Source organism: Sphingomonas sp. IC-11 (genome assembly GCF_021043365.1).
Taxonomy (GTDB): Bacteria; Pseudomonadota; Alphaproteobacteria; order Sphingomonadales; family Sphingomonadaceae; genus Sphingomonas.
In genome coordinates this window covers 623255-735539 of the sequence record NZ_JAJNDU010000001.1, presented here as the reverse complement: position 1 = coordinate 735539, position 112285 = coordinate 623255, and the positions used below count along the sequence as shown (strand labels likewise).

Genomic DNA, 112285 nt, shown 5'->3' with positions numbered 1-112285 from the left:
AGAAGCTTCACCTTGCAGCACTTGGCAACTCGGGCGCGACGCCGGCTGCCGGGATCGAAGCTGAGGTGGTGATCTTCCCGACTTACGGCGATCTGGCCGCCGCGCCGGACGGGAGCCTCGCGGGCAAGATCGCCTATGTCGGTAACGCGATGATGAAAACTCAGGATGGCTCCAGCTACGGCCAGGCCGGCGTAGCTCGCTTCGCCGGTCCTGCTCTCGCGGCTAAAAAGGGCGCTGCGGCCATCGTCATCCGCTCGATCGGGACCGACACGCATCGCCTGCCGCACACCGGCACGACCTATTTTCCGGAAGGCACGACAGCCATCCCCGCGGCCGCCGTTTCGGTGCCGGACGCCAAACTGATCGAGGCGCTGGCGAAGCGCGGCAAGCCCGTCCGCATGAAGCTGCTGCTCACGCCGCGGCAGGTCGGCGAGCAGGAATCCGGAAACGTGATCGCCGAAGTTCCTGGCACCGATCCCAATGCCGGCATCGTCCTGATCGGTGGTCACCTCGATAGCTGGGACCTCGCCACCGGGGCGATCGACGACGCCAGCGGCGTCGCGATCACCGCGGCGGCGGCCAAGCGGATCCTCGACAGCGGCAAGCGCCCGCGCCGCACGATCCGTGTGGTCTGGTTCGGCGCGGAGGAAGTCGGCGGCTTCGGCGGCCGCGACTATGCCGCGAAGCACGGGCAGGAGCGTCATGCCCTCGCCGCGGAAAGTGATTTTGGCGCGGACAAGGTATGGCGGCTGGGCATGACCCTCCCCGACTCAGCGAAACCGATGGGCGAGCGGCTTGCGGCAGCGCTTGCGCCTCTGGGCATCGTCCGCGGCAGTGGATCTGGCGGAAACGGCGCCGATATCGGCCCCACCGTGGCACTCGGCGTCGCTGGCGTTGATCTCAACCAGTCCGGTCTCGACTATTTCGATACGCACCACACCCCGGATGACACGCTCGACCGGGTTGACCCTGAAAATCTTCGCCAGAACGTCGCCGCATGGACAGCAATGCTGGCGATTGTGGCCAATGCCCCCGAGGAAATCGGGCCGGTTGAGCGGGAAAAACGATAAATCGGTTCGTCGCGAACCTTGCTGCGAGATGAATTTCCCGATTGACCCACCGGATTGGTGCGGTATTTGCCGGGGCTCGCGACGGCAAACGGGTCGGCCGCGAAACGAATTAATGCTTGGGAGCATTCGAATGAAGAAGATCGTTCTGATCGCTGCCGCCGCCGGCCTGATGTCCGTGGCTGCTTGCTCGAAGTCGCCGGAGGCCGCCGCGGTCGAGAACAACGCCGACATGATGGCCGACAACATGGAAATGATGGCGGACAACCTCGAGGACATGGCTGACAACTCGGCGAACGCCGTTGCAGCAGAAGGCCTCGAGAACGCTGCTGACAACATGGAAGACGCGGCGTCGAACGTTCGTGAAGCTGGCGAAGAAGCCGCTGACAACGTTCAGTAAGGCAGAGGCGGGCTGATAAGCCCGCTGCTTCTGAAAGAAACAGGCGCTCCCGCCATTGGCTGGGGCGCCTTTTCTTTTCCTGAACTGGCCACGCGATTGGCATTGCCGCCAACGTCGGTAGCTTATAGTCAGGCAACACGCGGGGGCCTGTAGCTCAACGGTTAGAGCTGGCCGCTCATAACGGCTAGGTTGCGGGTTCGAGTCCTGCCGGGCCCACCGCGTGATGTACTTGCGCAAGGCAACAACAACGCCTAGCGAACATGAGCGTCGGGGAGTGGCGCAGTCTGGTAGCGCGCCTGCTTTGGGAGCAGGATGTCGCAGGTTCGAATCCTGTCTCCCCGACCACTTTCCCAATTTGGTGTCCCAGCGACCTACGTATTCGCTTGCCCGGGCCTGATCCGGATGATGGCGCGTTGGAGCAACGTCGGCCAATGCCGATGTTTTTGCAGCTGTTTTGGCGACCAGCCATGGCTTTCCCCACAGCGTCCACGGCTCTGCAGCTTTATCTGACCAAACTACGCGGTCGGATGGAGATTATGCACGCCGAAGGTCAAGCTCTCCTCAACCTGCCGGCGAGCCCGCGACAAGTGGCGGCCCGCCGCGAAGTTACCCGCCTTGTGACCCCGATTGATTGTGTCTGCCTCGTTGCGGAGGGTTCGATCGCCCGCTTCGCGCAGCTTGATGACGGCAGACGCCAGTTGATCGCCATCCAGCTTCCCGGGGACATGGCTGATCTTCATTCGCTAGTCTTGCCGACGCGCTCTGCGCAGCTGGTCGCGCTATCTGCGTCCACAATCTTCCTGATCCCCCATGCGGCGCTTCGGGAACTCTGCGTTCGCTACCCGAATCTTTCGCTCGGTCTTTGGCAGGATTGCGTCATCGATGGTCAGATCATTGCTCAATGGCTGGTGAACGCAGGGCGACGCACTGCTCGCGAGCGGGTCGCGCATCTGCTCTGTGAACTGGCGCTTCGATACTGGTCCATCGGTAGGCTAGAGAATGGGCAATTCCCGATGACCATGACCCAGGAACAGATGGCAGATGCTCTGGGGCTGACATCGGTTCACGTGAATCGGTCGCTGAAGGCGCTACGCGAGGACGGCCTTGTGAAAGCCACTCGGGGCATCGTCGCGATCCTCGATTGGGAGCGGCTTGCCAGCGCGGCCGAATTCGAGCCGGCCTATCTCCATCTTTCCGCGGAACAGCCCGAACGAAGCCGCGCGACTCGGTAGCGCGAATGGATCTGACGATGCGCTGCCTTCGACGCCAGCCGCGAGGGGGCTGCCCCGTCGAAGGTAGCTCGTGCTGATTTTAGCGCGCTTCTTCGGCCGCTCGCATCAGCTCAGCCAAAGTGAGGGGCCGAAATCCAAGCTGGTCGAGCTGGTCCAGCATCACCTCCCACCACACCCTGAAGCGCACCGCGTCGTCCGCATTCCTGACATAGGGAGTGTGGCCTGGGACGAGGCTGGGCGAGTGAAAGGAAAATGTGAGCAGGCGCATGTCGTCTTGAGCCGCGAGGCGAACTGCGGCCGTCGCTTGCTCGATCGACACCCCCTCCGGCGTAAGTGGCACGCGTGACAGCAACCCCGCACGCGAGAGCAGTCCATGGCCACGGGGCACCCTCCCCGCCATCCGGTGCCAGCGCGCTCCGGCCGAACGCAATCGGCCGGTGTAAACCGTGGTCAGCGGTGCTTCGATCAACCTGTTCTCCGGCCCCGTCCTGAACGTATCGGGGCCAATCGCGCGAAAGTCGGGACCGCCTTGCCGTAAATAGTCGTGATAAGACCGCACCGATGTGTCGAGCCGGTACCCCCTGGCCGCAAGAAGCGAGAGCGTCTGCGGACCCAGGCCATAGCGTCCTGCGCGAAATGCTTGCGGCGCGGAGCCGAAAGCGTCTGTGATCGCCGCGGTCAAGACGTCCAGCTTGCGAGCTTCCAGCCCCACCGGCAGATTGCCCGCGAACGACAGGTGCGCGGAAGGCTGCTCCTGATGAGGCGGGTTCACCCATGGATGCAGCTGAGCCCCGACCGCCGATCGACCATCCGCGATCAGGCCCCGTAAAGTGTCGGCGGCCCAAGGATCGGTGACGACGGGATAGTCGCACAAATAGCAGGGGAAAACGCCCCGATCGACAAACCGTTTGTGCATCTCGGGAAGAGCGGCAATGGCGGTGACCGAGCGCGCCTCGCGAGAAAAGGGCGCGTTCCAGTCGAATTCCTCTTCTGTATCGACGAAGACGATGAAGCGACGCCCGAAGTCCGCCGGCCAGCGGATGATCTGGGCAGGCGTCGGCGGAGGCACACGCCAGCCCTGCGATCCGCCGGGCGGCATGCTCAGCTCGTTATCGCCCGCCGCGCGGCGGCAACCGCCGCCTGAAGCGTTACGGTCATGCGATCGGGCGCAATCGCCAGGTGCCCACCCAGCTGGGACGCAAGGCTTTGCGAGAGGCGCAGAGCAAACCCGGTCCCAAGCAAAGGCGTGCCGGGAGTTTGGCTCTCGGTCTCCGTATCCAGGTTCAGGAGACTGTCTCTCGGCAGTTCGGCCAACGCGCGAGGGCATGTCATTGTGACCTCTGCATTTGCGCTGCCGTTCCACGAGGCGGCAATGTGGATCACCTCCCCGCTCTGCCCGCTGGAAACGAGAGTGGCGATCAGCCTGCTCAGCAACCGCTCGATCGCCCGCTCGTCGCCCACAATGGTCGGCGCTTCTTCGACAGACGCCAGGTCCAGCGTGCATTCCCGCAGGGCGGCAAGCGGCGCAAGGTCGGCCATGATCCGGGTCAGCAGCGGCCCCAATTCGACCACGTCCGGCCGAAGCTCAAGCGCATGCGCCTCGATGCGCGCGGCAAGATCGAGATCCTCAATCGCGGCCACCAGATCCGCAGCGAGCAGGCGAATTGCTGCCGCTCGCTCTCGATACGTCGGGGCAACCGGGCCAAGAAGCTGAGTTTCGATAAGTTCCGAGAAGCCGGCGATGGCGTTGGTCGGGGTGCGCAGCTCATGAACCAGCCGCCGCAATCCCTCGGCATTGCCCTTTTCGGCTATGCGGGCAGCGACTTGGTCAATGCGCGGACGCCGCGCCGCGCCGTTATAGCCAATGAACTGACCTGTGACGGGATCGAACAGCGGAACTGCCGACATGCGCCACTCTCCGCGGATGCTCTCGCTCATGTCCAGCGTCAGCCGCGCGTCGGTGAAGCTTGTGCGCTGACGGAACGCGCCTTGCACCACACCATCTACTTGAGCCGTACCAGCGGCGTCATCCCGCGCCAGTTCCAAGCCGATCAAAGCACCACGTGGGGCACCGTCTGTCCACCGGATGACCCCTCCGGCGTCGGTCTGGAACCGGAAATGATCCACCACGGGTGCGATCGGTGCAGCCGGCGAGCCGGCACGCTGCTGCTGATAGCTGGCGATCCGATCAACCAGCTCGGCGATGTCGAAACCGCTCGCGCTGCCGGGTTGCCGATCCGTCTCCGTGTCCGCCTGCAGCGGAGAGGCAGCGGCTTCGGCCACCAGCCCGGCCATCGATTCTGCCAGGCCGAGCACTGGCGCATGGACTGGCGTGTCCGCTGATGGCGTGGGCGTGTACGCGAGCGTGAAGTCCGTCGAGCCGAAGCTTGCCAAGGCCCGCTCCACCTCCACATCGAGATCCTCACGCCGCCGAAGCGTGGCGCGGCCGCTCGGGCCCAGCTGAGGGATCAGCGCGACCCAGTCGTCGGACGGCAAGCGCACCGCGCGCAGCGCCGCGGATGCGACGCCCGGCTCGTCTTGCGCAAACAGCGCGACCAACTCGACCGGCGGCTGACCCAGCGCGAAGCTTCGCGCAACAGCAGCACGAACGGTGACCGGCACCTGATCGCGCAGCCCGCGCAAGCGGCCCAGCGTCTCATCATCCGCCGCCACCCGCCCGCGCGCGATCAGATCGGCGAGTTGCCGAAACGTCGCCTGCGCGCCGAAAGCAGTAGAGGCGTCGGCAGCCAACACCGTCTTGAGGCTATCGTCGAACCGCACCTACTGCCTCATTCCCTAGCTGCGACCAGACCGCTTGCCGGTGTCGCTCGTAGCGGAGCCATACACCCGCGAAAACAAATGAATCGTGACCAAGCCCATGCACGGACAATTGCGTTGCCACGCAACTATCCTATAGGTGCAGCCATGTTCTTGATTGAAATGCTGCGTGCAACCGGTGCTTTCCGTGCTTGATCGGATTGACCGACAGATCCTCGCCCTGTTGCAAGAAGATGGCCGGATGACGAATGTCGATCTGGCGGAACGTGTGGGGCTCACGGCCCCCCCGTGCCTTCGACGCGTCCGATCGCTGGAGCAGGCGGGCGTGATCCGCGGCTATCACGCCGATTGCGAGCCGGCGATGCTGGGTTTCCCAATCACCGTTTTCGCGATGGTCAGCCTGCGAAGCCAGGCCGAGCACGACCTTGCCGCGTTCGAGCGCCACGTCGCCGGCATCCCGGAGGTTCGCGAATGCCACATGCTGAACGGCGAAATCGACTTCATCCTGAAGATCGTGGCGTCCGACCTTGAATCATTTCAGCGTATCCTCACCACCCACCTGACCGCGGCTCCGAACGTCGCCAGCGTGAAATCGTCATTGACGATCCGCACGGCCAAGGCCGAGCCGGGCGTGCCCATCGTAGTTCCCGAGGACTAAGGTCGCAACGCCGGGCACATTCTTCGCCAAACTGGTCCCAGCAATCGTGCGGGTGACCGCGCAACATCCGGCGAGCGGCTGACCGCCTTCATAGAGCGGCCGCATCACCATCTGAGCGCACGAAGCACATAACAAAAGGGGCGGCCGAAGCCGCCCCTTCCATTTTCAGCCTGTGCCGACCGGATCAGGCCGACGGCGGGTTGTCGAGATAGAGCGTCCAGAAGGATGCGATCTCCGAACGCGGCGCGGTCTTCACCTCGGCGAACGCTGCTTTGGCCGCTGCCTTGTCACCCGAGTTCGCCAGCGCGATGCCCAGGTGCGTGTTCACGGTATCCGCATCGACACCGCCCTTCTGCAGGGCGACCCGGTAAAGCTCGATCGCCTTAGCCCAATTGCCCATGCCGAGGTACGCGTCACCCGTGTTCAGCGCGATACGGCCGTTGGCGCCAGCCTTCGCCTTTGCCTCCACCGGAGCGAGCGAACCTTCGGTTGCGATCGCCTGGTTGGCAAGGCGCAGCAGGTCGCTTGCCGAGTTGCTGCTGGCCGGAACCTTGCCCGATGCCTTGCCTTCCTCGAGCACGGTCTTGGTTTCGTACGGCAGACCCAGATCGTAGGTCCACTGAGCGTACGCCTCATAGTCATACTGGTCGGCCAGGCCCTTGGTGGCGCGCAGCAGGCGATACATGTCGACCTTCTGGCCCTTGTCCAGCGTCACGGCGCTCTGCTGGGTCATGCCATAGGTGACGATGCCGTCGCGCCAATTCTGCGCGGTCGGATAGGCAACCAGCCAGCGCTTGATCCAGCCGGCGGTCTGCGGGCCCATGCGCTTCTTGTTGGTCTGCGCAATGGCGTACTTGTACAGATCCTCGCTGGGCTTCTGGCCAGCTGCCGTCTGGGCGTCGATCGCCTTTTCCAGCTCCGCCGAGCCGCCCGCGATATCGCCCGCGTCCATCTTCAGCTTGACCATCTGAAGCGGCAGGTTCGGATCGGTATAACCCAGCTGCTGCGCACGCTGGAAATAATTGATGGCACCGGCGCTGTCCTTGGCGTTCGACGCCATGACACCGAGCTGGTAATTGTACTTGGCCACGTCGACCGCCGGGGTCTTCGGATTGGCGATCAGCGCTTCCAGCGGCGCCTTCAGGCCCTGGTCGCTGACCTGCTGGTTGGACGCGCGCGCATCCTGCAGCTTGGTGGCTTCTGCCTGAAGCTGAAGCGCCGCGATGATGTAGCGGTCGTCATCGCTCTTGGCCGAACCCTGCGCCGCGGTCAGCTGAGTCGAGGCGGTGGCGAAATCCTTCGCCGCAATCGCCTTCTGGGCGGCGGCGGCGGCGTTCTGCACCTCCTTGCTGAGCTTCAGCGACGGAGCCTTCTGCTCCTCTTTCTTCTTCTGGGCCACCGCCGGCGGGGAGACGGCGAGACCCGCCGCGCCGGCCATCAACGCGGCCGCGAAGGCAACGCGGGAAATGCTCTTCATCGAAACTGCTCTCCTCTTCGGGCGTGAATACTTGGGCCTGCGCTTAATGCCCTCGCGCCGCTCCATCAAGGAAAGGCGCTGAATGGACATTGAACGTAATGATTTGCGCGCCTAGCCGCACGTGCATGAAGACCGTGATCATTGGCGCCTCGGGCGGTATCGGCGGCGCATTGGCGGATGCATTGGAGGACGAAGGAGCCGCCATACAACGCCTCTCCCGTCCGCAGCTGGACCTGATGGACGAATCCTCGATCGCCCGCGCGGCAGCTGCCGCCGGCACGCCCGAACTGGTGGTGGTGGCGACGGGGCTCCTGCACGATGGCGAGCACGGCCCGGAGAAGGCCCTGCGTGATCTCGATCCCGCCTGGCTGGCGCGGCAATATGCGGTGAATGCGATCGGCCCGGCGCTGGTCGCAAAACACTTCCTGCCGATCATGCCGCGGACCGGCCGATCCGTGCTCGCCGTGCTTTCTGCCCGAGTGGGCAGCATTTCCGACAATCGGCTCGGCGGCTGGTACGGCTATCGCGCGAGCAAGGCCGCACTGAACCAGCTTGTCCGCACCCTGGCGATAGAAGACCGGCGACGGAACGAGCGCGGGATCGTCGTCGCGCTGCATCCCGGCACGGTTGATACAAAGCTGTCTCGACCGTTCCAGCAAAGCGGGCGCGACCTGTTCAAGCCGGATCGCGCCGCGGTGCAGCTTCTGGACGTCATCGACGGACTGAAGCCGCAGGACAGCGGGAAGCTGATCAGCTGGGACGGCGTGGAGATTGCGCCCTAACCCGCTCGCGGCCGCATCCTTCCCCTCGCGCGCGCACGTACGTACGCGTGACATTTGGGTTGCAGCCTCCTAGAGCGAGACCAAGACGAACCCCATAGTGAAAGTAGCGTTTTGACCGACGAGACCGTCCTCGCCGACCCTTCGGATATCGCGCCGATCTCCATCGTCGAGGAAATGAAGACCAGCTACCTCGATTACGCGATGAGCGTGATCGTGGCACGCGCGCTCCCCGACGTTCGCGACGGGTTGAAGCCGGTGCACCGGCGCATCCTCTATTCGGCGAACGAAAGCGGCTTCACCTACAATCGGCCCTACCGAAAGTCCGCCCGCATCGTCGGTGACGTGATCGGTAAATATCACCCGCACGGCGACACTGCGATCTATGACGCCTTGGCGCGCATGACGCAGGACTGGTCGATGCGCGCCCCGCTGATCGACGGCCAGGGCAACTTCGGCTCGATGGATCCCGATCCCCCCGCCGCGATGCGTTACACCGAGGCGCGCCTGTCGCGCGTCGCCGATTACCTGCTCGACGATCTCGACAAGGACACGGTCGATTTCCAGCCGAACTATGACGGTTCGGAAAGCGAACCCTCGGTCCTGCCGGCGCGCTTCCCGAACCTGCTCGTCAACGGCGCGGGCGGCATTGCGGTCGGCATGGCGACCAATATCCCGCCGCATAACCTCGGCGAAGTGATCGACGCCTGCCTTGCCTATCTCGATCGCGCGGTCAGCGGCGGCGAACCGCTGACGACCGAGGAATTGATGGAGATCGTGCCGGGGCCGGACTTCCCGACCGGCGCCGTCATCCTTGGCCGTGCGGGCGCGCGCAGCGCCTATGAAACGGGTCGCGGCTCGATCATCGTCCGCTCGCGCTACGTCATCGAGGAAGGACGCGGGGAGCGTCGCTCGATCGTCCTCACCGAAATCCCGTACCAGCAGGGCAAGAACGCGCTGGTCGAGAAGATCGCCGAGGCCGCCAAGGACAAGCGCATCGAGGGCATCGGCGATGTCCGCGACGAATCAAACCGCGACGGCGTTCGCGTCGTCATCGAGCTGAAGCGCGATGCGACGCCCGAGGTGGTGCTGAACCAGCTGTGGCGCCACACGCCCGCGCAGGGCAGCTTCCCCGCCAACATGCTCGCGATCCGCGGCGGCCGCCCGGAAATGCTGGGGCTGCGCGACATCATCGCCGCCTTCGTCCAGTTCCGCGAGCAGGTCATCACCCGCCGCTCGAAGTTCGAACTCGCCAAGGCGCGCGACCGGGCGCACATCTTGCTCGGCCTCGTCATTGCGGTCACCAACCTCGACGAGGTCGTCCGCATCATCCGCGGCTCCGCTTCGCCTGCCGAGGCCCGCGCCGCCCTCATGGCGCGCGAATGGCCGATCGCGGAGATCGCCGGCTACATCAAGCTGGTCGAGGCGGTCGAGACCGAGATCACCGGCGACAGCTATCGCCTGTCGGAAATCCAGGTCCGCGCGATCCTCGACCTGCGCCTCCACCGCCTCACCGCGCTCGGCCGGGACGAGATCGGTGACGAGCTCAAGACGCTCGCCGAATCGATCGCCGAGCTGCTCGCGATCCTCGCCGACCGCGTTAAGCTCTACGCGGTGATGCGCGAGGAATTCACCGAGATCCGCACACTCTTCGCCACCCCGCGCCGGACCGAGATCGCCGCTGCCGCCGACGGCATCGACGACGAGGATCTGATCGAGCGCGAGGACATGGTCGTCACCGTGACCATGCAGGGCTATATCAAGCGCACGCCCCTGGAGGCGTTCCGCGCCCAGGCGCGCGGCGGCAAGGGCCGCAGCGGCATGGCGACGAAGGACGAGGATGCCGTCACCAGCCTCTTCGTCACCTCGACGCACACGCCGGTGCTGTTCTTCTCCACGCTCGGCCGCGTCTATCGCATGAAGGTATGGCGCCTGCCCGAGGGCAGCGCGAACACCCGCGGCCGTCCAATGATCAACCTCCTCCCGCTCCAGCCGGGCGAGACGATCTCCACCGTCCTGCCGCTGCCCGAGGACGAATCGGAATGGGGCAAGCTCCACGTCATGTTCGCGACCGCGCGGGGCAGCGTCCGCCGCAACGCGATGGACGCGTTCACCAACGTGCCCTCGAACGGCAAGATCGCCATGAAGTTCGAAGGCGACGATGCCGACGATCGCCTGATCGGGGTCGCGCTGCTGGAGGAGAATGACGACGTCCTCCTCGCCACCCGCCAGGGCAAGGCGATCCGCTTCCCTGGCGACGACGTGCGTGAATTCCAGAGCCGCAACTCCACCGGCGTGCGTGGCATGCGCCTCGCGCCCGGCGACGAGGTGATTTCGCTCTCGATCCTGCACCGCACTGGCGCCACGCAGGAGGAGCGCGAGGAATATCTCCGCTTCGCCCCCTGGAAGGCGACCGAGCGTGAAGGCGAGCCGCAGATCCCGATGGACCGATTCGAATTCCTGCGCGCGCACGAACAATTCATCCTCACCGTCTGCGCGAACGGTTATGGCAAGCTGTCCTCGGCGTTTGAGTATCGCCGCACCGGCCGCGGTGGTCAGGGCATCACCAACATCGACAATATCGCCCGCAACGGCCCGGTCGTCGCCAGCTTCCCGGCCAGCAAGAACGACCAGCTGATGCTCGTCACCGATCAGGCGAAGATGATCCGCATGCCGTTGGCGAGCCTTCGCGTGATCGGTCGCGGATCGGCCGGCGTGCGCCTCTTCAACGTCAGCGACAACGAACATGTCGTGGGCTGTGCGCGGATCGATGAGGAGCCGGAGCCCGAGAATGCGTTGGAGGAAGCGGTGGCCGCGGAACTGTCCGCGCCTGAAATCGCTCCGGACACCGGCGCGACGGTCGGCGATGATGCCGCCGCGGGACCAGAGGACGGACAATGAGCCACCCGAAGACTGCTTACAAGGTGCTGACCGGCGATCAGATGGCCGCGCTCGAACGCGACGGCACCTTTGCCGGCGCGCCGGTGGACCTGGCCGATGGCTACGTTCATCTGTCCACCGCAGGACAGTTGACGGAAACTGTCGACAAGCACTTCGCCGGGCAGGACGATCTGCACGTCGCGGCTGTCGATCTGGAGGCGCTCGGCGAGAAGATCCGGTGGGAAGAGAGCCGCGGTGGTCAACTCTTCCCGCACCTTTATGGCCCGCTGACGCTCGATACCGTGGTCGCGTACAGCGCGCTCCACCGCGAGGATGACGGCACCGTCCGGCTCCCAGTCACCGGCTGATCGCGTCCATGGCCAGTTCCTCCGGCGGATCACCGCTCACGCTGCGTTTGACGGCGGAGGAAGTGACCGGCTTCCTCACCGCTGCTTTCCCAGCCAGCGATCCGGCAAAACTAGGCGAGGTCGTCAGCCTCACGCCCGGCCATCTGCGGATCCGGCTCGATCCCGACGCGTCCACGCTTCGGCCCGGCAATATCGTTTCCGGCCCGACGCTGATGACGCTGGCCGATCTCGCCGCTTACGCCGTGATCGCGGCGCACCATGGCCCGGAGCAGATGGCCGTCACGAACGCGCTGTCCATTACCTTCCTGCGGCCGTGCAATCACCGCGCTGTGTTCGCCGATGCACGACTGCTGAAGCTCGGCCGCCGACTTGCCAGCGTCGACGTCCGCATCTGGCAGGACAGCGAGGATCGGCTGATCGCCCAGTCTACCGTCGGCTACGCGCTGCCCTAGGCGTACGCCGGCATTCGGCCGTCACTTCGGCCGTGCGCAGCGCCTTGCCGCTCGCTTCCGAAAGATACGGAAGCACCACCTCGCTCACGTATAGAGGTCGACCACCTCGGCTCCGTCCCCCTCGGCCTGCAACAGCAAGGTGCGGTGGCAGTGACAGGGATCGCGCTCATAGCACAGCAATGCGGACGGCCTCTCTGCGGCCAGCGCGCGCATCTGCGCCGCGGCGGCCTGCGCCTCCGGAAGCGCCAACTGATCTTCGTACACGGCGCGCAAGGTCGCCACATCGCCCTTCTTTGCCGCATCCCGCCCGCGCTTGGGCGTGCCCAGCGCCTTTAGATGGACATAGTCGATGCCCGTGTCGCGCAGCGTCGCCGCCAGGATCGATTTGGAAAAACCCGGCCGCCGCGACAATGGCAGCGCCCGCACGTCGATCACTCGCTCCACCCCTGCCGTCTGCAAGGCGGCGATGAACTCGTCCATCGTCACCCCTTCATAGCCGATGGTGAAGACCCTCATTCCGCCACTCCTCCTGACCGGGGCGCCACCACTCAGGAGCTGTGATCGGCGATGATCCTCCAGCCCTCCTTGCGACGCTCGAACAACAACGTCGTGAGCCCGCCTTGCGCCTCACCAGCGGCTGGCGTCAGCGACCAGCGCGCTACCAGCAGCATGTGGACGTTGCTGATCGTACGCCACGCGACCGGCTGGAACGCCAGTCGTCCGCGGCTGTTCGCCCCGTCCGCAAAGCTCTTGGCGTAGCGGCTCGCAATCGCCGCCTTGCCGCGCGCCAACTCCTTACCGGACGCATAAACGGCATCATCGGCATAAACTGCCATGAACCGCTCCAGTGAACCGGCGTTCCAGCCGGCGGCGCTGGCCGCCATTTCCGCCTCGATCGCGGCCTGCGGCGACGCCAGTGCGGCCGCTGCGGCCGCGACCGGCGTCAGCATTGCTTGGATCATTGCCGATGTTCCTCCACCAGCGCCTTCAGGGCCCGCTCATCAAGCGGCCCGGCGCATAGGAATCCCTGGTAAAGGGTACAGCCTTCGGCGGCGAGAAGATCCCGCTCGCGGGCGTTCTCGACGCCCTCCGCAATGGTCTGCAAACCCAGTCCCGCCGCGATGTCCAGGATCCCGCGCACAACCACGCGCGCTCGCGGCGCGCCGGCGATGTCCTTGGTCAGGCTGCGATCGACCTTCAGATAGTCCAGCGGCAGCGCCTTCAGATAGGCGAGGCTGGAATAGCCGGTGCCGAAATCATCGATGGCGATGCGTAGCCCCCGTGCCCGCAATTGCTCCAATCGTTCGGCCGCCAACGGAAGGTCAGTGACGAAGCCGCTTTCCGTCACTTCCGCGGTTACCCGGCTGGGCGCGATGCCAGAACGCTCCACGAGCGACAGGAAGTGGGTCACGAAATCGGATCGGGCAAGATCCGCCGCGGTGACGTTCACCGCGACCCGCAAGGCGGCAAGCTGGCCCTGCCAGGCTGCCGCCCGCGTCAGCGCCAGCAGCTGGATATGCTCGGACAGCGCCAGCCCCAAACCGGCGCGATCGGCCGCCGAGAACAGGGTGTTGGCGCCGAGCACGCCGTGCACCGGATGCTCCCACCGGGCCAGCGCCTCCACGCCGGTGATCCGCCCGCTATCCAGCATCACCTGCGGCTGAAACAGGATGTCGATCTCGCGACGGTCGATCGCCCGGTGCAGGTCCGCGGCGAGATCCAGCCCCGCGGTAACATGCAGCCGCGGGGCAAAGCGCACGTTCGCGCCGTCGCCGGCGGCGGCCTTGGCCAGCGCCTCGGTCGCGCGCGTAACCAGCGAGCGTGCGGGCTCGCCAGCTTCGCGATGGGCAACCCCGATTCGGACGCCAAGGCGCGCTTCTTCGCAGCCAAGGGTGAAGCCGCGCCCCAGCGCGCCCTCGATTGCCGCGACACGGGCCCGCGCGGCGTCGCCTCCTTCGCGCACCGCAATGACAAACCGGGCGCCATGATCGCGTTCGATCACGGCTGACGGCGGCAGGACCGCCGCGAGCCGGGCCGCTGCCTGTCGCAGCAGTTGATCGCCCGCTTCCCGCCCGAATGCGGCATTCACCGTATCGAACCGGGTAATCGCAACCAGCGCCACCGTCGCCGGCTCTGCGGGATCGCCGTCGCCAATGAAGCGGGTGACGGCGCCCTCGACCGCCTCCCCTGCCCGGCGCATACGGCCCGTTCCACGCAGCCGGCGCGCGTATCGGCCGGCGAAGCGAAGCGCGAGCGTCAGCGATTCGGTGGTGGGATCGCCGAGCGAGACGTGGGTGGCCCCGGCTTCATAAGCCGCAGCGGCGCCGCACTGGTCAGAGACGATGGCCAGCAGCGCTTGCCGGGCAGTAGCCGCAATCGCTTCCGCATCGGCGACGCACCGCTGATCGGCACGCGCATCGACCAGCAACACTTCCGCCCAGTCGCCACCGGAGCGGGCGCCAGCAGTCGTGACGAGAGCGGCCAGCGCTTCGCTGCCCTCGGCCAGTGCCACTTCGACGGTTTCGCTTACCATGATGCCCACCCGGCGACCGTATGAGTGGCTCGGGCTGGCAGCAACTACGGACCTACCCTTGTCCCTGGGCTCTTCAGCGCCTAGCTGTTCCGTTATGGGAGTTACGCCCGCCGCCCCCGGCCTTGTCGACGGTTTCGGCCGGGCGATCCGCTATCTGCGCATTTCGGTCACGGATCGCTGCGATCTTCGCTGCCGGTATTGCATGGCGGAGAAGATGACGTTCCTGCCGCGCAGCAAGCTGCTCGCGCTGGAAGAGATCGCGATCATCGCCGAGCGCTTCATTGATTTTGGCGTGCGCAAGATCCGGTTGTCGGGCGGCGAGCCGCTCGTGCGCCGCGATGTGGTGGAACTCGTTCAGCGGCTCGGCAGTCATGTCGGCAATGGCTTGGACGAACTGACCATGACGACCAACGCCACTCGCCTCGCCGATCATGCAGAGGCGCTGGCAGATGCAGGCATAAGGCGCCTGAACATCAGCCTCGACAGCCGCGATCCCGCCTTGTTCCGGCATATCACCCGGCATGGCGATGTGGACCAGGTGCTTCAGGGAATTGCCGCCGCCAAGCGGGCCGGCTTGGCGGTGAAGATCAACATGGTCGCGCTGAAGGGCCTGAACGAAGATGAAATCGCCCCGATGCTCGACTGGTGCATCGGTGAGGGCCATGATCTGACGCTGATCGAAACCATGCCGCTGGGCGCGATTGACGAGGATCGCACGGACCGGTTCGTGCCGCTCACCGCCGTATTCGATCGCTTGTCGATGCAGTTCGACCTGGAACGCGATGGCGTCAGCACTGGCGGGCCGGCGCGCTACTGGCGGGTAAATGGCGGCAAGACTCGCCTCGGCCTGATCTCTCCGCTGACAGCGAATTTCTGTGACGGCTGCAATCGCGTGCGCCTTACCACCGAAGGACGACTGTACTCGTGCCTCGGGCATGACGATCAGGTCGATCTGAAGGCCGCCTTGCGCGACGGGGGCGTGGCTGCGCTGGACGATGCGATCCGGCTCGGCATCGCGGGCAAGCCGGCGCGGCACGACTTCCGCATCGAGCGCAACGCAGCGCCCGCGGTATCGCGGCACATGAGTGTAACAGGCGGATGAGTGATTATCAGCGGCGGGCGTTGGTCGCCTCGCCAACCGCCCAGGCCCAGGGCGCCCGCGCGATACTTGCCGATGCCTGGGACTGGTGCACGATCGACGAAGCCGATGTGGTGATCGCCCTCGGCGGTGACGGCTTCATGCTGCAGACGTTGCACACGCTTCTGGACACCAGGCGTGCCAACGTGCCGGTGTTCGGCATGAACCTGGGCACCGTCGGCTTCCTGATGAACGAGTGGCGCCAGCACGACCTGGAGGAGCGACTGTCGAACGCGCGCGCCTTCAAGGTGACGCCGCTGTTGATGACGGCAACGGGTATCGACGGCCGCATCCATACCATGCCGGCGATCAACGAAGTCTCGCTGTTGCGCGAGACCCGCCAGACGGCCAAGCTCGAGGTGCGGGTGAATGACCGCGTCGTGCTGGAAGAACTGGCCTGCGACGGCATCCTTGTTGCCACGCCGGCAGGGTCGACCGCCTATAATCTTTCGGCGCATGGCCCCATCTTGCCGCTCGGCTCGGCAATGATCGCGCTAACGCCGATCAGCGCCTTTCGCCCGCGTCGTTGGCGCGGCGCTATTCTGCCCGACAAGGCGCGCGTCAGCTTGCGCGTGCTCGATCCCGGCAAGCGGCCGGTGTCGGCAGTGGCGGACCAGCGTGAGATCCGCGACGTGGCTCAGGTCGACATCGCCATCGACCGCGCCCGCGAGCTGACGCTGCTGTTCGACCCCGAGCACGCGCTGGACGACCGGATCACCATGGAACAGTTCGTCGCCTGATTTTTTCTGCGCAAACGGGGGTTGCAAGCGCCGAGAATCCGGCTAAAGACGCGCCTCCCGCAGCGTTCCCTGATAGCTCAGCGGTAGAGCTCTCGACTGTTAATCGAGCGGCCGTAGGTTCGAATCCTACTCAGGGAGCCAGCGGGACCCTTTCCCGCGCGCCACGACGCCAGCGATGATCGGCTCTTCCGCTTTCGGACGGAAAAGAGCCGCAGCCTACCCCTGCAACGCACCGTCATCCTGAACTCGTTTCAGGGTCCGTACTTCCGCAAGCTACAGCCTCGCCCCTGAAGCAACCGATGCTGGCGCAAGTTCAGCATGACGTCGCTTCCTTCCCCAAGCCGGCGCAGGCGTACGCGCACACTGCCCATTTGCTCGCCACGAAAAAGGGGGCAGGCCCGCTCGGGCCCGCCCCCTTCTCTCCCGCGCAGGGCGGCAGACAAAATCAGGCAGCGTCGAAGCGACGGCCGGCCTCTTCCCAGTTCACCAGATCCCACCAAGCCTTCAGGTAGCCGGGGCGATCGTTCTTGTAGGTGAGGTAATAAGCGTGCTCCCACACGTCATTGCCCAGGATCGGCGTGCCCTTCTCCTTGGCATCGTCCATCAGCGGATTGTCCTGGTTCGGCGTCGAGGTGACCTTCAGCGCGCCTGACGAATCCTTGATGACCCAGGCCCAGCCGGAGCCGAACTGGCCCGCACCCTTGGTGTTGAAATCTTCCTTGAGCTTGTCGAGGCCGCCATAGGCATCGATCGCGTCCTTCAGCGCGCCGGTCGGCTGACCGCTCTTGGACGGGCTGGTCATGATCTTCCAGAAGAAGTCGTGGTTCCAATATCCACCGCCGTTGTTGCGCACGAGCGGCGGCAGCGACGAGATCATGCCCATGATCTCCTCGATCGACTTGCCCTCCAGCTTCGGATCGGCGGCCACGCCCTCGTTCAGCTTCGCGGTATAGGCTGCGTGATGCTTGTCGTGGTGGAAGGTCATCGTCTCCTTGGAGATAACCGGCTCGAGCGCGTCGTAGTCGTACGGCAGCGGCGGAAGTTCAAATGCCATGGAAATCCTCCTTTTCGGGGTTGCGCAAGGGAACGCGACGCCACCCAAATGGCTCCGCCCGCCTCGTTACGCAACCGCTCCGATCAGGTCATGGCGGCGAAGCGCGTGGCGAAGCTGGTCATAGCTGAGCCCCAAAGCGTCAGCGGTCGCGCGCTGATTGAACCGGTTCTCCGCCAGCGCGCGCGAAAGCAGCTCTTTTTCGAACAGGGCGACCCTGCTCTTGAAGTCGGATGGCCCAACGTCGCAGGCCGCCACCTCATCGCCGTCGCTGGTGGGCGCGGGCTGGGGTGGCCGCGGCATCGCGGGCGCCGGCTGCTGCTGCTGGGGCGCAGCGCTGTTGCCGGGGCGATAGGGTGACTGGAACGGATCAAACTCGATCGCCTCGATCGGTCCGTCGCGTTCCCAACGGTAGACGGCGCGCTCCACGACATTTCGCAACTCGCGCACGTTGCCGGGCCAGCGATATTCACGCAGCGCCTCCTGCGCCGCTGGTGAAAAGCCGTGCCAGCGTTCCCAGCCCATTTCCGCCGCCATCCGGCGTCCGAAGTGATCGGCCAGGATAAGGATGTCGCTCTTGCGCGCGCGAAGCGGCGGCAGCGTCACCACCTCGAACGACAGGCGATCCAGCAAGTCGGCACGAAATTCATTCCGATCGACCTTGTCGGGCAAATGCTCGTTGGTTGCCGCGACGATGCGCACATCAACACGTATCGGGCGCGACGCACCGATGCGCGTCACCTCACCATATTCGACCGCGCGCAGCAGCCGCTCCTGCGCGCCCATCGAAAGCGTGCCCAGCTCGTCGAGGAACAGCGTTCCCCCGTCCGCTTCCTCGAAGCGGCCCACCCGCGCCTTGGTCGCGCCGGTAAATGCGCCCGACTCGTGGCCGAACAGTTCCGCTTCGATCAGCGTCTCTGGCAAAGCGGCGCAGTTCATCACGACAAGCGGCTGGTCCCATCGCGGGCTAAGACGGTGCAGGCGCTCGGCCACCAGTTCCTTGCCGGTCCCGCGCTCCCCGATCACCAGTACTGGCCGGTCGAGTGCGGCCGCACGGCTGGCGCGCTCCAAGGCATCGAGGAATGCCCCTGACTGGCCGATTACCTGACTTGTCCGCTCTGCCATCGCCCGCCGCCCTGTTCACCCAAGCTTTGGCGCATCTCACCAATGCTTGGCAATACGTGTTTGACTCTTACAAATCACAGGCGCCCAATCGGGGCAGGTCACACGGCGAGCCCCATCATATTGATTTAACTGCACTATTCATTTTTCGCGCCGCAATCTGCGCCGCCGCGGTTAGCGCGACAACAATTGGCACGGCCCCTGCAAAGCAGTCGGCATAACCGCCGAGAGCGGTGAAAAAGACACCAGGTTCAGCAAGGAGATCCGCCATGACCCAGTTCGCAAACCTCGGCCGCAGCCTTGCCGCCATCGCCTTCGCCGTCGTGTTCAGCACCACCATGGTGATCGGCGCCGTCGGTCCGGCCGGGGGCGCGGCCCCCATCGTTCGCGCGGTGGCGTGAACGGCGCCGCCGGGGCGGGTCTTCCCTCGCTTCGCCCCGGCGGCAAGCCTATAAAAGGGCATCACCAGGAGTTTCGTTGATGGGCATCTTTTCCCGCACCCGCGACATCGTCGCCGCCAACATGGCAGAGCTGCTCGAAAAGGCAGAAGATCCAGCCAAGATGATCCGGATGATCATCCTGGAGATGGAAGAGACGCTCGTCGAGGTGCGCGCCTCCGCTGCACGGACGATCGCCGACATCAAGGAGATGCGGCGCCACATGAACAAGCTTTCGGAGATCGAGGCGAACTGGACAGAAAAGGCGGAACTCGCCTTGTCCAAGGATCGCGAAGATCTCGCCAAGGCAGCACTGATGGAGCGTCAGAAGGCGACGGACATGATCGAGCAGCTTCGCGCCGAAGTGGCGGTGCTCGACGACACGCTCCGCGGCTCCGAAGAGGACATCGCCAAGCTGCAGAACAAGCTGCGTGAGGCGCGCACCCGCCAGAACAACATCGCCACCCGGCTGGAGAGCGCCAACAACCGCTCCCGCCTGCGGGAGATGTGGAATGGCCCACGCACCCACGACGCCTTCAGCCGCTTCGAGATGCTGGAACGCAAGGTGGACGAGGCGGAGGGACGCGCCGACGCCCTTGGGCTGGGTGCCCTGCCCAAGAGCCTCGACGAGGAGATCGCCGAACTCAAGGCCGCCGACAAGATCGATGCCGAGCTGGCCGCGCTGAAGGCTCGCCTGAACAAGGACAATTGAGATGGAAGACGTGCTCGTACCAGTGTTCGTCGTGGGCATGCTCTTCATCGGGCTGCCCTGGCTGATCATGCACTATGTGACGAAGTGGAAGCAGGCGCCCGGCGCCATGACCACCGAGGACGAAGCGCTGCTCGATGAGCTTCACTCGCTGGCGAAGCGGTTGGAAGACCGGGTCAACACCGTGGAACGCATCGTCGCCGCGGACAATCCAGACTTCCGCCCGGGCATCGCCGACTACCGCTCGCAACCCGATTACCGGCTCGAAGACCGGAACCTGAGGAGGAACTGATGGCCGACAACAGCCGAACGAAATTCTACCTCAATCGGCAGGAGCGCAAGTGGAAGGGCGTCTGCGCCGGGATCGCCGACTATACCGGGATCGAGGTACTCTGGGTGCGGATCGCCATGATCCTCCTGACCCTCGCCGGCGGCTTCCCATGGACGCTGATCGCCTATCTCCTGATCGGATGGATGGCACAGGATCGCCCGGCAAACCTCTACGGATCGCCTGAGGACGCGAAGTTCTGGCAGGGCGTGCGCTCCAATCCGAAGCGCACCACGGCAGAGGTCCGCTCCAAGTTCCGGGAGCTCGACCGTCGCCTGGCCGACATCGAAACTCACTACACCAGCCGCAACACGCAACTGGCGGAAGAAATCGAGCGCCTGCGCTGAGCGCCAACGCCTGAGGAGACGGATGATGGATGTCGGAGGACCGTTCTTCGTGCTGGCGATCGTCCTGATCGCCACGGGAGCCTGGCTGATCAACAACTGGATCCGCGCCAAACACGGCTATTCGATCAGCGACGATTGGGGCCGCAACATCGGCAAGGATACACCGGAAGCGACCCGAAAGGTCGAGTTGCTGACGGGTGAGAACGAACGCCTCGCCGGCATGGTCAGCAGGCTGGAGGAACGCATCGCCGTCCTTGAGCGGATCGCCACCGACCCGGCCGTCCGCACCGCCCACGAAATCGATCAACTGCGCACCCGCTGAAAGGAGCGATTGCCATGACTGCGGCCGAAAAGATCCAGATGTTCTCCGCTCTCGCGCCGGTGATCGCCACCGTTGGCATCGCCGCGATGGTCGGCTGGGTTGCCACGACCTGGATGCGCATCCGCAATGGCTATCCTCTGGACGGCCAGTGGGGCCAGGCGCTCTACCCCAAGCGGGACGACGAGACGATCGAGCGGGTCAAGCTGCTGACTCAGGAGAACGGCCAGCTTCGCGCAGAGCTGGGCGCGATCAAGGACCGGCTCCAGAACGTGGAGCGGATCGTCACCGACAGCGGCCACATGGTGGCGCAGGAAATCGAGCAGCTGCGCACCCGCGCGAACTGAGGAGCGACATCATGCAGCCCTGGGTCTTTCTCACCTTCTTCATGATCGTTGTCGGATTGCCCGTGATCCTCGGGATCGGCAGCAACATGTTCCAGCGCTGGCTTAAGCACAAGGAACGCATGGCGGAGGCGCTCACCGCGCAGACGGCAGAAAAGGCGGCACAATATGCTGCTCACACCGAGCGGCTGGAGCAGCGGGTACGGGTGCTCGAACGGATCGTCACCGACAAGGGCATCTCCATCGCGGACCAGATCGAAAGCCTGCGTGATGTGCCGGCCATTTCCGACCGCCCGAACTGAAATCACCTGGATAAAGGAATAGCGTGATGCCCTGGTCTGTCGCCTTCATGGTGATCGCGATTGTCTTGATCACCGCAATCGCTCGCACCTCAAAGGAGAGATATCGTGCGATGGCTCGCTTGGATGAGGGGCAGCCGCCCGCCGAACTGATCGCGAACCGGGACGAGATCCGGCAGCTCAAGGAGCGCATTGCCGTCCTGGAGCGCGTCATCACCGACAATCACGGCAGCGTCGATCTGAGCCGTCAGATCGAGGAACTGCGCGGTCGCTAAGTCGAACAAGGGAGCAGACATCATGTCCGACCCGAGCTTCTACCTGATCATGGCAACAGCCGCTCTTGCGGGACTGGCGATGCTGATCTCGGCTAGCCTCGCCGGCTGGCGCGGCTGGCTCCGCCTGAAGGAGCAGGAACTCCGCCAGGACGCCGACGCCCGTACGCCTGCACCGACCAGCGCCAGCGCCCGCATCGAAATCGCAGACCTTCGCGAGCGCATCCGCAAGTTGGAGGCGATCGCAGCCGGGGTGGACCTTTGATCCTCCCCTCTGTGCTCCATCTGGTTGCCGCCTTCCCGGCGAGGGGCTAGTCGCAACAGCGATGCCAGAGCCCTCGCCCGATCTCGCCGATATCCGCGATGAATATGAGTTCCTCGACGCCGACGATCGTTATCGTCTCCTCATCGATCTCGGTCGCGCACTGGAGCCGATGCCGGACGCGCTGAAGACCGACGCGACGCTGGTGCGCGGCTGCTCCGCTTCCGTATGGGTCTATCCAACCCGCAGTGAGGACGGAACCCTTCACTTTCTCGCGGACAGCAACGCCGCCATCACCAAGGGCATCATCGCCTTGGTCCTGAAAACAGTGCAGGATCGTGCGCCCGCTGAGATTGCGGGAACGGATATCGCAGAAGCGCTTGCCCCGTTCGACCTCAAGAACCAGCTCAGTTCGAACCGGACCCAGGGCATTCCCAACATGATCACCCTGATCCGCGAGACAGCCGCCCGCTACCTCTAAGGCAGCCGCCGCGGGCCAGCGGTTCAGCAGCAGCCCGCGCTTCGGCAGGAATAATGCCCTGCCCTATTTCGCCCCTTCCTCCTGCAATCTTTTGGCCAGCGCGCGCTCCGACGCCTCTGCATAGGCCCGGCAAGCGCCAGGGGCGGTCAGAAACCGCTCCGTCGCGCCATTCTGATCGGCATGGGCGCTGATCAGGATATCGCAGGGGATCGTCCGCATCACTTGGTGGCTGTGCCGAAAAGCTGCCACCACAGTTTTGCCGGGGGCCGATGTGTACCGATAGCCGTCCGCCGAGACCGGGTTGAGGCTGGACGCGAAGACGACGCTCTTGCACTCGCCCGCATCGCATGATTGCCAACTCCAACTCATGCTTCCCGGCGTATGCCCCGGGGTGGCGACGGCCGTGACCCCCGTCCTGCCCAGCCGCAGCACCTCGCGATCGCGAATGACCCGTACCCTTTCCACGGCCGGAAAGCGGCCGTCATAACCAAGCTGCGGATCATCTTGAGCGAGGCGCCCGGTCCGCAGCCCTTGCGCCCCACGTTCGCTGGCGACGACCGTCGCGCCGGTGTCCCGCGCAAGCGCGGCGACCCCGCCGGCATGATCGAAGTGCGGCTCGGTACTAAGGATATATTTGATGTCGCGCGGGACAAAGCCGAGCGCTCGCACATTGGCGAGGATCGCCGGCACCGCCTGCGGCAAGGCACCGTCGATCAGGATCAGCCCTTCGCCAGTGTCGATCAGCGCAACGCTCAGCCCACCAAAGCCAACAAGATAAGTATTGCCGATCACTCGGACCGGCGGACGCGGCGCCAGCCATGTCGGCTCTCGCTCCACCGCCAGCGGCCGTGTCAACGGATCGTCCGCCTGTGGGGCGGCCGCCATACCGATGAGGGCAGCAGGCAGCAGAAAGGCGCATCGCCTGAACATGATCGCATCTCCTTTGGCCGCGATCATGTGCCGCGCGCTCCCATCCGACAAACGGTCATAGCTCGACACAGGCTTGAGAAAAATTGATGGTTGGTCATGGACCGGGCCCAATTACCGCTGAACGCCCTTCGCGCCTTTGAGGCGGCTGCGCGTCATCTCAACTTCACGCGCGCCGCGATCGAGCTTTGCGTCACGCCAAGCGCGGTGAGCCATCAGGTGACCCAGTTGGAGCGCAGGCTGTCCACTCGGCTGTTTGATCGGCTGCCGCGCGGCCTCGCCCTGACCGACGATGGCCACGCACTGGTGCCCGCCGTTGCAGAAGCCTTCGACAAAGTCGCGGCAACGCTCGATCGCTATGCGGACGGGCGATTTCAGCAGACGCTGAACATCGGCGTTGTCGGCACGTTCGCGACCGGTTGGCTGCTCGAGCGCCTGGATCGCTTCACCGACGCGCACCCGCACATCGATTGTCGCATCACGATCAACAACAACCGTGTGGATCTCGCCGGCGAGGCGCTGCATTTCGCCATCCGTTTCGGAGACGGGGCATGGCACGGAACCCATGCCGAGGCGCTGATGACGGCGCCGCTCACGCCGCTTTGCACGCCGTCTCTGGCGCGGCGACTACACTCGCCAGCAGACCTGACACGCGAGCGACTGCTCCGGTCCTATCGACCCAACGAATGGGCCGAGTGGTTCTCGGTCGCGGGAGTCGCGCCGCCACCGGCGCGCGGGGCGATGTTCGACAGCTCGGCTGTGATGGTAGCCGCGGCGACCTCCGGGCTGGGCGTTGCACTTGCGCCGTCGATCATGTTCGGCCGGGAATTGGCGTCGGAACGGCTGGTGCAGCCGTTTGCGATCGAGGTCGATGCGGGCCGGTACTGGCTCACGCGCCTCCACTCGCGCAAACCCGATCCGGCGATGCGATCTTTTCGTGATTGGCTGCTCGCCGAAGCCAGCGCGTGAAGAGGCGGACTGCGCCGGCTGCCCCGGGGCCGGCTTCGTTCGGTCCACGCCGAAGCCGTGTTTTCCCGGCTCGCTCGGCTCGACTTGCCCGACGTTCAGGAAAAGCGCGTTGCCAGGTCGGCCACGTCGGAAGCGGCGGGCACCACGAGCCATTCGTGCGGGCGGCGCGTATCAACCACCGTCACTGCATTCTTGGGGCAAAGGCCAAGGCATTTCACCTCCACCACGCCGATGTCCGCCTTTCGACCCTTGCCGAAACCCGGCTCGCGCCGCAGCGCCTTGGCCAGTCGGTCGCGCCCCTTCGGCCCAAAGCCGCCATCAACCTTCTTCGAACATTTTGCGCAAACCAGCACCGCACCGCGCCAATGCGCCCTGGCCTGCTTCACGCGGGCTTCCACGTCCGCCGATCTTCGGCCGCGCGCAGCACTTCATATGCTGCCTGGATCGCCTGAAAGCGCTTGGCGGCATCCTTGTCGCCCGGCCGCACATCGGGATGATTGGTCTTCGCCAGACGTCGCCAAGCCAGTCTGACATCATCGAACGTGGCGTCGGTCTCCAGCTCCAGAACCTCGAGCGCGCGCATCTCGTCACGCGACCGGCTGCCGTCGCCGGACCCGGCCCAGCTCTGGTAACGTGATTGTTCGTAGCCCGACGCATCGCGCCGTTCGGCCTGCTCACGCGCCGCAGCTTCTTCGGCGTTCAGCCCCTCGAAATAGTTCCAGCCGCGATTGTATTCGGCGGCATGCGTCTGACAGAAATACCACCGTTCCGGGCTGTTGGGCGATTTGGGCGCGGGACAGTCGCCCGGCTCATTGCAACCATGCCGGTCGCACAGCCGTACCTTGGTCGCCTCGCGCGCTGAGCCATATTCGCGCCAGCGGGGAAAGCCCCAGTCGTTGGATCGGGAAGAACGCGCCATCCCCCGCCATTTAGCGATTGAGGCGCCAAGGTTAAAGGCAAACACCAGAGGGCCTGTAAGCCGGGTTCTGTCCACCCTTACGGGATGGGCGACCATTCCTCTCGGCGCGCCGTTGCCGACGCGCTCCAGCAACCAACCCGGGCAGCAGGTGGGAACACACCCCGGGGATCAAAGTCCCCATGCCGCCCCTATTCGGTCTTGCTCCCGGTGGGGTTTGCCATGCCGCCGCCGTTACCGGAAGCGCGGTGCGCTTTTACCGCACCCTTTCACCCTTGCCCGGCCGAAGCCTTCATCCGAAGATTGGGCGGTCTGCTCTCTGTGGCACTTTCCCTGGGGTCACCCCCGGCGGGCGTTACCCGCCACCGTTGTTCCATGGAGCCCGGACTTTCCTCGGCGTGCGCATGGCACGACGCGGCCGCCCGGCCCTCTGGTGTGCGCCGGCTGTAGCGCGCCCACGGGGGAATGCAATCGCGGTGTCCTCGGCAACTGAGCGGATGACCCCGGCTGAGCTAACCGCGCAAGCGGCCGGGAGCGAGACCGATCAGCTGCTTGAACTTCAGCCGCACCGCCCCGAAACGCGCGAACTGGATGATCCAGACCTTTCGGGTTTCCAACGTCACATTGGGCCCGGCGTAGTGAAGCGTCTGAGGCGTGTGGATGGTCAGCCCACCCCGCTGCACAGGGCAAACCACTGCCCCTGCCGGTTCTGTCTCGGCCGCTTGAAACCCCTTCTCACCCGTTCGCCGCGTAAACTGACCATGTGTTCGCAGAAGCGCGCGGTGGCTGCCTGGTTCGAAATGCATGCAGCCGTTCTCGGCCGTGGCATCCTGCAAGGGAACCCAGAAATGAAGGGCGGTCGCGTCGCCGGCAAATCTCGGTTTCGAATAGGCCGCGTCCTGATGCCAGGGAGTAGCCGTTCGGCTATTCGGCAACTTGTAGATCAGATGATCGAAGCGCCGCGATACCTGGCCGCCTAGCGCCTTTGCCATTTGCCGGCATTTCCGGAACACCCCGGTGTCCAGCAATCCCGGCTGCAGACAGGACGCATATTCCAGCTCGGGCTGTCGCCACCCCCCATCGTGCGCATTCCCTTCGGCGCCTTCCAAGGGCGCCATATCGCCCATGAATTGCTGCAGCCGGCGTTGCTGGTGGACTGGCAAGGTGCCGCCCAGGAGAAGGTCGGCAAGCCGTTCGACCTCGCCTAGTTCCTCCGGCGTGAATACGTGGTCGAACACCACAAACCCATCGCGCTCGAGCGCGTCTCGTCCTGACACGAATCGCGATAATGACGGCTCGCGTCGCTCGGACACCGTCGCTCCAATCTTCTTGAGTCAGAGCAACTGACAGCATGTCGCCGGTCTGCCGACCAATACGTGGCAGTGACAGACCGTGCATCAACTCAGGTGAGCAGGCGAACAGAAGAGCGGGATCTTCGGCAGATCGTTCCTGCGCTCGACCCCAGATCCGCCCCTCACGGCAGCAGCTGCCTCAATCGTCTCCGCTTGAACTGCCGAAAGTTCAATCATCCCCCTGCGGCCTAGGCAGCAGCAGCGCCAGAAGGATCATGCGGCACTCGGCATCGATTTCGCCGTCGATTAGCTCGGGCCTGAAGCGCCGCTGAAAGGCGATGATCGCCGCCATCTTGTCGCTCACGTCATAGCCGAAGCGTTCGAGCGCCAGCAGGAACGCAGCCTCTCCCCACATGGGGTCCATCAGGTTCTTGGTCGGCCGCGGCAATGCCAGCCGCAACCGTGCCAGCTTCCCCCAGGGGAACAGCTCGCCCGGATCGCGCTTACGTGCCGGTGCGACGTCCGAATGCGCGACAATGTTGCCGCGGGTGATTTCGTACCGGTCCTTGATTTCATGCACCAGGCGGATCACCGCGTCGATCTGCACGTCCGGGAACGGGCGATAGCCAAACTCATGACCGGGATTGACGATCTCGATCCCGATAGAGGCGGAATTCACATCCTCGATGTCGCGCCAGTGTGACTTGCCGGCATGCCAGGCCCGCTTGTCCTCCGGCACCAGCCGCGTGACGGTTCCGTCCTCGTCGACCAGATAGTGCGCGGAAACCTTCGCTTCCGGGTCACGAAGCCGGGCCAGCGCCGAGGCCCCGTCCACCATGCCGGTGTAATGAAGCACGATCATCGTGATCGGCAGCATACGATCATCAAAATTCGGCGATGGCGCCTCAACTGGCGTCATGATTACTCCTGCGGCCCCGCGATAGGATGCGCGACCCTAGCATCCCGTGCCGCTACCCGGCTACGGCCATGCCCATCACCCGTTTGGGCTCAGCTCGTACAGGCCCCGGAAGCGCTTGCTGGGTGCAAAGCGGCTCGATTGACCAAGCACCGTCTCCCCGGCGCCCAGCATCAGCAAACCGCCAGGCCGAAGCGCGCGCGCGATTGTGTCGAGCACGCGCGGGCGAAGATCGGGCGCGAGATAAAACAGGACATTGCGGCAGAAAATGCCGTCAAGCCCTCCTGCGGGCGGCGCATCCAGTACCAGATTGCTGCGACGCCAAGTGATCCGCCGCACCAGCTCGGGCTGAGCGATCCAGTCCGAGCCGTCCTGATCAAACCAACGCAACATGCGGCGGATGGGCAGTCCGCGCTGGATCTCGAATTGTGAGTAGCGGCCAGCGCGCGCTCGGTTGATCGCCAGGCCGGAGACATCCGTGGCGACGAGTTCGTGCGCCGTCCCTCTTTCGGTCAGGGCAATGGAAAGCGACAGCGGCTCCTGCCCCGTGGAGCAGCCCGCGCACCAGATGCGCGGTGTGCCGTTCGAGACGGCGGTGATTGCCTCCGCGGCGGCCTCGATCGCGCCCCCGTCGCGAAAGAAGGACGTTTCCTGGTTCAGCAGCGCGTCGACGATGCGATCGGCCAACGCGATGTTGCTACCGTCGCGCACACCCGCGACCAGTTCGTCGATCGAGGCGGCGCCCCGTTCGACGGCGATCGGCTTCAGCGCGGTGTCGATCCTCCACGCGCGATTGGGCGCAATCCGCTGACCCGTGCGCGCCTCCAGCAGGGCGGCGAGCGCGGACATGGTGACTGCGCTGGCATCGCTCAGCGCAAGGGTGCGATCAGCGATCACGCCGCTACGCCGTGTTGAGCGGCGATATAGTCGCCGATTGCTCCGGGCGTCAGCACGGCGTTGGCGAGACCGGCAGCCGCAACTGCGCCCGGCATCCCCCACACGACGGAGCTTGTCTGATCCTGCGCGACCACGGTGCCGCCTGCCGACCGCACCCGTCGTGCCCCGGCAAAGCCGTCACGCCCCATGCCGCTCAGCACCACCGCCAGCAGGCGGGGCCCAAAGCAATCCGCGAAGCTTTCGAACATCGGATCAACGGACGGCATGTTGCCGTTCGCCACGGGATCGCGGTTCAGCCGGATGGCGGCCCGTCCCTTCGGCAGCGGCACCGCCGTCACATGCGCGTCACCTGGCGCGACCAGGATCATATCGTCGCCAATCACCATCTTGTCAGCCGCAACCTGGCACATGCGTCCGGTGGCGGTGGCCACTTGTCCCGCAAAATAGGGAATGAAGCTGGCGGGCAGATGCTGGGTAATCACGATCGGCTTTCTAAACGTCGCCGGCAGCGCCTGGAGCAGGCTGTTCAGCGCATGAATCCCGCCCGTAGAGGCCCCGATCGCGACCACGTCGAAGTCATGGTGAGCGGCAGGCTGCGCCGTTGCAGGCCGCAGGACCGGCTCCGACTGCTCGGCCAGCCGGATCAGCTTTTCCGCCAGAGTCATGGCGAAGCTGCCTGCCGTCACGTAGCGGCCCGGCTTCACCAGCGTATCCGCCGCCCCCAGCGCCAGCGCCTCGATGGTCGCGGCAGCGCCCTCGCCGGCCGCCGAGGAAACCACCAGCACCTTCGCCCCGGCCCCCGCCGCAATGATATCCGGCAGGCCAACCAGCCCATGAATACCCGGCATCTCGAGGTCGAGCAGGATCACATCGACCCGATCGGCGGCAAGGAACCGCAGTGCCCCCGCAATATCGGGCACCGCCGCTGCCACCGAACAGGCCGCCGCTTCCTCCACCATCCGCGTCAGCACGGCGCGCGCGACGGAGGAATCGTCGACGATCAGCACGCGGGCACGCGCACTCGCCAGAGTAGCGGACAAGGCCTGGGATCGGGCCATGGCGTTCAGGCGACGCCGACGATCTGCAGCTTGCTGGCCAGCGTCTCGCGATCGAACGGCTTCATGACGTATTCGTCGGCGCCCGCCTCGATGGCGGCGCGGATGTGGGCCATGCCGTTCTCTGTGGTGCAGAACACCACCTTGGGCCGCGGGCTGATGTCGGTTTCACGCAGCGCGCGCAGGAAATCCATGCCGCTCATCACCGGCATGTTCCAGTCGAGCAGGATTACGTCAGGTGCGCTGGCAAGACAGGCATCAAGCGCCTCCTGCCCATCGCCGGCCTCGGACACGGTGAAATCGAGTCCTTCCAGAATGTGTCGCGCGACCTTCCGGATAACCTTCGAGTCGTCAACGACGAGACACGACTTCATGATTTGGAACCTCATCATTGGCTGGTTCATCAATTATGGGACGGCAAGCGTAAGAACGGTGTTAACCGGCCGCCACGATCGAGCTGACCAGCCGAGCGATATCGATCACCAGCAGCGGTTCCCCGCCGCGGTCTGCCGATCCGGTCGTTACATCGGCCCAGCGCTGGCCGAACGATAGGCCCGGCGGCACCGGCTCCACTTCGATCGGTGCAACATCTTCCAGCGTATCGACGAGCACCGCATGGTGATGCCCATCCACCACCGTGATGATCGCACGCCTTGCGTCCTCGTCCGGCGGCGGAAGATCGAGCAAGCGCCAGGTGTCGATCACCGTTACCACCCGGCTGCGCAGCGCCGCCAGGCCGCGTACTGCCGGATGCGCGCGTGGTGCCGCCACGATCGTGGCGATATCAACGACCGACTCCACGGCATCCGCCGGAACCGCGATGGCGCGGCCGCCTACGTGCGCGAGGAGATGAAGCGTGCCGCTCATCGCCCTGCCCCCGCCGCCAGCGCATTGGCCAGCGCACGGGAATCCAGCAGCGGCCGGCCGGTGTCAGGATCGCGGGTCAGCCGTACCACTTGCCCCCCGGCCGGTACGTCGTCACCGGCGGCCAACGTCACCGCCGCCCTCTCGCCCGGCGCCAGCTGGTGCGTCACACGATAGCCGGCAGCCTCGATCAACGGGCTCAGCATCGCCTCAACCCATGCGGTATCGCCGCCTTGCATCAGGCAGATCGGGGGCGTGCCGCTGCCGGCGGGTTGCTGCGTCAGGCAAGCCGGGTCGATCACCTCAACCGGCTCGCCATCCAGCACCAGGATGCCGCTGACCCCGAACTTGCCCGAGGGCAAGAGGTCATCGCTGTAAGTGACGATATCGAGCGCGCGGCGGACGAGAAATCCGGTGGCGGTTTCCACATCGGGCAGCATCAGCACCGCCAGCTCCCCTTCTGTCAGCGGCGCCTCCGTATCGACGAACAGCGCTGTCAGTCCCTCACGCGCCGTCGCCCACCACCGCCCGCCGGCTTGACGGATCGCTTCCGCCTGAACCGCTTCGATGCGCTCCACCGCACTTAACGGGATCAACCGCCGCTCGCCGTCTAGCGCCTCGAACAGCAGCGCCGACGTCCCCTCAGCGACCGGCTCTTTCTCTTCAACCTCGGCTTCCACCGCGCGCTCGAACGAAACGCCAGCCGCCGCAGCGACACCGGCACAGTCCAGCAGCAGCAACGGTACGCCCGTATCGGGCAACATCTGCCCCGCATACAGGCCCGCCGCCATCACTGCGGGTGCGACCGGCTTCACGACGAGTTCCTGCGTGTCGTCGACGCAATCCACCCCGAGCGCAAAGCTGCCACCGGGCAGGTTCACGATCATCAGCATGTCGCCGAGCGTTTCGGTGGTTCCCAGCACCTCGCCAAGCCTCACCACCGGCAGCCGCCTTCCCCTCACCGTCGCCAGCAGCGCGTCGCCCACGGTGTCGATGCGCACGGCCGCCGAGTTGACAGCCACGATCTCTTCAACCGCCTGCCGCGGCACGGCATAACGATCCGACCCGGCACCGATGATGACCGCCGACAGGATCGCCAGCGTGAGCGGTACTTCGATGGTCGTCGTCAGGCCCCGACCGGGAATATTGTGAAGCCGGATGCTGCCGCCGATCTGCTCGACGTTGGTGCGCACCACATCCATCCCGACGCCGCGCCCCGACGTCGCGGTCACATCATCGCGCGACGAAAGCCCGGGTTCGAACACGAGATCCAGCCGTGCCCGTTCGCTCAGCGCGCTCAGTTCCGCCGCGCGCGCAGGCTCCTGCTCGATGCGCTTCTTCAGCAGCCGCGCCGTGTCGATGCCGCACCCGTCGTCGCTGATTTCGACGATAATCCGGTTGCCGGACTGCCGTGCGACAATCGACAGCCGCCCGGCCTCCGGCTTGCCTGCGCGCCGCCGGTCGTCCGGCGCTTCGATGCCGTGATCGATCGCGTTGCGCACGATGTGAACAAGCGGATCACGCAGCAGTTCGATCATCTCGCGATCAAGCTCGACGTCCGCTCCGTCGATGGCCAGGGACACCTTCTTGCCCAGTGTTCCCGCAGTGTCGCGAACCAGCCGCGGCAAGGCCGAGAACAGCGATTCGATTGCCTGCATTCGGGTGCGGGTGACGGTATCCCGCAGTTCCGAAACGGTGAGCGAGAGCCGATCGATGGCGGTCTCAAGCGACGGATCGCCACTCTCGCGCAGCCGGCGGGCAAGCTCGTTGCGCGCCAGCACCATCTCCGACACGCCGTTCATCATCCGGTCGAGCAGGTCGACGGATAGCCGAATGCTTCGGGTCGCCGCCCTTGGCGCATTGGCGTTCGCTGGCGTCGGCGGTACCAGCTTCAGCGGCGCCGGGCTCTCTTTCCCCTCCAGCGCGGCGAGCAGCAGGTCTTCGCCGCTGTCGTCCAGTCCCGCGCCAGCATCGATCGCTTCCACGATCTCGCCGATCCGGTCGATGATCGCGAGTACCGCGGATACGAGCTGAGCATCTGGGGCCCGCTCGCCGGAGCGTACCGCCTGAAGCACGTCCTCGGCCGCATGGCTCAGCCGGGCGAGCCTCGGCAGATCCAGGAACCCGCAACTGCCTTTGACGGTGTGAACGAAGCGGAAGATCGCATCGAGCCGCGCGCGATCGGACGGATCTGCCTCCCAAGCGACGATCTCGCCTGACAGAGCGGCCAATGTCTCGCGGGTTTCCGCGATAAATTCCTGCAGCAGATCGTCCATTGCGTACCGGCCTTGCACCGGCACGGGTAAATTCCTGGTTTACCTTGGGCGCATCGTCGCGCCGAACAGCATGACATTGTCTGCCGGCGCGCTGACCAGCACGCGTCCTTGCGCGCTTTTCACCATTTCATGCACCAGGAAGGCGGCGGCGGCGCGCGGGGTGATCGCTTCGGAGGCCTGCCCTTCCACCAGCGTCGATCGCAGCTCTTCGTCCAGGGTGATGCGGGGCCCCTCGACCTTTAGCACGATCTCGATGGCGGTTTCGTTCGTCTCGCTACCGATATCGAGCGAGCCGCCGCGGACCAGAGTGTCGCCGGCGATCATCGCCATGTTGAGCAGCACCTTGATTGCCGCCTTTGGCATCATCGGCTCATCCACGAGCCAATTGACCTGCAATCGCTTGGTCTCGCCGAACAGCCCCTCGATTGCCTGCTGCGCTTCCCGCGTGTCTACCGCTTCGCCGAAGCCACCAGCCGCCCCGAACGCCAGGCGGAAGAACTTGAGCTTTGCCGCCGACGTGCGCGCGCTTTCGGCCATCAGCTCCATGCACCGCTCGCGCATTGCCGGGTCGGTTTCGTCGGCAAGCAGCTCCAGCCCGTTGTTGAGGGCCCCGATCGGCGACAGCAGATCATGGCACAACCGCGAGCAAAGGAGGCTTGCGAACTCAACGGGATCAATCGTCATTACCGCTCCATGACGCAGCCGACTTTAGGGTGCAATGGCGAGCGCCACCGGATCAAAGCGGCCGTGCACCGCTCCGTCGCTTGATGCGCGCCACGCGGTCAGATCGGTACCTGCCACGATCATCCAAAAGGCGCCATCGGGAGCCGCCTGGGCAGCATCAGTCGCGGAGGGGATCGCGATGCCGGACGGATGTGAATGATAATGCCCGATCACCTGCAGCCCGCCTGCACGCGCCCGCCGCAGGGCACGGAACAGGGCTGCGGGATCCAGTTCGAAATGGGTAGCTGGCTCGGGGTGGACGTTATCGCATGGCTCGATTGCTTCCACGACGCTATCCTTGCCCAGTAGGAGCCCGCAGGTCTCAACCGGAAAACGCATCGTTTCCGAAACGATTTGGGCAGCCAGCAATCTTGAAATCTGGAGCGTCATATCCATCTAGTACACTCAATGGACCGGGGGGTTTCTGTCATTCAAGCGACCATCGCTCCAGCTGCAGATGGCTGGCGGCTGGATCGCGCCCTGGCGGATGCCGTGCCTACCCTTTCGCGTGAGCGGCTCAAGGTGCTGATCAACGCAGGGCACGTTGAACGGGACGGCACGTTGGTCCGCGATCCTGCGAAGCGTGCGTCCGCTGGAGAGGTTTTCGCGGTCGCTGTCCCGGCGCCGGCGCCCGCGCACAACGAAGCGCAGGATATTCCGCTCGTGGTGGCGTTCGAGGATGAACACCTCATCGTTATCGACAAGCCTGCGGGGCTGGTGGTCCATCCCGCTGCCGGCAATCTGGACGGGACGCTGGTAAACGCATTGCTGCATCATTGTGGCGGCTCGCTTTCGGGTATCGGCGGGGTTGCCCGGCCGGGGATTGTCCACCGCATCGACAAGGATACCTCCGGCCTGATGGTCGCGGCCAAGACTGATCGCGCGCATGAAGGCCTGGCGAAGCAATTTGCCGCGCATACGATCGACCGCCGTTACAAGGCGATCGTCGGCGGCTATCCCATGCCGCCTGCGGGCACTGTGGATGCCCCGCTCGCCCGCTCGCCGCACAACCGCAAGAAGGTGGCGATTGTCTCGAATGGCAAGCGAGCGGTCACGCACTACCGTACGGAGCAGCGCCTGCGCGAAGCTGCGTTGGTGGAATGCCGGCTGGAAACCGGACGCACGCACCAGGTCCGCGTGCACATGGCCTCGATCGGCCACGCCTTGCTGGGCGACCCGGTCTATGGTAGAACAAAACCAGCTCATAAGCGTCAACTTGATGAACTTTCATTCCGCCGCCAGGCGCTTCACGCCGCCAGGCTGGGGTTCGTTCATCCGATCACAAGTGTCGCTTTATCGTTCGAAAGCGTGATGCCTGCAGACATGCAGGAACTGTTCAGTCAACTCGACGTATAGGGTCAAAGCGCCTCGCCAACAGGCGACGGGCGTTTCCCCGGAAAGGGAGATTAGGTACTCATGGCTAGCGGCAACGTCCCTGCGACGATCCCCGCGCTCGGCGGCGAGCAGAGCCTCAACCGCTACCTCGCCGAGATCAAGAAGTTCCCCATCCTGGCGCCCGAGCAGGAGTATATGCTCGCGAAGCGTTTTCAGGAACATGGCGATCCGGAGGCGGCAGCCCAGTTGGTCACCAGCCACCTGCGTCTCGTTGCGAAGATCGCGATGGGTTATCGCGGGTATGGCTTGCCCGTGTCCGAGCTGATCAGCGAGGGCAACATCGGCCTGATGCAGGGTGTGAAGAAGTTCGAGCCGGATCGCGGCTTCCGTCTCGCCACCTATGCGATGTGGTGGATTCGCGCCTCGATCCAGGAATTCATCCTGCGGTCGTGGAGCCTTGTGAAGATGGGCACCACCGCGGCGCAGAAGAAGCTGTTCTTCAACCTTCGGCGCATGAAGGCGCGACTCGATGCGTTTGAGGACGGCGACCTGCGCCCCGAGGACGTGCAGAAGATCGCCACCGACCTCGGCGTGACCGAGGCAGATGTGGTCAGCATGAATCGCCGCATGGCGATGGGCGGCGACACGTCGCTCAACGTCTCCATGCGCGAGGATGGCGAGGGCCAGTGGCAGGATTGGCTGCAGGATGACTCGCCCCTGCAGGATCAGGTCGTCGCTGAAGCTCAAGAAGCGGACGTTCGTCACGGCATGCTCGTCAACGCGATGGACAGCCTCAACGATCGCGAGAAGCACATCCTGACCGAGCGTCGTCTCACGGACGATCCGAAGACCCTGGAGGAGCTCAGCCAGGTGTACGGCGTCAGCCGTGAGCGTGTCCGTCAGATCGAGGTTCGCGCCTTTGAGAAGCTGCAAAAGGCGATGATGAAGATCGCTGGCGAAAAGCGTCTCCTCACGGCCTGATATCGGTTGGTCATCCCGTGCTCCGGTTTTCGCTGGAGCACGGTAATCCCCGCAACGGACCATTCGTGTCACGGTCCGTCATCACCGCACTCGCGGCGGGTTCGATACTTCCCTAAAGCCTTCCACCATGTGGCGGGACGTAAAACAGCTATATGCGGACGGTGCGGCGTTCGCACTGGCGTTGCCGATCCTGTTTTCGATCCCGGTCGTGATCGAGTTTGCGCAACACGTTGTAGAAATAGATCTCGGGTTCTACCAGCACGGCCTCACCGCCTCCGCCGCGTTCGATCAACGGCGTCTTACCCTTGGCTTTGCCAAGGTCCTGGCCCTCCTTCTGCCGGGCTATTGGTTCGTACGCTTCATCGCCTGGAATCGCGACGCACGTCGGGCAAAGCGGATCGAGCGGCCGGCCGCAACCCTTTTCGGGGTGCAATTCGGTATCCAGGCGGCATGGCAATGGCTGGCGCTTTTCGGTCCTCCCATTGGCGTCGTGCTGGGCCTTGCGCCGCGTCTGTCCTCCTATGCTGAGCTGATCACGACAGTAGGGGTCAGCGTCGTCGCGGTTTACCTTGCCGCGTGGCTGGTGGCCTGGCCGCTCGGCAATGCGCAGATCGGCCCCCTGCGCTCAATCGCGATCATGGCCGGCAGTTTCTGGCGTACAGTGGCGTATATGGTGGCCGGCGCACTACCGCTGATGGCGCTGCACTACGTCCTTGGTTATGGCGCGATCGGGCGGCCGGAATGGCTCGTGTGGATCATGATGGCCGCTGACGCGCTGGTGGTTGGCTTTCTCGCGCTCACAACTGTGGGCGCTGCCTACCTCGCCGCTAAACGCGCAGCCGATCGCAGGGGTGTCTCCTTGCGCGACGGAGCGCCAGTGCGGGAGTTGAAGCGTTGACGCGCGCCACCAAGGCAACCGGCCGCGCCGCCGGCCTTTATGCCGCAATGATGAGCGGCGCGGCGCTTCTCTCGTTGGCGGGAAGCGCCCAGCTCTCCGCCCAGTCCGGGCAGTTGGCGGGTCAGCGGCTGAGCACCGTGACCCAAGTTTCGCTCGCCGGCGCGATTGCTGATGCGCGAGCGGCGATCGCCCGATCGCCGGGATCGCGCTACACGATCGCCCTTCCCGCAGGCGTTCATGATTTGAGTGGCGGCGATGCACGCGCCGCCTCTATCGATCTATCGCGTATCGACGCTTGCCCCGGCATGCTGACGATCACCGGCGCGGGCAAAGACCGCACCACAATCATCACTGACGACGATTTAGTCGGAATCATGGGCCGACGCACCAGCTGCGTCACCGTCGCGGACCTCACCATGACGAGGCGGAAGATCGAAACGACGCAGGGCCATGTCGTGGCGCTGACGCCGAATTCCGTGACCATCGATATACCGCAAGGCTTTCCGGCGCCTACGAGCCTGCTATCGAATGTACAGGAAGAATATGCCGACGGCCGCGAGGTCAATCGGAAATGGCTGCGCCGCTTCAACGAGACGCCGCAAGGGCCACAGATCGACGTCGAGCAACCGCAGGTAAACTGGCTGTCAGCGGTCCGAGCGCCGGGCGGAAAGGGCAGGTGGCACTTCAACTTGCGGGAAGGCCGAAACATGCCCCGGCTTCGGCCCGGCGATCTTATAGGCGTAAAATCCAAATTTGGTCGTGACGCCTATCGCTTCACGGACGGTGCGCACATCACCTTTCGCGGCGTCCGCTGGTTGATGGAAACTCGGGGCATCTTCCATCGCGTCGACTATGTGACGATTGAGGATTGTTCGATCTCGCCGCCCCCACCGATCAACGGCATCCGCTTCGCTTTGGCGAGTAGCAGTGGCGGGCCTCAGATCGGCCACCCGATGCAACCGAGTCAGACGCGAGGCCATCTGGTGACCGGCAACGATTTTCGCGGCACAGGAGACGACGCCTTGATGTTCGCTCACGCCAGCGGATTGGTTGAAAACAATCGACTCGCCGACAGCTTCGCCCTGGGCATACGCATCTACGAATCGCCGGGGCTGCGGATCGGTCGAAACGTCACTGAGCGCGCGCCGATCGTGCGAATCGCGGACGACGTCCTGGAGAATAATAACCGTCCGGAACGTCGGAGATTGCGACCGGCAGCTTGATGCCTTCGCCTCACGCCTGGTCGGATGCCCGCTTGTAGATTGTCATTCGCTGCGTCCATCGCCGCCGGCACGGCTTAACAAAAGGATCGATCGTGGGGTTTGGCGACATTACTCGGGGTACGCTGCAAGAGTTCGTCAACTCGAACCGCTTCGACCGCGAACTCTGCGTGTTTATCCACATCCCCAAGACTGCCGGGTCATCGCTTTCGGCAGAGCTGGACCGGATGCGCCCGCCTTATCACAACATCCATCGCCGCTATTTCTATGGCGACACCGTGACCTTTTCCCGGATCGAGGACGAGATCGCGACTGTGATCGACAGCGGTGCGCTGATGGCAGCGCGATCCTGCTCCGGCCACTTCTCATGGACGCAGGCTGAGCCCATTCGGGCGGCGCGCCAAGACACACGTGCTTTCACGTTCCTGCGTGACCCGGTGAAGCGGGTCATTTCGGACTATCGATATTCGCGTACCCCAACGCACCCCACGTACAAGGAGACGATCGAGCGCTTCCCGACGATTGAAAGCTACGTTGAGGCATCAGAGACTCAGGACAAGATGGCCAGGTTCGTCATGCCGGGAAACGTCCGCACGCCAGCCGAGATCGATGTCTTCATCAGCACCAACTATGCCTTCATCGGCTTGCTCGAGATGTACCCTCTCTCATTCAATATCCTGTCGTTGTTGCTCGGTCATGATCGGATGCCTTCTGAACACAAGCGCAAGACGGAGGACACGGCCGACAATGCGGTCGAGGACACGCCCGCGCTTCGCGAGATGATCGCTGCATTTAACCAGCGTGATACTGCGCTGTACGATCTGGTTCGACGCAAACTGCTCGCAGCCCGTGACGAGTGGCGCGCGTTCCGGCAGACGGCGCGTCCGGTTGGCTGAAGGCTTTCCTCCCTGCCCGGACAGCTGTATCGCAGCACGGATTGGCCCTTGGGGGCTAGGCTGACGAGCTGATCATGGGCCTGCTTCGATTTGATCTATCGTCCGATTACGGAATCTTCTTCGCCAGTATTTTGGTTCTGCTGGTCGTCACGATCATCGCCCTCGAGAGGGTATCGCCTCGCCGCAAGAACGCGCGCCGCCGGGTCCGTCGTGGACACGGCGATCAAGCCGGCGAGCTCATCGACTGACCCAGCAGCCTTTCGCAGTCCAGGCGCCTTCTCCTGACCAAGTCAGGACGGTTGCGGAGACTGCCCGGATCCAGACGATCGACGCCGTGCGCGGTTTCGCGGTGATGGGCATCCTGCTGCTCAACATCGTGAGCTTCGGGCTGCCACGCTATGCCTATAGCGATCCGACATTCTATGGTGGCGCGACCGGAGCCGATTGGTGGGCGTGGGCGCTCGCCTTTGTTTTGGCGGACGGCAAGATGCGCGGCCTCTTCACGATGCTGTTTGGCGCCTCGACGATCCTGATTGCCGAGAGAACGGTTGCGAGCGGCGCTTCACCCATACGGCGGCACGCTGCCCGCATGGTCAGCCTGCTTGGGATCGGCATGGTGCACGCGTACATGATCTGGTCCGGCGACATCCTGGTACTCTACGCGCTTTGCGGCTGCGTCGTTTTCTTCGCCTGGCGCTGGGACACCTCTCGTCTGGTTGCGGTCGCAGCGCTGCTCATGGCGGCGCAGCTTGCAAGCGGCACACTGGATTATGCTGCTGCACGTCAGTTCCAGGAGCGGGCGACTGCTACTCACGCGTCCACTTCTCTTCGCGACGAATGGACGAAATATCGGAACAGCCTGGACCAGCTTCGTGCCGTCCCCACCGCAGAGCTAGAGGCATTCCGCGGAGGCTGGAGCAATGTGCTGCCGATGCGCTTTGCCATGACCGCCGAGGCACATCGACACGCCCTGCCAGCCACGCTCCCGGAGACGATCGCCCTGATGCTCCTCGGCATGGCGCTGTACCGAAGCGGATTCTTCAGCGGCGGGTGGTCACGCCGTCGATACGAATCCGTGCTGTTTGTCGGTTACGGTCTGTGCCTGCCGTTGTATCTACCTTTGGTGTGGTGGATTGATCGTTCGGGTTTCGATCCGATCACTCTGTTACTTTCCGACCCGCTTCACCTGGTGCTTCTCCGCCCGGGAATGACGCTGGCGCATGCGGCCGTCATCATTCTTTGCGTTAAGATGGGGTACTGTTCCCCATTCGTCGCCCGACTGGTCGCCGTCGGGCGCACCGCGCTCAGCAACTATCTGTGTACCAGCCTCGTCTGCACCTTCGTGTTCTGCGGTTACGGCCTCGGGTGGTTCGGGTACCTGACCCGGTGGCAACTTTATCCAGTCGTCCTGACGATATGGGTCCTGATGCTAGTGTGGTCACATCTGTGGCTGCGCCGATTCCGCTATGGGCCGTTCGAGTGGCTCTGGCGCTCCCTTGCACAAGGTAAAATGAATCAACTGCGACCAACGGCTGAGAACCGCTTTTGAGAACCATGCGCAAAACTACTTGCGAACTCCTCGCACTAGCGGTACCTGACGTGCCGCAAGAAGGAGTGGTCCATTGGTTGTCTGCGTTTGCAACGCCATCCGGGAAAGCCAAGTTCGTGAAGCCGCGCGTGCTGGGTCGACAACTGCGTGCCAGGCTTATCGGTCGTTGGGGCGCCAGCCGAAATGTGGTCAGTGCACGCCGTTTGCGCGAGCGATTATCGATGAAGAGCGTGCTGCTGCGTAACAGTCGCAGCTTTTAAAATCCGCAGAAATCCGCCCTTTTTTGATTGCTGCATGTAGGTTCGCCAAGGTAGAGGCGATGCCAACACGGAGGCACTACAATGAAGGGCGACGCGCGCGTCATCGAGTTTCTGAACGAGACGCTCAAGAATGAACTAACGGCCATCAACCAATATTGGCTGCATTACCGACTGCTCGAGCATTGGGGCGTCAAGAAGCTTGCTGAATATGAGCGGCACGAATCCATCGACGAGATGAAGCACGCCGATTGGCTGGCGGAGCGCATCCTGTTCCTTGATGGCCTGCCCAATTTCCAGCTCCTCGGCCGTCTGCGCATTGGCGAAACCGTTGAGGAGGTGCTCAAGGCCGATCTCGCCATGGAGATCGAGGCTGTCGCACAACTCAAGGCCGCGATCACCTATTGCGAAGAGGTCAAGGACTTCGGCAGCCGCGACCTGTTCACGCGGATCCTGCTCAGCGAGGAAGAGCATGTAGACACGCTGGAGCGCCAGTTCGAGATGATCGAGCGGATGGGCCTGCAGAACTACATTCAGCTCAACGCCGAAGCGGACAAGCCGCACGGCTGACACCTTGTCGTCGCGCGGGCTTGGTCACACGCTCGCGCGACATATTATCCAGGATCAATGTCAGGGTTGATCAAGGTCAGCCAACGGCTTCGCTATGCCACCGATCGCCAGCGCTTTGATGGGCAGCAACCACCCGCTCTCAGATGGCGCTCAGGCCCGACCGAAGCCGCCACCCTGAACCGGACGGCGGCCAAAGCCCAGCACGGGTCGGCGATCCCTCACGGGAGTGGCTTCGCGCTCCAGCAGCGCAAGCGTTTGCGTGAACAATGGGCGGAGCCCCACGACGTCTTCAAGCACCGCTTCCGGCGTGTCGCGGGTTTCCACGAGATCGCGGGCAACGAACTCGATCTTCTCGGCAAGGTCGGCCAGCGGAAACGCGCCGAACTGACGCGCTTCGCCCTTTAATGTATGAGCCGGGATCACCAGACCAGCAGCGTTCCCGGCGCGCATCGCATCTTCGATGGCAGATACTGATTTAACCCCGTCCTCGCGGAAGTAACCCAGGATACGCAGCAGGTCAGCGCCAAGCTCAGCCTTTGTTTTGGCGAACGAGGGCCAGTCTACAAGGGTGCTACCTTCGAACGACACGATCTTGTCCCTCAATCAGGCCCGAAGCGACCGAATGCTTCTCCATCGCAGGCTAATATAGCGCGCGTAAAGAGAAGATAGTCATTGTCCCCCAAATGGATTCTTCGGGGCGCGAAGTGTGAGACGGATGGGAACCGCACCAAAGCCCAGATCGCGACGCAGCGAGTTTACCAGATAGCGCTCGTAACTCGCCGGAAGCTGGTCGACCCGTGTGCCGAAGATCACAAAGCTCGGCGGCCGTGTTTTCACTTGGGTAACGTATCGCATCTTGATCCGCTTGCCCCCCGGGGCGGGTGGCGGATTGGCTTCGATCGCGCGTTCGAACCAACGGTTTAGCTCGCCCGTCGGCACGCGGCGAGACCAGGCCTCCCTTGTTTCGAAAGCCGCCGACAGCAGCTGATCGATGCCGCGTCCCGTCATTGCGGACACGGTAATCAGCGGAACCCCCTTTACCTGGCTCAACCCGTCGCCAAGCGCTGCCTTAACGCCATTGAACAAAGAGGACGGATCTTGCGCCACGTCCCACTTGTTCAGCGCGATGATCAGCGCACGCCCTTCCTCCAAGACGCGATCGGCAATGCGAAGGTCCTGGGACTCAAGTCCAAGCGTAGCGTCCAGCAGAAGCACGACGACCTCTGCAAAGTCCACGGCATGTAGCGCATCCGCCACCGACAGCTTTTCCAGCTTGTCCTGCACCTTCGCCCGCTTGCGCATCCCGGCTGTGTCGATGAGCCGGACGGGTCGCCCCTGCCACTCCCAATCGATTGCGATCGAATCGCGCGTGATTCCGGCTTCAGGGCCGGTGATCATACGGTCTTCACCGAGCATCCGGTTTACCAGCGTTGACTTGCCGGCATTCGGCCGCCCAACAATGGCGAGCTTTAGAGGAGCGGCGAGATCCTCATCGTCATCCGATTCGGCTTCGGCCTCATCCTCGCGCTCAAGATGTGGCAGAAGCGCCTCAAACAGGTCTGCAACGCCTTCACCATGCTCCGCGGAGAGCTGCACTGGGTCGCCAAAGCCGAGCGCCAGTGCCTCCAGGATGCCCTGTTCGCCCGCGCGTCCCTCGGCTTTGTTCGCGACCAGCACGATGGGCGTCGTGGATCCACGCAGCCAGCGGGCGATCTCCTCGTCCAACGGCACCACGCCGGCGCGCGCATCGACCATGAACAGCGCCACATCTGCGGCAGCCACTGCCGCCTCCGTCTGGAGGCGCATTCGGCCGGGGAGCGAGTGAGCGTCATGATCCTCGTAGCCGGCAGTATCCACGACGCGGAAATTGAGGCCGAGGAGGGTCGCGTCGCCTTCACGGCGATCACGAGTGACGCCGGGCCGATCATCGACCAGCGCTAACTTCTTTCCGACAAGACGGTTGAACAGCGTCGACTTGCCGACATTAGGTCGACCAACGATTGCGACGGTGGGAAGGCGTGCCATCGCGTGCCCCTACAACTCCCGCCGCAGTAGCGAAAGCACGATCGCCTATAATCGGCGACCAAGGGCCGCACGGGGCGTCACTGAAGCGGCGGCGCCCCGCAAGGCTCAACGATAGGCGGACAATTTGCCCTGCTGATCGAGAACGTACAGCGTCTGGTTCGCCACGACCGGCGGCAAAGTGAACGACTTCGCCGCATCGATCGTCACCTGTACGCTGCCATCAGCGGGAGACGCAGCAACAAGCTCACCATGCGAATTGGTCAGCCACAGCCGGTCGCCGGCCAGAACGGGACCGTACCAGGTATAGGCGCCCTTCCTCTTCTCGACGTTACGATACGCCTGCAACTGCCCGATCCAGCGCACCTTGCCATTGGCGCGCGAAAGGCAAACGAGGCGGGCGTCATCGGTGATGACGAAAAGCCACTCGCCGGCCAGCCACGGGGTCGTGATGCTGGCGAAATTCTGTTCCCAGAGCCGCTGGCCGGTCGCAATTTCGACCGCCACCATGCGCCCCCCCTGACCGACGGCATAAGCGCGCCCATCCTCGATCACCGGATCGGCATCAATGTCGGCTAGGCTGGACACCGAAGTCGAGATGCTCGTGCGCGACAAGGCATCCTGCCACAGCGTGCGCCCGTTCTCATATCGATAGGCGTTCAATTCGCCCGACGAGAAGCCGGCCACGATCGTCCCGGCCGCCGCCGCTGGCGCCGCGACACCGAACACGCCCTGCGTTTCCACGCTGGCAGTACCGGTCCACACCACCTTGCCGTCATTCTGATCGAGCGCGTACAGCTGGTTGTCCTGGCTCAGGACATAGACTTGGCCGTTCGCGATCGTCGGCGCGCCGCGCAAAGGCCCGCCCGGCTTTGCCCGCCACGCCACGGAACCATCCGTCACGCTCAGGGCCACGACGTCGCCAAGACCGTCCGTGGCATACACTCGGCCGCCGTCATAGCTGACGCCGCCGCCGAACCGCGCCGCCTTGTTCTCTTCGCTGTCGGATAGCGCTACGGTCCATTGCGTTGCGCCACTGTCAGCAGAAAAAGCATGAACACGAGCGTCTACGTCAACGACAAAGACGCGCCCTTCGGCAACGACCGGTGCTGCGCCGAGCCGCTGGCGATTGGACCCACCATCGATCGTGGCGCTCCACAGCCGCGATGGCGACCCGCCGAGCGCCAGGTGCCCCATCGACTTGGAGGCATTGCCACCCGGCTGAGACCATTCCGCATTGGCGACTGCCGGAGGCAGCAGCACCTGAACGCCTGACAGCGCCGGATCAACCTCCGCCGCATTTTCAGCTGCAAGAATAGGTACGCGGTTACCGACCGTCGGCGTCTTCTTCGGGTCAGACTTGAAAACCCCGCAGGCGCTGAGCCCCATCAACGCGGCAAGCGCGACAGGAGCGGCGATCGACTTCCTCATTGCTTCGTCACGTCCTCTTTCGCGCCTGCGTCAGCCGGCACAGCATCGACGCCCAGTAAGCCTGCCATCTGAACGGCGCGTTGACGGATCGACGGCGGCACCTGCTCAGCCTGAGCCAATTGCCCGAATAGCCGCCCAGCCAGATCGCGGCGGCCCTGTTTCAGATAAGCGAGCGCCACCAGTTCGCCAGCACTGCCGAAGTAAGCGTTTTCCGGCACCGCCACACCCCGCAGCCGCGCCACGACCTGTTCGGGCTTGATCGTGTCGAATTCGGCCATGGTCTGCCGGACGAGCGCGAGCTGTCGGAACGGCTCGGCCAACGACTCATCGGCGGCAATCTCGCCGAACTTCGCTGCTGCATTCTTCAGATCATTCTTCTGAAGAGAAAGATCTGCCTGCGTGAACAGGGCAATTGCCCGATACCCGCTTGAATCCGACTTGGCGAGCTCCGCGATCTGTGGAGTCGCCTTCGCAGTCTGACCTGCGGCCAAATTGTCCCAGACCAGCTGCAGCTGCTCTCCCTCGCGGCCCGCAGCCTCGCCCTGGCGATGCTGCCAGAAAAGATAGCCGGCAAAGATGGCAAGTCCCAGCGCCACGAGAGCAGCGATCGCAAGACCCCAACGCCGCCACAAGGCGGCCGCCTGCTCCTTGCGCAGTTCCTCATCGACCTCGCGCAGGAATGCTTCGTTATTTTGCGGCGTGAGCGCCACGGCTTACTCCAACTTGGCGGGAAGGCGGCGGACCTTAGTCGCGCGCGCCGGAAAACGAAAGCCGCTCACGCCTTCGGGGCGTAGGTCTGCTCTGCGGTCGGGAAAGAGCGCGAACGCACTTCCTCGGCATAGGTGGCGGCGCGCTTGCCAATATAGCCGGCCATGTCGCCGTACCGCTTCACGAAGCGCGGCACGCGCTCAAACATGCCGAGCATGTCCTCGGCCACCAGGACCTGGCCGTCGCACTCCGCAGATGCGCCGATCCCGATCGTCGGGACGTTGATCGTGCGCGTGATCTCGATGGCGATCGGCTCGACCACGCCTTCGATCACGACGGAGAAAGCACCCGCACCGGCCACCGCCTGCGCGTCGCCAACAATCTTCTGCGCCTCGGCCTCCGAACGGCCGCGCGCGCCATAGCCGCCCAGCGCATTCACCGCCTGCGGGGTCAGGCCGACATGCCCCATCACTGGGATGCCACGCTCGGACAAAAACGCGACCGTCGGCGCCATCGCTGTCCCGCCTTCCAGCTTCACAGCAGCCGCCCCAGTCTGCTTCAGGAGCCAGGCGGCGCTTTCAAAAGCCTTTTCTGGGCTGCTTTCGTAGCTGCCGAACGGCATATCGACCACCACCATCGAGTGGTAACTGCCGCGCACCACTGCTGCGCCGTGCGCGGCCATCATCTCCAGCGTGACGGGCACCGTGGATGGCAGCCCGTAGATCACCTGCCCCAGGCTGTCCCCCACCAGCAGCATGTCGCAGTGCGGATCCAGAATCTGGGCCGTGCGCACCGTATAAGCTGTCAGCATCACGAGCGGCTCCTTGCCCTTGCGCTGGCGCACGGCAGGAACGGTCACGCGCTTCATCGGTGCGGAAACGGGCGTGGCGCGGCTGGTCGAGCTATCGATGGTGAAGGTGGTGGACATGCACGGCGCTTAGCCGGTTCAGCCCATACGATCCAGCCGCTCACCGCTCCAAGGCGCCGAGAGCCCCGGAAGCGGGTCAGGTTCAGCTGCTTCTCGCCTGGGAACGGCCCGCCCTACGCTGAAATCGTACCCCAGCTTGATCCAGATCACTGCATTCGCCCGAAAAGGCGCACGCCGCTCGACAACTTCCTCGCGACTCACGTGTTGTTTGGTCGGCCTCTGTCGGGGTCGCGGTGCGGAGAACAGCGGATGTGCAGACACGCCAGCCCAATTGATCGATGGGCGGAGGAATGGTGGCAGCGCTCCTTTGGAGGGCTCATGGTTCCCGTACGCCAGTGCGCCGGTGACACCGACTTGGGTGAGGAGCTGAGATGCGCATTCATCATCTGAACTGCGGCACGGATTGCCCGCTTGGGGGCGCGCTGTTTGATGGGCGCAGCATCGGTCCGCTCGGGCATATCGTCTGCCATTGCCTTCTGATTGAAACGGAGGCGCGCGGCCTGGTGCTGGTAGATACCGGTTATGGCCTGCGCGACGTCGCTCGTCCCCACCAGCGGCCGGACCCTCGCATCTCGGTCCCTTGGCGCATGATGCTGAACATCCGGCTGCACGAGCACGAAACCGCAATTCGGCAGATCGAGGCTTTGGGATTTCAGGCGTCAGATGTGCGGCACATCGTCGTCACGCATCTTGATTTCGATCATGCTGGCGGCCTGGAAGATTTTCCGAACGCATTTGTTCACGTGATGCAGCGCGAGTATGACGACGCCACTGGCCCACGCGCCGGCATCGTCGCCCGTAACCGCTGGCGAACCCGGCAGCTGAACGACGTGCACAACTGGCGCCGCTATAGTGCGCGCGGAGAGCCATGGTTCGGCTTCGATGCGGTCCGGGATCTCGACGGGCTGCCTCCCGAGATCCTGCTTGTTCCTCTGCCAGGACATACCTGGGGCCATGCCGGCGTAGCGGTGCGGCAAGACAGCGGCCGCTGGCTCCTCCATGCCGGCGACGCCTATTTCTACCGCGGCGAGATGAGATCGGCACGGCGCAAGTGCACCCCGGGCCTGCGCGCCTATCAGCGGCTGATGGAGGTGGATGCCACCAGCCGGCTGGCGAACCAGGCGCGGCTGCGCGCACTTTCGATCGAGCGCCGCGATGAAGTGACCGTGACCTGCACGCACGATCCCGTCGAACTGGAACGGTGCCAGGCAGGCAACCCGATGTGATGCCCGGCGTTTCCATAGCAAAGGAGCTTCAAGACATGACGAATCAAGACGTTCTGCGCGAGTTGTTCGTAGTAGGCCTGAAGAACGCCCACGCCGTCGAAAAGCAGGCGCTTTCCATCATGACACCGCAGGTCTCGCGGATCGAAAACTATCCAGAGGTGGCCGATCGCCTACGGCTCCACATCGATGAAACGAATGGCCAAATTGCGCGGATCGATGAACTGCTTGCGGATTTCGACAGCAGCGGATCGGCGCTTAAGGATCTTGGTCTCAGCATGTCTGGCGGCATGGCCGCGCTGGCGCATAGCGTTGCCGGCGACGAGATCATCAAGAACAGCTTCGCGAATTATGCCTTCGAGCACTTCGAAATTGCGGCCTACAAGTCGCTGCTCGTGATGGCGGAAGATGGCGGCTTCTCGAAAGCGTTGCCATTGCTCAAGCAATCGCTCGGCGAGGAAGAAAGCATGGCCCGCTGGATCGACGAGAACTTGCCGGTGGTAACCCGCCGTTATGCCTCGCTCTACGCCGAGGGCGGATCAGCCGAAGCGAAGGTCTGATCCGGGCTCCGCGAATTTGGCTCTCCGGCAGGAGCAATCCAGCTTCTCCTGCCCAGTAAGAAAAAGGACCGGACAGCGCACTGTCCGGTCCTTTTCAATTCATCAAACCCACCGGGTCAGACGCGCATCGGCATCAGCACATAGAGCGCCGGCGCCTTGTCATTCTCACGGATCAGGGTCGGCGCAGCAGCATCGGCAAGGTGCACTTCCACCAGATCACCGTCGATCTGGCCGAGGATATCGAGCAGGTAACGGCTGTTGAAACCGATCTCGAACGGAGCCGCAACATATTCGCCCGGCACTTCCTCGGCGGCCGTGCCATTTTCAGGGCTGGTCACCGAGAGGGTGATCTTGTCGCGATCAAGAGCCATCTTCACCGCACGCGTCTTTTCGGTCGCGATGGTCGAGACACGGTCCACGCCTTCCATGAAGGCAGACGGGTCCAGCTTCAGGATCTTGTCATTGCCGGTCGGAATGACGCGGCTGTAATCCGGGAACGTGCCGTCAATCAGCTTGGACGTCAGGATCGCCTGCCCCAGGTCGAAGCGGATCTTGGTGCCACTCAGGGACACGCCGACGGAGCCGTCGATCTCGTCAAGCAACTTGCGCAGCTCCGCCACACACTTCCGCGGTACAATCACGTCCGGCATGTTTTCCGCGCCTTCCGGTCGCGGCAAGGTAACCCGTGCCAGTCGGTGACCGTCGGTCGCCGCCGCCTTCAGCACTGGCTGCGAACCACCTTCCTCCGACACGTGCAGGAATATTCCGTTCAGATAATAACGTGTCTCTTCCGTCGAGATGGCGAAGCGAGTCTTGTCGATGATCTGCTTCAAGGCCTCGGCCGGCATTTCGAACTGAATCGGCAGTTCACCTTCGGCAATGACGGGAAAATCATCGCGAGGCAGCGTGCCGAGCGAGAATCGTGCACGGCCGGCCACGATCGTCATGCGACCTTCCGCCGCTGTGAGCGACACCTGCGCGCCCTCGGGCAGTTTGCGTGCAATGTCGAACAGGGTGTGCGCGGAAACCGTCGTCGCGCCAGGCTGGTCTACCGCCGCGGCCACGCTTTCGTTGATCTGCAAGTCGAGATCGGTGGCCATCAGGCGCAGCGATCCCTCGGCAGTCGCCTCGATCAGTACGTTGGACAAAATCGGAATGGTGTTGCGGCGTTCCACCACCGATTGGACATGGCTCAGCCCCTTCAGGAGCGTTGCGCGTTCGATCGTCGCCTTCATCACTTCATCCCCCAGCCCTCAGGAATCGACCAGGGGCAACTCGCCCGTTTCCTAGCCAAACAGAAAGGGCCGGAGCAAGCGCCCCGACCCTCCTTTTCGCCAGATAGTTCGATCTGCCGCTTAGAAGCGGAAGCCGAGACCAGCTGCAACCTGGTGGCGATCGGTGTCGACGCCGAAGGTGCCGGTGCTGGCGCCGTTCGGGTAGTTCAGACGCGCATCACCATAGTTGGAGTAGCGGTACTCGAGCTTCGCATAGGTGTTCGGGCTCAGCGACTGCTCAACGCCCGCACCAAGGCGGAAGCCGTCGAGATTGAAGTTCTGGCCCGTGGTCGTGACCGTGTCGTCACGAGTCAGGTCGAGGCGCGCGTTGGTGTAGCCAACCTTGCCGTAGATGAGCGTGGTTGGCGCGGCGATCACGCCGATGCGGCCGCCGATGTACAGGTCACGGCCCGCCTTCACGCGGCCGTAGCCGAAATCGTTGGGGTTGCGCGGATCGTTGGTGACCTTGCCGGTCGAGCCGGTGATTTCGCCCTCCACGCCGACGACGAGGTTGTTGAACGCCACATCATAGCCGATGTCGCCGCCGTACAGGAAACCGTCGCTGCCCTGGTCGCCGCGGATCAGCGAGTCCTGGGTGTCACCGGGACGCAGCGCATCATAGCCGAGGATTACGCCGGCGCGCGGGCCGGTGAACGGACCGGCATCCTGCGCAGCCGCGGGAACGGCGAGAACGGTGGTGGCGGCAAGGGTCGCCAGGATGAGGTTACGCATAAAAAACTCCATCTACTTCCGCCGTCAACGTCGGCGGGCAGTGCGCAAATGGGCGATCAACGCGGTTGTTGCATGAACGTCAGATAAACAGCATCTTTCGTTGTTTTTACGCCACAGTGACTTGAACTCAGCAGGTGCCGGCCTACCGACGCGGCACCTGCTTATGGGGCAGCTCAGCCAGTTCGTGACCGGCGCTCCTCCGAGAGACGCTGAGCCTCAAGGCTCAGAAACGCACACCCACGCCGGCCATCACCTGGTGACGATCGGCATCGATCTCCTCGCCGTTCTGGTCGCCGTAGTGAGAGTAGCGGTACTCGCCCTTCACGAAGAAGCGCGGAGAGATCGCATATTCCAGACCCGCGCCGAGCCGAAAACCATCGAGATTTTCCGCCTCTCGCGTCGTCACCGTACCAGTGGTGTACCGCGTTTTGACCCGGGCATTGGTGTAGCCGGCTTTCGCATAGGCCATCAGCTTCGGGGATAGAACGTAGCCGGCGCGCACGCCAATGTAGAAGTCTCGCCCCGCATCTGCGCGCAGTCGATCACCTGCGGTAAGCACGTCGACGTCACGCTGTCGAACTGTCGAGTCCGTAATCTCGCCCTCGAGGCCGAGCCGGGCGCGACCGAGCGCGGCATCATAGCCGGCAGCGGCACCGTAGACGAACCCGGTCTTGCCGTCGCCACCTCCGGAGAGATGGTCGTAACCACCCAATGCCTCCAGGCGAAAGCCGCTGAAGTCCGGCTTCTCCTGCGCTGCGCAGGGGGTGGTCATCATGGCGGCCACGGCCGCGGTGGAGATAAGCAAGAGGCGCATGGGTTCCCTTTCATTCCCAAACTGCCGCCGGGATGGCGGCGTTGCCCCGCCTCTTTCCGTTCTCCTGCTGACGTCCGACACACGACCGCGCCGAAAGCCGTTGCTTTCGCGCCCGCTGCGACCAATGACGCGGATATGACGATGAATCCTCTTGAGCGTCGCGGTCGCGATTTCGTCGCCCGCCACGGCGAAACGGTCTTCAACGCTGCTCGTCGGCTCCAAGGTGATGCCCCGCACACGCCCCTCACCCGCGCTGGTTTTGCTCAAGCCGAGGAGATGGGGCGCGCTCTCCGCGACTTCCTTGGTCCCAAGCCGAAGCTGACGATGTGGGCGTCGTCGACAGGTCGGGCGTTGCAGACGTTGGCGATTATCGCGGAACACCTTGAGCTCGACTGGCACGATGCGCGTCACGACGATCGGCTGATCGAGATCGGCATGGGCAGTTGGGGCGGCCGTTATTATGCCGACGTTGTCGGAGAAGTGGGGCCCGTTGTGGATGAACGCGGTCTTCTGCGGTGCGCCCCAGACGGCGAGCGTTACGAGGCGATCGCCGCCCGCGTCTCGACCTGGCTTGCCGATACCAACGATGACGAGGGCGACCGCTTGGTGATCATGCACGGCATCTCCAGTCGGGTTATGCGAGGGGTGATGACCGGCGCACCGGTGGATCCTTGCGGCGCTCCGGTTCTCGCGGGGCACCCGCAGGGGACGGTAACCATGATCGAGCGCGGCCGGGAGACGGTGGTGCACCTCGGCACTGGCTATGCCCCGGCCTAACCCACTGTACCTGAGCTAGTTTGTTGTCGATGGTCTTGGCATTGGCCGGCCTGTTGGCGGGTGAGCGCGCGACGGTCGGCATTTACGGCGCCTGGGGTGCGTTTCGCCAGGGATCACCGGCCAGCTGCTACGCGATCAGCGCGCCCATGCGCGCCCGAACCGAAGGGTTCGCCAGCGTCGCTGCACGCTTCGGGCGCAGCGGACGGCCGGCAATTTACATCTACCTCTCCCAACGGCGCGCACAGGCAGCCCCGATCACGCTCGCAATCGGAGAACGCCGCTTCACCCTGTCCGGCAACACTCGCTCGGCATGGTCGCCCGACGCCGCCACCGACCGCGCGATCATCTCCGCGATGCGCGGCGGCCGCAGCATGAGCATCTCCGCAGTCAGCATGCGCGGACGGCCCTTCGCCGATAGCTATGCTTTGAGTGGTGCCGCTACCGCGATCGATGCCGCCGCGCTCGAATGTGCAAGACGCTAAGGCCGACTTGCGCCGTTGAAGTAGCAACCGCGGCTGGAAACGGCCGCTGTTTTCCACTATATGCGCGCGATGCAGACAGTGTCGGCCGCTCCCATGCCCATCCCGGGGCACTTCGATCCCGTGCCCGTCGCCCGTGCGGTCACCCCGCGCGTCGATGGCCGTATTGACCTCGTCGGGCTGTCCAAGGACGAATTGCGCGAGACGCTCGCCGCCGCCGGGCTCGAGCCGCGGCAGGCGAAGCTGCGCGCCAAGCAGATCTGGCACTGGATCTACAATCGCGGCGCGACCGAATTCACCGCGATGACCGATATCGCGAAGGCGCAGCACCCGTGGCTCACCGAACGCTTTGTGATCGGTCGCCCGCAGGTGGTCGAGGCGCAGGTGTCGTCGGACGGCACGCGCAAGTGGCTGCTCCGCTCGGACGACGGCCAGGATTTCGAGATGGTCTTCATCCCCGATGCGGACCGCGGCACCCTGTGCGTGTCGAGCCAGGTCGGCTGCACGCTCAACTGCACCTTCTGCCACACCGGCACGATGAAGCTGGTGCGCAACCTCACCGCCGGCGAGATCGTTGGTCAGGTGATGCTGGCGCGCGATGGCCTCGGCGAATGGCCGAGCCAGCCGGAAGGGCGCATGCTCACCAACATCGTGATGATGGGCATGGGGGAGCCGCTGTACAATTTCGACAATGTGCGCGACGCGCTCTCGGTCGTCATGGACGGCGACGGGCTTGCCTTGTCGAAGCGCCGCATCACGCTCTCGACCTCGGGCGTCGTGCCGATGATGGCGCGCGCCGGCGCGGAGATCGGCGTCAACCTTGCCGTCTCGCTCCACGCCGTGACGAAGCCGGTGCGTGACGAGATCGTGCCGCTCAATCGCAAATACGGCATCGAGGAACTGCTTCAGGCGTGCGCCGATTACCCCGGCGCGAACAACGCCCGCCGCATCACCTTCGAATATGTGATGCTGAAGGACAAGAACGATTCGGACGATGACGCGCGCGAGCTGGTCCGCCTGCTGCGCCACTATCGCCTCCCCGCGAAGGTCAATCTGATCCCGTTCAATCCCTGGCCGGGCACCGCTTATGAATGTTCGACGCCGGAGCGGATCCGCGCCTTCTCGAACATCATCTTCGAGGCGGGCATCTCCGCGCCGGTCCGCACGCCGCGCGGCCGCGACATCGACGCTGCCTGCGGTCAGCTCAAGACCGCGGCCGAGCGCAAGAGCCGCGCGCAGCTGGATCGCGAGGCGGCGGCCGAGGCCACCACGGCCTGATCCCGTCAACACGGATGCCATGACGGGGAGGGCATCGCCCTCCCCGTTTCGCATTCAGTCGCGCCGGTCGTTGCGCGGGCTGAGCTGCCCCGGCGAGATGAAGCCGATCGGCTGGATCGAGGCCGCATCCTGCTTCAGCTTGGATGCGATCTGCTGGTAATCGCGCTCCATTTCCTCGGTCACGCTGGCGCGGGATTCCTCCAGCGCCGCCTCGAAGTCTCCCATGTACACCTCGCGCGCGCCCAGCGACCGGCGAAGCGCGATCAGGCCCGCGCGGCGCACCACGTCGCCAAGGTCGGCGCCGGTGAACCGCTCGGTGCGCCGCGCCACCACGTCAAGGTCCACGTCATGCGCCAGCGGCATCTTGGCGGTCTGGATGCCCAGGATCCGCCGCCGCCCGGCCTCGTCCGGCACGCCGACATAGATCAGCTCGTCGAACCGCCCCGGCCGCAGCAGCGCGGGATCGACCAGGTTGGGCCGGTTGGTCGCACCAATCACCACCACGGACTGCAATTCCTCCAGCCCGTCCATCTCGGCAAGGATGGTGTTCACCACCCGCTCGGTCACCTGCGGCTCGCCGAGGCCACCGCCGCGCGCCGGCACCAGGCTGTCGAGTTCGTCGATGAAGATCACCGTCGGCGCCACTTGCCGCGCGCGCTGGAACAGGCGGGCGATCTGCTGCTCGCTCTCGCCATACCATTTGCTCAGGAGGTCGCTCGATTTGGTGGCGATGAAATTCGCCTCCGCCTCGCGCGCCACGGCCTTCGCCAGCAGCGTCTTGCCGGTGCCTGGCGGCCCATAGAGCAGGAAGCCCTTGGCCGGCCGGATGCCGAGGCGGCGGAACGCATCGGGATCCTTCAGCGGCAGCTCGACGCCTTCCTTCAGGCGCATCTGCGCATCGTCCAGCCCGCCGACATCGTCCCAGCGCACGGTCGGCGCCTGCACCATCACCTCGCGCATCGCGCTCGGCTGGACGCGCTTCAGCGCCTCCATGAAGTCCTCGCGGGTCACGGCCAGCGTGTCGAGCACCTCGGGCGGGATGGTCCGCTCCTCCAGGTTCAGCCGCGGCATGATCCGCCGCACCGCCTCGATCGCTGCCTCGCGGGTCAGCGCCGCCAAGTCCGCCCCGACGAAGCCGAAGGTCGTGCGCGACAGCTCGTCCAGGTCCACCTTGTCGCCCAGCGGCATGCCGCGGGTGTGGATGCCCAGGATTTCGCGTCGCCCGCGCTCGTCCGGCACGCCCACCACGATCTCGCGGTCGAACCGGCCCGGCCGGCGCAGCGCCTCGTCGATCGCTTCCGGCCGGTTGGTGGCGGCGATGACGACCAGGTTCGCGCGCGCCTCCAGCCCGTCCATCAGGGTCAGGAGCTGCGCGACGACGCGCTTCTCCGCCTCGCCCGACACCTGCCCGCGCTTCGGCGCAATCGAATCGATCTCGTCGATGAACACGATCGAGGGCGCGGATTTGGACGCTTCCTCGAACACCTGCCGCAGCCGGCCCTCGCTCTCGCCATAGGCCGAACCCATGATCTCGGGGCCGTTGATCAGGAAGAATTGCGCGTCGCTCTCGTTGGCGACGGCACGCGCAAGCCGCGTCTTGCCGGTGCCGGGCGGCCCGTGCAGCAGCACGCCCTTGGGCGGGTCGACGCCCAGCCGCTGGAACAATTCGGGGTAGCGCAGCGGCAGCTCGACCATCTCGCGCAGCTGGTCGATCGTCGTCGCCATGCCGCCGATATCGTCATAGGTGACGTCGGCACGGCGCGCCTCGCTCGGCTCCTCATATTCGGGCCGAAGCTCCACTTCGGTATTCTCGTCGATGTGGACGATGCCCTTGGGCGCGGCGGACACGACCACCAGCCGGATTTCCTGCAACGCATAGGCCGGCGCATTGACGAACTGCTGCATCCCCGGCGGCATGTTCGCCACCCGCTGGTGCCCCGCGGTCGCCACCACGTCGCCCTGCGCCAGCGGCCGGCCGATAAAGGTGCGCTTCAGCGCCACCGTCGATCCCTGCAGCCGCAGGTTCTGCGCCGCCGGCGCGAACACGACGCGCGTCGCCGGGCTCGATTCGGCCTTGCGCACCTCGACGAAATCGCCCGAGCCGACGCCCGCATTGGCGCGCTGCAGGCCGTCGATGCGCACGATCGCCAGCCCCTCGTCCTCGGAATACGGGCCCACCGCGCGCGCCGGCGTCGTCTTCTTGCCGATGATCTCGATCACATCGCCTTCGGTCAGGCCAAGCGACGCCATGAACGCCCGCGGCAGGTGCGCGATGCCGCGCCCGCTGTCTTCCGGCCGGGCGTTGGCAACCTGCAATTTGGTGGCTTGTGTGTCGCTGTCGGCCAAGCCGCTTCTCCTTCGGTATCCGTTTCCGCTAAGATAGATACGCACGAACGCTTTTGGAGTAGCCGGCCCGGCGGCGTTTTTCGCGCGCGGTGCCGGCACGCGCTATGCGCCGGCAAAGGCACAAAAAAAGGGCCGGCCCGAAGGCCAGCCCATGGAAGTTTTTAGGAGAGGATGCCTGAAAGGCCCGCCCTATGTGCGTCGAACCCGGTTATTGTGCAAGTGCGAAGAAGAACGCTGCGATTGCAAAATCTGCACACGAACAGTACGGGTTCAGCGGCTGACGCGCGTCTAGTGGCAACCTGGTTCAGCGAAGGATTGAACGTCCCATGCGCCGACTTCCTCCGCTCACCGCGATCGAGGCGTTCGTCGCCGTTGCGCGGCTTGGGTCTGTTAAAGCTGCTGCGGAAGAGTTGGCGCTTTCCGCGCCGGCACTCAGCCGCCGGCTGCAGACACTGGAGCGCTTCCTCGGGCGCTCGCTTTTCGATCGCCGGCATCAAGCTATGGTGCTCAACGGCGACGGGGACCGGCTTCTTGCCCAAATCGCGCCGCTGCTGGACCAATTATCCGACGCTGTAGAATCGATGACCAGCGCCGTGGAAGTTCTTCGGCTCCGCTTAGGGGTGCTGCCGCTGTTCGCATCTCAGCGGCTCTTTCCGAGGCTGGCGGAACTCCGCGCCGCCCATCCCGAAATCCACCTCGATATTGATACCGGTGCTCATGGCGTGGCGCGTCTGGGCGAAGGGTTGGACGCGGTGATTGCCCTTGCACGGGATGTCGACCCGGGTTTGTACGCCCGCCGCCTCGACCGGAACAGAGTTTACGTGATCGGCGCTCGGTCGCTGATCGAGCGCTCCGATCCGGTTGTGCGCCCTGAACAGCTCGCGACGCTAACTGCGCTGGTTCACCGGGAGATGCCAGACACATTCGTCGCCTGGCGGACGGCGGCGGGGCTGCACGACATCGAGCCTCTCGCCATTGATCATTTCGACTCTGGAGCGCTGATGCTGGAGGCTGCGGCCCAGGGTTTGGGCGTCGCCTTTATGCACGAAAGCCATTTCCAGGACGCAGCCGACCCCCGGCTCGTCAGGCTTTTCGATATCGAGGTAGTGAGTCCTTACAGCTACTGGTTCGTCTGCCGTCCCCGTGCGCTTCAACTGAAACAGGTGCGCATATTTCGGGATTGGCTGATCAGCACTTTGGGCTCTGAGACCGTATAAAAGCTTCCGATCGGCGTCGCTAAGCGACCTCAGGACGCGTCATCGACGCCAAGGTGGTGCGGGTTGCCGGTTCGCCGGCACCCCGCAACAACCTGGCCGACGTCGCTTAAGAAGCGCGCATCTTCACGATTTTGCCGGGCTGGCGCGGCGGCTCGCCCTTCGGGAGCGCATCGATCAGTTCCATGCCCTCGGTGACTTCGCCCCAGACGGTATACTGACCGTCGAGGAAACGGGCATCGTCGAAGCAGATGAAGAACTGCGAATTGGCGCTGTTCGGATCGTTCGTACGAGCCATGGAGCAGACTCCACGCACATGCGGCTCCTTGGAGAACTCCTGCCGGAGGTTCGGCTTATCGGAACCGTGCATACCGGTTCCAGTCGGGTCGCCACCCTGAGCCATGAAGCCGGGGATCACGCGATGAAATACGACGCCGTCGTAAAAGCCTTCGTTGGCAAGCTCGGCAATGCGCTTGACGTGCTCGGGCGCCAAATCGGGGCGCAGCTTGATCGTGACGTCGCCGCCGTCCAGCGTCATCACCAGCGTGCTATAGGTATCGGCCATGGCAGGCTCCTTCCGGTCATCGGGAATGCGGCGCCCTACCCGCGCCCCGACGCGAACGCAAATCGCCGTGGTTGGCACCGGCAGGCTCTGCCGCTAGAGGCGCGACAAGAGCAGGCAGCCGGTTGGGAGGCGGGCGATGAGCGATACCGAACTCCGCGGCGACGATCGCATCGAAGAAGGCGAACACCAGCTAGACGAAGACGATCGGCTGAAGCCCGAATTCGTTGATGCCGTCTTGCAGGCGGTTGAGGCGGGCGAGGCTGAAGAGGCCAAACGCCTGGTCGAGCCGCTCCATCCCGCCGACATCGCCGACCTTTTCGAACTTACTCCAGAGGATCAGCGCGCGCCGCTTGCGGCAGCAGTAGCGGACCTGCTCGACGGCGACGTGTTCGCCGAGATGAACGACTATGTTCGCGAACAGTTGATCGATGCGCTTGACGCTCGCCAAGTCGCGGACATTGCGTCCGAACTCGACACCGATGACGCCGTAGCCATCATCGAGGATCTCGATGCCGAGGAGCAGCGCGAAGTGCTCCGGGCCATGGAGCCTGACGATCGCGCCGCCATCGAAGAGGCGCTGAGCTATCCGGAGGAATCTGCTGGCCGCCTGATGCAGCGCGAATTGATCGCGGTGCCAGAGCATTGGACGGTTGGCGACACCATCGATTACCTGCGTGGCCACGAGGAGCTGACAACCGACTTCTGGGAAGTGTTCGTCGTGGATCCGGCGCACAAGCCCGTCGGCACCTGTGCATTGTCGTGGATCCTGCGTACCCCCCGGTCGATCTCCATGTCCGACGTGATGAAGCGTGAACAGACGCTGATCCCCGTCGATATGGATCAGGAGGAGGTGGCGCTTCGCTTTCAGAAATATGCCTTGATCTCCGCCGCCGTGATTGATGGTTCCGGCCGGCTGGTCGGCATGATCACGGTCGACGACATCGTTCATATCATCCAGGAAGAGGCCGGCGAAGACGCCCTGCTTCTGTCCGGCGCTGGCGAAGGCGATATCAATGAGCCGGTGATCGACAGTTATAAGGCGCGCGTGCGCTGGCTGATTGCCAACCTGTTCACCGCGCTGCTCGCGTCATTCATCATCTCGCGGTTCGAAGACACGATTCAGCGCATGGTCGCTTTGGCTACGTTGATGCCGATCGTTGCCGGCGTCGGGGGGAATGCCGGAACGCAGACCTTGGCAGTCACCGTGCGTGCCATGGCCACCAATCAGTTGACTCAGTCAAACACCGCGCGCGCGATCACGCGCGAGATCCGCGTGGCCTTGCTGAACGGCGCCACCGTGGCGCTGGTGATCGGCACAGGCGTGGCGCTCATCTTTGCCAATCCCATGCTGGGCGGCGTTATAGCGGCCGCTATGATGACCAACATTCTGGTCGCCGGCCTCGCGGGCGTGTTGGTCCCGGTGATGCTTGAGCGATTTAATGCCGATCCGGCGGTATCGTCATCGGTGTTCGTCACCATGACGACAGACTCAATCGGCTTCCTCGCGTTTCTGGGGCTCGCGACTGCCTCTGGCCTCGTAGGCTGAGGCTCCCCACATGGCGGCTTCCATGCCGTCTGAAACCTTACCTCTACACATCACCAAAGTTGCCTTCGGCCACACCAACGTCGAGCATCTCGCGGAGCGCCTGCGGGAACGCGGCAAACATGGGCCATTGTTCCTGACGACGCGCTACCTGCCGAAACGTCATGAGGAGATCACCGGTCGCGGTTCGCTCTTCTGGATCATCAAGCACCAGCTAGTGGCCAGATCGCCCATTCTGTCCTTCGGCGAGGCTGAGGGCGGCCGAGTTGCGATCCACATTGATCCTGTCCTGCGGCTGGTCGCGGCGAGACCCAAACGCGCGCATCAGGGGTGGCGCTATCTTGAGCACGCGGACGCCCCGGAGGACTTGGGCGGCGACAGTAGCGGCATGGCCGCTCTCCCGCCGGCGTTGATGGGAAAACTCGCGGAGCTTGGGTTGGTCTAGATCCAGCACTGCGGTATCTAGATCAGGGTGCCGACCACATCCATGAACCGCGACAGGCTGATCGGCTTTGACACATAGGCTTCCGCCCCGGCGGCGCGGATGCGTTCCTCATCATCCCGTCCCGCATAGGCTGTCACTGCCATCACCGGAATGGCTTGCAGTTCGCCGTCCTTTTTCAGCTCCAGGATCAATTCATAGCCAGTCACATGGGGCATCTGAATGTCCATGATGATCAGATCTGGTGAAAGCTCTCGCGCCCGCGATACCGCCTCCCGGCCGTCACGCACTGGTTCAGCCGCATATTCGTGCGCACGCAGCAGGTCACAGAACAGCTTCAGGTTCAGTTCGTTGTCCTCGACAACGAGCACCTTCTTTGCCACGCGCGTCTTTCCCCCGTTTGGCAGGCGAAGATAGGCAATGAAACGAGGCGTTTCAAACGAAGAACCGGCTGACGCGCTTGCTCTTCGCGCCCTCGCCTGGACTTTGTCGGATTCCGATCGGGCAGGTCGGCTGCTTTCACTCACCGGCCTCGATCCCGACGATCTTCGCGCCCGCCTGACCGATTCGTCGGTTTTGGCTGCGTGCCTTCAGTTCCTTGAAGCGCACGAACCCGACCTTATCGCCTGTGCGCAATCGCTCGATGTTCCGCCGGAAGCGTTGGTACGCGCCCGTCACCAACTGGAGTCGCTATGATCACTCAGCCCTCACGACCATTGCTCATTTCGGACTGTGACGAAGTACTCCTGCACATGGTACGCCATTTCGGAAGCTGGCTGGGCGAAGCGCACGAGATCGATTTTGAGCCGACCAGTTGGGAACTGGGCCGCAACATGCGTCGTCGCCACGACGGCGGCGTTCCGTCGCGCGAGGAAATGATGGGCTTTCTGGACGGCTTCTTTCCGGGAGAGATGCACCGTCAGACGCTCGTCCCCCACGCACGCGAGGCCTTGGCGCAAATCGCGGAGGTCGCGGATATTGTGATCCTGACCAACCTTCAGGATCAATGCCGCAGCCACCGCATCGACCAGCTCGCCGCGTTCGGCATCGAGCATCGCGTCGAGTGTAATCAGGGCCCCAAGGGAGGTCCGGTGGCGGCGCTCGTGGCCGAACATGGCAACCCGGTAACGGTCTTCATCGATGATCTTCCCATGCACCATCAGTCCGTGGCGGAGCTCGCGCCTCACGTGCACCGGCTGCACATGGTCGCGGAGCCGACGCTCGCACCGGGCGTACCACCTGCCCCCGCCGCTCACGCTCGCATCGACGTTTGGCCCGAGGCGCTGACGTGGATCACCGACCGGTTTGCCGCAGGTCAGCCTGCGCAGCATTGACCGACGCCGATCGCTGGTGTTGAAACTCCCGCATGACTGACCGTATTGATCAAAAGCTTGCGGAGCTCGGCCTCAGCCTGCCGACCGCCGCCGCGCCCGTTGCCACCTATGTTCCAGCTGTGGAGGCCGGAGGTCTTCTCCACGTTTCCGGCCAGCTTCCATTCCGCGACGGCAAGGTTGTGACCGGCCAACTCGGCGGCGATCTGGATGTTGCCGCCGGCCAGGAAGCGGCCAAGCTGTGCGCGCTGATGGTGGTTGCGCAGGCCAAGGCGGCGCTTGGCGATCTGTCGCGCGTTGCGCGCATCGTGAAGCTCGGTGTTTTCGTGAATTCGGCGCCCGGCTTCGGCGATCAGCCCGAGGTGGCAAATGGTGCGTCGGACCTGATGGTTGCGCTGTTCGACGATGCTGGCAAGCATGCCCGTGCTGCCGTCGGCGTCGCCGCCCTGCCGCGCAACGCCGCTGTTGAGGTCGACGCCGTCATCGCGGTGAACAACTGAACTTAAGTCTCACTGCTCCGTTCAGGCTGAGCGTGCCTTTGTACGATCCCCGCTTGTCATCACACTCGCTCCCGTCGAGCAATGGCGAGCGGCGATCCTGCTCCAGGCACCTCGCCATCCGAGCTCCCGTTGCCGCCTCCGAGATAATCAAAAGCGGCCAAAATCGCCGCGGGCACGACGGGCCATGAACGTCACCGCCCGTCTGGCAAGTGGCGTTGCCGAAATCCCTGCCGAATGGTGGGACGCTTGCGCGGGCAACGGAAATCCCTTCGTCAGCCACGCCTTCCTCTCGACTCTGGAAGATTCGGGAAGCGTTGGCGGCCGGAGCGGCTGGCAACCGGTGCCCGTCGTTGTGGACGGCGCGGATGGCGCGCCCGTCGCCGTAGCGCCCGCTTACGCCAAGTCACACAGCCAGGGCGAATATGTGTTCGACCACGCCTGGGCTGACGCATGGGAGCGGGCCGGAGGGTCCTATTATCCGAAGTTGCAGATCGCAGCTCCGTTCACCCCAGTCCCCGGCCCTCGCCTGCTGCTCCGTGATCAAGACGCCGCGCCGGCGCTAATTGCGGCGCTGGAGGCCGTTACTGACCAGCACGACCTTTCCTCGGCCCACGCCACCTTCGTGTCGCCGGATCAGGTGCCTGCATTCGAGGCGGCCGGCTGGCTAATTCGCGAAGGAACGCAATTCCACTGGCGCAACGAAGGCTACGGCTCGTTCGATGATTTTCTCTCGACCCTGGCCAGCCGCAAACGCAAGGCGATTCGCAAGGAGCGCGCCGCTGCCGTTCAGGGGTTGGAGATCCGCCATCTCACGGGTGCCCAGATCGGCACGCGAGAGTGGGAAGCTTTTTGGACATTTTACCAGGACACCGGAAGCCGCAAATGGGGCCGCCCCTATCTCACCCACTCCTTCTTCCCTTTGTTGGGAGAAAGAATGGGTGATCGCTTGCTTCTGATCCTTGCGGAGCGGGACGGCGTTCCGATCGCGGGTGCCTTGAACTTGATCGGGGCGGATGCACTTTACGGGCGATATTGGGGCGCGACACAGGAAGTGCCATTCCTGCACTTCGAACTGTGTTACTATCAGGCGATCGATGCAGCGATCGCGCGCGGGCTGACCAGTGTAGAGGCTGGTGCGCAGGGCGAGCACAAGCTCACCCGCGGCTATGCTCCCGTTCCCACCTGGTCGGCGCATTACATCCCCAATCCGGGCTTCCGCCGCGCTGTGGCCGACTTTCTGGTGCGCGAGCGGGCGGCCGTGGAGATGGACCAGCAGTTTCTTGAACGTCTCACTCCGTTCCGAAAGGGGGGCTGACCTAGCGGACGGGCTCACGATCAGCCACCGCCTGAAGCCCCGGCCCGGTCGTCGGCACAACCTTCGGCGGTACGATCTTTCGGGCTAGTTGGAACGACACGCCGATCACCGCCGCATGGTTCATGTTCACGCGCCCGTTCACCTGCCGCTGCCGCTGATTGAGATAGCCGAGCTCGAACGCCGTGCTCGACGATACCGGCAGCTGAACTCCGACGAAGGTCCACAGATCGTCATAGCCCTTGCGAGCGCCCCAGTCAGCCTCGGTAAGGTTCCAGTAAAGTTCCGCGGAAACAACGCCGACGGGGCCACCGCTCTCCTTCTTGGTTAGCGGCGTTGCGAGCAGGATTTGCTGCGCCACGCGAAGGTTCCAGTCTTTGCCCGTAGATCTCTGGCGCTGCTCAAACCTGGTTTGCGCGCGGATACCGATGCGCCCGATCGCACCAACTCGGTAGGATGCCTGCTGGATGAATCGGTTTTCGTGCAGGTCCCGCGGCAGGCGCGCACCATCGATAAAGGCGTAGAGATAGCCGGCGGACAGGATCAGAGATTCACTCTTACGCCACGAGATGATCGGCGGAATGATGGTGATTGGCGCAGTTGCAGCATTGCGGGTCGAAAAGCGTGGCTGAACTTCACCGGTCAAAAAGACGTCGTCGGTCAGTGGTGCGGTAACTTGGATACTGCCCCAGATCTGCCCGCCGTGGTTCGTATCCGCAGTTGCCGGTGCCGACAGGCACATCAGCATCGCGGCTCCAGCCGCCAAGCATCCCTTCAAGGCGTGACCCTCCCCTTTTCAGGTCTGAACACCTGAACAGGCGACAAGTGCCGCGGCGCAGCAAAATTTCTGCGATGCAACGACGCGCCGACGGTTCAGGAGCGCGGCGGAGGGGGAAGCTGAAGTTGCTGCTCGCGGATACGACGCGCGCGAAGTTCCAGGAACCATCGCGGGTAGAGTTCTTCGTCCGTAATCTGCGGCGTCGGCCGTTCGCGGTTGACGGTCAGTAGCGCGCTTGCGCCAGTTGGCGAGCGCCAGATCCGATCGAGATCACTCGCGTAGCGAGGGTTGAAGGGCGGAGTCCGGATCAACCAGACGTAATCGAACGCTTCTCGGGGAAAACGGGCGATCGAAAAGTCGATCGGCTTCCACCACTCCCGCGGGCACCAACCGGGCGTCACGATCTCTGAGGAGTCGTGCGCAAACATGCCGGCTGCCGTGTAGCGAGCCGTGAGCAGCTGCGCGCCGGGCATGGACCATTGATCATTCGTGTAGGCGAGGCGGCGGACGAGAGCGATCGCCGGCAGATGCTCCAGGCGACTCATCTTCCACTCGTTGCGGCAGTTCGTTCCCACGAAGGATACGAGGCGCGCACCCACGGGCACCTTGTCCAATGCGGCAAGCTCGGTGTCGTAATCACGATCGAACAGCCAGTAACTGACCGTAGTGCCCGCAGTGCGCGCCAGAAAGAAGCTCATCCCAAGCATCGCGAGCACGCCGGCATGGCGCAGCGTCATGCCGATCCGCGGCCTTATCGCGATCAGGGCGACGGCGACGACGAAGGGCGCAAGCCGCATGTCCGCATAGGCCGATCCGAAGACGATCCTCGGCAGCAGGAGGTAGACGGCGGCCAGGAACAGGGCCGACAGGAGCAGATTGCGAGAATATTCGATGGCCGGATCGCGAATGGCCTTGAGCAGAACCAGCAGGAACACGGCGGTGGACGCTACGTCCCAGAACTCCCACCGATCCCGCAGGACCATCATCACCCAGGCGACCTTCGCCTGCCAGTTGAACCAATCAGCCGTCTGGCCGGTGACATGATCACCCGAACGCCAGAAGATCATGAGGATCATCGGCAAGGCAAGCGGAACGCAGCCGAGCCCGGCGCGCACCCAGCTTTCGAACCAATGGCCCGAACCCGCATCCTTGCGGGCATCGTGCTGCCGGATCATCTCGGCAGAAAAGGCGAGCACCCCGAGCACGCCCCAGCCAAAAGTGTGACACAGCCAAAGTAGGCAGGAGAGCGGCACGAAAAGCGCAGCGCGCAGCCCTATACGCTTCAGACGCGCCATCCGCAGCCACAAGGCGAAGAGGCAAAGTGCCAGGCCCATCGAAAGGGCGAAGTTTACGAACCCGAACTGGAACGGGTAGCTATAGGCGAGCGGCAGCGCGAACAGGGCTGTCGGCGGGATTCGCCCATGCACCTCGCGTGCGATCCAGAGCAGCCCAGCGACCGTCAGCGCCGGGATCGTCATTACGATCAGCTTGACGCCAAGCTCCAGTCCGAAAAGCGCGGCAAACGGCACCACCAGCAGGTCGATGCCCAGGTTGCCGATCAGCGACCATTCGAAATTGTACCAGTCGGCTAGCCACGGCGCATGCGCCAGCGGCGTGAGCTGCACGCGATAGCGCCCCATATGCCCCGGCAGATCGACCAGCGGCGGAATATCCGGCCACAGTAACGGAACGATCGCGATCAGCGTGGCGAGTGCGACAAAGGTGCGCGTCTGCCACCAACGAAGGGGCGCCCCCGACTGGTCCATCAGACCGCCTTACGGGCGGCGCGTCGGCGAGGGCAAGGGCCGAATGACACGCCATGCCCGTGCCGGCCCGCTCAGCGCGACCGGTTCGAGCCAGTCGAACTGCTCGCCACGTTCGAGGCGGGCCGAAAAGCCGGCAGGAAATTTCTGGCGATACAGTTCAGTTTCGCTCAGCCCCGGGCACATCGCAACATAGTCAGCGCCGCTGGCGAGGATCGCCCGCCTTGCATGTTCCGGCCCTGCCGCAAAGGAACGGATGATTGTCGTCATTGGCTGCGGAGAACGATGGTAGCCGGCGCCGATCGCCCGGTGCTGGGTCGTGGCGAGTATCTCGGGACCGACGTCGAGAGGCGCGAAGATCAAGCTGGGTGGCAACTCGGCGACTGATCGGATGTCAGTGATCGTCCTGCAGGTCTTTCCGGCCTCGTTTAGCGCAGTTCGATGGTGCCACACTGGGTCGCCGCTCCTCGCCCACGCCAGACCAGCGACCGCGAGATAACCAGGTGACGTGATGATCAGCGCTGCAGCGGTTGCCGCTGTTCTTACAGCAACATTGGGGATGGCGCGCGCTCGCATGAGCAGGGCGAGCAGCATGGCCGCGGCACCTGGAATCGCCAGAGCATTGGCTGTTGCTCCGGCTCGATCGACGAACACCGTCACCGTGGTCGCCGCAATTAAAAGCACAAGCAACATGGCCCAGCGTGGCTTGTGTTCCGAATCTGCCCTTAACCATGTGGCGGAGGTGGCAATCAGGCCCACGACTGGAACTGCCATCGTCACAAACGCCTGATAGATTGGCTGCTGCCACACCGGCCGGCCTTCGAGAACATTCAGGTACCAGATCTGGTAGGCGAGCGGCGGAAGCGTTGCGAACGGCCCCGAGAGGCATTGAGGTGCATACAGGATCAGAACGACCCCGGTAACCGCGCCTGCGATGGCCAAAGATGCGAAGCGAGCGATCGCCGTGGATCGGCCGATGGACACAGCCACCGAGGTGCTCACCGCCGCCACCGCAAGCGTCAGTAGCCAGGCCGGAGATATGGCGTCGCAAACAGGTTGGAAGAAGCCTAGCCCCCGAGTCACCAGATGGAGTGCGATGGCGGAAACCGCGAGAACCCACATCATCGCCAGCAGGAACGAACGCCGTTCAGGCTTCCAGACCCAGGCCACGGCGGCAACCGCGGCAATGCTGATCGCGATTGGCAAGCCTTCGATCGAAATGGTCAGCAAGGCGGCCAGTGCCAGTCCGCCGAGCGCCCCAAGGCGCGCCGAGGGCCTGTGTAGCAAACATGTGACCGCCACCAGTGCCAGGACGACCTGCCAACCGTGATGATCGATGCGCAGCGGGCGCATCTGCGCCACCAACGGCAGGGTCAACGGCGTCAGCAATGCGGCATATCGAGCCGCTTCGACCCCCGCGGTGCGGCGCGTGATCTGCACCAACAGCAGCATCGTCGCGAGCAGCAACAGCAACGGAACGATCGTCATGGCCAATCGCGTTGCGGCAGGTTCGCCGAGCAGCGGCGTAGCGGTGATCAGAATGGCGGCCAACGGCAAGTCGACCAGCCGTGACCAATGCATGGGAAAGTGGCCGTGGTTGAACCGGTGCTGGGCAACATCCCACCAGCTCTGACCGGCGAGCCAATCGCGCACTTCGAGAAGGCGCATCGCGTCGTCCGGGTCCGAAAAGCGAAGGATATTGATATCCTTGGCGCCGATCATCAGGAAGATGAGCGACGCGATGAGCCAAGCGACGAGCGCAGCGCGCATCACGCCGCCGCTGTTCCCGCTGCCGGCAGCAGCGCCGGTTTGCCGCGATGCGGGCACGCTCATATCCGTCGCTGTTCCGTGCATCGACGCCAAATCTCGCTCGCTGAGGGTGCCGGTTCGGCCTGTTTCGCAGGTCACTCGGGCAGTAATCGGCCGCCCCTCGGGCTCAAGCGGCCTTCAATCGCTCGGGCACGGCCCGCAGGCTGCCGAGTGCGACCTGCTCTCCCTCGTTCCCGCTTTCATGGTATTCAGCGTCTTCGTTCACGGCCCAGATATCGTACACCCGAGCGCCCGCCTCGATGTTGCGCACCGTCAGCATGGCCGTCATCATCGCGTGGTCCTGGTTGTTGTAGCGATGCATGCCGTTGCGACCGACGCAGTGCAGCGTCGGATAGCGGGCCTCGATCTCCTGCCGCATCATTTCGACATTGGCCGCATAATGTTCGTCATAGACGGGATAGGCCTTTTCCTGGCGCACCACCGTGCCCCCGACGACCTGCTCCGCGCGGCACAAGCCGAGCTGCGCCATTTCCTTCGTCGCAAGTGCAACAAGCTCTTCATCGCTCGATGCCCACAGCCCGTCGCCTTCGAAGCAGAAATATTCGAGCCCGACGCAGGCGAGGTCAGGATCGGGCACCATCTCCGGCGACCAGGAGCGGAAGTTCTGAACGCGGCCGACCTTCACCTTGGAATCGTGGATGTAGATCCAGTTATCCGGGAACAAATCCGGCGACCGGATCATCAGCGCCACCGTCAGGAAATCGCGATACTTCAGGTTGGCCGCTTCCGGCAGCGTCGCGGGCAGCGGATGCAGCCGGCTGGCCAGTTCCCGCATCGGAGCGGAGGAAATGACATGAGTCGCCCGGATGGCCACCGGCTCGCCAGCCGAGTCCACCGCAGTGACCGTCCACTGCTCCGTCACCTCATTGAAAGCGAGTTGCTTCAGCTTGTGCCCCATCAGCACGCGATTGCCGTGGCCGATCACCAGATCGCGCGCGGCCTCCCACATCATGCCCGGGCCAAGGCGCGGATAGCGGAAGCTCTCCAGCAGCGTCTTTACCGCCATGCCGTCATTGGGTCGCTTGTTAAGGCCAAGGCTGCGCTTCAGGCCGTCCGTTACGGCACCCCAGAGCGAGAGCCCCTTGATACGCTGTGCCGCCCAATCTGCGCTCATCTCGTCGCAGGGCATACCCCACACCTTCTCGGTGTAGGTCTTGAAGAAGATCGAATAAAGCTTCCAGCCGAACGCATTGACGGTCCAGTCCTCGAAGCTCTTCACCTTGCGGTTCGGCAGCGCCTTCGCCTTTGCAAAGCTCGCCATGCATAGAGCGGATCGGAAAATGCCGAGGTTCCACAGCGCTTCGAACGCCCGCAGCGGATAGCTGTAGAATTTGCCCTCATAATAGATCCGGCTCATCCGGGGCCGCTCGATGAAGTCGTCAGGCAGGATCTCATTCCAGAGATCCACCACTTCCTGAGACTTGGAGAAAAAGCGGTGGCCGCCAATGTCGAAGCGGTAGCCGTTGTGCTCCACGGTACGGCTGATCCCGCCGACGTAGCGCGGATCCTTCTCGATCACGGTCACGGAATAGCCGGCCTTGCCGAGCAGATATGCTGCCGTGAGGCCGGCGGGTCCTGCGCCGATGATCGCAACATCAACCGCGCCGTCATTCTTCGCCATCTGTGTGCAGCCCCATAGCAGTGCATCAGGGGCAATGGAGGAGGATGGTTGAGTTGTGGTTAACGATGCGACACGGCCGCTGCCCCTCGCGAGAAGCAGCGGCGGCCATGCTGGCCCGGGTCATGGTGGCCGAGCCGGCACCCCTGACCGGGCGGCCTGAGGATCAACGGCTCGCCACATGCTGCAAAGCCGGGCGATCGCGATTGTAGACGTCCGCGACATATTTGACACCGCCCGCATCGGGGCTGGCGGTGAAATACATCAGATAGACGGGCACTGGTTCGGGCACCGGGACATGCTGCTCCGGCGCAGAGCTTTCCGGTTTCAACGTCCGACTGAACAGCCATTTCCCGAGCCGACCGGCATCCTCCAGCCGCACGCAGCCGTTTGAAAAGTGCCGATCCGCCTTGGCAAACAGGTTCTTCTGCGGCGTATCGTGCAGATAGATGCCGAGATCATTCGGGAACATGAATTTCACCGATCCCATCGAGTTTCCGCGACCCGGCAGTTCGCGCACCCGCGGCTCGACGGTGCCGGCCTCGACCCCGCGCCAGTCGATCGTCGACGCTGGAATGACGCGGGCGTTCGCCGTCCAATCGGACAGCGCCTCATATCCCTGTCGTTCCAAGGAGACGCCGGACAGCACCTTCGGCGCGATCCGCTTGCGCACCAGATCCACCGGCACGTTCCAATAAGGATTGAGCGTGGCATAGCGCACCAGGCCCGCCATCATCGGCGTCTGCGTCTCGGGAGTGCCGGCCACTACCCGCATCGTCCCCTGCTCGGCACCACCTTCATAATACCACAAGCGGGCAGCCGCGGCATCGACAACGATGTGGCGGGTCCAGGCGTCCGGCAACAAGCGCGCACGTTCCAGGTTCAGCCGCAGAAGTTCACGCCGGTCCACCGGCGGCTTCGCCGCGCCGCGATTGAGCGCCGCCACGGTACGAGCACCCGCCAGACCATCGGCCGGCAAGCCGCGCGAGGACTGGAACCGCCGCACCCGATCCCTCAGCGCATCGTCATACGCATCCCCTTCCGGAAGGCCGAGGCGCGCACGCAGCAGCGCCACTCGCTCACCCGTCATGCCGGGGCGAAGCAGCGGACCTGAAGGTACGTTTACGCGAGCATCGCCGTTGCCGGGTTCAGCGCTTAGCAACGCTTCACGAAGCTGACCGTAAAGCGGGCTCATCCAGCCGAGGTTTCGCACATAGTCTAGCGTCGATTTCGCCAGCGCGGCGCGGCGCAGGATCGCGTCCGGCTTGGCGCGAGTCGGCTCCAGCGATTCTTCGAGGTAGCGGATCTCGATCCGCGGCTCGCGCATGTCGCGCACCAGATCCGCAAGTGCGCCGCTTAGCGCCACCTCGAGGGAGGCGAGCGAGCGTAGGTTTCCGCTTTCCGCATCGTCGATCAGGCGCCGCAATCGTTCCGGCGAGTATAGCTCTGGGTCGAGGCCATCGACCTCCACCGTTTCGATCACGTCCACCAGGGCGCTGGCCTGTGGCCCCGGTGCTTCACCGACGATCCACAGCGGCCAATAGCCGCGCGCGCGATAGAAGTCCCTCAGCTTGCCGCCGACCTGCTGGCGGATCGCCGAAGCGACCGCATTGGCGGGCGCGCTGGTTTCGGAGCCTGTCTGCGCGACGGCAGCGCCCGGAAGGGCTGCCGTCGACGCAAGCAAGAGGATGGATAGTGCCAGCCGGCCCGCGCGCCGGGCCGGCGCGCCGCGGCCGGCCAACAAACTCAGCCTCGCTCGCCGCGCGGCGTGGGCGGCGGCGGCGGTGGCGGCGGGGTCGGGCACGGGGGCGCGGTGAAGGGCACGTAGGTGCCGTCCGGCGTGTAATAGCCGTCGACCATGCCGTCGCCATCCCGGTCGGCGGCAACCGTACCGGCAAGCGCACCCGGACCAAGCGGCGGAGCCGGCGCTACCACTTCTTCCCGATTGTTTGCACAAGCGGTGAGCACGGTCGCGCCAAGCAGCAGCGCTCCGAATGTTGCACCCTTCATTGCAATCTCCCTTGAACTCGGGGCGAGTGCCCCAGGCTCATGTTCAACGCCGATCGCAGCAGGATCGTTCCTGAAGGATAACGATCGCGCGGCGCGACCGTCAAAGAAAGCGCAATTTCAGCGAGTTAGCGGCGGAAATGCGCCGAAGGTGCGAGCTGCAAGTCCCCCCGGGCCAATGGGCCGCATCGACCCGGTGCGAAGCCGGGGCGAAGGACCGATGCGCCAGAGGGGAAAGGCTTAGCGGCCGTCGCGGCGACCCAGCAGGCGCAGGCGAAGCGCGTTCAGCTTGATGAAGCCTTCCGCATCCCGCTGGTCATAGGCGCCCTGATCGTCCTCGAACGTCACGACCTTCTCGCTGTAGAGCGAGTTGGGCGACTTGCGGCCGACGACGCCGACATTGCCCTTGTAGAGCTTCAGCCGCACCGTGCCGGAGACCTTCTCCTGGCTATAGTCGACAGCTGCCTGCAGCATCTCGCGCTCGGGCGAGAACCAGAAGCCGTTATAGACCAGCTCGGCGTATTTGATCGCCAGCTCGTCCTTCAGGTGCGCTGCGCCGCGATCGAGCGTCAGCTGCTCGATGCCGCGATGGGCGAGGTGATAGATGGTGCCGCCCGGCGTCTCGTACATGCCGCGGCTCTTCATGCCGACGAAGCGGTTCTCGACCAGGTCGAGCCGGCCGATGCCATGCTTGCGGCCAAGCTCGTTCAGCTTGGTCAGCAGCGTCGCGGGCGAGCATGCCTCGCCGTTCAGCGCCACGCCGTCACCGCGCTCGAAATCGATCGTGATATATTCCGGCGCGTCCGGCGCGTCCTCCGGGTTCACGGTGCGCGAATAGACGTAATCCGGCACTTCCTCCCACGGATCTTCGAGCACCTTGCCCTCGGACGAGGTGTGCAGAAGATTGGCGTCGGTCGAGAACGGCGATTCGCCGCGCTTGTCCTTCGTCACCATGATCTGGTTCTGCTCGGCGAACTCGATCAGGCGGGTGCGGCTGGTGAGATCCCATTCACGCCACGGCGCGATCACCTTGATGTCGGGCGCCAGCGCGTAATAGCCAAGCTCGAAACGGACCTGGTCATTGCCCTTGCCGGTCGCCCCATGGCTGACGGCATCGGCGCCAACCTGACGCGCGATCTCGATCTGGCGCTTGGCGATCAGCGGCCGCGCGATCGACGTGCCGAGCAGGTACAGCCCCTCATACGTCGCATTCGCGCGCATCATCGGGAAGACGTAATCCTTGACGAACTCCTCGCGCAGATCGTCGATGAAGATATGCTCGGGCTTCACCCCGGCCAGCTCCGCCTTGCGGCGCGCCGGCTCCAGCTCCTCGCCCTGGCCGAGATCGGCAGTGAACGTCACGACTTCGCAGTTATAGGTCTGCTGCAGCCATTTCAGGATGACGCTGGTGTCGAGGCCGCCTGAATAGGCAAGGACGACGCGCTTGATGCCGGCGTCGCCGACGGGGCGCTTGATGGAGGAGTCGGTCATGGCGCGCGCGTCTAGGATCAGTTGACGCTCGCGACAAGACTTTGGGGATCAGCGGTGGATCACCCGCGGTTATGGCCGCCGTTCCGGATCCACTTTGCGAAGGCTCAGACCACCGGATCGTCGAACGCGGCCACTTCCTGTTCGTCCGGCTCGCGCAGGGCGAACCAGCAATAAACGAACAATGCGACGCATCCGACCCCTGCGACCAGATAGGGCAGCGAATGCCAGACCTCATACAAGCCAACGCCGATCGATGGCCCCAGGACAAAGCTGGCACCGTTGACGCTCGTCACCTTGCCCGCGACGGAGCCCTGCGCCTGCGGGCCGACCGCCAGGCTCGATCCGGCGGTGAAGCCGGGGCGGGTGAAACCGAAGCCGAGGCTCGCGAGCGCATAAGCGGTGGCGATCCCGTAGAGCGATGTCGCCATCCCGGTGAGTGCCGTGCCTGCTGCTGCCAGCACCAGCCCGACGAGCACCAGCGCGCGGGGGGCGAGATTCAGCGTGGGAATGATGCCCCATTGCGCCAGCAGTGCCGTGCCAGCGCCCATCATCAACACGATGCCGGTCGGTTCCAGCGCAAGCGCCGGCGGCAGGTTCAGGCGGTCAATCACCAGAAAGCCGATCGCCTGCCCCGTCATGGCCTGCGCATGGCCCATCACCAGCCCTGCGATCATCCAGGTGCGGATGCGGCGATCGAAGTAGCTGATCTTTACCCCGCCCCTGGGCTCCGTCGCCCCGCGCACGCTGGCGCCGGTTCCCTGCCCGCCAATCGACGGATAGCCGTTGGTTCCGCCATGAACCGCCTCCGCCATGTTGCGGTCGTCCGGCAGCATTGCGCGGATCGTCAGAAACATCGCCACGCCGAAAATGGTGAAGACAAAGGCAGGCCCGGCGAGGCCGACCTCGACCGAACCGATGTGGCCGAGGATCAGATAGGGAGCGATGGCCGGGCCCAGGATGGTGCCCAGCCCAAAGGCACTGGCAATGAGGGTCAGCGCGCGGGTCCGCTCCTCCCGCGTGGTATCGCCGGCGACCATCGCCTGCACGGCTGGCGGCGCGGCCGAACCGAAGGTACCGTAGATCAGGCGGCCCATGATGAAGAGAATGAACGCGGCCGTTCCGCTGATCCAGCCATTGATGCCAGCCGCCAGGAACACGCCGCAGGTGGCGAGGCTAAGGCAGAAGCCGCCCATTCCGAGAAGGATCATCATGCGGCGGCCATGCCGATCGGAGCGGTTGGCCCAGAACGGCGCCGCGATCACCCAGAGCAATGCCGACACCGAGAACGCCGCCGCAACGGCACTGTCGGCGACGCCCAGCGACCGACCAAGCGCGGGCAATACCGATTGAAGTGCAGTATTGCCGGCGGCGATGGTCAGCATGACCATGAACATCAGCGCGAATCGCTTGTCGAACGTACGTCGCGGCCGCTTGCGCCGTCTCGCGGCGCTCCTCTCTTGTGCCGGATCCCCTGTCATACGGTTCGATTAGGCGCTTGGGAGCCGCGCGCAACCCCGCTATGGCAACTCTCCTGCTTGTGCCGCGTTCGGCACAGTTACGATCTTTCGGGGAGTTGTTGTTCCTTCATGTCAAGCTCCACCAGTGCGGCGCGCCGCGTGAAAACCAGCGCCAATGGCGTGCCCAAGCCGTGGCAGATGTTCTTCTCCGGCTTTCTGAAGCATCCAGTGATGGTGGGATCGGTTATCCCGTCGTCGGCGAAGCTGATCGACAAGATGCTTGCGCCGGTCGACTGGGCCAATTGCAAGCTCTTCGTGGAATATGGACCTGGGGTCGGCACGTTCTGCCGCCCGATCCTGGAACGGATGGCGCCGGACGCGACGCTTATCGCCGTCGACACCAACGTGGACTTCATCCGCTACCTCAATCACACCATCTCGGACTCGCGCTTCGAGGCGGTGCATGGCTCCGCGGCCGACGTGGAGTCGATCGTTGCCGAGCGTGGGCATGAGTCGGCCGATTACGTCCTCTCGGGCCTGCCGTTCTCGACGTTGCCGGCCGGCGTCGGCCCGGCGATCGCATCCGCCACCCACCGGGTCATCCGCCCCGGCGGCGCCTTTCTCGTTTATCAGTTCAGCCCCAAGGTCCGCGACTTCCTCGCACCGCATTTCGGGCACATCGACCACGACATGGAATGGTGGAACGTGCCGCCGGCCCAGCTCTACTGGTGCTGGAAAGACTGACAGCCGGTTTCCGGTCCGCCCCCTTCCCCTAGAAGTGCCGGCCACGCCGCCGGCATCTCTCCTCGAGATACCGACCCTCCCCTCGCGGCGAGGACCGTCAGATCCGCTCCGGCGCGAGTGACCCGCCGGAGCGCCCCATCGTCAAACCGCTGGAAAACCAAAAAGCCCCGCAGGTCATGGCGACCGCGGGGCTTTGTATATGGTGGGCGCGACAGGGATTGAACCTGTGACCCCACCCGTGTGAAGGGTGTGCTCTACCGCTGAGCTACGCGCCCGATCGAAACCGGAAGCGGGCCTTTAGGGGGCAAGATTGCCCCTGTCCAGCCCGCAAACCGCTCCGTTCGCAAAAATTGGATCAGTTCAGAGAATCCTTCAGCACCTTGCCGGCCTTGAACTTCGGCTGGCTGGACGCCTTGATCGTCATCGGCTCCCCGGTGCGTGGGTTGCGACCAGTGGATGCCTTCCGCTTGGTCACCGCGAAAGTGCCAAAGCCGACGAGACGCACTTCATCGCCCTTCTTCAACTGCGCGCTGATCGTATCGAACACGGCTTCGACGGCCCGGGTCGCATCGTTCTTTGCGAGCCCGGACACATTCGCAACCGCCGCGATCAACTCCTGCTTATTCATGCACCGACCCCCGTTTCGCTGTGCGGATATTCAAAAAAGTGGACTCGGCCGCGCAGGGCCGGTCGTACCAGTAAGACGGCTGGTCCGTTCAGTGTCAAACGAAACCACGGCGGCTGCGATGAACCGCCGTGGTTACCGTTTTCCTACGCTGAAGCCGACTTAGTGGTGAAGTTCACCCCCGGCCGGCGCGATCGGGGCCGGCGGCTGGGCCGCCAGTTCGTCCGCGTCGGTCCAGTCGATCGCCTCCAGCGGCTCGGTCAGCGCCAGGCGAAGCACCTCGTCGACATGCGTCACCGGGATGATCTTCAGGCCATCCTTGATGTTCTGCGGGATGTCCGCGAGGTCTTTCTCATTCTCCTGCGGGATCAGCACCGTGGTGATGCCGCCGCGCAGCGCCGCGAGCATCTTTTCCTTCAGGCCGCCGATCGGCAGCACCCGGCCACGCAGCGTGACCTCGCCGGTCATCGCCACTTCCTTCTTCACCGGCACGCCGGTCAGGGTGGAAACGATGCAGGTGACGAGGCCAATGCCGGCCGACGGGCCGTCCTTCGGCACCGCGCCCTCGGGCAGGTGGACGTGGACGTCCTTGCGGTGGAACAGGCTCGGCTTGATCCCGTAAGACGGCGCCCGCGCCTTGATGAAGCTCATCGCCGTCTCGGCCGATTCCTTCATCACATCGCCCAGCTTGCCGGTCAGCTTGATCGCGCCCTTGCCGGGCACGGTCACGCTTTCGATCGTCAGCAGTTCGCCGCCCACTTCGGTCCAGGCAAGGCCAGTGACGGCGCCGATCTGGTTCTCTTCCTCGCTGAGGCCGTGGCGATACTTCTGCACGCCCGCGAATTCGTGGAGGTTCTCCGGCGTGATGGTGACGCTGGTCGCCTTGCCTTCCAGGATCTGGCGAAGCGCCTTGCGGGCAAGCTTCGCGATCTCGCGCTCCAGCGTGCGCACGCCCGCCTCGCGGGTGTAGCGCTGGATCAGCGCACGCAGGCCTTCCGGCGTCAGCGTGAACTCGCCGTCCTTCAGGCCATGCGCCTCGATCTGCTTGGCGATCAGGTGACGCTCCGCGATCTCGACCTTCTCGTCCTCGGTGTAGCCTTCGAGGCGGATGATCTCCATGCGATCGAGCAGCGGCTGCGGCAGGTTCAGCGTGTTCGCCGTGCAGACGAACATCACGTCGCTGAGATCGATGTCGATCTCCAGATAGTGATCGTTGAACTTGCTGTTCTGCTCCGGATCCAGCACCTCGAGCAGCGCCGAGGCCGGGTCACCGCGGAAATCCTGGCCCAGCTTGTCGATCTCGTCGAGCAGGAACAGCGGGTTCGCCGCCCCCGCCTTGCGCAGATTCGTCACGATCTTGCCCGGCAGCGAGCCGATGTACGTGCGGCGGTGGCCGCGGATCTCGGCCTCGTCGCGCACGCCGCCCAGCGACTGGCGGATGAACTCGCGGCCGGTCGCCTTGGCGATCGACTTGCCCAGGCTCGTCTTGCCCACGCCCGGCGGGCCGACGAGGCACAGGATCGGCCCCTTCAGCTTGTTGGTGCGCGCCTGGACCGCGAGATACTCGACGATCCGGTCCTTCACCTTCTCCAGCGCATAATGATCCTCGTCGAGGATCGCCTGCGCGGCGGCAATGTCCTTCTTCAACTTGGACCGCTTGCCCCATGGCAGGCCGAGCAGCACGTCGAGGTAATTGCGCACAACGGTCGCCTCGGCGCTCATCGGCGCCATGGTCTTCAGCTTCTTGAGCTCGGCCGTTGCCTTGGTGCGCGCTTCCTTGGAAAGCTTGAGCGTCGCGATCTTCTGCGTCAGCTCGGCGAGCTCATCGCCCTCGCCTTCCTCGCCCTCATTGCCGAGCTCGCGCTGAATCGCCTTCAGCTGCTCGTTGAGGTAATATTCGCGCTGCGTCTTCTCCATCTGGCGCTTGACGCGGCTCTTGATCTTCTTTTCGACCTGCAGGACGCCAAGCTCGCCTTCCATAAAGGCAAACACCATCTCCAGCCGGCGAGCCGGATCGGTTTCGATCAGCAAGGATTGCTTGTCGGCAACCTTGATCGAAATATTGCCCGCCACCGCATCGGCGAGGCGCGAGGCGTCCTCGATTTCGCCCAGCTGCGAAGCGGTTTCCGCCGGCAGCTTGCGGTTCAGCTTGGCATAATTTTCAAACTGGTCGATCACCGAGCGCATCAGCGCGGACACTTCGGTGCCTTCCGCCGTGACTTCCTCGATCGGGATCACTTCGGTGGTCATGTACGTGCCAGCGTCGGTCAACCCACCGAGCCGGCCGCGCTGCTTGCCTTCCACCAGCACGCGCACGGTGCCGTCCGGCAGCTTCAGCAGCTGAAGCACGGTTGCGGTGACGCCGATGTCGTAAAGGTCGTCTGCCTTGGGGTCGTCTTCAGCCGGATCGAGCTGAGCGACGAGGAAAATCTCCTTGTCTGCAGCCATGGCTGCCTCGAGCGCCGCCACGGACTTGTCGCGGCCGACGAACAGCGGCACGATCATGTGCGGAAACACCACAATGTCGCGCAGCGGGAGAACGGGGAAAGTCTGGGTCATGAACACTCCGGTGCCGCTTCGAACAGGCGGCATGCTTCTTTTATATGGGGTGCGCGCGGTTTCCATCAATCATCGCACGACGATCATGGAGCAAAGCTCCCTTTGATCGCATTTTAGGACCACATGATCTCTTCACCCCTGTGGCTGGCCGCCCTGCTCCTCACCCCGGCGTCGTTGCCAGGTCCGACCGGCCTGCCACAAAAGGGCGAACCGCCGCTCACCGCGCAGACGCAGATTTCCGGCGGCCCCCGCCCATCCGAGCAAACCGCCGTGACGTTCGACCACGCGGACCTTTCGATCGAGGTACGCCCGAAGCAGCGACGCATAGAAGGCTCGGCAATCCTGTCCTTCACGGCGCGGGCGCCGCTCGCCAGCCTTGTGATCGATCTCGATCGCAACCTCCCCGTCTCCGCCGTCGCCGTCGACGGTGAGCCTCTGCCGAAACGCGCCTGGTCCAATCCGGACGGGCAGTTACGCATCGCTCTTCCGCGGCCGCTTGCCGCCGGCGAAAAGGTGAGCGCGCGGATCGACTATGCAGGCACACCGCATGTAGCGGCAAACGCGCCCTGGGACGACGGCATGGTCTGGAGCACCACGCCTGACGGCCGACCGTGGATCGCCAGCACCACCGAAGGCTATGGCTGCGATCTGTTGTGGCCCTGCCTCGACTTCCCCGCGGGAGAGCCACGCTCGGTCGACCTTCACATTATCGTCCCTGCCGGGCTGAAAGCGCCTGCCAACGGCCGGCTGATCGGCGTCGAGACCTTCCCCGACGGTCGTACCCGCTGGAACTGGCAAGCCCGGCAGCCCAACACTTATGCAATCGCGCTGGCGATCGGCCCGTTCGAGGAAGTCACCGCCATTTACCAGAGCCGGTACGGAAACAAGATCCCGCTCCATTACTGGCATCTGCCCGGCAAGGCGGAACAGGCCCGCGCGCTCTTCGCCGAATTTGCGCCCACCCTCGACTTTTTCGAGGAAGTGATCGGGCCCTATCCCTTTGCTGACGAGAAGCTCGGCGTCGTCGAGACACCGCACATGGGCATGGAGCACCAGACCATCAACGCCTACGGCAACAATTACGCCAAGGCACCCGAAGGCTTTGACTGGTTGTTCCAGCACGAACTCAGCCACGAATGGTTCGCCAACCAGATGACGGCGGCGAACTGGGACGATTACTGGCTACACGAAGGCTTCGCCCAATATATGCAGCCGCTCTACGGACAGTGGCGAGAGGGCGACGGGCGCTACCTGGTGATGCTGGAAACGCAGCGGAACCGGATCACCAACACCGCCCCTGTCGTACGTGACAAGCTGCTGACCGAGGAAGACGTGTACGAGCCGTCGAGGGGCGGCGCCGGTACCGACATCTATTTCAAGGGTGCGTGGACGCTGCACACGCTGCGCTGGCTGATCGGCGACGGCGCCTTCTTTGCCGCAACCCGCCGCCTCGTTTATGGGCGCCGCGATCCGCAACCCGGCAACTTCGCGCCCCGCTACACCTCCACCCGTGAATTCGAAGCGATTGTGAAAGAGGAAAGCGGTCGCGACCTCGGGTGGTTCTTCGACGCCTATCTGCGCCGCGCCGCGCTTCCGGAGTTGGTGGAGACGAGAAGCGGCGACCGCCTGCGGCTTGAATGGAAATCCGGCGGGCCATTCCCCATGCCGATCGAAGTGAAGGTCGGCGGTCGCATCGAGCGCGTGAACATGGACGCGGGCGCCGCAGAACTCACGCTCCCGCCCGGTGCCCATGTCGTCATCGATCCAATGGCTCGCGTGCTGCGCCGCTCCATTGCGGTTGAGCGTTTTCAGGCGTGGCAGGCGACACAAGCCAGGTTAGCCCGGCCGTGAGCTGAATTGTCACGCCGGATCTATTCGGCGGTTGTGGTGCCCGGTCCTAGAGACCTGTCGGTAACGCCCTGAATCGCCAGCCTGGCTTACTCCGGGGTCGCTGCGCGGTCATCCGAACAGTCGTTTCAGGCTGCGCTCCAGCATCACGAACTGCCACAGCGTGCGACCATGTTCCTCCCGCCCGGATCGATGCGCCTCGGCTATCCTACGCAGCGCCTCCATGTCGAACCAGCCGGTGTCGGAAAGAGTGCGGGATCGTGAAAGTGCGGCCGCTTCGCCCGCCAGTGCTCCGCGGAACCACTCGCTTACCGGCGTGACGAAGCCCATCTTCGGGCGATAGAGGATGTCCTCGGGAAGATACCGCTCCATGGCCTTCTTCATCAGCCATTTGCCCTGGCCGTGGCGCAGCCGCATCGATGATGGAAGGCGCGCCGCGAACGAGACGAGCCGATGGTCGAGCAACGGCTCGCGCGCTTCCAGGCTCACCGCCATGCTGGTCCGGTCGGTCTTCGCCAATATGTCTCCGGGCAGCCAGATCTTCATGTCGGCATATTGGGCGCGGTCCAGCGGGTCACGGGCAGGCGCCGCGCGCATGGCTTCGACATAACGGTCCTCGGCGCGATAACCGCTCATTGCGCGGCGCGCGGCATCGTTGAACAGAAGTGCGCGCATGGCGGGCGTGGTGACACCGACCGATCGGGCATAGGCCTCCGCACCGTCGTCAGCGAGCGCCAGCAGTGTCGTCTTCGCGCGCAGCGGCCGCGGCGCCCAATCCGCTTTGGGGTAGAGGCGGCCCAGCGTGCCGAACACGCCGCTACGAAACTGCTGCGGCAACAACGCTCGCACCCGTTCCTCGGCCGCCTGGAACCGGTAGCGGCGATAGCCGGCCATGATCTCGTCGGCGCCGTCACCCGAAAGCGCCACCGTCACCCTTTCGCGAGCGAGCGCGCATACCTGATAGGTGGCGAGCGCCGAGGCGTCCGCAAAGGGCTCGTCGAATGCGGCAACCACGCGATCGATGAGGCCCACATTCTCCGAACTGACGACGCGCGTATCGTGATCGGTGCGGAACCGTTCCGCTATTGCGGCGGCATAGGCTCTTTCATCATGCCCGGATTCCGCAAATCCGATGGTGCAGGTGCGGACAGCCTGCGGGCTCGCTTCCGCCATCAGCGCAACGACGGCTGAGCTATCCACGCCCCCCGACAGGAAAGCGCCGAGGGGCACGTCGGCCACCAGACGCGATTGCACCCCCTCTCGCATATGCGCGATCAGCTCTTCTTCGAGCGCCTTCGCCGAGCCGGTCGCGCGATCGGCAAAGGACACGTCCCACCATTGCACCGGCGCCGGCACTGGCTTGCCACGCTGCACCAGGAGATAATGGCCGGCCGGCAGCTTGCTCACGCCCGCCACCACGCAGGCGTCGTCGGGCACGTAACCGAAAGCGAGATAATCCTCGATCGCTCGGAGGTCAGGCACGCGGCGCAACAGCGGATGGGCAAGCAAGCCCTTGAGTTCCGATGAAAAGGCAAGCGCACCATCGGCGAGCCGGGCATAATGGAGCGGCTTCACCCCCAAGCGGTCCCGCGCCATGAACAACTGCTGCGTGCGGGCATCATGGATGACGAAGGCGAACATGCCGTTCAGCCGGTCCAGCATTCGCGGACCCCAGGCTGCCCAGGCGGCAAGCAGCACTTCGGTGTCGCCGCTGGTTCGAAACACCCAGCCCTTGCTGCCGAGCTCCGCCCGCAACTCACGGTAATTGTAGATGCAACCGTTGAAGAGCACGGAAAGCGCACCCTCCCCACTATGCATCGGCTGCGGTGAGCCCTTTACGTCGATGATGGACAGCCGCCGGTGGCCCAGACCGACGCCGGGCGCAGTCCACACACCCTCGCCATCCGGGCCGCGGACCGCCATCGCATCGGTCATCGCGCGGATGCGGGCGGGATCGACGGGCTTTGGTGTCTCGGGATAAAATAGCCCTGCCAGTCCGCACATCAGCGCATCACCTCGGCAGACACATGGTCGATCGGGCCAAGAGCGGTGCGGAACCGCGCGATCACGCTCGCGGCGTCATGCTCCTTGCCCTCCTCGGCAGAAAGATGAAGCGCAACGGCCGCCGGCTCACCGCCGATCAACCGCGCCTGCAGCGTCGCCAGCTTGACCACCACGGGGCTGTTGGTCACCCTTCCCGCTACCCGGTACCAGGTGGCGACCACGCGCTCCACCGGACCTGGCGCCGTAATCCGCATTGCTGAGCCGCCGTCGATATCCGGCAGGAACGCCACGCGCACCCAGCGATCGCTCTCCCGCAGGACGCCCGTACCGTAAGAGATCACTTCCTTGCCTTCCTCCTGCCGGGCGAAAACTGCGATGGCGAGATCAACCGCATGACCGCTGCCGTCGACATAGCGCCCAATGAGGCGATGGTCTGCGCCGGGATAGAAAGGCTCCCAAGGCGCCCCCTTGCTTAGCGGGGCGCGGGTCCATCCTGGCACGTCCGGAAGGTGTAACTGCGGCGGCAAGTGCTGTGTGCGCCCGCCGATCGCAGCCGCCCAGATCGCAAACGCCGCGCACCCTGAAACGATCAGGACAGCAGCCAGCGTCACGCTGATCCGATGTCGCCGAGGTGCGGGCAAATCGGCCGGATCAAAGGCAGCTTCGTCGGGCGCGCGATCGAACCATCGCCAACCGCCTGCCATTACCGCCGCCATCACCAAGGCAAAGAAGACCCAGCCGTAGACGATATGGTCAAAGCCGGTGGCGGCCTGAAGGCCAAAGAACTGCGCCGCCCAGATAGTACCAAACGCCCGCACGCCGTTTGCCAACACCGGCACCACCAGCGCCACTGCCAGAAACGTGGCTCTTCTACGTGAAGAGCGGAAACAGGTGTTGGCAACAAGTGCGGCGAACGCGAGCATCGAGAGGACGAATTTCGAACCGGAACAGGCTTCGGCCACCTCAAAATAATATGGCCCGGCATGGATCAGCACGCCCTCAACTGCCGCGGGGACACCCGCCAGGTGAAGCAGCGGCATGACGATCGCCACGGTGATCTGCTGAAGCGGCGGCTCCAGCCATTCCCCGAACGGAACGGCGAAAAAGGCATAAGCGAGCGGAAACAGGAGAGCGCGGCCCACATGCGGGCCCAGCACCGTCACGGCGGCACCCTGCAGCATGATCACCACGCCGAAGTGCCGGGCGCCCGCAACGCCAGCGGCTTCGCCGAGCAGCCATCCGGAACAGCCCGCCGCGTCAATCGCTAGCCCGGGCCACCAGGCGACGGGCGTCAGCGCCCCAAGCTCTCGCCTTCGCGTCCAGATCAGCCACGCAACTACAGCTGGGATAAAGAGACAGTGCCCGTACGTGGTGCTGGTCCACCACAAACGTACAAGATCGGCGACATCACGCTGGAACAGCAGCAACACGCAAAGCGACGCGAGCGCGAGCGCCGCCACATGCATACGCCAGCGCCCGACAATGGCGTCGGCTGTCCCCGGGTGAAGTGCGGTATTCACGCGGCCGGGCTCGCCGCCCCAAGCCCAAGAAGGTCATCGAGAGAAGCCAGCCGGGCTTCCCATCCGTAGCGCTTGATCACCTGACGCCTCGCCGCATCGCCAAGCGCTGTGGCGCCGGGCGGATCCTGCAAAAGCGCCATGATACAGTTCGCATATTCGCGGGCATCGGACGCGATGCGGATGGTACCGGCATGGTCGATTCCTTCCGCTGCACCGGTGCTGGCAACCACCGGGCGAGCCATCGCCATTGCCTCTAGCACCTTGTTCTGTACGCCGCGGGCAAGTTGCAGCGGCGCCACCACCACGTCCGCCGCGGCAAGCCAGCCACGGACATCCGTCACCTCTCCGGTGACGGTCACGTCTGCTCCCGCCAGCGCTTGCACCGCCGGTGTCGGCGCCCGACCCACAATTGCGAAATGCACGGCGGGAAGAAGCGGCAGGACCGATCGCGCAAACCATGTCACAGCATCCACGTTCGGCCGGTAATCCATTTGACCCGTGAATACGAGGAGCGGACGCGGGCTTGAAACCGGAGCGGCAACGGCGGGATCGTAAAGGACCGTGTCGATGCCGTTCTCAAGAGCACGACTTCCCGGCAAGAGGGCTGCTTCTGATGCGCTGACGAACAAGGATTCGTGCACACGCGCCGCCACGGAACGCTCAAAGGCGGCGAGAAGCCGCGCCTCGCGGCGCATCATCCATCGCATCGGTCCGAACGCATCGTCTGCATAAGCGGCGAACTTCGCTGAATCGAGATCAACGAAGTCCATGATCGCTTTAGGGCCAGTCGCCGGAAGATATTGTGCCATCTGACTGGAGAATGCGTAGATAGCGTCCAAGCGACGACGCGAGAGAATGTCGTTGACCGCCCCCCTCACCCGTCGATCGGCGAAGGCGGTTAGCGAAACAGGCTGACCGCTCACCAGAGCCTCAGCAGCGGCGCGCAGTTGCGGTTTGGTCCGCGGAACCAGCACGCATTCATCGACCAGCGCCCGATGTTCGTCCGTGATGACGGCATCATCATCCACGAAGGCGATCAGATGAACGCGCGCGCGCGCCGACAGATGCTTGAGGATGTTGAAGCTGCGAATGCGATCGCCGCGGTCAGGCGGAAAGGGCGCCCGATGCGCCAGGAACAGGATTTCCACCTCAGCCCAGCCCTCGGCTGATCCAGGGTCCAAGGAGGTTGGCCACCGGCAACGGCAGCTTCTTCCAGGTGCGCACCATCAGCGCATATTTCGGGTTGAGCGGGTTTACGTCGCGCGCCGGCCCGGAGGACCATTTGGCGTAGCAGAGTGGCTGTCCTGCGAAGCCCCAGTTCTTCTTGAACGCCGCAGGTCCGGTTCCCGCCTTGGAGCGCCCGAAGTCGAAACGGTTACAGCCACGCGCTCGAGCGTGCGCCATCAAAGCGAAGTACATGCGATCATTGGCGCGCAGCCGGCGCGCCGCTTCGACCCCGCCCCCCCAATAGGGGAAAACCGTGCCATTGAAGTAGAGGCTGAGCACGCTCGCGACCGCACGTCCATGATGACGCACCGTCAGGATATCGGCGTCCATGTTCTTCAGCACTTCACGAAAAAGCGCGCGCGGGAAGACCGGGGTTCCAAGGTTCCGAACCGACTCGGCGTACACGCGATAGTGCTCATCGGCGAGATTCAGTCCGCCAGTGACTACCTCCAGATCGTTCGCCAGCGCCTTGCGGAGCTCCGCACGCTGCTTACGCGGGACGGCGTTCAGTTCTGCCTCATCGTCAGCTGCCAACGGCTTGACGAAGCCGAGGTAGGTTTCGTCGTCGACAAGCCAGTCAGCGGGAAGCGCACCACCGCGGAGCTCGACCGTCGGCAAGCCAAGGGCACGAGCAGCCGCGGCGAGTGGTTCAACGCCCTCGCCCAGCACGCCGCCAGCAACGGCAAAGCCGGAAGACACCAATGCCTGGCCGAACAATGGTGAGCGCATCTCCGTCAGCGGCAAATAGCCGACCATCTCGCCGCCACGCTCCGCAACAAGAAGGCGCGCCCGCTGACCGCAGCCACGCTCAACCGCACGGAGCCAGGTGGCGAGGTGAAAGGGCGTGGCGTCAGGATGGGCGGTGACAAAGGCATCAATGCGAGCATCTTCCCCCGACGCCTCGCGAACCGACAACTCCTGATCAGGAGCGGCGTGCTTCACTGGCGCGTCTCTCGGGCGGCTACCTCATCCACCCTGCCCCATTGATGGCGCCCCAGCAGGCCGCGGAGCTTGCCCTTCATGGCGCCGATGCGGCTGTAGTGCCGAAGGCGGGAGCGCAGGGGGGCATTCGCAACGCGTGGCTGGCCAGTATCAACTTCCCAGGGGTGGAAGTAGAACATGCCCGCGCGACCAGCAGCGTTTGACTGACGCACCGCCACATCCGTCAACGCGGCGGGAAGCAACCGGAAGAAACCACCGCCCACCGCCATGCGGCGGCCGCCAACCTCAGCGACGGACACCGGGAGTTCGATCAGTGAGCTGTCGCGCAGCGGACGCCAAGCGAAACGCGGGCTGTCCCGCCAGCCGTAATGGTCATGCGCGACGGGGGCGACGCTGGAGGAGTAATCATAGCCTTCCTCCGCCAGCACCGGGTGTGCCCAAGGCGTGCGGGCGTCGATGGAGAAGCTTGGGGCTCGATAGCCGGTGACTTTGACGCCTCCGGCGTCCTCCAAAGCCGCACGAGCCCGGCGGAGATCGTCTCGAAACTGCGCCGAACTCATGGTGAAGACGCGCTGATGATCCCAACCGTGGCTCGCGACTTCATGGCCGCCCTCAGCAATCCGCCTGACCAGCGCAGGATGGCGCGCTCCGACCCAGCCGAGGGTGAAGAAGGTCGCCGACACGCCGCATTCGGCGAACAGATCCAGGACCGCGCTCGTGTTGTATATCACGCGGCTTTCGAGGCTTTCCCAATCGCCCTTGTCGATGGTGTGTTCGAATGCGCCGACCTGGAACCATTCTTCCACATCTACCGACATGCCATTGGTGATCGTCTCACCGTGGGCGGCTTTTCCGCTGGGTAGGCCGATCATCTCACGCTGCCGCGCCGCGCACCGCTTCCAGTCCGCCGCGGGGTGCGGGAGCATCGCTTTCGACCCAGTCCACAAGCAACGTCAGCATCCGGCGAAGCGCGGCGTCCTGCTCCTCCACCCGCTGTTCAAGACGGGCAATCCGCTGCAGCAGCTCGGGATTGGCCGCCAACTGGGAATGGCCGTCCGTTGGCCGCGCCGCCGCGGATGGTGCGTTCGGCACGGCGCGTACCGCGGGCGTGATGCTGGAGGCGCTGGGCAAATCCCGGGCGGCATCCGCGCGAACGGTGTTCACCAGCGCAGCGTCGATCACCTTGGCCTCGGTGATCGCGGCGTGCAGCAGCACTCGTCCCATCAACTGGTTCAAGCGGCGCGGCACACCGCCACTTGCCCGGTGCAGTACCGGGAAGACATTGTCCGCGAAGCTGGGCGCGCCGGTCCATCCGGCGATCTTCAGCCGGTGATTGACGTAGCTCGCCACTTCGTCAGGAGCCATCGGTTCGAGATGGTGGATGGCAATCACCCGCTGTCGCAGTTGCTCGAGCCGGTCGGAACCGTTGAGGCGTTCGCGAAACTCCGGCTGACCCAGCAGGAAGATCTGCAGCATCGCGCGGCCGCCTGCCTGGAAGTTGGAGAGCATGCGAAGCTCCTCCAGCGCAGACACCGGCAGCGCCTGTGCCTCGTCGACGATCAGCAACGTGCGGCGCCCGGTGCGTGCGACGGCATGAAGGCCTCGCTCCACGAGCGTCAGCAGCTCCGCCTTCGAACGTCCAGCCGGCTCGATGTTGAGCCCGGTCGCGACCACCCGGAGCAGATCATCCCCCTCGATCGCGGTGGACACGATCGTGATGACGTTGAGGTTGGCGGGATCGATCTGTGCCGTAACATGGCCGACAAGCGTCGTCTTGCCGGCGCCGATATCGCCGGTGATGACAATGAAGCCTTCACCTTGGGCCAAGCCATAGCCCAGATATGCCATAGCCTTTCGATGGGTCGCGGAGTCGAACCAGTAACGCGGATCGGGCGTCAGCTGGAACGGCCGCTCAGTCAGGCCAAAATGTTCCTCATACATGCCGGGCCACCCCTTCAGATTGCTGTCCGGTTAGAATGTGTAACGGGCGCCAAGCAGCGCCTGCGCCGACCACTGGCTATCGAAGCCTTCTTGATCGAACGTGTAGAGACCGAGCGATGCGATGGTGCCCAGCCGTCCGAACTGACGAGAATAGCTGCCGGTCGCACCCAGGTTGAACACGCCGTTCGCCACGGGCAGGCCGCTGTCATAGTAATTGGCGAACAAGTTCACATCGACCTGGGAAACCCGGCTTAGCGCACGCGACCAGAAAAGCTGGGCGTAATAACTCTCGTCGGTGACCGCGATCGCCACTGTGCCCGGGGCGACAACCGGTGTGTTCAACCGGCGATTGGCATAGCCCGCGCCGACGCCGTAAGCCGTGCGGCCCTGCGTGGCGGATACCACGGCATCGATCCCGCGCGCCCGGTAGCTGGCCGTCGAGATGGACTGGAACACGTTGTTCAGGCAGCCGCCTGCGTCCGCCCCGCTGCCGCCGGCATTGCTGCCGAAGATGCAGCCGTTGAACTGCTGTCCAAAGGGACTGGCCGTTCCCTGAAATGCGGTGGGCAAGTCGCGAAGGCCATCTCGAAGCTGACGGCCAAACGTCTCGATCCCGTCGTAAACGACGACCTGAAGACCCGTATTTCGCGCCATCTCCCAGTTCAGAGAGCCGAAATACGTCTCCCCACCATAGCGATAGCCGGCATTCGCCTGAAGTTCGAAGCGAGGGCTCGGGCGCCAGATAACGCCGGCGTCATAGATCAAGCCGTCCGTATTGTAGGCGATCCGTTCTGGCGACGCGGGGTCCGTGACGAAGCGTCCATCCCGGTCAACAACAGGGTTACCGGCGGCATCAACCAAGGCGTCCCGCTGGGTGGCCTTGATCTTCTCGTAGCCCGCACCGGCGCGCAGGGCGACCGTGCGGCTTACCGGCAGCGTCACGTCGCCGCGGGCGTAATATCCTTCGTACTTCTGCTCGAGTTGGCCGGCCTCTTCACGCTCATAGGCACCGCTAACGGTAACGCCTACAGGCAGCACGGTTCCCGCGGCCACGCCAGCGGACGCCTGGGCAAGGACGCTCTTAGAATCGTCGAAATAGTCCAACCGCGGCTGACCCGGACCCACGCCCGTGACTACCGGTGATTCCACCTTGGTGTAGCCGCCGAAGGCCGAGGCTGCGATCTGCACCGGACCTGCGCTGGTGGTAAGGCTTGGTCCGGCATAGACGGAGTAGACCTGAGTGACATTGTCGACGTTGCCGACGAAATTCCCGGGCGCTGCGCCCCGGATATCCGCTCTGGCCCGGGTCGCGACCGCGCCGCCCTCGAGCGAAAAGCCGGGCGCCACGGAAGCGGAGGCGCGCGCAAGACCGGTATGCACATTCTCGTCCGCCACCCGGTCATCCCACTGGATGCGCCGCTCGTAACGGTAGCTGACCTGCCCTTCGGCCCGGCGCCCGGTCACGCCGGCATCAACGCCGACGGCGATCTGCGAATATGTCAGAACATCATCGTTGCTGAGATTGGCATCGAGCACCTGACTGAGCTCGATATAGGGCGCCACATAACGATCGCGCGCCTGGGCGCCGCTAGCGGCCAGAACCATCGCGAGGGCGATGCCATGAGCCAGTGCTGTATCCCGGAGCCTCAGCACGTTACCTTCCTAACCGTAATAGCTTCCGAACCGGCCGCCGCCCGGCTCATAGGAGCGCGAATTCAGAACCAGGCTAATCTGCTCGCATCCATCGAGGATGTTCACTGCTTCGCGGACTTCGGCTTCCGTGGTGCGATCTGCACGCACCACCAGCATCACCTGACCGACAAGAAGCGCCAGAACCGACGCCGGCGACGCGGCGAGTGCGGGCGGCGTATCAAAAACGATGATGCGACGCGGGTCACTCCCCAACAGCTGATCGATAATCTCCCCGGTGCGGGCGCTGGCGAGCAGCTCGGTATCCGAATGAGTGCGCTTGCCGGCGGGAAGAAGGGACAATTGAGGCACGTCGGTGCGGACCACGAACTCTTCCGGATCCAGCGTCCGGTCAGCAAGAATGTCGAGGAGGCCCGTCGAGTCGTCGAGGCCGAGCGTCGCCATGATATTGGGCTTGGCGAAATCGCCATCGACCAGCAGGACCTCGATATCGCGTTCCGCCGCAAGGCTGATCGCGAGATTGATCGCGCAGAATGTTTTGCCCTCGCCGGGCTTGGCCGATCCCACCAGAAGGGTGCGGGACCGCTCGCCCAGCGACCCTGCGGCGAGGGCGCGAGCGCCAAGAAGCAACTGACGCTTAACCAGCCGGAATTCCTCCGCCAGCGCGCCGATCGGGGCACCGGGAACCAGCATGCCCTTTTCGGCCAGCATGGCCCGATCGATGCGGGCGATCCCATCAAGCAGGATTTCGAAGTCATCTTCCGGTTCAGCCCCGGCGCGAAGCTCCGGCGGGATCGCCATCAGCGTCGCCGCGGCTTCCCGTGAGAGCGTTTCGGCGCCTTCGGGAGCAGGAGGAGCGGCCGAAAGCAGGTCGAAGGTCAGGTCGAGCGGCCTCGCATCCTCGGGATTATCCTGAGTAGAGCCGTCATGTGCAGCAGTTGTCTGTTCGTCGGCCGGAACAGAGTCCGGTTGCTCCAGACTATCCACTCCGGGCTGGTCCTGTGCCTCGGTCGGGACGCCTTCCGCCGGGATCGACGATGCCGGCTGCACGGGAGCCTGACGCTGCCGCAGGTGGGCGCCGAAGTCATAGACGCGCGCCGCCCGCTCGATCAGCGACTCTTCCATTTTCTTGTCGGCGTTCGTCATGCTGCTAGACCCCGCTGAAGCATTTCGACGCCGAGCAGCGCCACATAGCCGATGGCGAGCGCGCCCGCTCCACCGATGAAAAGCTTCAATTGCCGTTGCCGAAGCTCCGCCTGATGCCGGGTCAGCATTTCCCCGATGGAACCGATCACTGGCATGCCGGACGCCTTTTCAAGCCGCTGGGCAGTAGGGAAAGTCGCTTGCAGCTTGGACATCGCAAAAGCGCTTCCGATGCCGCCGAGGATGCCGACGATCAGAATTCCGGTAAGCAATAGCGGCCGGTTGGGCGCGGCCGGCGTACGAGGCTGCGTCGGAGGATCAATCACGCTGAACTTGACGGCATCCGTCTGCGACTGCGCCTGACTGCGTAGGTTGACCTGCTCGCGCTGTGCCAGAAGGCGATCATATTGATCCTTCAGGACGGTGTAGTTGCGCTCGATCTCTCCCTGCTCCGCCGCCACTTCGGGATCCTCCGACAGCTTGGCACTCAGCGTGTCGAGATCGGCTTGAAGCTGCTGCTTGCGCATGCGCAGCGCCGCAACATTCGCCTGGCGATCAGCCAGCATCGATTGGAGCGAAAGATACGCAGGATTGGGAACGCCGGCGCCAGCCGCGCCTGCCGGCTCGCTTCGCACGGCGGCCTGCGCCTGTGCCAGCTGCGACTTAAGCGCGATCACGTCGGGATGATTATCGGTGTAACCGCGGCCGCGCGCGTCGGCTAACTGGCCCTGGATCGCAGCCAATCGGGCACGCGCCGGGCCCACACCGGCTCCGCCTGCTGCTGCACCCGCGATCGTCGGCGGGGTGCCGGACAATTGCCCCTGCAGAGCAGCAAGGCTCGAGCTTGCCGCGGCAAGATCTCCGTCGACCTGGCTCATCTGCGCCCGCGCGGCGCCCATGCGATCCGCCACCGAGCCGCTGCCCGGCAGCGATCCAAGATAGCGGTTCTGGAAGTCGGCGCGCTTCGCCTCGGCATCCTGCAGCTTGGCGCCGAGCGACTGAAGCTGGCCGTCAAGAAATTGCAGGGCCTGGGTGCTCTGCGCGCGATCGTCGGAAAGATTGGTTTCGACGAAGATATCGATCAATTTTTGCGTGATGCTGGACGCCAGCTTTGGCGTTGCCGCGGTGCTGACAATCTCGAACAGATTGTCCTGCTGGGCAGTGATCTTGATAGCGTTTTGAAGGCCAGCGGCTCGATCGGCGACCTCGCGGTCGGACGACGCGGTTTTGGCAAGGTCGGTGCCCCGCACCACCTTCTCCAGGTTCACCGAAGAGGTCAGCGTCTGGCGAACGGTATCGATGTCGCGCTGCTGATCGCCCATCGCGCCGGCCTCACTGCCGGCGGGCAGGACCGAGCGCATCTGGACGAAGACGCGAGCGCGACTTTCGTAGCGGCTGGGGATCTGACTGACCGCCAGCCAGCCCAACAGGCAGATCGCCCAAGCCACGGCGAGCGCCAGCCAGCGCCTGGTCCACACGGCATGAACCGCGATCCTGACCTCTTCGTAAAGCCCAGTCACCGGCCCGCCTTTTAGAACATGCTCTCGGGGATGATGATCACATCGCCCGGTTCCAAGCGCACATTTGCCTTGGAATCCCCGTTCTTCAGCAGACGGTTGATATTGAGCTGGTACTCGGTCTGCTTGCCGGTGGTCCGATCATAGCGGATCAGACGAGCGCGGTTGCCCGCGGCATATTCATTCAAGCCGCCCACCGCGATCATGGCGTCGAGAAGCGTCATGTTGGCGCGATAGGGCAGCGCCGCCGGCTTTTCGGTGGCGCCAACAATCCGCACCTGCTGGCTGTAAGTGCCCGAAAAGCTGTCCACGATGACGCTGACGATCGGATCCTTGATATATTCACGCAGCGCCAGCTTCATATCGTCCGCAAGCATCGCGGGCGTCTTGCCCACGGCTGGCATGTCGTTGACGAGCGGCGTGGTGATACGACCATCCGGTCGCACCTGGACCTTCGCCGACAGTTCAGGGTTGCGCCAGACAAAGATCTGGAGAGAGTCCAGCGGCCCGATAACATATTCGTCGCCGGGCTGCTCACGCTGCGCGACAAAGGCCGCCGGAGGCAGTTCCGGCCGTGCACCACCGACGGTGGCGCATCCCGCCAGCATCGTCGTAGCGAGCAGGGCTGCAGGCAAGGAACTGTACCCTCGCGAAAAGCGCATCGAATAACCTCCGTCGGGCGCAAGCGACCGGCGCAGGGAAGATCACCCTCCCCTGCCGGGCTCCGCTAACTTCCACTTGAAAGTAAGAGGTGAAGATAGGGTTTAGGAGCGCTGTACGACGACCTCGGTCGGGGCCGGGTGTCCCAAAAAGGCACTGGGGCTGGCGGTTGCGCCATACGCACCGGCCAAAAAGATCGCGATGACGTCGCCCACGTCCGCTCGAGGGAGGGTCACCCGATCCGCCAGTCGGTCGAGCGGCGTACACAAGCACCCCACTACCGAAACCTCCTCTTCGGACCCCGAACCGCCTGTCCTGCCAGCAACGGCAACCGGATAGTTGCGGCGCACCACCGTCCCGAAATTGCCACTAGCGGCCAGTTGGTGATGCAACCCGCCGTCCACGATCAGGAAGGTCTCGCCGCGGCTTTCCTTGCGATCCACGATCTGGCTCAGGTAGACACCGCACTCCCCGACGAGCCAGCGGCCTAGCTCGATCGCATAGGACGTGCCCGCCGCCGTCAGCGATGAGGCATGTATCGCTTCCGCAAGCGCCGAACCGATTGCCCCAACATCGACCGGCGTATCGCCAGCGAAATAGGGAATACCGAAGCCGCCGCCGAGATTGACGAGCGGTGGCAGATGCCCTGCCTCCTCGCTCAGCCGCTCCGCCAACATGAGAGTCGCTGCTTGCGTCTCGATAAGCGCTCGGCTGTCCAAGGCCTGGCTTCCGGCAAAGATATGGAACCCCCGCCAGTCGGCGCCACGGCGGACAATGGCCTGCACCAGCGCGGCGGCGCGCTCGGCATCGATACCGAACGGCGACGGCCGCCCCCCCATCTTCATGCCGGAGCCTTTCAGCTCCATGTCGGGATTGACCCTGACAGCCAGGCGCGGAGTTATCCCGAGCCGCTCGCCGATCCCGATCGCCCGATCCGCCTCACCCTCCGATTCGACGTTAAGTGTGGCGCCCGCGTTGATCGCCGCTTCGAGCTCGCCATCGCGCTTGCCCGGGCCCGCGAAACTGATCGACTTGGCAGCTTTGACCGCAAGCGCCTTCTGCAGTTCTCCGGCGGACGCAACATCGAGCCCATCGACCAATGGAGCGATGGCTGCCAGCAAGGCAGGATGAGGATTGGCCTTGATGGCGTAGTGAAGATCGACGGCGGGAAAGGCGCCTCGGAAGGCGGCGATCCGTGCGGCCACAATGGAGGGATCATAGACGAATAGCGGTGATCCGTGCTCGGCAATCCACTCGGGCGCAGCCCGGTCGCCGATCGTCAATTCACCCGTCTGCGACGCGAACTCCGGCGGCAAAGGACCAAATGGCTTGCTCATTTTCCGCTATCCCCTGCCGCGTTGTCGCGATCTGACCCGGCATTCGCCTGCGCCACGCCCTGGTCCTGCACCGACGCGCGAAGCATCGCTCGATCGAGTTTGCCGTTTGCGTTGCGCGGCAGTTCGGATCGCCATTCGAACCGCACCGGTTGCATGAAGTTCGGCAACTCGCGCCGCAATCGTTCCCGCAGATCCGTCTCGCGCGCGTGATCTCCACGGAGGATCACGACAATGGCCTGACCCAGGCGTGCATCAGGAACGCCGATCGCGACCGCCTCCGCAGCCTCCCCGCCGGCGACCACTGCCTCCTCCACCTCTCCGGGACTGATCCGGTTGCCAGCGGACTTGATCATCTCATCGTCGCGGCCGACGAACCGCAGCAGGCCATCATCATCCATCATGGCGGTGTCGCCGGACCAGACCGCCGTGCCACCATATCGGGAGAACGCGGGGGCCGGTCGAAACCGCTGGGCGGTGCGTTCCGGATCCTGCCAATAGCCCTGCGCCACCAGCGGGCCGGCGTGAACCAGTTCACCAGGCTCCCCCGCCGCAGCGCGGCTGCCGTCCGCACCGACGATCATCACCTCCGCATGCGGTATCTCGCGCCCGATCGACTCAGGATGCGTATCGACCAGCGCAGGATCAAGAAACGTGGAGCGGAAGGCCTCGGTCAGGCCGTACATCGGGAACAATTCTGCTTCTGGAAAGCGCTGGCGCAGCGCGCGCACCATGCGGGCCGTGAGTGCGCCGCCGGAGTTGGTGAGCCTGCGCAACCGCTTCGCGGCGGCCGCCGGCCATTCCGCCTCCAGCAACTGAACCCACAATGGCGGCACACCCGCCAAGGTCGTCGCGCCGACACGTTCAACGGCCTTCACAACATCGCGCGGGGTCAGATAATCCAGCGGCGCCACTGCAGCACCCGCTGCCCAAGTGGAAAACAACTGATTCTGGCCATAATCGAAACTGAACGGCAGCACGCCTAATACCACATCCTCTGGCACGAGACGCAAATAGTGGGCGACACTGTTGGCGCCGAGCCAGAGGTTCGCGTGACTGAGCATCACCCCCTTGGGCCGACCGGTAGAACCCGATGTGTACAGGATTGCCGCCAACGCACGTGGATTGCCGGCCGAAGGGGGCAGTTCGTCGCCGGCACCTGGCACGGTGTGAACGGCCACCGCGGCAACGTCGGCGGCCTCCAGGGTCGAGGCGCGGGCAGGCTGCGTCAACAGCAACCGAGCGCCGCTATCTGCCAGGATATGCGCCACCTGCGCTCGCTTGAGCAGCGGATTGATGGGGACGTGAATCAGGCCGGCCCGGACCGCTGCAAGCGGCATCAAACATGCCTCCCTGGTCTTCGGCAGCCAAGTGGCGACACGATCTCCCTTCGCCAGGTTCTGAGCGGCCAGCCAGCCGGCCAGCCTGCCGACCTGCTCTTCTGCCTGCGCATACGTCAGCACACCGGCGCGATCGACGATCGCAGGCGCACTGCCATCGCCCATGAGTATATGGTCTATCTGTCGCGGCGTCGGATCAAGGGGAACCATCGAGCGGTCATAGCGCCGGGGCGTTGCGGATTTCATCCCCCGGGCTTAACGGCACCCAAGATTTTTGAGGGGACGCAGGTGATTCCGGAAGGCAAACCCGAAGTCGACGCCACGGTGCGCGCCGTGCTCAAGGACGTGCTTGCATTATCGGACGAGCGGGTATCCGCCTTTAATGATTCCACGCCGTTGTTCGGCGCGCTGCCCGAACTTGATTCGATGGCCGTCGCAGGGGTTTTGACCGAGATCGAGGACCGCCTGGGGATCGTGATCGACGATGATGAGGTCGACGGAGATATGCTCGAGACCTTCGGCGCGCTCACCACTTTCGCCGCCAGCAAGACGCTGATCTGAACGTATGGCGGGCACAACTGGCCCGCGCATCGATCATTATCAATGGGCGGGCGGGCGTGAGCTGATGCTTCGCTTCGGCCCCGAGGGCCCGCCTTGCGTGATCGCCGCATTGCCCTTGTTCGAAGAAGGCAATCGCACGCGCGCAGCAATGGTCGACGTCCTGAGGCGGCTCGCAAAGCACGGCATCGCTTCGGCCCTTCCCGATCTGCCCGGTACTGGCGAGAGCCTGGTCGACACAGAGGGCGCCACGCTGCAGGCCTGGAGGGAAGCATTCGCCGCCGCTTGCGGGCAGATCGCAGGCCCGGTGCATATCTGTGCGTGGCGAAGTGGCGTGTTGGTTGATGGCGAGGCAGCGGCGGCCAGCCGGTGGTATCTTTCTCCGCAATCCGGCGAGGCCCTGATCCGGGAGCTTGGGCGGGTCCGCGAGCTATCGGGAGGCGCCGATCTGGCAGGGAACCTGCTATCGTCCGAGATGCTGAGCGCCCTGGCACTCGCGCAACCCACGGTGACCGGGCGATTGCGCGTGGTTCGCCTGGATAGCGACATCAAACCGGCCGACCACAAGCTGGCAGGCCGACCATTATGGCGCGCCAGTGAGCCCGATACGGACGAGCAACTGCAGAGCCTTGTGGCGGACGATCTTGCTGCCTGGGTTAGAGCGCAGTCCGAGTGATGGCGGGCGAACGGCGGCTACCGGCGGAGATGATACAGGCGTTTTCGGCGGACTGGTTCGGGTGAACCGCCGACATCTGACCTTTGAATGTGCCGGAGAAACGCTTCTGGGCACGATCGATGAGGCGCCGGGAACGACCGGCCTGCTGATCGTCACCGGCGGCAACGAGATTCGGGCTGGCGCACATCGCGCAATGGCGATGCTTGCGGCTCGCCTGGCGAGCGCCGGCACGCCTGTCTTTCGCTATGATCGGCGCGGTGTCGGAGACTCCAGCGGAAGCAACCGGACATTTTCGAACGCCAGCGAAGATCTGCTTGCTGCTGCCGCCACGTTCCGAGCAGTCGCGCCCCAGGTCAGTCGCTTGATCGGGTTCGGAAACTGCGACGCGGCCACCAGTCTTGCGTGGTGGGGGAACGAGGCCGGCTGCAACTCAGTTGTGCTGGCGAATCCATGGGTGGTGGAAAGCGCGGCCAACCTGCCGCCGCCGGCCGCCATCAAGGCGCATTATCTGGCGCAACTGCAAAGCCCGGCGGCTTGGAAACGGATCGCCACCCGCGGGCTCTCGCCTGCCAAGCTGCTCCGCGGGTTGAAGAAGATCGCGGCGCGCGAGGAGGCCACGGATCTGACCTCCCGCACGTTGGAGGCCATCGCTCGCTGGGGCGACCGCGCCACCGTCATCCTGGCTCGCGGTGATGGAACAGCCATCGCCTATGCCGATGCGGCGAGGCGCGCGGGTATTTTCCCGCGCACCATCACCATCGATACCGGATCACACAGCTTCGCTCGCCCGGGCGACGCCGTTGCGCTCGAGCGGGCGATCCGATCCGTCCTCAGCGCGCCCTGATAAAGGCGCGCACGTCCGTGGACAGCTTACGCAAATCCTCATCGCGGACGTACATCATGTGACCGGCATTGTACCAATGCCAGGTAATCCGCCCGTCATTGGGAATGCCGGTTCGGTTCAGTGAATATTCCGCACCGAAGAAGGGCGTCGCAAAGTCGTAATAGCCCTGACCAACGAACACTCGCAGGCCGCTGTTCTCACGCATTGCGCGGCCGATGTACGGCGCAACATTGACATACCCGGCGCCGCCGCGGGGGCCGCCGATCTTCCAGTCCCAATCGCCGACGCCGCCGATCGAAACGTAGGTGACGTCGGGCGAGTATTTCAGCGTTTCGCGGGCATAGGCGTTCATTGCCGCCGTGTAGGCACCATCGATCGCATAGAAGCTCGGATCATTGTCCGGCTCCTCGCCGGCATTGTCGTAATCCTTGCCCAGATAGCGCGTGTCGAGCCGCCCGATCGTTTGACCGCGGTCGCGCAGCAGCTCCTTGTAGAAGCGTCCCGGCGCCAGACGCAGATCGGCACGCGCCAGATATTCCTGCGACACACCGGTGTAGCGCGAGAGTTGCGGAAGGATTGCCTGCCGCTCTTCGGCGGTCAACGCATTGCCCTTCAGCAAGGCGCTAGCGTAGGGGCCGATTGCGAAGGCCTTGGCCTCTGCGATGAACTGTTCAACGGTGGCGGGCCGGTCAGCAACCTTGTTGTGGTACCAGGCGGTCGCGGCCATCGAGGGCAGGTTCGTGATGTAGCCGATCTCGTTGCCTGGCGTGTCCGCCGCCGCGCTCAAATCCAGGATCGATGAGATGAGGATGATCCCGTTGACCGATACGTCGGTGTAGGTGCCCTCAAGCTCATTGATGACTGCCGCAGAACGGGTCGTGCCATAGCTTTCGCCGCCGATAAATTTCGGGGCATTCCAGCGACCGTTCTCGTTGAGCCACAGCCGGATGAAGGCGGCCATCGACTTGGCGTCCTTCGTCACCCCCCAATAATCCTTGGGATCGGTCTTGCCGAGCGCCCGGCTGAATCCGGTTCCGACGGGATCAATGAAGACGAGGTCGGTGACATCGAGGAGCGAATCGACGTTGTCGACAATGGGATAAGGCGGGGCGCCGTCGTCGCGCGCGTCGGATGGGATCACCACGCGCTTGGGTCCGAATGCGCCCATGTGCAGCCACAGGGAACCGGACCCGGGACCACCATTCCACAGGAAGGTCACCGGCCGCTTGGGATCGACCGGCCCTTCCTTGATGTAGCTGTATGACGTGATAGCAGCGAGAGGCTTGCCATCCTTGTCCTTCAGGTAGGTCTCGCCAGCGATCGCACGATAGTTGATGCGCGTGCCGCCGAAGGTGCCGGAATGCCGCGTGACCGACACGACGGGCGGTGGGATCGCGGCATCATCCGACCGTTCGGCCTTGGTCTCAGGCTTGTTCTGTGCCGCCAGCGGTGCGGCAATGGCGGCGGTAAGCGCCAGGACGAATTTCAGCTTCAAGCGACCCCCCAAGATCTTGTGTCATGCCGGGCACTTTCCGGCACCCAACGGCGTGCCCGTTGGCCCGCAGCGTTTGCGGCACCGGCGGTGCGGGAACAAGCCCGGCATGACAGATCAGGGTATTATTCCGCCGCTTCCGCCATTTTTTCGAAATCCGCCTCCGCCAGGAAGCGCTCCGCATCCAGTGCCGCCATGCAGCCGGTGCCCGCCGCGGTGACCGCCTGGCGGTAGACCTTGTCCATCACGTCGCCGCACGCAAAGACGCCGGGAACGCTGGTGCGCGTGGAGCCGGTTTCGACCTTGATATAATGATCCTCGTCGAGCTCCAGATGCCCGCGGAAGAGCTCGGTCGCGGGATGGTGACCGATCGCGACGAACCCGCCTTCAACATCGAGCCGGGAATGTTCGCCCGTTACCGTATCCCGCAGGTCGAGCGCGACGAGCCCGGCATTGCCGCCGCCATCCACGAACTCACGAACTTCCTTGTTCCACAGCACCTTCACATTGGGATGCGCAAACAGTCGCTCCTGCAGGATCTTCTCCGCACGCAAACTGTCACGGCGGTGGATCAACGTGACGTCATCGGAATGGTTGGTGAGATAAAGCGCTTCCTCGACCGCGGTATTGCCGCCGCCGATGACGGCGACCTTCTTGCCGCGATAAAAGAAGCCGTCGCAGGTGGCGCAGGCGGAAACGCCCTTGCCCTTCATCGCGTCTTCGCTCGGCAGGCCGAGCCACTTTGCCTGCGCGCCGGTAGCAATCACCAGCACGTCCCCCTCGTAGATGTCGCCGCTGTCGCCGGTCAGGCGGAACGGCCGGCGGGTCAGGTCGACGGCGACAATGGTATCCCACATCAACTGCGTACCGACATGCTCGGCCTGCTTCTGCATCTGCTCCATGAGCCACGGCCCCTGGATCACGTCAGCAAAGCCGGGATAGTTTTCCACGTCCGTGGTGGTCATCAACTGACCACCGGGCTGAATGCCCTGAACAAGGATCGGCTTCATGCCGGCGCGTGCGCCGTAGATGGCAGCGGAAAGGCCGGCCGGGCCGGACCCGAGAATGAGCATGCGAGTCGAGTGTGTCGTCATGCCCCCGATGTAGGGTGCACGACGGATCATGGGAACCATCCCACCGCCCCGGGTTGCGGGGCGCAAAGTGGACGGGCATGTCCTTGCCCCAACAGACTCGCGCTTCCGCACCCTCCCGATGAAGGGAGGAGAGACAAAGGTTGCAATGACTGACTTCAGCTCCTTCCTCGCCGCCGATCGCGGCCAGCCCGCCCGCCTGATCCATGTCGTTCATCCCGACGACTTCAGCGACTGGCTGGCACAGCAACCCGTCCGCAGCCGCACTGCCGTGGCGGCGGGCAAGGTAGTGGGAAAGCCGGGCAATCGGGCCATTCTGCCCGGCGACTCGGCCGAGGACTGGTCCATGCTGCTGGTGTGCAACGAGGCGGAAAGCTCACCCTGGCGGATCGCTTCCCTTGGCGATGGCCTCCCCGAGGGAACCTATCGCCTTGCAAAGGGGGAACCGGGCGCGGCCATGCTCGGGTGGGCGCTCGGACAGCACAAGTTTACCCGCTATCGCACCCCGGAACCACAGGGGCCACGCGTGTTGCTGACCGGAGAGCCGGCGCGAATCGAGGAAATCGTTCGCCTGGCCGAAGCGACCGCCCTAGTCCGCGATCTTGTCGACACCGGTGCATCCGATCTCGGTCCGGCCGAGTTGGAGGCGATTGTCGAGGCCTTGGCTAAAAAGCATGGCGCCACGTTCAACTGCATTCGCGGGGACGTGCTCGCGGACGAGTATCCCATGATCCATGCGGTGGGCCAGGCGGCGGCAAAGAATCGCTCGCCCCGGCTGATCGAACTGGAATGGGGTGATCCGGCCCACCCTCGCGTTGCGTTGATCGGCAAGGGCGTCTGCTTCGATTCGGGCGGCCTCGACATCAAGCCGTCCTCGGCGATGCGGCTGATGAAAAAGGACATGGGCGGCGCGGCGCACATGATCGCTCTTGCCAGCCTGGTTATGGCGGCGAAGCTGAAGGTCAGGTTGCACCTGCTGATCCCGGCAGTGGAAAACGCCATTGCGGGCGATGCCTTCCGACCTGGCGACGTGCTGCGCACGCGGCAGGGCCTCACCGTGGAAAATACCAATACGGACGCGGAAGGTCGCCTGATCCTGGCTGACGCGCTTACGAAGGCGGCCGAGGGGTCGCCGGAACTGATCCTGGATTACGCGACGTTGACCGGCGCAGCGCGGGTGGCGCTGGGACCTGACCTGCCCCCGCTCTTCACCAATGACGAAACGCTCGCCGCCGACTTCCTGGAGGCAGCAGACGCTGCTCACGATCCGATGTGGCGATTGCCGCTTTGGGACGGTTACGAGGACATGCTGAAGTCGGACATTGCCGACATGGTCAATGCGCCGGACAGCGGCTTTGCAGGCGCGGTCACCGCGGCGCTGTTCCTTCGGCGGTTCGTGCCGAAGAACGTCGCCTGGGCCCATGTCGACACATTTGCGTGGCGCCCGGCTGCCAAGCCGGCCCGCCCGAAAGGTGGCGAAGCGCTCGGCTTGCGGGCAGCCTGGGGCGTGCTGAAAAAGCGATACGGCTAAGCACGAGCTACCTCGCACATCCCAATCAAGCTTGCAGATGTCAGCGTCGCATCAGACGCAATCAGCGTCGTTCCGGCGCGATCCGGCCATCTCAGACTGCGGCAGACCGTAGGCGCTGGCACCTGCGGTCTGCACGCCTGACCGGCAGATCGGATCAGCCAACAGCCGCCGCGATGATCGGCGCGAACTTGGCTGCGGTCAGGCTCGCGCCGCCGACCAGCGCGCCGTCCACCTCCGCCGCGTGGAGCAGCCCGGCGGCATTCTCGGCCGTGACGGAGCCACCGTACAAAAGGCGAATGGCGCCACCCTGCTCCGCCCCGAGTACTTCCACCAGCGCGCCGCGGATGGCGGCATGCATTGCTTCCACGTCAGCAACGGTCGCGACCTTACCAGTCCCGATCGCCCAGATCGGCTCATAGGCAATCGCGAGCCAATCGCCGGCGGCGCCCTCCGGCAACGAGGCGCGGACCTGAGCCGTGACGACCTTTTCCGCCTCACCGGCTTCGCGCTGCTCAAGCGTCTCGCCAACGCACAGGATCGCATCCAGACCATGGCGGCGGCATGCTTCGGCCTTGGCCTTCACGTCCGCGTCGGTTTCACCCTGGCCCTGCCGCCGTTCCGAGTGGCCGACGATGGAGAAGACGGCGCCCGCCTCCTTGATCATCGGTGCCGAAACGCAGCCAGTATGTGCGCCGCTGTCCGCAGCATGAACATCCTCGGCGCCGATCGGAAAGCCTGCGCACTGGGCGGCGGGATGGATCAGCGTCGCTGGCACCGCGATTGCCACGTCAACGCGCGGATCGATCGACGTTGCCACGGCTTCGAGCTCGGCCAGCGCCGCCAGATTGCCGTTCATCTTCCAGTTACCCGCCACGAACTTGCGACGCATGCTCTCTCCCCCTTGTCGGTTGCGCCGTTGCGGTAACGAAGAGGCGCCCTTAAAGCGAGCGCCGTTCAACGGATTGGCGCTGCATGCTCGGGTTCTTTCGTCGTATCATCTATTCACGCTTTGGCATCGTCATCACGATGGGCGTGCTGGGCGTCATCGCGCTGGCATTCGCGCTGGGCGATATCACTGGCCTGCAGAGCGCAGGGGCCAGTGGCGGCACAGTCGCCAAGGTCGGAGGCGAGAGCGTTTCCGAAACCGAACTCACCCGCCGCGTACAGGACGAGTTGCGTGGCGCCCAGCAGCGCTCTCCTACGGCCGACATGAGCCAGCTGGTGGCCGCCGGCGGTGTGGAAAGCGTGCTGGACCGGATGCTGAACGGCCTTGCACTGGAAGCATTTGGCCAGGACCAGGGCATGGTGGTGAGCCGCGCGCTGATCGGCAGCGAGCTTCGCAACATCCCCGCCCTTCAGGGCCCCACCGGCAAGTTCGACCAGGCAATCTATGAGCAGGTGCTCGCCCGCAACCGCCTGACCGACGCCCAGGTCCAATCCGATATCGCCCGGGAAACCATGGTGCAGTTCCTGCTGCGGCCGCAGCTGGGCGCCAGCCAGGTTCCGCAGTCACTTGCCCTCCCCTACGCCTCCTTGCTGCTGGAGCGTCGTGCCGGGCAGGTAGCGATGATCCCGGCGTCTGCCATGTCGGCGGGCAGCGCACCGACCGATGCGGAAATCCAGAACTGGTATCAGCGAAATGTCACCCGCTACTCGCTTCCGGAGCGCCGTGTCGCCCGCTACGCCATCGTGACGCCCGAAACAGTGAAGGCACGCGCGACGCCGACCGAGGCGGACATTGCCGCGGCGTACAATGGCGACAAGGCGCGCTGGGGCGCCCGTGAGACGCGGACCGTGTCCCTCGTCACGGTGCTGGATCAAAAGGCAGCAGCATCATTGGCCAGCAAGGTCCGCGGCGGCACTTCCGTGTCCGACGCGGCACGTGCCGCCGGCCTGGAGGCGCGCCGCCTGGAGGGGCAGGACAAGCAGGCGCTGACGCAGGCGAGCTCTGCTGCAGTTGCGGATGCCGTGTTTGGCGCGCAGAGTGGCGGCGTGATCGGGCCCGTGCGCGGCTCGATCGGCTTCGTGGTCGCGAAGGTTGAGAATGTCGCTCAGGTCGCCGGCAAGTCGCTGGCCGAAGCGCGTCCGACGATCGTAGAGGAATTGACGAAGAAAAAGACCGCGGACAGCCTTGCAGCGATCCGCGACGCCCTGGAAGACTCGATCGCAGACAACGCGAACTTCTCCGAACTGGTCGCCGACCAGAAGCTGACGGCGGTCGCCACACCGGCGCTCACCGCGACTGGCATCGACCCGGAAAAGCCGAACGTGCAGCCCGACCCCGCACTGCTGCCGATCCTGTCGGCGGCCTTCCAGTCGGAGGAAGGTGACGATCCTCAGGTTGTCCAGACTGCCGCCGACGGCAGCTTCGCGGTGGTTGCGCTGGACCGGATCGTCCGTGCCGCGCCGCGACCGCTGGCATCGGTACGCGATCAGGTGGCGCAAGACTTCGCCGCCGATCGTGCCCGTCGCGCCGCGCGTGCGGCAGCCACCAAGGCGCTTGCAGCGATCAACAAGGGTGCTGCCATCGACAAGGCCCTGGCTGATGCCGGTGTCCGCGGCGGCAAGGTTGAACGGCTGGTTGCCGCACGCTCGCAGGTGAACGCCGATCCGCGAGGCCCCAATCCGGTGCTCGCGCTGATGTTCAGCATGAAGGGCGGCACCGCCAAGATGCTGGAGTCACCGGCCGGGAATGGCTGGCTGATCGTCAAAGTGGAGCAGATTACCGCGGGGGATGCCGCGAAGATCCCGCAGGTGTTGACCGCTACCCGTCAGGATCTCGGCCGCGTGGTCGGCGGTGAATATGCACAGCAGTTCACCGAAGCCGTGAAGAAGGCGATGAAGGCGAGCCGGAACCCGGATGCGGTGGCACGCGTGAAGGCCAGCCTGGTCGGCCAGGGTGGCTCCAATCAGTAACCGAGCCGCCCTCGACGCTCTCGCTGGAGGGCGGCCGGCGCTCGTCTGGCGGCGGCGCATCGCCGACACCGAAACGCCGGTGGCGGCCGCCCTGAAGCTCATCGAGCCGGGCCGCGGCGACTTCCTGCTGGAATCGGTCGAAGGCGGCGCGGTTCGCGGGCGGCATAGCCTGATCGGCCTCGCGCCCGACCTCGTCTTCCGGGCGGAAGGCAATCACGCGTCGATCAACCGCCGCTGGCTGACCGATCGCGACGCATTCGTTGCTTGCGAGGCGCCGACCCTCGCCGCGCTGCGCGATCTGGTCGCCTCCTGCCGGATGGACGTGCCGGAAGAACTGCCGCGCGCGCTGGCCTGCCTGGTGGGGTATTTCGGCTACGAGACGATCGGCCTAGTCGAAGATCTGCCCGCGCCGAAGACTGATGCGCTGGGATTGCCGGACATGATGTTCGTTCGGCCGACCGTGATCCTGGTCTTCGATCGGCTGGCCGATGCGCTGTTCCTTGTCGCACCGGTCTGGCCAAAGGCGGGCCGGTCGGATGAGGCGATCGTTGCCGAAGCCAGTGAACGGCTGGACGCTATCGAGGCGCGGCTGGAAGCGGCAACGCTGCCGCCGCGCGTTCGCGGCGAACCGGCTGAGATCGCTCTCGCGCCAGTGCTGCCGGAGGGCCGCTATGGCGAGATGGTGAGGGCGGCGAAAGAGTATATCGTCGCCGGCGACATCTTTCAGGTGGTGCTCGCCCAGCGCTTCACCACGCCTTTCGCGCTTCCGCCTTTCGAGCTTTATCGCGCACTGCGCCGGATCAACCCGTCTCCGTTCCTTTATCACCTCGATCTGCCCGGCTTTGCCCTGACCGGCTCGAGCCCCGAAATCCTCGTCCGCGTGCGTGATGGGGAAGTGACCATCCGGCCGATCGCGGGGACTCGCCCGCGTGGCCGTACGGCAAGCGAGGATGAGGCAAACCGGACCAGCCTGCTTGCGGACCCCAAGGAGCGGGCGGAACACCTGATGCTGCTCGATCTCGGCCGCAACGACGTGGGCCGGGTGGCCGCCGCCGGCACGGTCAACGTCACCGACAGCTACACCGTCGAATTCTACAGCCACGTCATGCACATCGTCTCGAACGTGGTGGGCCGACTCGATCCGAAGCATGACGCCATCGACGCGCTGTTCGCCGGGTTCCCGGCCGGAACGGTAAGCGGTGCGCCCAAGGTGCGGGCGTGCCAGATCATTGCCGAACTGGAGGGCGAAAAGCGCGGAGCCTATGCCGGAGGTGTCGGCTATTTCTCGCCGGATGGATCGATGGACTCCTGCATCGTCCTGCGGACGGCGATTGTGAAGGACGGCACCATGCATGTTCAGGCGGGCGCCGGCATCGTCGCGGACAGCGACCCCGCCTATGAGCAGCGCGAGTGCGAGGCAAAGGCGGGTGCCCTTCTCGCCGCGGCGCGAGAGGCGATTGCACAAGCCAGCGCTGGCGGGTTCGGACAGTGAACGCCGCCGCGCACCAGTTGCTGGTCTATGATCTGGCGCCGGATTATCTGGATCGGCGTGGAGAGTTCCGCGAGGAGCATCTTCGCCTCGCCTGGACGGCGGCAGATACCGGTAATCTGGTGCTGGGCGGGGCGGTGGGCGAGCCCGTGGCATCTGCACTGCTGCTGTTCCGTGACCGCGCCAGCGCCGAAGCCTTCGCGAAGGCAGATCCCTATGTATTGCAGGGGCTGGTGAAAGCGTGGCGGGTCGAGCCCTGGCACACGGTGGTGGGCGCGCACGCAGCCACCCCGCTGCGGCCGGGCGCGGACCGGTAACAACTCTTCCCCAGGCACGCGGTCGTGGATAGGCTGCGACCATGCGCTTCTTGTCCATCGTCGCTTCGACCGCCGCTCTCGCAACCGCCCTCCCCGCCACGGCCCAGACCACGCAGCCGGTGGCGACGCCCGCCAATCCAGCACCGGCCCCGTCCGCATGGCCAAGCAAGGAGGCAGACGTCACGCTGCCGGCGTTCCGGTTCAAGACGGGCGAGACCATGGACGTGCGGATGCACTACACCACCCTCGGCACCCCCCATCGCCGCGCCGACGGGCAGATCGACAATGCCGTCATGGTTCTCCACGGCACGGGCGGGACCGGCAAACAATTCTTGTCGCCGCAGTTCGCCGATGAACTCTACGGGCCCGGCCAGCCCTTCGACATTCGTACCCACTATGTGATCCTGCCGGACAACATCGGGCATGGCGCCTCGTCCAAGCCCTCCGACGGCAAGCGAATGGCGTTCCCCAAATATGACTATGACGACATGGTCGCCGCACAGAAGGCAATGCTGGAGAAGCTCGGCGTCACCCGGCTGAAGGTAATCCTCGGCACGTCAATGGGATGTATGCATGCCTTTGTCTGGGGTGAAACCTTTCCCGGGTTCGCGGAGCGGCTGGCGCCATTTGCCTGCTTGCCGGTGCCGATTGCCGGGCTGAACCGGATGTGGCGCAAGCTGTCGATCGACGCGATCCAGGCGGACCCGGCGTGGAGGGGCGGCAATTATACGGCGCAGCCGGAACAGGGCCTGCGCACCGCAGCAAGCCTGTCGATCATCGCGGGCGCGAACCCATTGGCGCTGCAGAAGCAATATCCGACGCGGGCGGCATCCGAGGCGTTCCTGGCACAGGCGTTCGCGCGCAACAGTGCTGGCCGCGATGCCAACGACTACATCTACCAGCTGGACGCCTCACGAAACTACGATCCGTCGGCGGCGCTGGAGAAGATCACCGTCCCGGTATTGTGGATCAATTCCGAGGACGATTTCATCAACCCGTCCGGCTACGGGATCACGGATGCCGCCGCCAAGCGCATGCCGCACGCGACCTTCCGGCTGATCGCCGCGAGTCCGGAGACGAAGGGTCACGGCACCCACACATGGGCGAAGTTCTGGAAAGCGGACCTCGCGGGGTTGCTGAGGGAGCCAGTTACCTCGTCGCCGCGCTGATCCCCTCGCCCGGCGCCCGCCGACGCATCAGCGCCGGGGCTCATCCTCCAGATCGATATCGGTGCGGGCCTCTGGCGTCGAGGCTTCCTGCTCCCGACGCGCCTGCTGGCGCTCCGCGGCCCAAGCCTGACCCGCCCCGACGCCGCATCCGGTCTGCCCGCCCGTACCGATCGGAGAGCAGGTGTTGGGAAGGCCGCCGGCCACCCTGCCCACGCGATCCACGGTTGCGGCACGATTCACCCAGCTCTGATTCTGGGCCGGCACCTCGGGCGGGCGGCGCAATCCCTTGGGGACGCGGAACTGCTCGTTCGGATCGAGGCGGCTGCACACCACGATCTCATCCGCCGCGGCGGTCGGGCACTTCTCGTTCCCGGTCAGCGTCACTTGCCGGATACGCTGCGGCGGCTGGCCGCTTTCCGCCTGCGACTGGGCCATGGCGGCGGCGGGAATGATCGCGGCCGAAGCGGCGGCGGCAAAGACGAGGGAGCGAAACATGGAAGGCGACCTCCTGGGGCAATCACACAACGATCGCAGCGGCGGCTTTATCCCGCGTGAACGTCGCGCCCGCGCCTACGCGAGATTACGCCAGCGCAACAGTCGTTGCGGCTTGCCCGCGTTGCGCTATGGACCGGGCACATGATCCTGGTCGTCGACAATTACGACAGCTTCACCTGGAACCTGGTCCATTATCTGATGGAATTGGGGGCCGAGGTACGCGTCGAGCGCAATGATGCGCTGACCGCGGCGGAAGCGCTTGCGTCAAACGCCACCGGTTTCCTCGTGTCTCCTGGGCCATGCACGCCCAACGAAGCCGGGATCAGCCTTGATCTCGTCGCCGCCTGTGCCGAGGCGCGCCGGCCGTTGCTGGGCGTTTGCCTGGGGCATCAGGCGATCGGGCAGCATTTTGGCGGACGCGTGGTTCGCGGCGGCCTGATGCACGGGAAGACAAGCGCGATCGAACATGATTCGACGGGTGTCTTCGCCGGCCTGCCCTCGCCCTTTACGGCCACCCGCTACCATTCCCTGGTGGTGGAGGATGTGCCTGACGTGCTCGTCCCGAACGCGGTCGCCGCGGATGGATCGGTGATGGGCCTGCGCCATCGCGACTTGCCGATCCATGGCGTACAATTCCATCCGGAGAGCATCGCAACGGAGCATGGCCACGATCTGCTGGCGAACTTCGTCGCGCTGACCGGCTCCAAGGCAACCTCATGACCACCATTTCCCTGCTGCCCAACCCGTCCACCCCGCTGTCGCGCGAAAGCGCGGCACAGGCGTTCAGCGACATTCTGGATGGCCGGGCCAGCGACGAGGCCGTGGCGCGATTCCTGATCGACCTGTCCGACCGGGGTGAGACCTCCATCGAGATTGCCGAAGCGGCCCGGGCGCTCAGGGACCGCTTGATCCCGATCAGCGCCCCGGCGGAAGCGATCGACGTGTGCGGAACCGGAGGCGACGGGCACCATACGCTCAACGTGTCCACCGCCGTCAGCCTGGTTGTGGCCGCCTGCGGGGTGCCGGTAGCGAAGCATGGTAACCGGGCGGCCTCGTCCAAGGCGGGCGCGGCCGATACGCTGGAGGCTCTTGGCCTCGACATGGAACGGGCAGGCGCGCTGGCAGAAGAGACGCTGAACGAACTCGGCATCTGCTTCCTGTTCGCGGCCAATCATCACCCGGCCATGAAGCGGATCACGCCCATCCGGCGGCAGATCGGCAAGCGGACGATCTTCAACCTGATGGGACCGCTAGCCAATCCCGCGCATGTCACTCGCCAGCTGATCGGGATCGCTCGTCCGGATTACGCGCCGGTCTATGCCGACGCGCTGGAACAGCTCGGCACACAAGCGGCGCTGGTGGTGTCCGGCGAAGAGGGGCTCGACGAAGTCTCGGGCGCGGGTCCGACCATCGCGGTTGCGATCGGCGCCGTCGATGTTGGCGCGCGCATCGTTCCGGAGGATGCCGGTGTCCGACGCCATCCGATTGATGCGATCAGGGGCGGCGATCCCGCGCACAATGCGGCGGCGCTTCGGCAATTGCTGACGGGAACGCACGGTGCGTATCGCGACGCGGTGCTCCTCAACGCCGCCGTGGCACTGACCTTGGTTGGCGAACCGCTGGAAAGCGGCGCACGCCGCGCGGCAGAGGCCATCGACAGCGGCGCTGCGAACGACCTGCTCAACCGCTGGATCGCCTGGGCATGACGATCCTCGATCGGATCCTCGCCACGAAGCGCGAGGAAGTTGCGGCACGTCGGCGGGAGCGCTCGGTAGGGGACCTCGATGCACTGGCGCGGTCGCAGACCGCACCCAGGGGCTTCAAGGCGGCACTGGATCGGATCCGCAGTTCCTCGAAGGGCGACGCCGCACCGCGCTATGCGTTGATCGCCGAGATCAAGAAGGCCAGCCCGTCCAAGGGCCTGATCCGTGAAGACTTCGATCCGCCTGCCCATGCGCGCGCCTATAGCGAAGGCGGCGCTGCCTGCCTGTCGGTGCTGACCGACCACGAGTATTTCCAGGGGCATGAGGATTATCTGATCGCCGCGCGGGCGGCATGTGACCTGCCGGTCATTCGCAAGGACTTCCTGGTCGATCCCTGGCAAGTGGCGGAGGCCCGCGCCATCGGTGCCGATGCGATCCTCATCATCATGGCAGCGCTGGACGACGGTGCCGCCGCCGAGATCGAAGCCGCGGCGATCGAGCGCGGCATGGATGTGCTGGTCGAAGTGCATGACGCTGAGGAACTGGAGCGGGCACTGGCACTCCGCTCCCGCCTCATCGGGGTCAACAATCGCGATCTGCGAGATTTTTCCGTCAGCTTCGACCGCACCTTCGAGCTGGTTGGCCAGGCGCCCGCCGGATGCACCTTTGTCGCCGAAAGCGGGCTCAACACGCGCGCGGACCTCGATGCGATGGCCGAACATGACGTGCGCTGCTTCCTGATTGGCGAATCGCTGATGCGCCAACCGGATGTCGCCGCCGCCACGCGTGCCCTAGTCGGGTGAGCCAGCTCACGCATCTCGATGAAGCGGGCGCCGCGCGGATGGTGGACGTCGGCGGCAAAAGCGAGACTGCGCGAGAGGCGGTGGCCGAGGGGCGCATCACCATGTCCGCCGAGGCCGCAAAGGCGATCGCAGATGGCGCGGTGGCGAAGGGCGACGTGCTGGCTGTCGCCCGCGTCGCGGGGATCATGGCGGCCAAACGGACCAGCGATCTGATCCCCTTGTGCCATCCCCTGCCCCTGTCCAAGGTGACGATCGACCTGGCAGTAGGCGCCGACGGCGTGTCCGCAACGGCTACTGTGGCGACCAGCGGAAAAACCGGGGTCGAAATGGAAGCGCTCACCGCCGTCTCTGCGGCGCTGCTGACAATCTACGACATGGCCAAGGCGATCGACAAACGCATGACGATCAGCGGTGTGCGCCTGCTCGCCAAGCGCGGCGGCAAGTCCGGCGACTTCACCGCCTGAAGCCGGATGACCGGCGGTGGAGGGCTCGCGCGAAGGTCATTGATCGGGCTGTCCCTGCCAGGCGTAATCTGCCACTCCGCACCTATGAGCAACTTGCTTCCCGTTGCCGAGGCACAGGCTCGCCTCCTGGCCGCCAACCCGCCGGTCTCTGCCGAAACCCTGCCCATCACGCAGGCCATCGGGCGCTGGGCCGCCGCTCCCATCGCCGCGCAGCGGACTCAGCCGGCGCACGACCTTTCGGCAATGGATGGCTATGCCCTTCGGTTCGACGACCTGCCCGGACCGTGGCAGGTGATCGGCGAAAGCGCGGCGGGCAAGCCCTTCGCTGGCGAGGTCAACCCGGGCGAGGCAGTTCGCATCTTCACCGGCGCAGTGATGCCGACCGGGGCCGATACCGTATTGGTGCAGGAAGAAGCGCAGCGCGACGGGGAACGCCTGATCCTGAGCGGTGAAGGACCGTCCAAGCGAACCGGCAATGTGCGTCGCCGCGGCCTCGACTTTTCCGAAGGCGATACGCTGGTATCCGCCGGCGAACGGCTGACGCCGGCACGACTGGCGGTTGCAGCGACTGGCGGGGCCTATGAAATCACCGTCAGGCGCCGTGTTCGCGTGGCGATTGCGGCGACGGGGGACGAACTGGTTGATCCAGGCGCAGCACTCGTTGCGAACGCGCTGCCCGAATCCAATCGGCTTCTGCTGCGTGCCTTGCTCGCCGATCTGCCAATCGAAGTCATCGACCTGGGCATTCTGCCGGACCGGCTTGACGTGCTGACCGATGCGTTCGCGAAGGTGGAGGCGGACCTCCTCGTCACCACCGGGGGCGCTTCGGTCGGCGATCACGATCTTGTGCAGCCTGCCCTTCGCGCGGCTGGCGCAAATATCGACTTCTGGCGCGTCGCGCTTCGCCCGGGCAAGCCGCTGATGGCGGGCCGCCGCGGCGACATGGCCGTGCTCGGGCTGCCCGGCAATCCGGTATCGGCGTTCGTGACGACCATCCTGTTCGTTAAACCATTGATCGCGCATCTTGCAGGTGCGGCCGACCCGTTCCCAATCAGCACCCACGCGGTTCTTGGCGAGACGATACCTGCCAACGGGCCACGCACCGATTACATGCGGGCGGAGCTGCGCGACGGCCGGGCATTCGTGGCGAGCATTCAGGACAGCTCGATGTTGCTCACCCTTGCTCGCGCGGGCTGCCTCATCGTACGCCCCCCGCACGATCCGGCACGAGAACGCGGCGACTCGGCAGAAATCCTGATGATCGCTTGACGCCCGGTAAAGCGTTCCTTAAAGGTTCTTCGTCTGTTCGCGACGGAGGCGATGCGGTGCTTACCAGGAAGCAGCACGAGCTGATCTGTTTCATCAACGACCGGTTGGCTGAGACCGGCGTGTCCCCTTCGTTCGAGGAAATGAAGGAAGCGCTGGATCTCAAGTCGAAGTCCGGCGTGCATCGTCTGATCTCGGCGCTGGAGGAGCGTGGCTTCCTTAGACGCCTGCCGAACCGTGCGCGTGCGCTTGAAGTGCTCAAGATGCCAGAACGGGCGGAGGTGAAGCAATCGCCGACGCCCGCCTCCACGCGCCGCATCGTGCCGGAACCTGCCAATGATGTGGTGGAAGTGCCGCTGCATGGCCGGATTGCCGCGGGTGTGCCGATTGAGGCCATCGAAGGGGCAAGCACGCTGCCAGTGCCGGCCGCCCTGCTGGGCTCAGGGGAGCATTTCGCCCTAGAGGTTGCGGGCGATTCCATGGTCGAGGCCGGCATTCTGGACGGCGACTTTGCGCTTATCCGCAAGCAGGACGTGGCGCGCGACGGCGAGATCGTCGTTGCCTTGATCGAGGATAGCGAGGCGACCTTGAAGTATTTCCGTCGTGAAGGCGCGATGATCCGTCTCGATCCCGCCAACCGTGCTTATGATCCGCAGCGTTATGCTCCGGCTCAGGTGCGGGTACAAGGCAAGCTCGCCGGGATCCTGCGCCGCTACGCCTGACCCGTTCGGCCTCTCCGGCGATGCTCCGTTAAAGAGCAGCTGCGTGGCTGGCGCCAGCGGGTAGACGCAACCGGATACTCGGCGCTGAACTGATCCGGCGTGATGCTAATCACCTTGAAATGTCGCGTGGAGATGGCAGCTTTCAGGGCTGTTCAGAACGTGCGGTTGACGTGGCCGACACCCACGGGTGGGCGTCGCCGGGACGGTGAACCGTACGGACATTTCCCGTCGCAAGCGTGATTGCGATACCGCCTGTGC

At 64.4% G+C, this 112285-nt stretch carries 117 protein-coding genes, 4 tRNA genes and 1 other RNA gene (2 of these 122 cut by a window edge); 61 read left to right on the top strand and 61 right to left on the bottom strand.

Annotated elements, in window-relative coordinates; all coding sequences use genetic code 11:
• From LQ954_RS03550 to LQ954_RS03530, 5 genes are all read left to right on the top strand, one after another.
• Window positions 1-1070, top strand: partial view of a M20/M25/M40 family metallo-hydrolase gene (locus tag LQ954_RS03550; protein ID WP_231021989.1) — the 3' portion only. It extends 337 nt beyond the left edge of the window; the window shows 1070 of its 1407 coding nt (coding positions 338-1407); its start codon lies beyond the left edge, outside the window; its stop codon occupies window positions 1068-1070.
• Window positions 1071-1200: 130 nt separating this feature from the next.
• Window positions 1201-1467 carry a hypothetical protein gene (locus LQ954_RS03545; RefSeq protein ID WP_227770825.1) on the top strand — a complete coding sequence of 89 codons (267 nt, stop codon included), beginning with the start codon at window positions 1201-1203 and terminating at the stop codon, window positions 1465-1467.
• 143 nt (window positions 1468-1610) lie between these two features.
• Window positions 1611-1683, top strand: a tRNA-Ile gene (locus tag LQ954_RS03540).
• A 52-nt stretch (window positions 1684-1735) separates the two neighbouring features.
• A tRNA-Pro gene (locus LQ954_RS03535) sits at window positions 1736-1812 on the top strand.
• 191 nt (window positions 1813-2003) lie between these two features.
• Entirely contained in the window at window positions 2004-2699 is a 696-nt protein-coding gene (locus tag LQ954_RS03530) for a Crp/Fnr family transcriptional regulator (protein WP_231021987.1), read from the top strand.
• A gap of 79 nt (window positions 2700-2778) precedes the next feature.
• Here LQ954_RS03530 and LQ954_RS03525 read toward each other — a convergent pair whose 3' ends face one another.
• Both LQ954_RS03525 and LQ954_RS03520 read right to left on the bottom strand, forming a co-directional pair.
• Window positions 2779-3798 carry a polysaccharide deacetylase family protein gene (locus LQ954_RS03525; RefSeq protein ID WP_231021984.1) on the bottom strand — a complete coding sequence of 340 codons (1020 nt, stop codon included), beginning with the start codon at window positions 3796-3798 and terminating at the stop codon, window positions 2779-2781.
• Between the two features lie 2 nt (window positions 3799-3800).
• Window positions 3801-5480 carry a sensor histidine kinase gene (locus tag LQ954_RS03520; protein ID WP_231021982.1) on the bottom strand — a complete coding sequence of 560 codons (1680 nt, stop codon included), beginning with the start codon at window positions 5478-5480 and terminating at the stop codon, window positions 3801-3803.
• 184 nt (window positions 5481-5664) lie between these two features.
• On the opposite strand from LQ954_RS03520, the gene LQ954_RS03515 reads away from it, so the two are divergent.
• A complete protein-coding gene (locus LQ954_RS03515; RefSeq protein WP_227770829.1) occupies window positions 5665-6135 on the top strand; it encodes an Lrp/AsnC family transcriptional regulator in 471 nt (156 codons plus the stop codon).
• A 184-nt stretch (window positions 6136-6319) separates the two neighbouring features.
• Here LQ954_RS03515 and LQ954_RS03510 read toward each other — a convergent pair whose 3' ends face one another.
• Entirely contained in the window at window positions 6320-7612 is a 1293-nt protein-coding gene (locus LQ954_RS03510) for a hypothetical protein (RefSeq protein ID WP_231021977.1), read from the bottom strand.
• 125 nt (window positions 7613-7737) lie between these two features.
• On the opposite strand from LQ954_RS03510, the gene LQ954_RS03505 reads away from it, so the two are divergent.
• The 4 genes from LQ954_RS03505 (at window position 7738) to LQ954_RS03490 (ending at window position 12091) form a co-directional block, all read left to right on the top strand.
• Window positions 7738-8394 carry an SDR family oxidoreductase gene (locus tag LQ954_RS03505; protein ID WP_231021974.1) on the top strand — a complete coding sequence of 219 codons (657 nt, stop codon included), beginning with the start codon at window positions 7738-7740 and terminating at the stop codon, window positions 8392-8394.
• Window positions 8395-8505: 111 nt separating this feature from the next.
• Window positions 8506-11292, top strand: coding sequence for a DNA gyrase subunit A (gene gyrA / locus LQ954_RS03500; RefSeq protein WP_227770832.1), 2787 nt, complete (start codon window positions 8506-8508; stop codon window positions 11290-11292).
• Window positions 11289-11639 (top strand): DUF952 domain-containing protein, encoded by a 351-nt coding sequence (locus tag LQ954_RS03495; protein WP_227770833.1) that lies wholly within the window; start codon window positions 11289-11291, stop codon window positions 11637-11639. The genes gyrA and LQ954_RS03495 overlap by 4 nt, the downstream gene beginning before the upstream one ends.
• A gap of 8 nt (window positions 11640-11647) precedes the next feature.
• Window positions 11648-12091: a PaaI family thioesterase gene (locus LQ954_RS03490; protein ID WP_227770834.1), complete on the top strand. Its 444-nt coding sequence runs from the start codon at window positions 11648-11650 to the stop codon at window positions 12089-12091.
• Window positions 12092-12175: 84 nt separating this feature from the next.
• Here the strand turns inward: LQ954_RS03490 and LQ954_RS03485 are convergent, their stop codons facing one another.
• Genes LQ954_RS03485 through LQ954_RS03475 form a run of 3 tightly spaced genes read right to left on the bottom strand, consistent with a single transcriptional unit; the run spans window position 12176 to window position 14624 of the window.
• On the bottom strand, window positions 12176-12607 hold the full coding sequence (locus tag LQ954_RS03485) for a DUF488 domain-containing protein (protein ID WP_231021972.1): 432 nt from the start codon (window positions 12605-12607) through the stop codon (window positions 12176-12178).
• Window positions 12608-12639: 32 nt separating this feature from the next.
• The gene (locus tag LQ954_RS03480) at window positions 12640-13053 is read right to left on the bottom strand and encodes a YybH family protein (RefSeq protein ID WP_231021970.1); all 414 of its coding nucleotides are present in this window, start codon (window positions 13051-13053) and stop codon (window positions 12640-12642) included.
• Complete coding sequence (locus LQ954_RS03475) at window positions 13050-14624, bottom strand: EAL domain-containing protein (RefSeq protein ID WP_231021968.1); 1575 nt, start codon at window positions 14622-14624, stop codon at window positions 13050-13052. Before LQ954_RS03475 ends, LQ954_RS03480 begins: the two co-directional genes overlap by 4 nt.
• A gap of 94 nt (window positions 14625-14718) precedes the next feature.
• Here LQ954_RS03475 and moaA point away from each other — a divergent pair, with 94 nt between their 5' ends.
• The 3 genes from moaA to LQ954_RS03460 all read left to right on the top strand — a co-directional run bounded on the left by moaA (window position 14719) and on the right by LQ954_RS03460 (window position 16643).
• Complete coding sequence (moaA, locus tag LQ954_RS03470) at window positions 14719-15726, top strand: GTP 3',8-cyclase MoaA (protein ID WP_231021966.1); 1008 nt, start codon at window positions 14719-14721, stop codon at window positions 15724-15726.
• Window positions 15723-16502 carry an NAD kinase gene (locus LQ954_RS03465; RefSeq protein ID WP_227770839.1) on the top strand — a complete coding sequence of 260 codons (780 nt, stop codon included), beginning with the start codon at window positions 15723-15725 and terminating at the stop codon, window positions 16500-16502. Before moaA ends, LQ954_RS03465 begins: the two co-directional genes overlap by 4 nt.
• Window positions 16503-16568: 66 nt before the next feature.
• A tRNA-Asn gene (locus LQ954_RS03460) sits at window positions 16569-16643 on the top strand.
• A gap of 304 nt (window positions 16644-16947) precedes the next feature.
• Here LQ954_RS03460 and LQ954_RS03455 read toward each other — a convergent pair.
• From LQ954_RS03455 to LQ954_RS03445, 3 genes are all read right to left on the bottom strand, one after another.
• The gene (locus LQ954_RS03455) at window positions 16948-17556 is read right to left on the bottom strand and encodes a superoxide dismutase (protein ID WP_227770840.1); all 609 of its coding nucleotides are present in this window, start codon (window positions 17554-17556) and stop codon (window positions 16948-16950) included.
• A 66-nt stretch (window positions 17557-17622) separates the two neighbouring features.
• Window positions 17623-18678, bottom strand: a complete 1056-nt coding sequence (gene pspF / locus LQ954_RS03450) for a phage shock protein operon transcriptional activator (RefSeq protein WP_231021964.1) — start codon at window positions 18676-18678, stop codon at window positions 17623-17625.
• A gap of 115 nt (window positions 18679-18793) precedes the next feature.
• Window positions 18794-18946, bottom strand: coding sequence for a hypothetical protein (locus LQ954_RS03445; protein WP_231021962.1), 153 nt, complete (start codon window positions 18944-18946; stop codon window positions 18794-18796).
• Here LQ954_RS03445 and LQ954_RS16090 point away from each other — a divergent pair.
• The 10 genes from LQ954_RS16090 to LQ954_RS03400 all read left to right on the top strand — a co-directional run bounded on the left by LQ954_RS16090 (window position 18945) and on the right by LQ954_RS03400 (window position 22473).
• Window positions 18945-19076: a hypothetical protein gene (locus tag LQ954_RS16090; RefSeq protein WP_265333985.1), complete on the top strand. Its 132-nt coding sequence runs from the start codon at window positions 18945-18947 to the stop codon at window positions 19074-19076. The genes LQ954_RS03445 and LQ954_RS16090 overlap by 2 nt on opposite strands.
• A 79-nt stretch (window positions 19077-19155) precedes the next feature.
• On the top strand, window positions 19156-19824 hold the full coding sequence (gene pspA / locus LQ954_RS03440) for a phage shock protein PspA (protein ID WP_227770842.1): 669 nt from the start codon (window positions 19156-19158) through the stop codon (window positions 19822-19824).
• Window position 19825: 1 nt separating this feature from the next.
• The gene (gene pspB / locus LQ954_RS03435; RefSeq protein ID WP_227770843.1) at window positions 19826-20113 is read left to right on the top strand and encodes an envelope stress response membrane protein PspB; all 288 of its coding nucleotides are present in this window, start codon (window positions 19826-19828) and stop codon (window positions 20111-20113) included.
• A complete protein-coding gene (gene pspC / locus LQ954_RS03430; protein ID WP_227770844.1) occupies window positions 20113-20496 on the top strand; it encodes an envelope stress response membrane protein PspC in 384 nt (127 codons plus the stop codon). Before pspB ends, pspC begins: the two co-directional genes overlap by 1 nt.
• Window positions 20497-20521: 25 nt before the next feature.
• The gene (locus LQ954_RS03425) at window positions 20522-20818 is read left to right on the top strand and encodes a hypothetical protein (RefSeq protein ID WP_227770845.1); all 297 of its coding nucleotides are present in this window, start codon (window positions 20522-20524) and stop codon (window positions 20816-20818) included.
• Window positions 20819-20832: 14 nt separating this feature from the next.
• Window positions 20833-21162 (top strand): hypothetical protein, encoded by a 330-nt coding sequence (locus LQ954_RS03420; RefSeq protein ID WP_227770846.1) that lies wholly within the window; start codon window positions 20833-20835, stop codon window positions 21160-21162.
• A gap of 11 nt (window positions 21163-21173) precedes the next feature.
• The gene (locus LQ954_RS03415; protein WP_227770847.1) at window positions 21174-21461 is read left to right on the top strand and encodes a hypothetical protein; all 288 of its coding nucleotides are present in this window, start codon (window positions 21174-21176) and stop codon (window positions 21459-21461) included.
• Window positions 21462-21487: 26 nt separating this feature from the next.
• The gene (locus LQ954_RS03410; protein WP_227770848.1) at window positions 21488-21733 is read left to right on the top strand and encodes a hypothetical protein; all 246 of its coding nucleotides are present in this window, start codon (window positions 21488-21490) and stop codon (window positions 21731-21733) included.
• 22 nt (window positions 21734-21755) lie between these two features.
• Entirely contained in the window at window positions 21756-21995 is a 240-nt protein-coding gene (locus LQ954_RS03405) for a hypothetical protein (RefSeq protein ID WP_227770849.1), read from the top strand.
• Between the two features lie 61 nt (window positions 21996-22056).
• Entirely contained in the window at window positions 22057-22473 is a 417-nt protein-coding gene (locus tag LQ954_RS03400) for a SufE family protein (RefSeq protein ID WP_231021959.1), read from the top strand.
• A 63-nt stretch (window positions 22474-22536) separates the two neighbouring features.
• Here LQ954_RS03400 and bla read toward each other — a convergent pair whose 3' ends face one another.
• On the bottom strand, window positions 22537-23403 hold the full coding sequence (gene bla / locus LQ954_RS03395; protein ID WP_443026599.1) for a subclass B3 metallo-beta-lactamase: 867 nt from the start codon (window positions 23401-23403) through the stop codon (window positions 22537-22539).
• A 96-nt stretch (window positions 23404-23499) separates the two neighbouring features.
• Between bla and LQ954_RS03390 the strand changes: the two genes are divergently transcribed.
• Window positions 23500-24369 (top strand): LysR family transcriptional regulator, encoded by an 870-nt coding sequence (locus LQ954_RS03390; protein WP_231021957.1) that lies wholly within the window; start codon window positions 23500-23502, stop codon window positions 24367-24369.
• 95 nt (window positions 24370-24464) lie between these two features.
• Here LQ954_RS03390 and LQ954_RS03385 read toward each other — a convergent pair whose 3' ends face one another.
• From LQ954_RS03385 to LQ954_RS03330, 12 genes are all read right to left on the bottom strand, one after another.
• On the bottom strand, window positions 24465-24755 hold the full coding sequence (locus LQ954_RS03385; RefSeq protein ID WP_321576537.1) for a (2Fe-2S) ferredoxin domain-containing protein: 291 nt from the start codon (window positions 24753-24755) through the stop codon (window positions 24465-24467).
• Window positions 24752-25288: a J domain-containing protein gene (locus tag LQ954_RS03380; RefSeq protein ID WP_227770853.1), complete on the bottom strand. Its 537-nt coding sequence runs from the start codon at window positions 25286-25288 to the stop codon at window positions 24752-24754. The genes LQ954_RS03385 and LQ954_RS03380 overlap by 4 nt, the downstream gene beginning before the upstream one ends.
• Before the next feature lie 40 nt (window positions 25289-25328).
• Window positions 25329-25719, bottom strand: an RNA gene (rnpB, locus tag LQ954_RS03375) — RNase P RNA component class A.
• 78 nt (window positions 25720-25797) lie between these two features.
• On the bottom strand, window positions 25798-26562 hold the full coding sequence (locus LQ954_RS03370) for a phytanoyl-CoA dioxygenase family protein (RefSeq protein WP_330999934.1): 765 nt from the start codon (window positions 26560-26562) through the stop codon (window positions 25798-25800).
• Between the two features lie 244 nt (window positions 26563-26806).
• Window positions 26807-27496, bottom strand: a complete 690-nt coding sequence (locus LQ954_RS03365; protein ID WP_227770854.1) for an N-acetylmuramoyl-L-alanine amidase — start codon at window positions 27494-27496, stop codon at window positions 26807-26809.
• Between the two features lie 75 nt (window positions 27497-27571).
• A complete protein-coding gene (locus LQ954_RS03360) occupies window positions 27572-28342 on the bottom strand; it encodes a CheR family methyltransferase (RefSeq protein ID WP_231022710.1) in 771 nt (256 codons plus the stop codon).
• Window positions 28343-28386: 44 nt separating this feature from the next.
• Complete coding sequence (locus LQ954_RS03355; RefSeq protein WP_269142118.1) at window positions 28387-29430, bottom strand: chemotaxis protein CheB; 1044 nt, start codon at window positions 29428-29430, stop codon at window positions 28387-28389.
• A 23-nt stretch (window positions 29431-29453) separates the two neighbouring features.
• Entirely contained in the window at window positions 29454-29819 is a 366-nt protein-coding gene (locus LQ954_RS03350) for a response regulator (RefSeq protein WP_227771091.1), read from the bottom strand.
• A 61-nt stretch (window positions 29820-29880) separates the two neighbouring features.
• Window positions 29881-30312, bottom strand: a complete 432-nt coding sequence (locus tag LQ954_RS03345; protein ID WP_231021953.1) for a chemotaxis protein CheW — start codon at window positions 30310-30312, stop codon at window positions 29881-29883.
• Window positions 30309-32585 carry a chemotaxis protein CheA gene (locus LQ954_RS03340; protein ID WP_231021951.1) on the bottom strand — a complete coding sequence of 759 codons (2277 nt, stop codon included), beginning with the start codon at window positions 32583-32585 and terminating at the stop codon, window positions 30309-30311. Before LQ954_RS03340 ends, LQ954_RS03345 begins: the two co-directional genes overlap by 4 nt.
• Before the next feature lie 39 nt (window positions 32586-32624).
• Window positions 32625-33269, bottom strand: a complete 645-nt coding sequence (locus LQ954_RS03335) for a histidine phosphotransferase family protein (RefSeq protein WP_227770858.1) — start codon at window positions 33267-33269, stop codon at window positions 32625-32627.
• Window positions 33270-33293: 24 nt separating this feature from the next.
• Window positions 33294-33704 carry a M67 family metallopeptidase gene (locus LQ954_RS03330; RefSeq protein WP_330999932.1) on the bottom strand — a complete coding sequence of 137 codons (411 nt, stop codon included), beginning with the start codon at window positions 33702-33704 and terminating at the stop codon, window positions 33294-33296.
• 12 nt (window positions 33705-33716) lie between these two features.
• Here LQ954_RS03330 and LQ954_RS03325 point away from each other — a divergent pair, with 12 nt between their 5' ends.
• The 9 genes from LQ954_RS03325 to bfr all read left to right on the top strand — a co-directional run bounded on the left by LQ954_RS03325 (window position 33717) and on the right by bfr (window position 41014).
• Window positions 33717-34664, top strand: coding sequence for an RluA family pseudouridine synthase (locus LQ954_RS03325; RefSeq protein ID WP_227770859.1), 948 nt, complete (start codon window positions 33717-33719; stop codon window positions 34662-34664).
• A gap of 60 nt (window positions 34665-34724) precedes the next feature.
• Window positions 34725-35624 (top strand): RNA polymerase sigma factor RpoH, encoded by a 900-nt coding sequence (rpoH, locus tag LQ954_RS03320; protein WP_227770860.1) that lies wholly within the window; start codon window positions 34725-34727, stop codon window positions 35622-35624.
• Between the two features lie 127 nt (window positions 35625-35751).
• On the top strand, window positions 35752-36522 hold the full coding sequence (locus tag LQ954_RS03315) for a hypothetical protein (RefSeq protein WP_231021948.1): 771 nt from the start codon (window positions 35752-35754) through the stop codon (window positions 36520-36522).
• A complete protein-coding gene (locus LQ954_RS03310; RefSeq protein ID WP_227770862.1) occupies window positions 36519-37745 on the top strand; it encodes a hypothetical protein in 1227 nt (408 codons plus the stop codon). Before LQ954_RS03315 ends, LQ954_RS03310 begins: the two co-directional genes overlap by 4 nt.
• A gap of 92 nt (window positions 37746-37837) precedes the next feature.
• The gene (locus LQ954_RS03305; RefSeq protein ID WP_231021947.1) at window positions 37838-38638 is read left to right on the top strand and encodes a sulfotransferase family 2 domain-containing protein; all 801 of its coding nucleotides are present in this window, start codon (window positions 37838-37840) and stop codon (window positions 38636-38638) included.
• 74 nt (window positions 38639-38712) lie between these two features.
• Window positions 38713-38886: a hypothetical protein gene (locus LQ954_RS03300; RefSeq protein WP_227770864.1), complete on the top strand. Its 174-nt coding sequence runs from the start codon at window positions 38713-38715 to the stop codon at window positions 38884-38886.
• 86 nt (window positions 38887-38972) lie between these two features.
• Complete coding sequence (locus LQ954_RS16200; RefSeq protein WP_231021945.1) at window positions 38973-40187, top strand: DUF418 domain-containing protein; 1215 nt, start codon at window positions 38973-38975, stop codon at window positions 40185-40187.
• Window positions 40188-40260: 73 nt separating this feature from the next.
• Window positions 40261-40431, top strand: coding sequence for a (2Fe-2S)-binding protein (locus LQ954_RS03290; protein WP_227770866.1), 171 nt, complete (start codon window positions 40261-40263; stop codon window positions 40429-40431).
• 97 nt (window positions 40432-40528) lie between these two features.
• Window positions 40529-41014 carry a bacterioferritin gene (bfr, locus tag LQ954_RS03285; RefSeq protein ID WP_227770867.1) on the top strand — a complete coding sequence of 162 codons (486 nt, stop codon included), beginning with the start codon at window positions 40529-40531 and terminating at the stop codon, window positions 41012-41014.
• 150 nt (window positions 41015-41164) lie between these two features.
• Here bfr and LQ954_RS03280 read toward each other — a convergent pair whose 3' ends face one another.
• The 5 genes from LQ954_RS03280 to panB form a co-directional block, all read right to left on the bottom strand.
• Window positions 41165-41602, bottom strand: coding sequence for an Hpt domain-containing protein (locus tag LQ954_RS03280; RefSeq protein ID WP_227770868.1), 438 nt, complete (start codon window positions 41600-41602; stop codon window positions 41165-41167).
• 81 nt (window positions 41603-41683) lie between these two features.
• The gene (gene der, locus LQ954_RS03275) at window positions 41684-43039 is read right to left on the bottom strand and encodes a ribosome biogenesis GTPase Der (protein ID WP_227770869.1); all 1356 of its coding nucleotides are present in this window, start codon (window positions 43037-43039) and stop codon (window positions 41684-41686) included.
• 105 nt (window positions 43040-43144) lie between these two features.
• Complete coding sequence (locus LQ954_RS03270; protein WP_231021944.1) at window positions 43145-44467, bottom strand: outer membrane protein assembly factor BamB family protein; 1323 nt, start codon at window positions 44465-44467, stop codon at window positions 43145-43147.
• Window positions 44464-45177, bottom strand: coding sequence for a tetratricopeptide repeat protein (locus LQ954_RS03265; protein ID WP_231021942.1), 714 nt, complete (start codon window positions 45175-45177; stop codon window positions 44464-44466). Before LQ954_RS03265 ends, LQ954_RS03270 begins: the two co-directional genes overlap by 4 nt.
• 65 nt (window positions 45178-45242) lie before the next feature.
• Window positions 45243-46103, bottom strand: a complete 861-nt coding sequence (gene panB, locus LQ954_RS03260; protein ID WP_231021939.1) for a 3-methyl-2-oxobutanoate hydroxymethyltransferase — start codon at window positions 46101-46103, stop codon at window positions 45243-45245.
• Between the two features lie 371 nt (window positions 46104-46474).
• Between panB and LQ954_RS03255 the strand changes: the two genes are divergently transcribed.
• Window positions 46475-47329 carry an MBL fold metallo-hydrolase gene (locus tag LQ954_RS03255; protein ID WP_231021937.1) on the top strand — a complete coding sequence of 285 codons (855 nt, stop codon included), beginning with the start codon at window positions 46475-46477 and terminating at the stop codon, window positions 47327-47329.
• Between the two features lie 35 nt (window positions 47330-47364).
• Entirely contained in the window at window positions 47365-47886 is a 522-nt protein-coding gene (locus LQ954_RS03250; RefSeq protein ID WP_227770874.1) for a ferritin-like domain-containing protein, read from the top strand.
• Between the two features lie 116 nt (window positions 47887-48002).
• Here LQ954_RS03250 and dnaN read toward each other — a convergent pair whose 3' ends face one another.
• The 3 genes from dnaN to LQ954_RS03235 all read right to left on the bottom strand — a co-directional run bounded on the left by dnaN (window position 48003) and on the right by LQ954_RS03235 (window position 50706).
• On the bottom strand, window positions 48003-49121 hold the full coding sequence (dnaN, locus tag LQ954_RS03245; RefSeq protein WP_231021935.1) for a DNA polymerase III subunit beta: 1119 nt from the start codon (window positions 49119-49121) through the stop codon (window positions 48003-48005).
• A gap of 120 nt (window positions 49122-49241) precedes the next feature.
• Complete coding sequence (locus LQ954_RS03240) at window positions 49242-49892, bottom strand: outer membrane protein (protein WP_227770876.1); 651 nt, start codon at window positions 49890-49892, stop codon at window positions 49242-49244.
• Window positions 49893-50115: 223 nt separating this feature from the next.
• Window positions 50116-50706 (bottom strand): outer membrane protein, encoded by a 591-nt coding sequence (locus LQ954_RS03235; protein WP_231021933.1) that lies wholly within the window; start codon window positions 50704-50706, stop codon window positions 50116-50118.
• A gap of 135 nt (window positions 50707-50841) precedes the next feature.
• On the opposite strand from LQ954_RS03235, the gene LQ954_RS03230 reads away from it, so the two are divergent.
• The 3 genes from LQ954_RS03230 to rlmN all read left to right on the top strand — a co-directional run bounded on the left by LQ954_RS03230 (window position 50842) and on the right by rlmN (window position 53240).
• Window positions 50842-51483, top strand: coding sequence for a histidine phosphatase family protein (locus LQ954_RS03230; RefSeq protein WP_227770878.1), 642 nt, complete (start codon window positions 50842-50844; stop codon window positions 51481-51483).
• 29 nt (window positions 51484-51512) lie between these two features.
• The gene (locus LQ954_RS03225) at window positions 51513-51965 is read left to right on the top strand and encodes an invasion associated locus B family protein (protein WP_231022707.1); all 453 of its coding nucleotides are present in this window, start codon (window positions 51513-51515) and stop codon (window positions 51963-51965) included.
• A gap of 69 nt (window positions 51966-52034) precedes the next feature.
• Complete coding sequence (gene rlmN / locus LQ954_RS03220) at window positions 52035-53240, top strand: 23S rRNA (adenine(2503)-C(2))-methyltransferase RlmN (RefSeq protein ID WP_231021931.1); 1206 nt, start codon at window positions 52035-52037, stop codon at window positions 53238-53240.
• Window positions 53241-53294: 54 nt separating this feature from the next.
• Here rlmN and LQ954_RS03215 read toward each other — a convergent pair whose 3' ends face one another.
• Entirely contained in the window at window positions 53295-55586 is a 2292-nt protein-coding gene (locus LQ954_RS03215) for a CDC48 family AAA ATPase (RefSeq protein WP_231021930.1), read from the bottom strand.
• 326 nt (window positions 55587-55912) lie between these two features.
• On the opposite strand from LQ954_RS03215, the gene LQ954_RS03210 reads away from it, so the two are divergent.
• Window positions 55913-56803: a LysR substrate-binding domain-containing protein gene (locus tag LQ954_RS03210; protein WP_231021927.1), complete on the top strand. Its 891-nt coding sequence runs from the start codon at window positions 55913-55915 to the stop codon at window positions 56801-56803.
• A gap of 106 nt (window positions 56804-56909) precedes the next feature.
• On the opposite strand, the gene LQ954_RS03205 is transcribed toward LQ954_RS03210, so the two are convergent.
• On the bottom strand, window positions 56910-57365 hold the full coding sequence (locus LQ954_RS03205) for a peptidylprolyl isomerase (RefSeq protein WP_227770881.1): 456 nt from the start codon (window positions 57363-57365) through the stop codon (window positions 56910-56912).
• Between the two features lie 136 nt (window positions 57366-57501).
• Here LQ954_RS03205 and mgtE point away from each other — a divergent pair, with 136 nt between their 5' ends.
• Window positions 57502-58911, top strand: coding sequence for a magnesium transporter (mgtE, locus tag LQ954_RS03200; RefSeq protein ID WP_231021926.1), 1410 nt, complete (start codon window positions 57502-57504; stop codon window positions 58909-58911).
• A gap of 10 nt (window positions 58912-58921) precedes the next feature.
• Window positions 58922-59353 (top strand): DUF1489 family protein, encoded by a 432-nt coding sequence (locus tag LQ954_RS03195; protein ID WP_231021924.1) that lies wholly within the window; start codon window positions 58922-58924, stop codon window positions 59351-59353.
• A 17-nt stretch (window positions 59354-59370) separates the two neighbouring features.
• Here LQ954_RS03195 and LQ954_RS03190 read toward each other — a convergent pair whose 3' ends face one another.
• Window positions 59371-59733, bottom strand: coding sequence for a response regulator (locus LQ954_RS03190; protein WP_227770884.1), 363 nt, complete (start codon window positions 59731-59733; stop codon window positions 59371-59373).
• A 37-nt stretch (window positions 59734-59770) separates the two neighbouring features.
• Here LQ954_RS03190 and LQ954_RS03185 point away from each other — a divergent pair, with 37 nt between their 5' ends.
• The 4 genes from LQ954_RS03185 (at window position 59771) to LQ954_RS03170 (ending at window position 62496) form a co-directional block, all read left to right on the top strand.
• A complete protein-coding gene (locus LQ954_RS03185; RefSeq protein WP_227770885.1) occupies window positions 59771-60046 on the top strand; it encodes a DUF3572 domain-containing protein in 276 nt (91 codons plus the stop codon).
• Entirely contained in the window at window positions 60043-60684 is a 642-nt protein-coding gene (locus LQ954_RS03180; protein ID WP_227770886.1) for an HAD family hydrolase, read from the top strand. The genes LQ954_RS03185 and LQ954_RS03180 overlap by 4 nt, the downstream gene beginning before the upstream one ends.
• 32 nt (window positions 60685-60716) lie before the next feature.
• Complete coding sequence (locus LQ954_RS03175; protein WP_231021922.1) at window positions 60717-61181, top strand: RidA family protein; 465 nt, start codon at window positions 60717-60719, stop codon at window positions 61179-61181.
• Window positions 61182-61365: 184 nt separating this feature from the next.
• Window positions 61366-62496, top strand: coding sequence for a GNAT family N-acetyltransferase (locus LQ954_RS03170; protein ID WP_231021920.1), 1131 nt, complete (start codon window positions 61366-61368; stop codon window positions 62494-62496).
• A gap of 1 nt (window position 62497) precedes the next feature.
• Here LQ954_RS03170 and LQ954_RS03165 read toward each other — a convergent pair whose 3' ends face one another.
• The 8 genes from LQ954_RS03165 to LQ954_RS03130 form a co-directional block, all read right to left on the bottom strand.
• Window positions 62498-63259, bottom strand: a complete 762-nt coding sequence (locus tag LQ954_RS03165) for a DUF2490 domain-containing protein (RefSeq protein ID WP_227770889.1) — start codon at window positions 63257-63259, stop codon at window positions 62498-62500.
• Window positions 63260-63366: 107 nt separating this feature from the next.
• Window positions 63367-65037 (bottom strand): hypothetical protein, encoded by a 1671-nt coding sequence (locus tag LQ954_RS03160; protein WP_227770890.1) that lies wholly within the window; start codon window positions 65035-65037, stop codon window positions 63367-63369.
• 9 nt (window positions 65038-65046) lie between these two features.
• Window positions 65047-66867: a hypothetical protein gene (locus LQ954_RS03155; protein ID WP_231021917.1), complete on the bottom strand. Its 1821-nt coding sequence runs from the start codon at window positions 66865-66867 to the stop codon at window positions 65047-65049.
• Between the two features lie 103 nt (window positions 66868-66970).
• Window positions 66971-68485 carry an NAD(P)/FAD-dependent oxidoreductase gene (locus LQ954_RS03150; RefSeq protein ID WP_231021913.1) on the bottom strand — a complete coding sequence of 505 codons (1515 nt, stop codon included), beginning with the start codon at window positions 68483-68485 and terminating at the stop codon, window positions 66971-66973.
• Between the two features lie 163 nt (window positions 68486-68648).
• A complete protein-coding gene (locus tag LQ954_RS03145) occupies window positions 68649-70223 on the bottom strand; it encodes a L,D-transpeptidase family protein (protein ID WP_231021911.1) in 1575 nt (524 codons plus the stop codon).
• Between the two features lie 5 nt (window positions 70224-70228).
• A complete protein-coding gene (locus LQ954_RS03140) occupies window positions 70229-70492 on the bottom strand; it encodes a hypothetical protein (protein WP_227770894.1) in 264 nt (87 codons plus the stop codon).
• A 237-nt stretch (window positions 70493-70729) separates the two neighbouring features.
• Window positions 70730-71980 (bottom strand): argininosuccinate synthase, encoded by a 1251-nt coding sequence (locus LQ954_RS03135; RefSeq protein WP_231021910.1) that lies wholly within the window; start codon window positions 71978-71980, stop codon window positions 70730-70732.
• A gap of 104 nt (window positions 71981-72084) precedes the next feature.
• Window positions 72085-73374: an MFS transporter gene (locus tag LQ954_RS03130; RefSeq protein ID WP_227770896.1), complete on the bottom strand. Its 1290-nt coding sequence runs from the start codon at window positions 73372-73374 to the stop codon at window positions 72085-72087.
• Between the two features lie 192 nt (window positions 73375-73566).
• On the opposite strand from LQ954_RS03130, the gene LQ954_RS03125 reads away from it, so the two are divergent.
• The gene (locus LQ954_RS03125; RefSeq protein WP_231021908.1) at window positions 73567-74181 is read left to right on the top strand and encodes a class I SAM-dependent methyltransferase; all 615 of its coding nucleotides are present in this window, start codon (window positions 73567-73569) and stop codon (window positions 74179-74181) included.
• A gap of 200 nt (window positions 74182-74381) precedes the next feature.
• Here the strand turns inward: LQ954_RS03125 and LQ954_RS03120 are convergent.
• The 3 genes from LQ954_RS03120 to lon form a co-directional block, all read right to left on the bottom strand.
• Window positions 74382-74456 (bottom strand) — tRNA-Val (locus LQ954_RS03120).
• A gap of 80 nt (window positions 74457-74536) precedes the next feature.
• Window positions 74537-74809, bottom strand: coding sequence for an HU family DNA-binding protein (locus LQ954_RS03115; RefSeq protein ID WP_088331639.1), 273 nt, complete (start codon window positions 74807-74809; stop codon window positions 74537-74539).
• Between the two features lie 159 nt (window positions 74810-74968).
• Window positions 74969-77365: an endopeptidase La gene (gene lon, locus LQ954_RS03110; RefSeq protein ID WP_231021906.1), complete on the bottom strand. Its 2397-nt coding sequence runs from the start codon at window positions 77363-77365 to the stop codon at window positions 74969-74971.
• Between the two features lie 123 nt (window positions 77366-77488).
• On the opposite strand from lon, the gene LQ954_RS03105 reads away from it, so the two are divergent.
• Entirely contained in the window at window positions 77489-79216 is a 1728-nt protein-coding gene (locus LQ954_RS03105; protein WP_231021905.1) for a M1 family metallopeptidase, read from the top strand.
• A gap of 108 nt (window positions 79217-79324) precedes the next feature.
• On the opposite strand, the gene LQ954_RS03100 is transcribed toward LQ954_RS03105, so the two are convergent.
• The 12 genes from LQ954_RS03100 to LQ954_RS03045 form a co-directional block, all read right to left on the bottom strand.
• Window positions 79325-81217, bottom strand: a complete 1893-nt coding sequence (locus tag LQ954_RS03100) for an XrtA/PEP-CTERM system amidotransferase (protein ID WP_231021902.1) — start codon at window positions 81215-81217, stop codon at window positions 79325-79327.
• Entirely contained in the window at window positions 81217-82737 is a 1521-nt protein-coding gene (xrtA, locus tag LQ954_RS03095; protein ID WP_231021901.1) for an exosortase A, read from the bottom strand. The genes LQ954_RS03100 and xrtA overlap by 1 nt, the downstream gene beginning before the upstream one ends.
• Window positions 82734-83885: a TIGR03087 family PEP-CTERM/XrtA system glycosyltransferase gene (locus tag LQ954_RS03090; protein ID WP_231021899.1), complete on the bottom strand. Its 1152-nt coding sequence runs from the start codon at window positions 83883-83885 to the stop codon at window positions 82734-82736. Before LQ954_RS03090 ends, xrtA begins: the two co-directional genes overlap by 4 nt.
• 1 nt (window position 83886) lies before the next feature.
• Window positions 83887-84906: a FemAB family XrtA/PEP-CTERM system-associated protein gene (locus tag LQ954_RS03085; RefSeq protein ID WP_231021897.1), complete on the bottom strand. Its 1020-nt coding sequence runs from the start codon at window positions 84904-84906 to the stop codon at window positions 83887-83889.
• The gene (locus LQ954_RS03080; RefSeq protein WP_227770904.1) at window positions 84903-85778 is read right to left on the bottom strand and encodes an XrtA system polysaccharide deacetylase; all 876 of its coding nucleotides are present in this window, start codon (window positions 85776-85778) and stop codon (window positions 84903-84905) included. The genes LQ954_RS03085 and LQ954_RS03080 overlap by 4 nt, the downstream gene beginning before the upstream one ends.
• Window position 85779: 1 nt before the next feature.
• Entirely contained in the window at window positions 85780-86847 is a 1068-nt protein-coding gene (locus LQ954_RS03075) for an ExeA family protein (RefSeq protein WP_227770905.1), read from the bottom strand.
• A 30-nt stretch (window positions 86848-86877) separates the two neighbouring features.
• Window positions 86878-88500: a hypothetical protein gene (locus LQ954_RS03070; RefSeq protein WP_227770906.1), complete on the bottom strand. Its 1623-nt coding sequence runs from the start codon at window positions 88498-88500 to the stop codon at window positions 86878-86880.
• 9 nt (window positions 88501-88509) lie between these two features.
• Window positions 88510-89643, bottom strand: a complete 1134-nt coding sequence (locus LQ954_RS03065; protein WP_330999931.1) for an AAA family ATPase — start codon at window positions 89641-89643, stop codon at window positions 88510-88512.
• On the bottom strand, window positions 89640-91160 hold the full coding sequence (locus LQ954_RS03060) for an XrtA system polysaccharide chain length determinant (protein WP_231021895.1): 1521 nt from the start codon (window positions 91158-91160) through the stop codon (window positions 89640-89642). Before LQ954_RS03060 ends, LQ954_RS03065 begins: the two co-directional genes overlap by 4 nt.
• Before the next feature lie 11 nt (window positions 91161-91171).
• Window positions 91172-91819, bottom strand: coding sequence for an XrtA/PEP-CTERM system exopolysaccharide export protein (locus tag LQ954_RS03055; RefSeq protein ID WP_227770909.1), 648 nt, complete (start codon window positions 91817-91819; stop codon window positions 91172-91174).
• 102 nt (window positions 91820-91921) lie between these two features.
• Complete coding sequence (locus LQ954_RS03050) at window positions 91922-93154, bottom strand: pyridoxal-dependent decarboxylase, exosortase A system-associated (protein ID WP_231021893.1); 1233 nt, start codon at window positions 93152-93154, stop codon at window positions 91922-91924.
• Entirely contained in the window at window positions 93151-94701 is a 1551-nt protein-coding gene (locus tag LQ954_RS03045) for an AMP-binding protein (RefSeq protein WP_231021890.1), read from the bottom strand. The genes LQ954_RS03050 and LQ954_RS03045 overlap by 4 nt, the downstream gene beginning before the upstream one ends.
• 78 nt (window positions 94702-94779) lie before the next feature.
• Between LQ954_RS03045 and LQ954_RS03040 the strand changes: the two genes are divergently transcribed.
• The 3 genes from LQ954_RS03040 (at window position 94780) to LQ954_RS03030 (ending at window position 96569) form a co-directional block, all read left to right on the top strand.
• On the top strand, window positions 94780-95052 hold the full coding sequence (locus LQ954_RS03040) for an acyl carrier protein (protein ID WP_227770911.1): 273 nt from the start codon (window positions 94780-94782) through the stop codon (window positions 95050-95052).
• 4 nt (window positions 95053-95056) lie between these two features.
• Window positions 95057-95725 carry a hypothetical protein gene (locus LQ954_RS03035; RefSeq protein ID WP_231021889.1) on the top strand — a complete coding sequence of 223 codons (669 nt, stop codon included), beginning with the start codon at window positions 95057-95059 and terminating at the stop codon, window positions 95723-95725.
• A 61-nt stretch (window positions 95726-95786) separates the two neighbouring features.
• Window positions 95787-96569: a hydrolase 1, exosortase A system-associated gene (locus LQ954_RS03030; protein WP_231021888.1), complete on the top strand. Its 783-nt coding sequence runs from the start codon at window positions 95787-95789 to the stop codon at window positions 96567-96569.
• On the opposite strand, the gene LQ954_RS03025 is transcribed toward LQ954_RS03030, so the two are convergent.
• Together LQ954_RS03025 and trxB are read right to left on the bottom strand one after the other, a co-directional pair.
• Complete coding sequence (locus tag LQ954_RS03025) at window positions 96556-98064, bottom strand: S10 family peptidase (RefSeq protein WP_443026598.1); 1509 nt, start codon at window positions 98062-98064, stop codon at window positions 96556-96558. The two genes, LQ954_RS03030 and LQ954_RS03025, sit on opposite strands and share 14 nt — an antisense overlap.
• A 122-nt stretch (window positions 98065-98186) precedes the next feature.
• Window positions 98187-99155 (bottom strand): thioredoxin-disulfide reductase, encoded by a 969-nt coding sequence (gene trxB, locus LQ954_RS03020; RefSeq protein ID WP_227771097.1) that lies wholly within the window; start codon window positions 99153-99155, stop codon window positions 98187-98189.
• A gap of 145 nt (window positions 99156-99300) precedes the next feature.
• Between trxB and LQ954_RS03015 the strand changes: the two genes are divergently transcribed.
• Window positions 99301-100683, top strand: a complete 1383-nt coding sequence (locus LQ954_RS03015; protein ID WP_231021887.1) for a leucyl aminopeptidase family protein — start codon at window positions 99301-99303, stop codon at window positions 100681-100683.
• 154 nt (window positions 100684-100837) lie between these two features.
• Here the strand turns inward: LQ954_RS03015 and tpiA are convergent, their stop codons facing one another.
• Window positions 100838-101572 carry a triose-phosphate isomerase gene (gene tpiA, locus LQ954_RS03010; protein ID WP_231021886.1) on the bottom strand — a complete coding sequence of 245 codons (735 nt, stop codon included), beginning with the start codon at window positions 101570-101572 and terminating at the stop codon, window positions 100838-100840.
• 83 nt (window positions 101573-101655) lie between these two features.
• Between tpiA and LQ954_RS03005 the strand changes: the two genes are divergently transcribed.
• From LQ954_RS03005 to LQ954_RS02990, 4 genes are read left to right on the top strand one after another with little or no spacing between them, the layout of a single operon-like run.
• On the top strand, window positions 101656-103599 hold the full coding sequence (locus LQ954_RS03005) for a peptidylprolyl isomerase (protein WP_231021885.1): 1944 nt from the start codon (window positions 101656-101658) through the stop codon (window positions 103597-103599).
• Entirely contained in the window at window positions 103583-105091 is a 1509-nt protein-coding gene (gene trpE, locus LQ954_RS03000; RefSeq protein WP_231021883.1) for an anthranilate synthase component I, read from the top strand. Before LQ954_RS03005 ends, trpE begins: the two co-directional genes overlap by 17 nt.
• Window positions 105088-105405 carry a YciI-like protein gene (locus tag LQ954_RS02995; protein WP_227770918.1) on the top strand — a complete coding sequence of 106 codons (318 nt, stop codon included), beginning with the start codon at window positions 105088-105090 and terminating at the stop codon, window positions 105403-105405. Before trpE ends, LQ954_RS02995 begins: the two co-directional genes overlap by 4 nt.
• A 41-nt stretch (window positions 105406-105446) precedes the next feature.
• Window positions 105447-106574 (top strand): alpha/beta fold hydrolase, encoded by a 1128-nt coding sequence (locus tag LQ954_RS02990; protein WP_231021881.1) that lies wholly within the window; start codon window positions 105447-105449, stop codon window positions 106572-106574.
• A gap of 27 nt (window positions 106575-106601) precedes the next feature.
• On the opposite strand, the gene LQ954_RS02985 is transcribed toward LQ954_RS02990, so the two are convergent.
• Complete coding sequence (locus LQ954_RS02985) at window positions 106602-107069, bottom strand: hypothetical protein (RefSeq protein WP_227770920.1); 468 nt, start codon at window positions 107067-107069, stop codon at window positions 106602-106604.
• A 141-nt stretch (window positions 107070-107210) separates the two neighbouring features.
• Between LQ954_RS02985 and LQ954_RS02980 the strand changes: the two genes are divergently transcribed.
• From LQ954_RS02980 to lexA, 6 genes are all read left to right on the top strand, one after another.
• Window positions 107211-107789 (top strand): anthranilate synthase component II, encoded by a 579-nt coding sequence (locus tag LQ954_RS02980; protein WP_231021879.1) that lies wholly within the window; start codon window positions 107211-107213, stop codon window positions 107787-107789.
• The gene (gene trpD, locus LQ954_RS02975) at window positions 107786-108775 is read left to right on the top strand and encodes an anthranilate phosphoribosyltransferase (RefSeq protein WP_227770922.1); all 990 of its coding nucleotides are present in this window, start codon (window positions 107786-107788) and stop codon (window positions 108773-108775) included. The genes LQ954_RS02980 and trpD overlap by 4 nt, the downstream gene beginning before the upstream one ends.
• Window positions 108772-109575 carry an indole-3-glycerol phosphate synthase TrpC gene (gene trpC, locus LQ954_RS02970; RefSeq protein ID WP_227770923.1) on the top strand — a complete coding sequence of 268 codons (804 nt, stop codon included), beginning with the start codon at window positions 108772-108774 and terminating at the stop codon, window positions 109573-109575. Before trpD ends, trpC begins: the two co-directional genes overlap by 4 nt.
• Complete coding sequence (gene moaC, locus LQ954_RS02965) at window positions 109572-110039, top strand: cyclic pyranopterin monophosphate synthase MoaC (RefSeq protein ID WP_227770924.1); 468 nt, start codon at window positions 109572-109574, stop codon at window positions 110037-110039. Before trpC ends, moaC begins: the two co-directional genes overlap by 4 nt.
• An 84-nt stretch (window positions 110040-110123) precedes the next feature.
• Entirely contained in the window at window positions 110124-111308 is a 1185-nt protein-coding gene (locus tag LQ954_RS02960) for a molybdopterin molybdotransferase MoeA (protein WP_227770925.1), read from the top strand.
• A 56-nt stretch (window positions 111309-111364) separates the two neighbouring features.
• Window positions 111365-112027, top strand: a complete 663-nt coding sequence (lexA, locus tag LQ954_RS02955) for a transcriptional repressor LexA (protein WP_227770926.1) — start codon at window positions 111365-111367, stop codon at window positions 112025-112027.
• Window positions 112028-112169: 142 nt separating this feature from the next.
• On the opposite strand, the gene LQ954_RS02950 is transcribed toward lexA, so the two are convergent.
• On the bottom strand, window positions 112170-112285 hold the final stretch of the coding sequence (locus tag LQ954_RS02950) for a ComEC/Rec2 family competence protein (RefSeq protein ID WP_231021877.1). It continues 2026 nt past the right edge of the window; 116 of the gene's 2142 nt are visible here — the last part of the coding sequence; its start codon lies beyond the right edge, outside the window; it ends in the stop codon at window positions 112170-112172.

Excerpts from the sequence above, each read along its gene's own strand:
- LQ954_RS03545 (WP_227770825.1), top strand. The coding sequence starts at position 1,201 with ATGAAGAAGATCGTTCTGATCGCTGCCGCCGCCGGCCTGATGTCCGTG.
- LQ954_RS03530 (WP_231021987.1), top strand. The coding sequence starts at position 2,004 with ATGCACGCCGAAGGTCAAGCTCTCCTCAACCTGCCGGCGAGCCCGCGA.
- LQ954_RS03525 (WP_231021984.1), bottom strand. The coding sequence starts at position 3,798 with ATGCCGCCCGGCGGATCGCAGGGCTGGCGTGTGCCTCCGCCGACGCCT.
- LQ954_RS03510 (WP_231021977.1), bottom strand. The coding sequence starts at position 7,612 with ATGAAGAGCATTTCCCGCGTTGCCTTCGCGGCCGCGTTGATGGCCGGC.
- LQ954_RS03505 (WP_231021974.1), top strand. The coding sequence starts at position 7,738 with ATGAAGACCGTGATCATTGGCGCCTCGGGCGGTATCGGCGGCGCATTG.
- LQ954_RS03495 (WP_227770833.1), top strand. The coding sequence starts at position 11,289 with ATGAGCCACCCGAAGACTGCTTACAAGGTGCTGACCGGCGATCAGATG.
- LQ954_RS03490 (WP_227770834.1), top strand. The coding sequence starts at position 11,648 with ATGGCCAGTTCCTCCGGCGGATCACCGCTCACGCTGCGTTTGACGGCG.
- LQ954_RS03485 (WP_231021972.1), bottom strand. The coding sequence starts at position 12,607 with ATGAGGGTCTTCACCATCGGCTATGAAGGGGTGACGATGGACGAGTTC.
- LQ954_RS03480 (WP_231021970.1), bottom strand. The coding sequence starts at position 13,053 with ATGATCCAAGCAATGCTGACGCCGGTCGCGGCCGCAGCGGCCGCACTG.
- LQ954_RS03475 (WP_231021968.1), bottom strand. The coding sequence starts at position 14,624 with ATGGTAAGCGAAACCGTCGAAGTGGCACTGGCCGAGGGCAGCGAAGCG.
- moaA (WP_231021966.1), top strand. The coding sequence starts at position 14,719 with ATGGGAGTTACGCCCGCCGCCCCCGGCCTTGTCGACGGTTTCGGCCGG.
- LQ954_RS03465 (WP_227770839.1), top strand. The coding sequence starts at position 15,723 with ATGAGTGATTATCAGCGGCGGGCGTTGGTCGCCTCGCCAACCGCCCAG.
- LQ954_RS03455 (WP_227770840.1), bottom strand. The coding sequence starts at position 17,556 with ATGGCATTTGAACTTCCGCCGCTGCCGTACGACTACGACGCGCTCGAG.
- pspF (WP_231021964.1), bottom strand. The coding sequence starts at position 18,678 with ATGGCAGAGCGGACAAGTCAGGTAATCGGCCAGTCAGGGGCATTCCTC.
- LQ954_RS16090 (WP_265333985.1), top strand. The coding sequence starts at position 18,945 with ATGACCCAGTTCGCAAACCTCGGCCGCAGCCTTGCCGCCATCGCCTTC.
- LQ954_RS03445 (WP_231021962.1), bottom strand. The coding sequence starts at position 18,946 with ATGGCGGATCTCCTTGCTGAACCTGGTGTCTTTTTCACCGCTCTCGGC.
- pspA (WP_227770842.1), top strand. The coding sequence starts at position 19,156 with ATGGGCATCTTTTCCCGCACCCGCGACATCGTCGCCGCCAACATGGCA.
- pspB (WP_227770843.1), top strand. The coding sequence starts at position 19,826 with ATGGAAGACGTGCTCGTACCAGTGTTCGTCGTGGGCATGCTCTTCATC.
- pspC (WP_227770844.1), top strand. The coding sequence starts at position 20,113 with ATGGCCGACAACAGCCGAACGAAATTCTACCTCAATCGGCAGGAGCGC.
- LQ954_RS03425 (WP_227770845.1), top strand. The coding sequence starts at position 20,522 with ATGGATGTCGGAGGACCGTTCTTCGTGCTGGCGATCGTCCTGATCGCC.
- LQ954_RS03420 (WP_227770846.1), top strand. The coding sequence starts at position 20,833 with ATGACTGCGGCCGAAAAGATCCAGATGTTCTCCGCTCTCGCGCCGGTG.
- LQ954_RS03415 (WP_227770847.1), top strand. The coding sequence starts at position 21,174 with ATGCAGCCCTGGGTCTTTCTCACCTTCTTCATGATCGTTGTCGGATTG.
- LQ954_RS03410 (WP_227770848.1), top strand. The coding sequence starts at position 21,488 with ATGCCCTGGTCTGTCGCCTTCATGGTGATCGCGATTGTCTTGATCACC.
- LQ954_RS03405 (WP_227770849.1), top strand. The coding sequence starts at position 21,756 with ATGTCCGACCCGAGCTTCTACCTGATCATGGCAACAGCCGCTCTTGCG.
- LQ954_RS03400 (WP_231021959.1), top strand. The coding sequence starts at position 22,057 with ATGCCAGAGCCCTCGCCCGATCTCGCCGATATCCGCGATGAATATGAG.
- bla (WP_443026599.1), bottom strand. The coding sequence starts at position 23,403 with ATGTTCAGGCGATGCGCCTTTCTGCTGCCTGCTGCCCTCATCGGTATG.
- LQ954_RS03390 (WP_231021957.1), top strand. The coding sequence starts at position 23,500 with ATGGACCGGGCCCAATTACCGCTGAACGCCCTTCGCGCCTTTGAGGCG.
- LQ954_RS03380 (WP_227770853.1), bottom strand. The coding sequence starts at position 25,288 with ATGGCGCGTTCTTCCCGATCCAACGACTGGGGCTTTCCCCGCTGGCGC.
- LQ954_RS03365 (WP_227770854.1), bottom strand. The coding sequence starts at position 27,496 with ATGACGCCAGTTGAGGCGCCATCGCCGAATTTTGATGATCGTATGCTG.
- LQ954_RS03360 (WP_231022710.1), bottom strand. The coding sequence starts at position 28,342 with ATGTCCGCGCTCGCCGCCCTGCTGGAGGCGCGCACGGGTCAGCGGATT.
- LQ954_RS03350 (WP_227771091.1), bottom strand. The coding sequence starts at position 29,819 with ATGAAGTCGTGTCTCGTCGTTGACGACTCGAAGGTTATCCGGAAGGTC.
- LQ954_RS03345 (WP_231021953.1), bottom strand. The coding sequence starts at position 30,312 with ATGAGCGGCACGCTTCATCTCCTCGCGCACGTAGGCGGCCGCGCCATC.
- LQ954_RS03340 (WP_231021951.1), bottom strand. The coding sequence starts at position 32,585 with ATGGACGATCTGCTGCAGGAATTTATCGCGGAAACCCGCGAGACATTG.
- LQ954_RS03335 (WP_227770858.1), bottom strand. The coding sequence starts at position 33,269 with ATGACGATTGATCCCGTTGAGTTCGCAAGCCTCCTTTGCTCGCGGTTG.
- LQ954_RS03330 (WP_330999932.1), bottom strand. The coding sequence starts at position 33,704 with ATGGATATGACGCTCCAGATTTCAAGATTGCTGGCTGCCCAAATCGTT.
- LQ954_RS03325 (WP_227770859.1), top strand. The coding sequence starts at position 33,717 with ATGGACCGGGGGGTTTCTGTCATTCAAGCGACCATCGCTCCAGCTGCA.
- rpoH (WP_227770860.1), top strand. The coding sequence starts at position 34,725 with ATGGCTAGCGGCAACGTCCCTGCGACGATCCCCGCGCTCGGCGGCGAG.
- LQ954_RS03315 (WP_231021948.1), top strand. The coding sequence starts at position 35,752 with ATGTGGCGGGACGTAAAACAGCTATATGCGGACGGTGCGGCGTTCGCA.
- LQ954_RS03300 (WP_227770864.1), top strand. The coding sequence starts at position 38,713 with ATGGGCCTGCTTCGATTTGATCTATCGTCCGATTACGGAATCTTCTTC.
- bfr (WP_227770867.1), top strand. The coding sequence starts at position 40,529 with ATGAAGGGCGACGCGCGCGTCATCGAGTTTCTGAACGAGACGCTCAAG.
- der (WP_227770869.1), bottom strand. The coding sequence starts at position 43,039 with ATGGCACGCCTTCCCACCGTCGCAATCGTTGGTCGACCTAATGTCGGC.
- LQ954_RS03270 (WP_231021944.1), bottom strand. The coding sequence starts at position 44,467 with ATGAGGAAGTCGATCGCCGCTCCTGTCGCGCTTGCCGCGTTGATGGGG.
- panB (WP_231021939.1), bottom strand. The coding sequence starts at position 46,103 with ATGTCCACCACCTTCACCATCGATAGCTCGACCAGCCGCGCCACGCCC.
- LQ954_RS03255 (WP_231021937.1), top strand. The coding sequence starts at position 46,475 with ATGCGCATTCATCATCTGAACTGCGGCACGGATTGCCCGCTTGGGGGC.
- LQ954_RS03250 (WP_227770874.1), top strand. The coding sequence starts at position 47,365 with ATGACGAATCAAGACGTTCTGCGCGAGTTGTTCGTAGTAGGCCTGAAG.
- dnaN (WP_231021935.1), bottom strand. The coding sequence starts at position 49,121 with ATGAAGGCGACGATCGAACGCGCAACGCTCCTGAAGGGGCTGAGCCAT.
- LQ954_RS03240 (WP_227770876.1), bottom strand. The coding sequence starts at position 49,892 with ATGCGTAACCTCATCCTGGCGACCCTTGCCGCCACCACCGTTCTCGCC.
- LQ954_RS03235 (WP_231021933.1), bottom strand. The coding sequence starts at position 50,706 with ATGCGCCTCTTGCTTATCTCCACCGCGGCCGTGGCCGCCATGATGACC.
- LQ954_RS03230 (WP_227770878.1), top strand. The coding sequence starts at position 50,842 with ATGACGATGAATCCTCTTGAGCGTCGCGGTCGCGATTTCGTCGCCCGC.
- LQ954_RS03225 (WP_231022707.1), top strand. The coding sequence starts at position 51,513 with ATGGTCTTGGCATTGGCCGGCCTGTTGGCGGGTGAGCGCGCGACGGTC.
- rlmN (WP_231021931.1), top strand. The coding sequence starts at position 52,035 with ATGCAGACAGTGTCGGCCGCTCCCATGCCCATCCCGGGGCACTTCGAT.
- LQ954_RS03210 (WP_231021927.1), top strand. The coding sequence starts at position 55,913 with ATGCGCCGACTTCCTCCGCTCACCGCGATCGAGGCGTTCGTCGCCGTT.
- LQ954_RS03205 (WP_227770881.1), bottom strand. The coding sequence starts at position 57,365 with ATGGCCGATACCTATAGCACGCTGGTGATGACGCTGGACGGCGGCGAC.
- mgtE (WP_231021926.1), top strand. The coding sequence starts at position 57,502 with ATGAGCGATACCGAACTCCGCGGCGACGATCGCATCGAAGAAGGCGAA.
- LQ954_RS03195 (WP_231021924.1), top strand. The coding sequence starts at position 58,922 with ATGGCGGCTTCCATGCCGTCTGAAACCTTACCTCTACACATCACCAAA.
- LQ954_RS03185 (WP_227770885.1), top strand. The coding sequence starts at position 59,771 with ATGAAACGAGGCGTTTCAAACGAAGAACCGGCTGACGCGCTTGCTCTT.
- LQ954_RS03180 (WP_227770886.1), top strand. The coding sequence starts at position 60,043 with ATGATCACTCAGCCCTCACGACCATTGCTCATTTCGGACTGTGACGAA.
- LQ954_RS03175 (WP_231021922.1), top strand. The coding sequence starts at position 60,717 with ATGACTGACCGTATTGATCAAAAGCTTGCGGAGCTCGGCCTCAGCCTG.
- LQ954_RS03170 (WP_231021920.1), top strand. The coding sequence starts at position 61,366 with ATGAACGTCACCGCCCGTCTGGCAAGTGGCGTTGCCGAAATCCCTGCC.
- LQ954_RS03160 (WP_227770890.1), bottom strand. The coding sequence starts at position 65,037 with ATGGACCAGTCGGGGGCGCCCCTTCGTTGGTGGCAGACGCGCACCTTT.
- LQ954_RS03155 (WP_231021917.1), bottom strand. The coding sequence starts at position 66,867 with ATGAGCGTGCCCGCATCGCGGCAAACCGGCGCTGCTGCCGGCAGCGGG.
- LQ954_RS03150 (WP_231021913.1), bottom strand. The coding sequence starts at position 68,485 with ATGGCGAAGAATGACGGCGCGGTTGATGTTGCGATCATCGGCGCAGGA.
- LQ954_RS03140 (WP_227770894.1), bottom strand. The coding sequence starts at position 70,492 with ATGAAGGGTGCAACATTCGGAGCGCTGCTGCTTGGCGCGACCGTGCTC.
- LQ954_RS03135 (WP_231021910.1), bottom strand. The coding sequence starts at position 71,980 with ATGACCGACTCCTCCATCAAGCGCCCCGTCGGCGACGCCGGCATCAAG.
- LQ954_RS03130 (WP_227770896.1), bottom strand. The coding sequence starts at position 73,374 with ATGTTCATGGTCATGCTGACCATCGCCGCCGGCAATACTGCACTTCAA.
- LQ954_RS03125 (WP_231021908.1), top strand. The coding sequence starts at position 73,567 with ATGTCAAGCTCCACCAGTGCGGCGCGCCGCGTGAAAACCAGCGCCAAT.
- LQ954_RS03115 (WP_088331639.1), bottom strand. The coding sequence starts at position 74,809 with ATGAATAAGCAGGAGTTGATCGCGGCGGTTGCGAATGTGTCCGGGCTC.
- lon (WP_231021906.1), bottom strand. The coding sequence starts at position 77,365 with ATGACCCAGACTTTCCCCGTTCTCCCGCTGCGCGACATTGTGGTGTTT.
- LQ954_RS03105 (WP_231021905.1), top strand. The coding sequence starts at position 77,489 with ATGATCTCTTCACCCCTGTGGCTGGCCGCCCTGCTCCTCACCCCGGCG.
- LQ954_RS03100 (WP_231021902.1), bottom strand. The coding sequence starts at position 81,217 with ATGTGCGGACTGGCAGGGCTATTTTATCCCGAGACACCAAAGCCCGTC.
- LQ954_RS03080 (WP_227770904.1), bottom strand. The coding sequence starts at position 85,778 with ATGATCGGCCTACCCAGCGGAAAAGCCGCCCACGGTGAGACGATCACC.
- LQ954_RS03075 (WP_227770905.1), bottom strand. The coding sequence starts at position 86,847 with ATGTATGAGGAACATTTTGGCCTGACTGAGCGGCCGTTCCAGCTGACG.
- LQ954_RS03065 (WP_330999931.1), bottom strand. The coding sequence starts at position 89,643 with ATGACGAACGCCGACAAGAAAATGGAAGAGTCGCTGATCGAGCGGGCG.
- LQ954_RS03055 (WP_227770909.1), bottom strand. The coding sequence starts at position 91,819 with ATGCGCTTTTCGCGAGGGTACAGTTCCTTGCCTGCAGCCCTGCTCGCT.
- LQ954_RS03050 (WP_231021893.1), bottom strand. The coding sequence starts at position 93,154 with ATGAGCAAGCCATTTGGTCCTTTGCCGCCGGAGTTCGCGTCGCAGACG.
- LQ954_RS03045 (WP_231021890.1), bottom strand. The coding sequence starts at position 94,701 with ATGGTTCCCCTTGATCCGACGCCGCGACAGATAGACCATATACTCATG.
- LQ954_RS03035 (WP_231021889.1), top strand. The coding sequence starts at position 95,057 with ATGGCGGGCACAACTGGCCCGCGCATCGATCATTATCAATGGGCGGGC.
- trxB (WP_227771097.1), bottom strand. The coding sequence starts at position 99,155 with ATGACGACACACTCGACTCGCATGCTCATTCTCGGGTCCGGCCCGGCC.
- LQ954_RS03015 (WP_231021887.1), top strand. The coding sequence starts at position 99,301 with ATGACTGACTTCAGCTCCTTCCTCGCCGCCGATCGCGGCCAGCCCGCC.
- tpiA (WP_231021886.1), bottom strand. The coding sequence starts at position 101,572 with ATGCGTCGCAAGTTCGTGGCGGGTAACTGGAAGATGAACGGCAATCTG.
- LQ954_RS03005 (WP_231021885.1), top strand. The coding sequence starts at position 101,656 with ATGCTCGGGTTCTTTCGTCGTATCATCTATTCACGCTTTGGCATCGTC.
- LQ954_RS02990 (WP_231021881.1), top strand. The coding sequence starts at position 105,447 with ATGCGCTTCTTGTCCATCGTCGCTTCGACCGCCGCTCTCGCAACCGCC.
- LQ954_RS02985 (WP_227770920.1), bottom strand. The coding sequence starts at position 107,069 with ATGTTTCGCTCCCTCGTCTTTGCCGCCGCCGCTTCGGCCGCGATCATT.
- LQ954_RS02980 (WP_231021879.1), top strand. The coding sequence starts at position 107,211 with ATGATCCTGGTCGTCGACAATTACGACAGCTTCACCTGGAACCTGGTC.
- trpD (WP_227770922.1), top strand. The coding sequence starts at position 107,786 with ATGACCACCATTTCCCTGCTGCCCAACCCGTCCACCCCGCTGTCGCGC.
- trpC (WP_227770923.1), top strand. The coding sequence starts at position 108,772 with ATGACGATCCTCGATCGGATCCTCGCCACGAAGCGCGAGGAAGTTGCG.
- LQ954_RS02960 (WP_227770925.1), top strand. The coding sequence starts at position 110,124 with ATGAGCAACTTGCTTCCCGTTGCCGAGGCACAGGCTCGCCTCCTGGCC.